Source organism: Pedobacter sp. HDW13 (assembly GCF_011303555.1).
In the GTDB taxonomy this organism is placed as follows: domain Bacteria; phylum Bacteroidota; class Bacteroidia; order Sphingobacteriales; family Sphingobacteriaceae; genus Pedobacter.
Map to the genome: position 1 here is coordinate 3979332 of NZ_CP049868.1, position 115343 is coordinate 4094674.

Consider the following 115343-nt stretch of genomic DNA (forward strand, 5'->3'; position numbering starts at 1 on the left):
GTTAAGGATTTGGAAAATCCGAATGAATACTTTGCTTATGGAAAAACTAAGGTGAAAAATAATATATGTGCCTTTCAGGGAAAAATTAAGATTACCAGTGCACAGTTCGGTAAAGAAAGCGATAATCCTAAATTTAAGCAAGGTACTATCATTGCAGATATTTTGTTTTTTGAAGATCAAAGTAACATTTCCTCAGGTGTACTAAAAGGGAAAATAAAGACAAATTTTGTTTTAGATACAAAAGGGAATATGTTCTATGATTCTGTAAATGCTGTAGCCGATGGTTTTTCAAATAATACATTCGAAGGAATATGGACGAGTTATAAAACCAACGTTGCTAAAAAATGTAACTGGGGTGATTTTAGAATCCCAAACTCAGGCGATCTTGATATTGGTGCAGCTGAATTTAGTGTAAACGATAAATATCTTAAGAATGGTTGGGAAAGTTATAGATTAGCCTATGGTGGTAACAATAACACCGACGCATACAAAATAGCCAATAGAAAAGAATCTGAAAAGTGGTGGAAATAAAATATTATGCCTAACAACTCCAAACTAATAACTCCAATCTCCAAATTGCTAATCGCCAACCGTGGCGAAATAGCTTTACGTATTATGCGCTCAGCAAAAGAAATGGGGATTAAAACGGTTGCTGTTTTTTCTGAAGCTGATCGCAATGCGTTGCATGTACGTTATGCCGATGAGGCGGTTTTTATCGGACCAGCGCCTTCCAATCAAAGTTATCTGGTAGGGGAGAAAATTATAGAGGCTTGTAAACTTACAGGTGCACAGGCCATTCATCCGGGTTATGGTTTTTTATCCGAGAATGCAGGTTTTGCGCAAATGGTTGCCGATGCAGGTTTAATTCTGGTTGGTCCTTCGCCGCAGGCTATGGAAACCATGGGCAATAAACTATCTGCAAAGGCTGCAGCATTAAAATATAACATCCCAATGGTTCCGGGCACGGAAGAAGCCATACAGGATGTAAACGAAGCCAAACAGCGCGCCATTGAAGTGGGTTTTCCGATTTTGATCAAAGCAGCTGCCGGTGGTGGTGGTAAGGGCATGCGTATTGTAGAACAAGCTGCCGATTTTGAAGAACAGATGCAACTGGCGGTAAGTGAAGCAACCTCTGCCTTTGGCGATGGAGCGGTTTTTATAGAACGTTATGTTACTTCGCCCCGTCACATCGAAATACAGGTGCTGGGCGATACACATGGCAATATTGTTCATCTTTTTGAACGCGAATGCTCCGTGCAACGCCGTCACCAGAAAGTGGTAGAAGAAGCGCCTTCATCTGTGCTCACCGAAGAAATCAGGCAGCGGATGGGGAAATGTGCGGTAGATGTAGCTCGTTCGGTAAACTATACCGGTGCCGGAACAGTTGAATTTATCCTTGATGAAAACCTCGATTTTTTCTTCCTCGAAATGAATACCCGTTTGCAGGTAGAGCATCCGGTAACCGAACTGATTACGGGGATCGATCTGGTAAAAGAGCAGATTAAAATTGCTTGCGGCGAAAAATTAAGTTTTAATCAGGACGATTTAAAAATCAATGGGCACGCCATCGAACTTCGGGTTTATGCAGAAGATCCGGCTAATAATTTCCTTCCTGATATTGGTAAACTTCAAACCTACGTAACCCCGCAGGGAAATGGTGTAAGGGTGGATGATGGCTTTGAACAAGGAATGGATATACCCATTTATTACGACCCGATGATTGCCAAACTGATTACTTATGGCAAGGATAGGGAAGAAGCAATGGAGCGTATGGTGCGGGCAATTGAAGAATATGATATTACGGGGATAGAAACTACTTTAGGTTTTGGTAAATTTGTAATGCAGCACGAAGCTTTTAAAACCGGAAATTTTGATACGCATTTTGTCGCAAAATATTTTAAACCTGAAAGTTTAAAGGTACAAGACGAAACTGAAGCCTTAATTGCTGCGGTTATTGCTGCCAGGCTGTTCCAGAAAAAGGATGTGCAGGTTAGCGATACAACAAAGCAAAATACTTCGGACTGGAGGAAAAACAGGTTGAAATATTAATACATTTTACTATTGCGCTGACCGTCATTCCCAACTTGATCCGATAGCTATCGGATGGGAATCTTAAACCAATAGCTTTAAGGTTCCCGCCTGCGCGGGAATGACGTTTAGAAGAAAAAAATAAACACCAATGTTCACAGGAATTATAGAAACCCTTGGCGAAGTTACCGCCATCAAAAACGATCATACCAACATCCATTTCACCATTTCATCGACCATTAGTCATGAGCTGAAAATAGACCAAAGCGTTGCACACAACGGCGTGTGTTTAACAGTCGTGGCTTTAAATGATGGTACACATACCGTTACAGCAATAGATGAAACACTGAATAAAACCAATTTGGATGCATTAAAAGTGGGCAGCAAGGTAAACCTGGAGCGCTGCATGCAAATGAACGCTCGTTTAGATGGTCACATTGTTCAGGGCCATGTAGACCAAACTGCAGTTTGCGTTAAGCGCGAAGAATTGGATGGAAGCTGGGAATACCGCTTTAAATACGACGCATCTGCAGGTAATGTAACTGTAGAAAAAGGTTCGGCCTGTGTAAATGGCATCAGCTTAACTGTGGTAAATTCTGCTGCCGACGAATTTTCTGTTTTCATTATTCCTTACACTTTCGAACATACCAATTTACAGGAAGTAAATGTAGGCGATACGGTAAACCTCGAGTTCGATATTATTGGCAAATACGTGGCGCGACTGATGAGCCGGTAATTTTAATATTTACTGCATGACAATAATTGGAACGATTTGGCTTGTTGCTGCTGTCATTTTTTTTGGATTTATGATTGCACTGTATTTCGGGATTAAAATCGAAAGAAAAAAAGCGGAAGAAATTCAAAAAGTATACGATAAAATAAATGCAGTAAATAGTACAATTAAGCATCTGGGTAAAATAGGGGCAACAACCAATGCTCCCGTGGTATCAGCAACCTCTTCAACATTTTTATCTTTAAAAGTGCTAATGGGTATAGAGCGGTTTTCAAGCAGTGAACATGATTATTGGATCGAGTTTCATTTAGAAAAACTAACCGAAATGGAGCTTAATTTTAGGCTGGAAAAAGTTGAGGTTTATTTAGATGACGTTAAGTTTGACTCCAACTTATCTGTGCTTTATGAGAAAGTACCCGAATATTTATCGCCACCTTATGGAAATAGGTATTATAATACACAATATTTCAACAATTACTTTCTTGGTGTAAACGCACAACGTTTCTTTATTTTTAAAAGTAAAATTACCCTTGATCAAAATAATCCTGTTTTCAAGGATTCAGATTTTATCAAAATTTACGTTTCCTACAATAAAATAAATCCTGATTCAGGTAAGTACGAAGAATTTTCAGAAACTGTTTTTACAGAATCATTTAAGAAAATGAAATTTCAGGATATAATTTCCATCGATGAGCAATTAGATTGGATCGATGATTAATTATTTGTTTATGAGTATTTTGTGTATTTTTTAACGTTGCTGTAACGCTTAACTTTTCATAACAGTGCAGGATAGTTGAGCGGATAATATTGCTGATTATTACTGTGAAACACAAAAAACCTAACACTAACCATTTATGAACAAAATCTTACGCGCGCCGGGCGCACTATGTACTCTCGCATTGCTATTCTCGATCGTTACTCACGCAGTAGCGCAGAAAATTGCTGTAAAGGATTTAACCGTTGAGCATTTAGTAAATCCTTTTAGTATAGATAATCCCAAACCACGCTTTAGCTGGAAACTGGTATCTGCAATTAAAGGCACCAAACAAAATAATTACGAAATCAGATTGGGAACCTCAGCCACAATCGATAATAAAGCGTTGTGGAAAGCAAATGTAAGCAATGATCAATCGGTGTTGGTTAGTTACGATGGACCACAATTATCATCCAAAACCAGGTATTACTGGCAGGTTAGGGTAAAAGATAACCATGGTAATACTTCGGCCTGGTCTCCGGTTCAGTACTTTCAAACCGGTTTAAAACCCGAAGACTGGAGTGCCAAATGGATCGCTGTTGATGGAAAAGATACCACTCTGGCCAGCCCCATGTTCAGAAAAGAAATCAACCTGAAAAAAGATGTCCGCTCGGCAATGGCCTACATTACCGCAAAGGGTCTATATCAGGCCGAGCTAAATGGTAAGCGCATCAGTAATGCTTATTTCGCCCCCGGTTGGACGAGCTACAAAAATCATATTCAATACCAGGCTTACGAGCTCGGCACATCACTTAAGAAAGGTGCCAACGTAATTGGTGTATCATTGGGTGATGGCTGGTACAAAGGCCGTATTGGCTTTGGCTGGCAAAAACAATTCTACGGCGATACACGGGCACTATTGCTACAGCTAGATGTAGTGTATACCGATGGAACCAAAGAAACCATTGTTACCGATAATAGCTGGAAAAGCAATTACGGACCAATACGCGCTGCAAATATTTATGATGGCGAAAATTACGATGCCAGGTTAGAGATTGCAGGCTGGAACAATATCGGCTATAAAGAAACGGCAGACTGGAAGCCTGTGCGCACGCTCGAAAACGGACCAGAAAAACTGGTAGGCATGAGCGGGCCACAGGTAACCAAACACGAAGAATTTAAAGCCCTAAAGATTTTTAAAACGCCACTTGGCGAAACCGTTGTAGATTTTGGACAGAATCTGGTAGGTTGGGTAATGCTGAAAGCCAAAGGGCCTGCAGGCACTAAAATTACCATTAGCCATGCCGAAGTTTTAACCAAAGCAGGTAATTTTTATACCACTAATCTGCGTACAGCCAAACAACAAAATAATTATACTTTAAAGGGTGGCGATGAACAGGTTTTTGAGCCACATTTCACTTTTCAGGGTTTTAGGTATGCTAAAATAGATGGCTATCCCGGCGAGTTAAAGCTTGACGATTTGACGGCCGTTGCGGTTTACTCAGATATGCAAACCAGCGGTAAGTTTAGCACCTCTAACCCTTTGTTAAATCAGTTGCAGCATAACATCAGCTGGGGACAGAAAGGGAACTTTGTAGATGTACCTACCGATTGTCCGCAACGCGACGAACGCCTCGGCTGGACGGGCGATGCCCAGGCTTTTGCCAATACTGCTGCTTACAACATGGATGTTTCAGGCTTTTTTACCAAATGGTTAAAAGATGTAGCTGCCGATCAGTTGCCGAGTGGTAGTGTACCTTTTGTGGTGCCCAATGTACTCAACAGCACAGATGCGGGTTCGGCGGGCTGGGCAGATGTGGCTACCATCATTCCCTGGGATCTGTATGTGGTTTACGCAGATAAAGGTTTGCTCGAAACACAGTATGGAAGCATGAAAAAATGGGTCGATTATATTTCATCAGTAGCTAAAAATAATTTGTGGAACAGTGGTTTCCACTTTGGAGACTGGTTATTTTACCGTCCTAACGATGATAACGATGGTCGTGCCGCCGTAACCGATAAGTACATGATTGCGCAAACATTTTATGCCCACTCTACACAATTGCTCATTAATGCCGCAAAAGTTTTAGGTAAAACAGACGATGTAACGAAATACAGCGATTTGCTGGCTAAGATAAAAGCAGCCTACCTGGCCGAAAATATGACCGCTAATGGTAAACTGATCTCGAATACACAAACGGCTTACGTTTTGGCGTTGCAATTTGATATGCTGCCCGAAAACCTGCGTGCGCAAGCTGCACAACGCCTGGTAGATAATGTGCGTGATTACGGTAACCACCTTACCACCGGTTTTTTGGGCACACCATATCTCTGCCATGTATTAAGCCGCTTCGGGCACGAAAATGTAGCCTACGATTTGTTGATGCAGGAAAAATATCCATCGTGGCTTTACCCTGTTAAAATGGGCGCTACTACCATTTGGGAACGTTGGGATGGTATTAAACAAGATGGTTCTTTCCAAACGGCCGATATGAATTCTTTTAACCACTATGCTTATGGCGCAATTGGCGATTGGATGTACAAAAATATTACGGGTATTAATCCGGTTGTAGCCCAGCCAGGTTACAAAGCAATTTTAATTGCGCCTAGGCCTGGAGGTAATTTAACCAGCGCATCAGCTGAACTCGAAACGGTTTACGGAACTGTAAAGTCTTCATGGATTTTAAGCGATGGTGTTTTTAAGCTTGATGTAGTGGTGCCAGCCAATGCCACAGCTACGGTGGTATTACCGAAAACCGATAAAAAAGAAGAAATCGGATCGGGAAGCTATCATTTTGAAACCAAATATTAATCGCTTAATATTGCAGCACGGTTAAAAGGAGGCTGTACCATTTATTTTGTTTTGTCATCCTGAGCCTGTCGAAGGACTATAGTTTACTTGTAGGCTAAAGCGTTTCGACAGGTTCAACGTGACAGATCTAAATGATTCGCTTCCTTAACCGATGACTTAAAAAATAAATGTACAGTAAAGAAGAATCAGCGAGGTTACGTCAACAGTTTTGGATTAGTTTCGGGCAATACATGAAACCCGTGCCCTCGGCTAGCGGATCAACCGTAAACTGGACCAATTACAAAACAGGAGTTAAAAATATCTTCTTTAAAATGGATGTCGATAAAAAAAAGGCTTTTATTAGCATCCAGCTGTCACATCCCGATGCAGATATCAGGCATTTAATATTTGAGCAGTTCGAAGAGTTTAAGCTTATGTTTAGCAATCAGGTAGGCGAAGAGTGGGAATGGATTAAGGATGCAACCGATGATTTTGGTAAAACCGTAAGCCTGATTTCGATATCCATTAGTGGTGTAAGTATTTTTAACCAACAGCACTGGCCTGAACTGATTTCCTTTTTCAAGCCCCGAATTATTGCACTCGATGATTTTTGGGACAATGTAAAGCCTGTATTCGAAAACCTGGTTTAATCGGCCAGGTTCAGTTGTGCTACCCTGTCTTTTGCAAACTTAATTTCTTCCTTATCATCTGTTACATTGGGCTTGCTCTTAAGGTACAGATTATAGTACTTTAAAGCATTTTCCGCATTTTTTAGTCTGGTGTCGTAAAATACAGCGAGGCGGTAATAGAGGGTAGAAGTGGCATTAAACTGCAGGCCTTTTTTGTAAGCCGCGTTAGCCAGGCTAAGCTGATTATTTTCTTCGTAAACCAGTCCCAGCAACGAATAATAGCTCGATGTATTGGGCGAAATCGCCTCGTCTATCGTTTTTTTGGTGTAAATGGCAGCTTGTGGATAATTTTTCAAAGCCCGGTAACTCAATGCGGTATAATACAAAGTCGCTTCGTTTTGCATAGCCACTTTCTCCAGCATTTTAAACAGATCAATCGCTTTCTGGTATTTTTTGGTGTAATAGTAAGCTTTTGCCACATCTTTTACCACGCCGGCATCGGCTCCGTCTTTTAATAGTTTTTCGCCCGAGCCAATTACTTCATTGTATTTCTTTAACTGGTTGGCAACCGGAAGTTTCTCTTTTTGTAAAATCAGGTTATCAGTATCGGCTTTGCTGGCAATATCGAGTACCTGGTAGGCTTTTTCGTGATCCTGTTTTACGGAATAAATGTTGGCGAGGTCTATGGCAACATCGCCTTCTGTAGGGTTAATTTTATTGGCTTTTAATAAATATAACAGCTTAAGCGAATCGGTAGGAATGTTATAGAGATTGGCCAGTAGTTTATACACATTAAAATTATTGCTGTCTATTTTTGCGATTTCACCATAATATAACCGGGCCTTTTCGGTATTGCCGCGTTTGGCATTAATGCTGCCTAAACTAAACAGGATAGGGAGGCTTTGCGGCTGAAGGGTATAAGCTTTACTGTAAAATTTTTCTGCTTCTACATTATTCCCGGCCATTAAAAAGCAATAACCCATTTGGCTAAGTACTTTAATGTCGTTCACATTTTCGCCATAAACCTCTTTCAGGTATTGTGCCGCATCGGCATAGCGCTGGGTTTGGTAAAAATCGAAAAGTTTTTCTTTATCCACCACTACATTTTGACTGTACGCTGCATTAGCAAAACAGAATAATACAAATGATATAAACAGCTGTCTCATAATAAGGAATTATAAAACTAATTTATTAGTTGTTTTTGTTAATTCCAAATTTGTTTTTAAACATGAGCATATTTATCGCTGCCGAAAACCTTAAATAAAAACAAAATAAAGCTTAAGGGGTTTATAAGGAATAGTTTAACTAAAATAAGAACCTATGAACACTTTAAAGAAGTTTGAATTAATGGAAAAGATTGTGCGTGAATTGGAAGATCTACAAAATTCTCAACAGGCCCTTATTCAAAAAATCGGTAAAATTGAAGTAGATAACATCGAACTTGGCGATAGCCGTCTGGAAAAAGATTTACCCGATATTCACCAAAATTTAGGTGATAACTTAGATACTATTTCGGGAATTTTAGATTACTTTGCAGGTAAAACACAAACCTTTGGTGATAAAAACAATGTGGATGCCTTAAAAGAACAGGAAGCCATAAACAATGCCACCAGCTAAATTTAATCGCATATGAAATTTTTATCTTTAACCGTTGCTTTCTTACTTGTTGGTCTGTTAGCCAGTGCACAAGTATTACCTTCATTCCAGCTGGGCATTAAAGCTGGTGCAAATTTTTCGAAATTTGATAGTGAAAACACTTTTAACAGTGAAAACCGTGCAGGTTTTTACGGAGGGCTATGGGCCAGGCTAGGAGCTGCCGGCATTTACTTTCAACCAGAACTCTACGTTTCTGGCAAGAAAACAAATTTGGTAAGCAATGCGGGAGAGGTAAATAAAGTAACCTTTACAAGTTTAGATGTGCCTTTACTGGTAGGTACCAAATTTGGTGCTGCAGGCGTAGGTTTACGTTTAAACACCGGACCTATGTTTTCGTTAATTTTAGATGAAAACCAAAGCTTTAGTCAGGCAGCTGGTAGCGTTTTCAAAGCCGATTTTAAAAATCAGGCTGTGGCATGGCAGTTTGGAGCAGGTTTAGACCTTAAAAAGTTAAGTTTCGATGCGCGTTATGAACTTGGCTTGTCTAAAATCAACAAATCGGGCTATCCGGGTACTAAGTTAAACTTATTTACAGTTGGCTTAGGGTACAGGATTTTGTAGATAAATGATTTCAGTCGCTATAGAAATGCGATGCTGAAAGGCTCGGCTAATGGCCGGGAGGAAGTCCGGAATAATGTTAACAATTATACAAAAGGCAGGTCGAATTTAGAATCATCTGCCTTTTGTTATTTCAATCGGGCATTAATAGTGAGCTCAGGGCATGAATGAGGAAACTTTAATTATTACCGAAATTTAATTCATAAAGCTTGATATTTAAAGGATATATTTGTTATATTAAATACAGAAAAGGCCGCTAAAATTTAAAGAAATGGACTTAAGGTTAATTGAAAGGTACAAAGCTTTGGATATAGCTAAGGTTATAGACCATGAGAAATTCAACAATATTTCAATAGTCCACCATTCTACTGTTTTGGAGGGCTCTACACTAACGGAAGTTGAAACCCAGGTTTTGATAGACGAGGGATTAACTCCAAAAGGGAAGCCCCTTACGCATAGTTTAATGGTTACCGATCACTTTTCTACCCTGCAATTTGCATTAAAAGAAGCCAATAATAAAAGGCCGGTTACAGTATCATTCATTCAGGAGTTAAATGCGATGCTTATTCGCAATACAGGGTTGGTTTATAATACCATTTTTGGCACTGTTGATGCAACAAAGGGAGAGTTTAGAAAAGGAAATGTTACTGCTGGAGGCACCTACTTTCCAAATTATGATAAAGTTGTTTACCTTACTGAAAACCTTGCTGATGTAATCTATAAAGCAATGCAGGCTGATTTGTCAGTATCAGAGCAGATTCAATTATCATTTGATGCACACTATAACCTGGTTAGTATACATCCATTCTACGATGGCAACGGACGGACTTCGAGGCTGCTCATGAATTATATACAGGCCTATTACAAGTTACCTCTTGCCATTGTTCACCAGCAATCAAAAGTTGATTATATAGAAGCTTTAAAAGAAACCAGAGCAAAAGAAGATATCAATATTTTCAGGGATTTCATGAGCAGGGAATATACTTTGCTTTTGAAAGATGAAATTAAAAAGTTTGAGGAAACTACCAAACCAAAACAAGGTAAAGGCTTTCATCTGCTGTTTTAAATCTAATTTATACAGAAGATAGTGTCACTATCTGACTATATATTTAACCTTAACGTTTTCTCAATCTCCTTTTTCCAGCTCTACCTCAGTAAGCTCATAAGCAAACGATCCTTTTTTGGGTACAATAGGTGTTGCCCTGCCAATGCTGAGCGCTTTAATAAAAGAAGCCCCAAAATAAAAGATCAGCGATGAATAAAACACAAAAAGCATAATTACAATAATAGAGCCGGCTGAGCCGTAAATGTTGCTGATATTGCTAAGTGGTAATAAAATCCTTAAAATATACTTACCCGCTGTAAATAAACATCCGGTTAACAGGCCGCCCGAAATTGCTGCACGCCAGGTTGGCCTGCCGTTGGTTAAAAACCTGAACAGCATAGTGAACCAGGTAGTTACAATAATTACAAAAACCAACTGGTTAATGATAGAAGTTAAAATCAGACTGAAAGAAGGTGAATTTGTTTTTAAATAGGCACCAATAAAAGCTTGCACACTATCAGCCAATAAGCCGATAAAAAACAATATACCCGCCAGCAAGATAATAATAACCGATACGGCCCGCGATTTAAGGGTGTAAATGAGTCCCTTTTTATCTTTCTTGCCGATGTTCCAGATTTGCTCTAAAGAGTTTTTAATTACATTGAAAAGGGTTGTAGCTACAAACAGAAAAAATATAAAACTGAAGAGTGTAACATACCATGCCTGATCAATGCCCCTGATATTCCTTAACGTTGTTCTGATCTGTGCGATGCTCTCATTATCGAGAATATTGGCCAGCCGCTCGAACAAATGGGTTACAAACAGCCTTCTATCGGTAAACATCCCAAATAACCTGATGAGGATAATAAGGATGGGGGGCAAAGCGAAATTGGTGAAAAAAGCAGTAGCACCTGCTAAGCGTAGTGGATCATTTTGCTGAAATAAACTAAATGCTTTTCTTATGGTAGAGAAAAAAAACTTCAGGTCTTCTGTTATTGATGGCATCGCTACTGCATTAAACTAAAAGGCGCGAAATTAACAAAAATACTTTGTCACCGCCCTTTGTATCGTTAAAGTTTCTAATTTGTTTTGGTGAAAACAAGTAGTGTTTTATCGCCATTTAACAGATAGAGCTTGTTATCAGTTACTTTTGCATTATTTACCTGGTTTAGCGCATGCAGATAAGCACGTTCTGCCGCATCAGTTTCCTGACAAAACATTTTGGTGCCAAAAACATTTTTTACGGAGATTTTATTGTCTGCAATCTCGGCTTTACCACCATAGTTATTACAAAATGATTTTCCGCTCAATTTTAGGCTATCGGCAATGTTTAAGGTTGCCTTAGCTGATGTAGGGAGTACTAAACCCGGCAGTTCTGTGAGTTCCCATTTGGTGTTTGTAAATTTCGCCGGATCTATTTTTTCGTTACACGAACTAAATAGAAATAATAGCAGGCCAATAAAGATTAAGTTTTTCATGTTCTTAGTTTTTAATGATTCGCTTTTTTGCATCAAAAACTAAACCAATTGTTTTGCTGCGGGGTTTTTCATTTCCATCCAATGGTGTTTTATGTCTTGATAATCGAAAAGTGAAATGCGTTTCAGCCCAACTTTTTGCAGTACGTGGATAGAACCCGAATTATTGATATCGGCAATACCGATAATTTCTGCTAGTTTTAAGGTATCAAAAGCATAATCTTTTGCTGCAATGGCCGATTCGGTAGCGTAGCCTTTTCCCCAGTATTTTTTACTAAACCGATAACCTAAATCGTGGTAATTAATTCGGTTATTGGTTGTTTCGGTAATTAATTTTAAACCAGCCCAACCCACAAAATTATTGGTTTCCTTTTCAATCACAGCCCAGCGGCCAATGCCGTTTTCTATATATTGCCTGCGAATAAATTCGATATTGGCCTGGCTTTCTTCAATAGCGCTATAGGGTTTATTCCCCAAATAACGGTGCACTTCGGGGTCACTATCCATTTCAAACATGCCGGCTGCATCAGCAGATAACAACTCTCTTAAAATCAATCGTTCCGTTTCTACAAAAATTTTCATTGAATAATAAAGTACCTAATTTTTAAGCTAATGTATAAAATCTATTTAATTCCATCTTCATAAATTGGCCCGTAAATACTGGGAACTTTATGGCCGGTAGCGCGCAGATAAATAATCATTTCGCCACGATGATGGTAGATGTGGTTCATTAAAAAACTGCGAACTACTTTGATACGCTCCATTGGGGGCAGTACGGTTTTGCCCCTTGCTGTCATTTTCCAGTCTTCAAGCATGCTTTCGTCGGTAGCCGATTCAATACTTTCTTTTGCCCGGTTAAATGCGCGCTCAAATTTTGCTATTATATTTTCTATATCGTTTAGAGCTACCTCATCGCGCTGGTAAGCATCCATATTAAATTCGCTACCATGAAAAGTACCCGGGTACCAGTCGTAAATTTCGGCGATGTGTGAGGCCAGTTGCGCTGTAGTCCACGAATGTGGTGAGGGTTTATAATCTAAAATAGCATTCGGTATTGCTTTTAGCAATTTACGGGTGCTTTCTGCCTCAAGAAGAAATTCGCCCAATAGTGATTTTACCAGCATAATTTTATTTTTTGAGAATCCCGGAGCGGATGGTACTTAATAAAATCAGTTTAAATCATTTTTGTTTTAAAAAAAGGATATTGTTGTTAATATCTGGTAAAATTCAAATTAGCTGTTGCTGGAATGTAAATACCCACATAGGTTGATAAGACAAGCCCATGTGGGTATAGCCATTTGATTAAGCCACCTGGGCAGATAATGGCGTGCCAGGCTTTCTTTTCAAAATGAGTGCGGCTATTAACGATACAATAATGCCAACTGGTAAAATTTCCAGATAGGTAAACAATACTACCATGATCGGGTTTTTATACAATTGCTGATTGTAGGCCAGTTCTTTGGCTTGTTTTGCCAGCTCAGCTACGGATGCACCACTATCTTTAGCTTCTTTCAGCATATGGGCTACGTACTTATCCATAAAATCGGGTATGAAAACATAATAATCAATCAGCCAGGTTATTACATATATGGTTGAGGCAATTAAACTGATGTAAAGACCGATTTTAAATGCTTTGCCAAAGGTAATTGAACCATTGTTGTATTTATCACGGTAGTTTTTTATACCTACAAAAATAAAGGAGAATGCCAGCACCATTGAGGCATAGCCCAAAAGCATGCTGTGTTCAAAGTTAGCGTCGCTGTTACATCTGGCCATCGAGATTACCATCAGCACGGATACAATTACGCCGGCAATTAATCCGAATACAATTACATTCTTTTTCATCTTTTTTAGTTTAAGGGTTTACACAACAAAATTGGTTCGATTATTCTTTTTGGCCCTCATACTTTAGGGTGATTTTGAAAAGAAGCAGTTATTTAATACTAAAGTAGTAATGCGATTAGGGAATAAGGCTTAATCTTTTGGCAGTTTCTATTGCTTGCGTTCGGCGTTTAACTTCGAGTTTTTCGAAAAGCCTTGCATTATGTGTTTTTATCGTATTTAAAGAAACAAATAACTTTACTGCAATTTCCTGGTTACTTAATCCGGCCGACATGAGTTGCAAAACTTCCAGCTCTCTTTTACTAATGTTGAGTTTGGTCAGTTCCTTTTCATTGAGGATAAATGTTTCAGGCCTGGGGGTAAAAACCTCTTTTTCGATGAGTATGGTTTTAGGTTTAGTTAATTTTAGTGCCAGCCAAATGCCCAGTGCCGTAAAAAGAACTGCTATTGCTCCCGCATAAATTTCGAAAGCATGGTTAATGATTATGAAACGAAGTTCGAGCCATTTAAGCAGAAAAAGTAATGCTGCAAGGAAAACACCGTATAGGATGGTGCTTTTATTTTTAGCTAAAAAGTTAACAGCGTTTGGCATGGGGAATGATTCTTCAGTTCAAAAATAAGGAATAAACCCGGAAATTAGGAGGCCTGATCTACCCGAATTGCAGGCCAGGCATTCTCTCTGATATGAATAGTTAATTTTTAGTTAAAGTGGTAATTTTCTGGTGACTTTGATAAATAAAACGCCTGAAAGATTTTAAATTCGCGAAAAACAAATTAAATAGCAATATCCTATGAAAATTACGCTTTATGCACTCTTACTTTCCGTTGTTCTGTTTGGCTGTGGGGTAGGAAATTCCGAAAAAACCTACAAAGCAAGACCAGTTGCTGCCAACGATGATTTTAATGTTTTTCCTAAATCGAAGAAAAACGTACTTACTATTGTAAAAACAGATTCGGGCGCCTTGGCCTATGCGGATCGCTTTGCCATTAATTATAAAGATACCACCATTACCATTGATGATGCACCTAATGCGGCTTCAAAGAAATTTTTGAGTGCCTCATTTATCAATACCCAAAAAACTGCCGTGTTGGTACAGGTTGCAAACGAAAGCGGTAAAAAAGCACCTTTTTATATCATTTACTTAAATGATGGCAATACAGAAGTAGTGAGTTTAAATAAACCATCTAAAGGTGCTGAAGATAAAAAATATACCAATGGTCTTGAAGAACTTACGCGTACCAGTTTGCTTATCAACAACGATTACTTTATTAACACGGTTAATTCGAAAGTTTACCCGGTTAAAAGGCAAAACGATGCGGAACGCATTCAAGGTAAATTTTTCATGTATTCAAGTGATAAAACCACACTAGTTTTTTTAACAAAAGATGCTTTATATCAGGCGAATGTAGCTAATGGCGAAACTTTTACACTGCCTTTACCAGCCTCACTTATCGGAGAACCGGAAACATTGGTGGGCAATATTCAAAGAGACTACACTTGGGTACCTAGTGCGAATGGAACACCTTTTTTAAAGAAAAATGCCGATGATAACCGTATTGTAGATATTAAAGAGTTTAAGCATTAAACTTAGATACGATAATCTTATTAAAAGGCAGCTATATTTTTGTAGCTGCCTTTTGCATTTTACGGTATTGATTGTTGGCTTGCTTAAGAATTAGAAGAAAGGGCAGAAAGATCCATTGTCCTAAAAGTTAAGTTTACCCTTGGCCGGGTTATTTTCTTGGTTGGTGGGAGCCGGTGTAGCCAATTCGTTTGTGTCTCATCCTTCATCACCAGCAAACTGCCATGCTCTAAAAACAGGGTAACTGTTTCTTTGCTTTGTTTGTGTTTAAAAAGGAAGCGCCTTTCTGCACCAAAACTTAAAGAGGCAATGGCCGAATCTTTAGCCAGGGCTTTTTCATCATCACTATGGTAGGCCATGCCCTCCTCGCCGTTGTGATACAGGTTAAGCAGGCAAGAATTATAGCTATGACCTGTTTGCGTTTCGGCCAATGTTTTTAACTCCAGCAACTCCGGCGTCCAGGGGAGGGCCAGTTTAGAACGATTAGAATAGGTATAAGAATAAGCTTCGTTGCCATACCAGGCTACTTTTCTTTTGGTAATGATGTGCTTGCCCATAATAAAGGCTTCGTCGTTTTTCCATTCGATGGTGTTCATCAGTACGTCGAAATAATGATCAGCCTCTTGCCGGCTAAATAATTTACCATAATAGTTTACGGTTCCCCCGTAAGGAAGCAGGTTTTGGTCAATGTTGAGTTCGGTGCTGAATAAATCCATAATTGATTATTTAAACTGTACATCCATCTTTGCTGCTTCCCAGCCAATCATGGCGGTTTTTCTGTTCAGTCCCCAGTGGTAGCCACCCAAAGCGCCACTCGATTGAATTACGCGATGGCAGGGGATAAGGAAAGCTACCGGATTATCGCCAATGGCTGTGCCTACCGCCCGCGATGCATTTGGGTTTTGCAGTTGCTTGGCGAGCTTACCATAAGTGGCCAGCTTTCCCATTGGGATTTTTAGCAACGCTTCCCAAACTTTTAACTGAAATTCGGTTCCTTTTAAATGTAGTTTAACCTGATTCAACTTGCTCCAGTCGTGGTTGAAAATATATAAGGCATTCTGCTGCTGCATATCAAATATCTGCTGGTAGCTTGCGGCAGGAAACTTACCTTGTAAATTAACCAGGGCCGCCGATTGATCATCGTAAAAAGCCATATGGCAGATTCCTTTAGGCGTGGCGGCTACAATAATATTCCCAAAAGGACTTTCAGCAAAGCTGTAATTGATCTGAAGGTTCTCTCCACCATTTTTATATTCGCCGGGTGTCATGCCTTCAATGTTCACAAACAGATCGTGTAAACGGCTGGTTCCTGATAAACCTGTTGCCAAAGCGGTATCAAATAAACTCTGGTTTTCTTTTAGCATTTCTTTAGCGTGGCCAATGCTAATGTATTGTAAAAAACGTTTTGGGGTAGTGCCTGCCCACTCGCTAAATAAACGCTGAAAATGAAAAGGACTTAAATTTACATTTTCAGCAATTTCTTCTAAGCTGGGCTGATTTTTATAATTGTCCTTAATATAACCTATGGCTTCTGCTATCCTATTGTAATTGATTTCTTCTTGTGCTTTCATGGTTTTGAATAATTATATCCAAAAGTACCTGGTAAAGAAAGGGCAAACTACCCGAAACTTGCTAAGTTTAATTTAATGATAATTGCAAAGATGGCGCTTTCTTTTAATTATTCTATTGGTTACCGTAACCAGTTTACGGGTTTAAAAGTTTTTTGGTGAGTGAAACAGCCAATGGAGATTGATTTGAAATAAGTAAAAAATATTTGTTCTGCCATTGTTGTGTTTTAATGGCTTGCTTACTGGTCGGCATATCCCAGGGCGGATAAAGGCGGATTCCTCTTTTACCTGTTACTTTATTATGTGTTATTATCTTCTGTTGTATTAATATTGCTTTTGGGAAAATAAACTGCCCGCTCAAGTCTTCGTTTTCTACTGAAATAATCAACAAATCGAAATCATCTGAAGCATTAAATGGAGCGGTAATGCTTTTTTCATCCCGTTTCCAGATACTCACAAACTGCCCGGTTTTTGTAGGGGTAATTTTAGCTTCGCGGTACTTAACCTTTAACTGGTTTAACCCGAAAGTTGCAGCGCAATATACTTTGCTCTCTGCTTCCTGGCGGTAGTTACTGATTTGGTAACCTAGGGGACTGTATGCCCTTTTTATTGCGGCTAACAGTGCTGGAGGAAGGATGGTTAAATTCCCTTTACACGCATAATTAATGCACATCGATTTTTTATTGTTCTTCAATAATTGATTCCCCGTTTGAACAATCACCTGAGGTCCATTGCCATGTTTCATGCAGCCTGATTTTGCCATTTGGCAGGTACTCAGGTTTAGAATTGCAGATTCCGGTCATTAATGTACCGGCATCATTTACCTGATGATAACGCATATCAATATTTCCATTTTCATCAACTAGGCCAATTAAATGGCCGTATTTAATTTTCCCGCCAAAATATTCGGCGCTAAGCAAATGGCCGTTCTGTTTATATTTAAAAACAGTTTGATCTGATGTTTCTCCGTTCTCAGTATTGCTAACCGCCCTGAAAATTCTGTCGTTGTAGTTTATCATAAAGCCATAAAACTAGCAATCTCTTGAGCAATAAAAAAAAATATTTATATCATCAGGCCAGCCAAATTTTTTCTCCTCTTTTTACACAAAAAAATAAAAACTTTATTTGTAATCTTTAAACGCATATTTTCCGTGTATAAACGTTTATAATCGACTATAAATATTTAGATTCCGACTGAAGTCTCCTCCTGTATGCAATTTTGTGTTGTCGGTTGCCGCGGTGGCAGCTGTTCGTTAAAAGATTAGAAACTTAAATTTTACTGAACTGGCTATTAAAGACACGGGTGCAAAAAAAGCATTTTAATGATGGCGTTCGCTATAGCATCATGTAGGTAATACATAATGCTATTTTATTACAGTTTTACAGATAAACCCGTATAAAAATTAATGCCAGCTGCCGGGTTAAAATATCTGCCGTTCGCAGCATTTAAGTCGTTGCCTAAACTGTAATTTACATTGAGGAGGTTATTTACTCCGCCGAACAATTCTAAATGAGTTTTAGCTATCCTTAAGTTTCTGATACCTGCTTTGGCTTCTACCAGATGATACCGTTTGGCAAATACCGTATTGGCATCGTTTAATGGGATGCTGGAGGTGTAATTATGTTGCACAAAGAGGTAAAAATCTTTTGGAAAGTTAAATTCGAGACTATTTACCACAGTGTGTGCTGGTACCCCTGTGAGTTTATTGCCGCTGTAAACCGAAGTGCCGTTGATAAAATTTTCAAACCTGAAATGGCTGTAGGTGTAATTGCTTCTCAACTGTAAACCGGTCAGGAAAGAATGCTGGTTTTTAACGATCCAGATGGTTGTTTCGAGCTCAAGCCCCTGTTGTTTAGTGCCGCCTGCGTTAATAAAATATTCTGCATCATTCTGATTTAGCCTTCTAACAATTGCATCTTGTAAACGATAGCCGAAAATATTACTATTAATATAAATACGGTTGTTTTTTGTTTTGTAACGGAGGCCAAGCTCATAGTTCCAGCCTCGTTCGGCCTGCAAGTCGTTATTGATATTATTGTCTGAGGAACGTACTTCAGCAATAGTAGGCGGAGAATAGCCTCTGCTGACAGAAGCCCTGGCCGAGAGGTTTTGGCTGATCAGATAAGATAATGCCACTTTAGGCATAAACTGTGGGGCAAATTTCCGACTTTTAGTAGCGATGGTTAAAGGGAAATAACTTTCATAGTTGTAATTGAAGAAATTTAAACTGGAAGCAAGCTCAACTAATAATTTATTGTTGAAATCGAAATTTAAGCGGAGGTAAGCAAAGTCCTGATTCGCTTTTAGGCGATCGGAAGCTAGCATGGCTGCTGGTTCCCCGGCATTATTGTTGAAGTTTTTAATTTGGCTTTTTGTTCCAGAACTTTCTACACCTATTTGTACACCAAATTTGAAGCCTTCCTTTTCTGCATCATAAGCTAAAAATGTCCTCAGCCCAAGGGTGCTTTCATAACGTTGCTCGTAGTTGGTAATAAAAGGATTTTTAAAATCAGTATAGGTGGTGAATAATGCAATTACGTGTTTTAAATGCGAATTAATTTGATAGGAATTAGAAAGTCCTCCAAAAGCAGTTTTGTTATAAATAGCTGCTTGCTGTGTAATAGCGCCGGGTAGAGTAGGGGTTGCCGGCCTGGCCAGTTTAGGGTCCTGTTCCAATTGCGCGGAAGTTAAGCCTCCCGGTGTTTTGTAATTAAGATCGCTGTAAAAAATAAATGCTTTTAAACTACCAAAAGGGTTATAATTCCACTGTTGTTGCATTTGAATATACTTGCGGTTTAATGCACTATTCTGACGAAAACCTGTGCTTTTTTGATATCCTTCGCTAATACTAAAACTGTAATTTTTAAACTGTCGTTTAATTGAAGCTGTTTGGTGAAAAAGGCCGTAAGATCCTGCTTGTACAACGGCATAGATTTCGTTACTATTAATGTTTGGAGGGGTAATCAGTATAGCGCCTCCCGTACTTGCACCAAATATGCTGGCCTCCGGACCTTTGTAAATTTCCAGATTACCTACTGCAACTACATCGAGTGCATTTAAATAAGTATTGCCGCCTGCATCGGTTAATGGAAAATCGTCTACATAAATTTTGATATTGCGAATCCCAAATGGTGAGCGAAGTAAACTTCCTCGGAGCGACAGGCGGTAACTACCAGGCGAGCGTTCTTCCATGCGTACACCAGTAACCGTGTTTAAGGTGCTTACCAGCGAATTGCCAGACTGGTTTTTAATCTGGTTGCTATCAACAAGGCTTACGGCTGATACAGATCGTAGTAAAGGTTGGTGGTTGTAATATCCTTTAACAGTTATTTCTTCTAACTTTTTGGTTGAATCGGGTTTTAGGGTTTGCGCAAGGCTGGTAAAAGAAATTAAACTTAGCAATAAGATAAGGTTCGGTTTCAATGAAATTGGTGCTTGAAGGTTTAGCCATACATTGGCCAATAAATTTACAGGTTATTCTATCAAAATATAAGTTTATCAGGTATTTTGTGACTGGAACAAGTTTAAAGTGATCAATAAACAATAAAGGAAAGTACCATTAGGCACTTTCCCTGAGAGCGTATATATTTATTTAGATATGGTTTATGTGGATGGCTAACTAATCTGATTACTGAATTGATCTGATTGAAAGATCGTTAGCTGGTATTTTGAATTTTACAATAGTGATCTAAGAGGTTATGTAAATGATTAGTTAAACTAAATTAGAGCATTGTAACCAAATATTTAGTTAATGAAATGTTAAAATGTTTTCTGTAGCTTAAATTGTTGAAATATAACAGATTACTTAACCAGGTTTTCGAGTAATTTTTTTTCAATCTCTTTGTTGTTGAGCAATAAGGCTGAAAACTGAGGATCGGATTTTACCAGAAGGAATTTTCCGGTAGGGAGGATAATGGCCGAAGTGCCGCAGGTAGTTACCTCATTAAAAAACATCTTTTTTAGAAATCCTGAATCAGTTTCTATTTCCAACCCTTTTGATTTTACCTGACTGAAGTTTTTGCCAACCTGGCGATATTGGTATATGGCAACTTTTGGACGGGCCTGTGCTTTTTCGATAATATTTTTCTGAAATGTCCATCTCACATTGTTCAAAAAATCGGCATTCTGATAATTTAAATCTCTCCAGCAATCATCGTTATTAAAATCGTACTTAATGATAATGGTATCTTTTAGGACAACGCGCTGGTTTTCTTTGAGATAAAGATGTAACGAATCTACCTGGGTATCGGTTAACGATCCGGCTTCGTAACGTTTGCTTTCATCTACATACAATTTAGGCGAGCAGCTGTAAATAAACAGCGAAAGTAGGAGCAAAGCGAAAAACAATGCACTAAATTTTTGATTTTTTTTCATTTGTGTGTGTTAATCTAAAATTCTATAGCCTATTGCTACCAATTGAGTATGAGATTCCGGATAGATTAAATTTATAACTAAAACATTAAGTGCTTGCTATCGCCATAAAATTTTTACACTAACCTTTTTATGTTTTTTCGTCGCTTTTTTCATTTTCGATTAGGTAGCCTTTAACTTAAAATAAGATTAGTACCCTTAATTAACTATATTGATCTTTTGACGCGGAATCTTTTTTTTATTTAAAAAGAGCAAATACTAACACAATTATATGCTTTTTTGAGGTCATAAATAACAATACGGTGTTCCTTAATTCAGCTGATTATTTTATCTTTAGGCGATTTTAAAAAGATTGGTTTACAAATCTGTCAAACCAGTCGGATATTTAACCTTAATAAGCAAAATCAATATAAACATGTCAAATACATCAAAAATTATCTACACCAAAACCGATGAGGCGCCAATGTTGGCAACCTACTCACTTTTACCTATTGTACAAGCTTTTACCGCATCAGCAGGTATTGATGTAGAAACCAGAGATATTTCTTTAGCAGGAAGAATTTTGGCGAACTTTCCTGAGTATTTAAAAGACGACCAAAAAATTGGTGATGCTTTAGCAGAGCTTGGTGCATTGGCAACCACTCCGGAAGCAAATATTATTAAATTACCAAATATTTCTGCCTCTATCCCACAATTAGTAGGTGCTATTACTGAGTTACAGGCACAAGGTTTTGCCTTGCCAAACTATCCTGATAATGCACAGAGCGAAGAAGAAAAAGCAATTAAAGCTAAATATGCAAAAGTTTTAGGTTCGGCCGTTAACCCGGTTTTACGCGAAGGCAACTCTGATCGTAGAGCACCTAAGGCAGTTAAAAACTATGCAAAGCAAAACCCTCATTCGATGGGTAAATGGTCGGCCGATTCTAAAACAAGAGTAGCCAGCATGACTGAAGGTGATTTTTACGGCTCAGAAAAATCGGTAACAATCGAAGCTGCCAGCCAGTTTAAAATTGAATTTGTAGGCGCTGATGGGGCGGTTACCGAATTAAAAGGTTTATCGCCATTAAAAGCTGGTGAGGTGATTGATAGCTCTGCTTTGAGTTTATCAGCCTTGAAAGCTTTTGTAGCCAAAGAAATTGCCGAAGCTAAAGCTGCTGGTGTGTTATTATCGGCTCACTTAAAGGCAACCATGATGAAGGTTTCTGACCCGATTATTTTTGGCGCCATTGTTGAAGTTTACTTTGCCGATGTTTTTGCTAAATATGCTGATTTATTTAAAGAACTTAACGTTGATACTCGCAACGGTTTAGGCGATGTATATGCCAAAATTGCTGGTAATGCTAAACAGGCTGAAGTAGAAGCTGCATTGGCGCAAGCGATTGAAAATGGTCCGGCTTTAGCCATGGTAAACTCTGATAAAGGCATTACCAACCTACACGTACCGAGTGATGTAATTGTGGATGCTTCGATGCCAGCCATGATCCGTACTTCGGGCCAGATGTGGAATAAAGAAGGCAAATCGCAAGATACTATTGCTTTAATTCCAGATCGTTGTTATGCAGGTGTTTATACTGCAACAATTGATGACTGTAAAGCGCATGGTGCTTTTGATGTAACTACTATGGGGTCGGTACCTAATGTTGGTTTAATGGCACAAAAAGCAGAAGAATACGGATCTCACGATAAAACTTTCCAGGCTACTGCAAGCGGAATAATCCGTGTAACTGATGCCGATGGTAAAGTATTTTTCGATCAGCAGGTAGAAAAAGGCGATATCTTCCGCATGTGCCAGACTAAAGATGCCCCAATTCAAGACTGGGTTAAATTAGCGGTTACGCGGGCCCGTTTATCTGAAACACCAGCTGTTTTCTGGTTAGATGAAAAAAGAGCACACGACAGGGAGATTATTGCTAAAGTAAATACCTATTTAAAAAACTACGATACCACTGGTTTGGATATCCGCATTTTAGCGCCGGTTGAAGCTACTAAATTTACTTTAGAGCGTATCCGCAAAGGTGAAGACACCATTTCGGTTACTGGTAACGTATTGCGCGATTATTTAACTGATCTTTTCCCGATTTTAGAACTGGGTACTTCGGCCAAAATGCTTTCTATCGTTCCGTTAATGAATGGTGGTGGTTTATTCGAAACCGGTGCCGGTGGTTCTGCTCCTAAACACATTGAGCAGTTTATTGAAGAAGGTTACCTGCGCTGGGATTCGTTGGGTGAATTTTTAGCGCTTCAGGCTTCTTTAGAGCACTTATCGCAAACGCAAAATAATACGAAAGCACAAATCTTAGCTGATGCTTTGGATGAAGCAAATGCTAAATTCCTGGCAACTGATAAATCACCTGGTAGAAAACTGGGTACCATTGATAACCGTGGTTCGCATTTCTATTTAGCTTTATATTGGGCTGAAGCTTTGGCTGCGCAAACTAAAGATGCTGATTTGCAAGCCAGATTTGCACCATTGGCAAAAGCCTTAACTGAAAACGAAGCTAAAATCAACGAAGAGTTGATCGGCTCGCAAGGCAAACCACAAAACATTGGCGGTTACTATAACCCGAATGATGAACTGGCCAGCAAAGCCATGCGTCCTAGCGAAACATTAAATGCTGCTTTAGCATCGTTATAGGCATTATTAACATTTAGAAGAAGCGCCCCGATATTATTATTGGGGCGCTTTTGTTTTAAAGCTGCAGTAATAAAGTATCTCAGCTTTACCCAAATAATTTTAAGATTGTGCTTGCATTAACAAACCTTATTCCTATCATTTTGTTATATTCATATTAAATTATAGGAGACCCATCACATGGCAAATAATAAACCTTCACGCGATAAACTGCATAGTACTACCGAGCATGGTGGAATTAACAGGGAGAACTTATCATATAACGAAAGCAAGCAGAGTTACGAGCTTGATGTAAAAGGTACAGATGAAGATTACGATCACCCGATGGGTTATGAAACAGTAGCGGCCGGTGCCCGTGATGATGATTCTACCTACGATGAGGCCAATCCTTATGTAGGTGATGAATATGCACGCGATGAAGAAATTGCCAACGATGATCTGGAAGAACTGGGTATGCACGTAGATGAAGGACAAAGCGTAAAGCTAAGCCCTGAAGATAAAATTCTTGCCCGTACACCAGAAGATAGCCGCGATGATTTGGATGAGGAAGGTTATCCGGTTAACGATATGCCTCAAAAATAGTCAATAGCACACCATCGTGAGTATGGTGATTTGACGAAACAATCATATAAATGGAAAAGCAGGGTTACTTCAGTGTAGTCCTGCTTTTTGTTTGAATACAAACCTATTGAATGAATTGTTCGATATGTTGTTTCCAGATGTTCCTATTGTTGACTACAAATTTTTCAATTGCACCGTCTTTTAACGTAAGCTGCAACCCATTTTTAACTATTCCCAGCGGACTAAAAAATGAAACTTCATTTATATTATCGATTTGAATAGAAAGGGTATGGTTCTGGATATTTAAACTATGGGATTTAAATACTAAACGATCGTTTAGCAAGTACAACTTTCCTCCTACAGCCTCCCGTTTTATAAAATGATTTGAAGCACCTGCGTAAACGATATCAGTTTCGTTAACTCCCTCTAATTTTGTCTGATCATTTACTTTTTTCGATTTTGAAAAAAAGTAAAGCATTAATCCCATGAACAATCCGAATATTAGTCCACTAATGGGGCCCATTATTAATGCGGCATGTAAGTCGTAAAGGAAGGTTGATGCAATGCCAAAAAAGAAGCAAAAAAACAGACCAGCCAATAAGCCTATCTTTATAAAAGCTTTGGTGTCAGGTTTTTTTTCGTAATTCATGTTAAGGGTTAATATCTAAATTAAACCTCCTGCGCAACTCATCTAGTTTTGGATTTTTATTGACCAGGTAATCGTATTTTTCGCGGTTACCGTACAGCCTGTTTTCCAGTTTGCGTTCTACTTGTTTGTAAGTAACCAAAATCCCGAAATTTCTAAGCTCGTTTCTTAAATAATTTAAAAGTTCAACAGATTCCTGCTGGATCAGGTGCTCCTGGGTTTTACTTTCTACTGAGATTTCAATCAGCTCAGGCTTTAAAAGTACCGGAGCAAAATTATTCAGAATCGTAAACAGGTTAATTTTATCGGCGGCTTTAAGAATCTGTATGTAATTGTTCCATACTTCCAGCAAACGGTCGTAGCTAAACATTTCCCGTGCTTCGCCGGTTATGGCTTTTGGCTTACCATCATCGTCTGCATCTGCTATACGTTCAAAATCATTTAAAGAGGGAATTAAGGTACCGGCCGCGCTGGGCTTCGGAATATTAATGCTGATGGAAGTAGCCGTAGGCATGCTAGTTGCCCTTGGTGTTTCGCTGGGTTTATTTAAAGGTATGCTGGCTGGAACTTCAGCCTTAGGGATATTTACCGTTGCCGGAGCAGCACTTTCACTTACAGTTTTCGGCTGTATGCTTTCTGCTTGTGCCGCTTTTTCAGCTACGACATTAGTTTTTTTTTTATCCTGATCTTGGTCAGTTGCTGTGTTACTAGGGTTTAAGGGTTGTTGTGCTAAATTGACGACCGACCGGATATGGCACATTTTAATTAATGCCAGCTCTACCTGTAAACGTTGGTTTTTAGAGTTTTTATAATTTAAATCGCAGGTATTGGCCAGATTTAAAGCTGTTAACAGAAACGACAATTCTGTTTGCCTGCACTGATCTAAGTATTTTTGTTTGATGTTTTCGCTAACCTCTAAAAGTTTAATGGTAGCATTATCTTTACCCACCAGCAAATTACGGAAATGGCTGGCTAAACCGTTGATAAAATTATTGCCATCGAAACCATTGTTCAATATTTCATCAAACAAAAGCAGTGTTTGGCTAACTTCGGCAGCGGTTAAAAAAGAGGTAAGTTTAAAAAAGTAATCGTAATCTAAAATGTTAAGGTTGTCGATTACCGCTTTATAAGTGATGTTCTTATTGGCATAACTGGCAATCTGATCGAACATCGAAAGGGCATCACGTAAACCACCATCAGCTTTTTGTGCAATAATATGTAAACCATCACTTTCAAAAGCAATGTTTTCGCGATTTGCAATGGTTGATAAGTGATTGGCAATATCTTCTACCTGGATCCTATTGAAATCGAAAATCTGACAACGTGATAAAATAGTTGGCAGGATTTTGTGTTTCTCGGTAGTAGCCAGAATAAAAATAGCATACGAAGGCGGTTCCTCCAAAGTTTTCAGAAAGGCATTAAATGCACTTTGCGATAACATGTGAACCTCATCAATGATATAGATCTTATATTTTCCGGCTTGTGGCGGTATGCGCACCTGCTCAATTAAACTACGGATATCATCAACCGAGTTGTTTGATGCCGCATCGAGCTCATGCACATTAAAAGAATGTCCGTTCTGGAAAGAAAGGCAGTTGTCGCAAGTACCACAGGCTTCCATTTCCGCTGTAGGGTTAGTACAGTTAATGGTTTTGGCGAGAATACGTGCACAAGTGGTTTTACCCACACCACGCGGACCGCAAAATAAAAATGCCTGTGCCAGTTGGTTGTTTTTGATGGCGTTTTTTAAAGTACCCGTAATGTGCTGCTGGCCAACTACGGTTTCGAACGTGGCTGGGCGGTATTTACGGGCAGAAACGATAAAATTTTCCATCGGCACGAAAATAGGAATTTTTTATGAGTTGAAATGTGGGCTAACTGGAATGTGGAAAAGTTATAAAACGTAAGATTGGAATAAGATAAAAGCTGAATGACCAAATTAAACTGTTATTGGTGATAATTGTAAAATAGTTTATAGCTTTCTTCGAACGACTCAAAACTGCCAAAAACCTGCGCTATGGCTTTTTCTGTGTCGTAGCCCTGGTTGGTAAGCCTGATGATTTTTTTTAAAATCTCGGTTCTTTTACCTTTAACGAAAAAATAAATAATACTATAAGCAGTGTTGTAATTATCGCGAACCTCGTGCCCATAAAATGAACCGCCATAAATATTGAAAAACTTTTTTAACCGCTCGCTGTCTTTTAAATCTATACCTGCTTTTATGCTTTTAATACGCATGCTCTGTGGGTAAGCATATAAATTGCCTTCGCTGTCAAAATCGAGTGTTTCGAAAAATTCGGCAAGTCCTTCGTTTAACCATCTGGGCGATTTTTTAAAATTAAACTGAAAAATACTGTGGCTGGCTTCGTGCAGGGCAACCGATATAAAATCACGGTTCTTGTAAACAAAGGCCTCATTAATGGCATCGATATAAAAGCCATCGCTGCTGGCAGGTACATTGTATTTTTTCTGTTCTAAGCGGTAATCTTTACTCTTTCCATAGAGGTTTATTTTTACCGGCGCAGTAGTGTTCTGGTGGGTTTCGAAAATTTCATTGCAGAACATGCGCTCGTAGGCAATCAGCTTCTCTATTTTCTTTTGCTCGGTATCGCTTATTTTGCAGTTTACCTGGTTAATCTCTATATATTGGGCAAAGGAGGCGAGACTGATCAAATTAACCAATAAAAATAGAAAACGTTTTTTCATGTTGCAATATACCTTCTTTAAACAGCGTTTTTGATTTATTTCATAATCGCTTTCAGTTCGTGCCTGTATTCAGATGCACTTTTACCCGTAAATTCTTTAAACAACTTATTAAAGTGACTAAAATTGTTAAAACCACTTTCGTAGGCAATATTGGCTATGCTTACCGGTTTTTCTGCCAATAACTTGGAAGCGTGCACCACGCGGTACTCGTTTACAAAATGGGTAAAAGTTTTTTTTGTAATTTTTTTAAAATACCGGCAAAATGACGGGACAGTCATGCTCGACATTTCTGCAATATCGTGCAAACTGATGGGTTCCTGAAAATGGTCTTTCACAAAGTTGAAGATCATGTTAATGCGGTCGTTATCCTGTACCTGCATTTCCATCGAAAAGCCCCGGGCATTTAAAATTTTATAGTCCTTTGCGTTTTCGAGCACTTTTAATACATATAATAAGGATAGCAAGCGTTCAAAAGGAGGCTGGTCATCCATCATTTCTATTTTATCGCCCACAAGGGCTTTGGTTTCATTACCAAATGCAATACCACCCTTTGCTTTATCAAATAATTCCTGAATACCTTTAGTTTCCTGAAGGCCTAAAAAACCGGAGCCCAAAAACTCGGGCTTCATCTGGATTACGGTTTCGTTTTTATTGCCTGTATTGGTATCGGTGAAACCGCAATGAGGCAAATTACTGCCAATTAAAATCAAATCACCTTCGGTGTAGTAAGAAACATGACTGCCGATTTGCCTTTTGCCCGTACCACCGTTTACAAAAACCATTTCAATTTCGGGATGATAGTGCCACAAATGGGCCATGTTGTTTTCATTAGCGATGTATTTCGAGTAATAAAAAGAACTCCCGAAAGAAGGTTCGACAACTTCAAAACTTGGTTTCATGCTGATCAATTTTATTTACTAAAATACATCAAAAATATGCTGAATTATGTGTTTTACGAAAATATGACTGAATTGGGGGTAATATAGCATAGATATAGGCCAATATGCAATCGTCTAAACATTAATGCTATATCTACCTTAGTACCATCATATAGTAATTAACTCTTTAAAATATTTGGTTATGAAAAAGTTCTTAAAAATCGGTTTAATAGCAGCGTTATTTTTTACTGCTACGGGTGTACACGCTAACGATGATGATTTTACTTTAAAAGTAAAAGGTGAAAAGGAAAAGTTTATCCGTTTTTCTGCAGACAAAGCAGAAGATCTAAATTTATCATTGGTAGGTGCCGATGATGAAGTATTGTTCGAAGAAAGCATTCATGCTTCTGCAACAACAAGTAAAGTATATGATTTAAATGCACTTCCTGATGGGAAATATGTGCTAAAAGTAGAATCGGAATCTAAACTTGCAAAATATAATGTAGTAATTGAAAATGGTGAGGCAATTGTTTCTGAGCCAAAAATTGCAAATGTATTTAAACCGGTTTATACTAAAACAGACGATGTAGTTACGCTTAGCTTAAACAACCTGGATAAAAGCCCAATCGAAGTAAAAGTTTACAACGAATACAACGACGAGGTTTATGCAGAATCATTTAAAGATAAAGCTCAGTTAACTAAAAAGTTCAATATCAGCAAAACAGATTCAAGATCGTTAACTTTCGTAGTAAAGTTTAAAGATGAGAGTTTTGTTAAAACGATCGAAACTTACTAAAAACTAACAGCTAATTGATTAGGGAGATTGTCGGATAGATAATCTCCTTTTTTTTAGCCCAGCCTTTTCCAGGACCCTTTGTCATCAAGAATTTTTAAGTAACTCTTATAGGGCTCCTTGGCGTGATAAAGTTGATACAGCTGATCGGTTAGAGCTGTGAGAAAGTTGAAGAAAATGGAGAAGTCTTCTTGCAAGTTGTAAAGCCCACCCCACTCATTCAATATTAAACTTAATATTCTTTCATCCCTGGTGGTGATCGAAAATTCAAGATTAGGTGAATCAGCATCCGTTTTTTTGTAATAGTCGTGCTGTAGTCCACCCAATTGTCCTATTTCCCTCACAGGTACCTGAATGGAATGTATTTCAGAAAATAGGACGGTTCCAAAACTAGCACTATTAAAGCCTTCTTTGCTTAGAGAAATAGTTTCTGTCGACTGTCTTTCGGAGGCTGCTTTAAACAATTTGTAAATGGCTATTAATGTTAATGGTAAGTAAATTAGCAATAGCCAAGCTGGGAAAATCGGGTGCGAATTTGGTAATAAAACAAGGGTGGTACCAGTTAGTGTAACAGTGAGCAAGGCAGCAAAAAACCAAAGCAGTATAGCTGGAGTTTTTTTGCTGTTGTTAAAACGGAAACGATAGCTTTTCATAAAATAAAATTCGACATAATTTTTTGATTCCTTTATCAGAATTAACGTATGACAGTTTTATTTAGCCTGCATCTTTAGATTTAATAGCATTTGATGGAGGTCTGAAAGGTGTCTTATTACTCATCTTCAATAGTTTCTTTACATATTACTTCGTAAAATAAGATGATTTTTCGCGGTGCTATAGGGGCACATTCATCCAGTACCTCATATATTCTGATTAATCGTTTGATTTTAAGAAATATATTGTTACTTTTGCATCCCCGTAATATACCTCGGGATTAAAAAATTAAAAACATAATTTATAACAATGAATCAGTACGAAACTGTTATCGTTCTAACCCCGTTGTTATCTGAAGAAGCTGCGAAAGAGGCATTAGCTAAATTCAAAGCGATTCTTACTGATAACGGTGCCGAAATTATCCAGGAGGATAATTGGGGTTTGAGAAAATTAGCGTATCCAATTGACAAAAAGTCAAATGGTTTCTTCAACTTAACTGAATACAAAGCTTCAGGTGATTTGATCGCAAAATTAGAGCTTCAATTAAAACGCGATGAGCGTGTGTTACGTTTCTTAACTATCCGTTTAGACAAACACGCTGTTGCTTACAATGAGAAAAAGCGTAGTGGTGCTTTTAACAAAAAAACTAAGGAGGTTGCAGCGTAATGGCAAGAGAACAAATTCAATACGTAACTGCCCCTAAAGTAGAGGATAACCGTAAAAAATATTGCCGTTTCAAGAAAAACGGAATTAAATATATCGATTACAAGGATGCAAACTTCTTGTTGAAATTCATTAACGATCAAGGTAAATTATTACCACGCCGTTTAACTGGTACTTCGTTAAAATTCCAACGTAAAGTGGCTCAGGCTGTAAAACGTGCCCGTCACATCGGTTTGTTACCTTTCGTTGCTGATCAATTAAAATAGGAGGCTAGAGATATGGAAATTATTTTAAAACAAGATATTAAAGGCCTTGGTGAGAAAGATGATGTAGTTACAGTAAAGCCAGGTTTTGGCCGTAACTATTTAATCCCTCAAGGATTTGCTGCATTGGCTACTTCTTCTGCTAAAAAAGTATTAGCAGAAAACTTAAAGCAAGCTGCTTTTAAACAAGATAAAATTAAGAAAGATGCTGAAGGTGTTGCTGAGCGTTTAACTGCTGTTAAACTTTCAATCGGTGCTAAAGCTGGCGAAAGCGGAAAAATCTTCGGAGCGGTTAACACCATCCAGATTGCTGAAGCATTAAAAGCTCAAGGCTTTGATGTAGACCGTCGTCGTATTACTTTCGAAACTGAACCTAAATTTGTTGGCGAATATGTTGCTAACTTAAACTTACACAAAGAAGTTAAAGTTCAAGTTCCTTTCGAAGTAGTTGCTGAATAAGCATTCTTTAAAGAATCATAAAAAAAAGGCTTTTGAGTTTTCTCAAAAGCCTTTTTTTTATGAATAGATGTGAGATTTGAGGAATGCCAACGCGTGCTAAATCTTTAATCTCAAATCTCAGATTTTCCTATCCCTTCGGGTTGTTGGCCTTATTTCTACCTTACTTGGCAAGGTTCTGGCTGGCATGGACAATAAATCTACCAGGAGCTTGCCCATATCTTCAGGCTGTATTTTCCAGGAATCGGCCTCCGCATCGGGGTTGTGGTCGTTAAAATGACTGGCTACCGAACCCGGCATAATGGTGCTTACCTTAACGCCGTATTTTCTTAAATCTAACATTACTGCCTGTGTAAAGCCGGTTAAACCAAATTTACTGGCATTGTAAGCCGAACCGCCTGCAAAGAAGTTAGTGCCTGCCAAACTCGAAATGGTGAAAATATGCCCCTGTGTTTTTTTGATTTCCTCTACACTGGCTTTAATACTGTAAAAAACACCGGTTAAGTTGGTATCAATAATTTCGTTCCATAAATTGATGTCCAGTTCATCAATGGGAGCGAAGTGTCCCACACCTGCGTTGGCAATCAGTACATCCAGCCGCCCCCATTTCTGAATAATCAGGCTTACTGCTTCCTGTTGCGATTTAAAGTCTTTAACATCGGCTTCAATAGCCAATATATCGCCATGAGCTACTAAACTGGATGCCGCCTTATTGGCTGCGTCAATTGTTCTGCTGGTTATGGCTACTTTATAACCGTCTTTTAAAAGGGCTTCGGCAATACCGAGCCCAATTCCTTTACTTCCTCCTGTAATTAATGCAACTTTCATGTTCTCTTAACGTATATCTCTCAAAAATGTTTACTTAGATTTTGTGGTGGCAGGTATCGGGAGCTGTATGATTTCGATATCTTTAAAATCAACTGGTTGCCCTTCGCTTTGCAGGGCGATAAAACCTGATTTAAGTGCTTTACCGTCTATCTTAATTTTGGGGTCGAAGCGGTTAGCTACGCCTCCGCCAATCTGGGGTTTGCTGTATTGCAGCACGGTATCGCCGTTAATGATGTGGGTAACCAGCGAATCGCCCAATACAATCAGCTCTGCCGATACCCACTGGTCGCCATCGTAAGTTTTTGATCTCGAATCTAAACAATGACCAGCGAACATTTTGCCGTTATAAAAAATTTCAGTGCCTGGTGAACACATGTTGCCGGTAGGGCGTGGCCTGCCATCGCTCAAACCACCTAAAAACTGCATTTCAATTGAAATTGGCCAATCCTGTTCTTTAGGCATTGTTTTTGGATCCTGCGAATGGAACATCACACCGCTATTGCGCAAGGTATAACTGGGTGCACCTTTTTGCAGCTCACCAACCATGCGGTATTTTAATTTTAAATGATAGTATGAAAAAGGTGTTTTATAGTAAAGGTGGCCAAACTGATCGTTAAAATCGCCGTACTGATCGTAACGCACTTTAATAATGCCATCTTCTACGCGGAAAGTATTCCCGAAGTTTACATTGTAATCATGGTGGTGGATTTTAACGTTCCAGTCTTTAATGTCTTTCCCATTGAAAAGTGAAGTCCACTTGCCATTGCTGGTGCTTGTGTTTTTTGTGGTGCTGCAACCCCATAAAAGAGTCAGCATAAAAAAAAGGTATCCGAGTTTCTTCATCTGTGTAAATTTGAATCCAAAATACATAAAATCGGGTCATTTAATTTTATTCCAGTATTTAATTTACAAATGAGAAGATGATTAATAAATCTTTCCGCTTACATTTTCCTTTTCCATACCTTTAATTACCTTTGCGCTATGGCGAAAACCCGGACAACCAAAACGAAAAGTAAAGCAAAACACCCGCTTTTAAAGAAGATTACCAACATTGCATCGAAGGTGTTTTTATACTTTTTGCTGGTTTCTGTTCTTTGGGTCATTGCACTTCGCTTTATTAACCCACCCATCACCTTGCTGATGGTTTTACGCAACATTGAGCGTAAAGCTGATGGAAAGCCTTTTAAAACCGAAAAAAAATGGGTTGATTTCGATGAGATTTCGGATAATATGAAACGTGCAGCGGTATCGGCCGAAGATCAGTTATTTTTAAAACATATCGGCTTTGATATGAAAGCAATCGAAAAAGCTTTTGCCAGTAATGCAAAAGGTAAAAAAGTAAAAGGAGGGAGTACCATTTCGCAACAGACAGCTAAAAATGTATTCCTGTGGCCAGGTCGTTCTTGGATTAGAAAAGGGTTTGAAGCTTATTTTACACTATTAATTGAATTGTTCTGGAGCAAAGAACGCATCTTAGAGGTTTACCTCAATGTAATCGAAATGGGTGATGGCGTTTACGGCGCTGAGGCTGCTGCACAAGAATATTATGGCAAATCGTGCACTAAATTAACCAAAAAACAAGCTGCCTTGATTGCTGCATGCTTTCCTAACCCTTTGCGTTGGACACCCAAAAATGCAACTCCTTACATCAGGCATCGCCAGTATCTGATATTAAGAAATATGAATAGGCTGGGGCCGCTTGATTTCTAAAATGTAAGATGTGAAATATAATATGGATAATCGAAATGCAGTTTTCTTCCATCATCCATTATACATCATTTAATCATGATCCTTATTCCATCGGATTTTGATGCCGCCTTTTTCATCGTCTACTGCTTTTAGGTGCAGCACTATACCACGCATACGGGCTTCTCTTTTTTCCTGTCTGGTTAGGTTTTCATCTCCTTTAGGGTTTCTAAGCGGAATATCCATGGCTACATTTGTTCCCGAACCTAAAGCATAGGTTCCTTTTACGTTAAAGTTTAATGCACTCGAGCTTATCTGCATTGGGCTGATTTCTACTTTATCGCCGTTGATGTTTAAGGTGCCATCCAGGTTTTTAATTTCTACATTAGATAAATTACGGTTGGCAAAGGCGAATTTGCCTACTTTGACCATCGGCTCGAAATTAACGAGCGCAGCATTATTGAGGTTAAAAACGACCTTACCATTGATAGAGCGGGGCAATATTTTGCCGGTATGCGATATGCGGCCGGAGATATTTACCAAAGAAGATAAGTAGCCTTTAAGGTTTTTATTCGTAATGGTGTTTTGCCCGAAATTATCAAAAGAGTAAAAGAAATCTTTAACACTTACATGGCTGATTTTGGAGTTAATTTTAAAGCTGTTTGAAGCTGCCTGCTGAATGATATTCCCATCCAAGGATAATTGACCTCCGGCATGAGCCACACTGATTTTATTGAAGAAAATGCCACCTCCCCGAAGCGATATGTCGGCATCGAGGTTTTTAGCCATAAACTTCTCATAAATAGCCTTATTAACCGTTAAGCGGATATTCATTTGCGAGAGCTCTAAAACATTACTCAACTCTTTAGAAACCACCTGTTTATTTCCGCTGGATTTTGTTTTTTTAGTTGTTCTGGGGCCCAAAAAAGGTAAAAACTCTTTTAAATATAGCTGTGGACTGGTCATCTTCAGGTTAACCAGTATTTTTTCGGGAGCGGTATAATACAAGTTAGCAAAATTAGCAATATTGCAGTTTACGTTGAGCTCGCTTTTGCCTAGCTGGAAGTGTCCGTTTTGTATAGATAAGTTGTTTTGGTTGAAATCGATATCTAATGCACTTTTTATCAGATGCAGGTTCCGTGGTATGTAAAGGATATCGGCATTAGCAATCCTGATTTTACCTGAAACCACTGGTTTGGTGAATTTGAAATTATCGATATCGGCTTGGCAATAAAGTTTTAAATCTGCTGTTCCGTTTTTAAATTCAAAGTCGTTTGTGCCTAATGAATTATTGAGGTTAGAAAGCGGAAACTGCGAAGTAACCAAGCCCGTGGCAATGGGGCGTGATAGATTATTAACCGTAAAAGTGTCGATTTTTAATGGTGCGTTGAAATATTTTGCAGTGAGTTTATGGAACTTGATGGAAGAGTTATCATCGCCAATAATGCCGCCAACTGTATCTCGATTGGTAAACGAACCATCAAAATTACAGGCTGTTAATCTACCTGCTGGGATTGAAACCACATTATCCCTTACGGTTATACCAACCTTAATCAGCGGGTCGCCATACTTTCCAGATCCATCATCAATAATATTCCCCTGATGTTGATTGGTTTTTCAATGCCAAATTTTAACAATTTTGAAGAAATATTGGGTGCAAGAAGCAGGGCTACATCTCTGAATAAAATATCGTCAACGGCAATGCTAATGGCAAAAGCCGATTTATCCAGTTCTATTTTAGCACCGATTTTGAAGGGATGTCCGCCAATATTTAATATTTCAGGATCTAAAATTACCGCATCCAATGCTTTGCTGTAATGTGCAGAGAGTGTGCCATCTAAAGTTTTGTCTTTTAAAAAACTTCCTTTCCGGGTATTGAAAGCAAAGCTGTTTACCTTGGTTTTTAGCTTAATTTTGCCAGTCCAGCCGCTATCGGGGTATTCCATCCGGCCTTGTATCTGATCGATATTAAAGTTGAAGAGCTTGTGCCGCTTTTTGTTATCGAGTACCAGACTTACCCTATTAAAATCAATTTTCTTGACTTCAAGCGCCGATGATTTAGTGGATGTTTTTTTCTCGGCAGAAGGTTTACTTTTAAAAATACTGGTATTGCTGTAACCTGCAGAATCGGTATAGATATAAATAGCTGCATTGTTAATGGCAATCTGCTTAATGTTTACGTTGCCAACAATAAGCGAAAGTACATTTAGCGATACGTCAATATCCTGTGCTTTTAAAAGGTCGTGTTTGTGTTGTACCCATAAGCTATCTCTCAACAACACACCATTTAACGATACCGAAACTCCTGGAAAACTTTTCAGGAGGGTAGGCTCCATGCTGGTAGCCGTTATTTCGCCGTTTAAATTTTTGTTTAGTTGCGATAGGATAGAAGTAAGCACTTCTTTTTTATTGCGGCTAATGTAAAATGCACCAGCCAGCCAGGTTAAAATAACCAGCACAACCAGAGCAGCTAATATCTTTAAGGAAATTTTGAGCCAGCGTTTCATACACATTATTTTGATTTAACCAATATAATGCTTTTTGGCTGCTAATTGTTTGCCTGTAAACTAAAATTAACTAAAAATAGAGTTACAGGTTTTAAGAATTTTGATTAGCATTTGGGTTTATTCTCCCATTAGTTGTACTTATAAAAAGGTATATTAAGTACAGCATACCGCTATAGCTTTAAATATGTTTAAAGCAAGTGTGCAAAAACTGTAGAGTGCCAGCTATTTTTAAAGGGAACTTCCCATTTGCTCTCCAAATCTGCCAGTGTTTGCACCATGTTGTTAAAAACAATCGTTTCTGGTGTAATCTGCTTAATGTTTACCAATGTTTCGAAATCTTCCTTGCCCTGAACTTTCACCTCATCGTCAATGCGGTAAGCAATATTGAAACGATTAAAAAGATCAACGTGGTATTCGCTTTCGATCTCCTTAATTAACCTAACCGAGCTATCGATAGAGCATCCGGTAACACCGGCCTGGCTTTCATCAACAGTGAGGATAATAAAAAAGCCATAACGAATTTCTGCCTTTGCCAGCAATTCATTACCATGTGCTTTCCATTGGTTGGTAAAAGCTGCTAATTTATTCAGGATCTGGTTTTCTTCAATTGAAGAAAACTTGCGATCGCTTTGGTATATCCAAACTCTTGATTGTGGAGAAAAACTCATATACAAATTTATGATTTTAATTAATTTGGTGTGTTTAAAACGCTAGCCATATGAAAAAGTTTACACTTTGCTTGAAAATGTCGCTTGTTTCGGCGCTTTGTGTGTTTTTTTATGCTTTTTCCAATCCCGATCCCTTAGAACAATGTGCTGGTTTTCTACAAAAAACCTTCTCCGACCATTACGATGTTGCACAGGAAAGTAACCAGATTAAGCGTTATGAACTAAATGTTACTAACAATGGCTTTTGTCGTTACAAGCGATACTTTAATAACGGAAAAACGGAGTATTTCGCATTTAAGTTATCGAAATTTAAAGATATGGATTATTATGGTAATACCGTATCGGGTAAACTCTATCTATATACCAAGGGTGATGATGTAATTGTACAGACCTATAAAGATAAAGGGGGAGATGTAGATTCGATGGCAACACAAATTATTATCCCGCTCAAAAATATGGAGGCTGAAGATTTAAACCAGATTCGTGATAATTTAGAGCAGATTGTTAAAATACCGGCGCAGCCAGCTAAGGATGCGGTGAAGCTTGGGGATTAGTATTTATCATTTCTGCACAGCGAGATCGTTCTGCATAAGCTTTAAGATTCCCAGTCAAGCTGGGAATGACGACCCGTCATATAATTCTGCTGCCAGGATATTCCTTTCAATAAAAAGTAAGTCTTAGCGGTGTGCCAAGACTTACTTTTCTTTAATGAATTATATGGTTAATTCAAAGGTTAGAGGCCATTCGCTCTTGCGGTAATTTCTGCAATATCCAATACCTTAACTTCCTGTTCTTTATCTTTCAACTTAATCCCATCGCTTAACATGGTCATGCAAAAAGGGCAGCCTGCAGCTATCACCTGAGGATTGGTTTGTAAGGCTTCGTCAACACGTTCTACGTTAATATCTTTATTGCCTTTTTCGGGTTCTTTAAACATTTGTGCTCCGCCGGCTCCGCAACATAAACCATTGCTTTTGCAGCGTTTCATTTCTACCAGCTGGGCATCTAAAACTTCGAGTGCTTTTCGTGGCGCTTCATAAATGCCATTGGCACGGCCCAGGTAACAAGGATCGTGGTAGGTAATTTTTTTACCCTTAAAACTTTCGCCACCTTCAGCTTTCAGTTTCCCTTCGCTAATTAAATCCTGAATCAACTGTGTATGGTGGATAACCTCGTAGGTTCCGCCCAGGCCTGGATATTCGTTTTTGATAGTATTAAAGCAGTGCGGACAGCCAGTTACGATTTTTTTAATATTGTAGGCATTCAAAACCTCAATATTGGTCATGGCCTGCATCTGGAATAAAAACTCGTTACCTGCACGCTTTGCCGGATCGCCTGTACAGCTTTCTTCGGTGCCTAAAACAGCGTATTTAATGCCCACATGATGTAAGATTTTGCAGATATCGCGGGTTATTTTTTGCGCCCGTTCATCGTAGCTTCCGGCACATCCAACCCAAAATAGTATTTCCGGTTCTTCGCCAGCAGCCATTAATTCGGCCATTGTAGGTACTTTAAATTCCATGTTTACTCGTATTTTAAAGGTTAACCGTTTAAATTGTTAACTGTTTAATTGTATTGTTAAATTGCTCATTCGTTTTGAATATTCCTCGACTCAGGACTTTAGACTAAGAGCCTTCTGCCCAGTTAAAACGGTCGGCTGGAGAGTATTTCCATGGCGCCTGGTTGTTTTCAATGTTACCCATCATGGCATTGATACTTGCAGGTGCCTGCGATTCTTCCATTACTGCAAAACGACGCAACTCTACAATAATCTGTAAAGGATCGATATTAACAGGGCAAGCTTCGGTACAAGCGTTGCAACTGGTACAGGCCCAGATCTCTTCTCTGCTAATGTAATCATCTAACAAAGATTTACCATCCTGATGTTCTGCGCCATGTTTATCGATGTTTTGGCCAACTTCCGTAATCCGGTCGCGGGTATCCATCATAATCTTACGTGGTGATAAAAGCTTGCCTGTAATATTTGCCGGACAAACTGAAGTACACCTTCCACATTCAGTGCAAGTATAGGCATTCATTAAGTTTACCCAGGTCAAATCTGTCACATCTTTTGCCCCAAATTTACCAGGTTCGCTTTCTGCTGGTACAAAAGACGGATCGAGCATGGCTTTAACCTCATTAGTTACTGATGCCATGTTGGTAAACTCACCCTTAGGCTCAAGATTAGAAAAATAGGTGTTTGGAAAAGCAAAAATGATATGGAAATGCTTTGAATATGGTAGGTAGTTTAAGAAAGCTAAAATACCGATAATGTGGAACCACCAGCAGCTGCGTTCAATAATCACCAAAGCGCTTTCGGTTGATGGTAATAAATTTATCAAATACTGGCTAACCGGAAATGCACCTGCTTGTACGTAATGACCTGCGCCGATGCTTTGTAATTTTGCATCAGCAGCATTCATCAGCAGGAAAGCAGTCATTAATAATATTTCGGTAATGAGGATATAGTTGGCATCAGATTTTGGCCAGCTTTTCATTTCTACCCCGCTGAAACGCTTTAATTTTAAGATGTTTCTGCGGATCAGGAAGATGGCACACGATACCCAAACGGTAAAAGCCAGGATTTCAAACGAGGCAATTAAAAAGTTATATAAACCGCCAAGGCCGTTAAAAATGCGGTGTGTGCCGAAAATTCCATCGATCATGATTTCGAGCACCTCGATGTTGATGATGACAAAGCCAATGTATACGAAGAAATGGAGGAATGCCGGAATGGGGCGTACCACCATTTTAGACTGACCAAATGCCACACGTAACATCGTTATCAAGCGCTTTGCAGGCTGATCGTTGCGATTAACCGCTTTCCCCAACCGGATATTACGGATAATTTTACGGAGGTTAACTGTAAACAGCGCAATTGCTGCAAGTGTAAGTACTAGAAAAAGGATCTGTGCTACCATGCAATATTAGATTGTTAACGCTAAATTAGGATATTAATCTAAATAAATTACTATGCATGCATAAAAAAATAGATAAAATTGTTTGTTTGTATTCATTCTAAGCAGGTATTAGGGCCTTTTTTCAAATGCACAAAAAATTAATTCACTGATAATCAGTTGAGCAGTGAAATAATAGAAAAAAAGTTTTGCTTTTGAAAAAAGAACACTACATTTGCAATCCCAAACGGATGGTGCCATAGCTCAGTCGGTAGAGCAAAGGACTGAAAATCCTTGTGTCCCTGGTTCGAATCCAGGTGGCACCACTTCCAAAAGCCTTTCAGAAATGAAAGGCTTTTTTGGTTTTAAAGCTTTTAATAAAAAGTTTTACGTAACAATATAAATAATCAATCGTTTGCGCTTTATTTAGTTTTGGTTTAGTAGTTGGTGTAGGCTAAATTAGTTGCAACCACCTCATTTAGGGTGCCTATCAATGTCATCTAAAACAATCATGTTGAACTATAGAGCCAAAAACAGCCGCAAGCACGCATTTCAGAAATTTTTTAATGGTATATTAGGTAAAATGATTTTAACTGGTTTACCTCTCTCATTTTTAAGCAGTTTGCCTTGCCTTGTTTCTGCTCAGCAAAAGCCAAATGTTGTGCTTATTTACATAGATGATTTGGGCTACGGAGATTTAAGTTGTTACGGGGCTACAAAAATTGCTACACCAAATGTCGATCTTATTGCCAAAAGAGGCTTGAAATTTACAAATGGGCATACTACATCTGCTACCTGTACACCGTCGCGGTACGCATTAATGAGTGGCGAATATCCCTGGCGCGAAAAAGGCCGTAATATTTTGCCTGGTGATGCGGCACTAATCCTTTCGACCAATAAAACCAGTTTACCTAAAGTATTTAAAGCAGCAGGGTATCAAACGGCAATTGTGGGTAAATGGCATTTAGGTCTTGGTGATAAAGTAAGTAAAGACTGGAATGGTGATATCAGCCCAGGACCTAACGAAATTGGTTTTGATTATTCTTTTATTTTTCCAGCTACTGCAGATCGGGTGCCAACTGTATTTATGGAAAACCATAGTGTAATTGGTTTAGAAAAAGGTGATTCGATTGAGGTTGATTATGGTAAAAAGGTTGGCGATGAACCAACCGGAAAAGAGCATCCCGAGTTGTTAAAACTCCCTCCTCAGTAGGACATAATAATACAATAGTTAACGGCATTGGTCGTATTGGTTATATGAAAGGAGGCAAAAAAGCGAGGTGGACAGATGAAGAACTTGCCCCAACTTTTCTGACCAAAGCGATGCAGTTCATTGAAAAAAATCAGAAAAAACCTTTCTTTTTGTATTATGCGCTAAATGATATCCATGTTCCGCGTATGCCTGCTACCATGTTTAAAGGAAAGAGCGAGATGGGATACAGAGGCGATGCCATACTGGAAATGGATTGGGCGGTAGGTGAAATTACCAAGCAGTTAGATGAATTGGGTTTAACCAAAAACACCATTATTATTTTTAGTAGCGATAACGGGCCTGTATTGGATGATGGTTATGCAGACGAAGCTATTGCTAAACAAAACGGGCATTTGCCTGCGGGACCATTAAGAGGAGCTAAAACGAGTGTTTATGAAGGTGGTACGAGAGTTCCGTTTATTGTTTCATGGCCAGAAAAAATTAAACCCGGGCAGTCTGATGCACTGGTTAACCAGATAGATTTGCTGGCCTCTTTTGCAGGCTATTTTAAGGTACCCATTAAAAATGGGGAGGCTGGCGATAGTGAAAATCAATTTGCTGCATTTACGGGAGCAGATCGGGTAGGGCGGAAAATGATGATAGAAGAGGGATACAATAATCTGGCTGTAGTAAAAGGCAATTGGAAATATATTGCCCCATTTGGCAAAAATGGCGATCAGTTGTTCGATTTAAAGGCTGATATTGGGGAAAAAAATAATGTTGTGGCTAAATTTCCAGAAAAGGTGAGTGAACTAAAGTCTTTACTTGCTACAGAGACAAGTAAAAAATAGCCTAAAAGATATTGAAGTGAGTAGACCAGATATTTTCTTGAAAAATAATTTTTATGCATCTGCTTGCTTATCAGAAAGATCTGCGTTTTTTGTCGGTTAAACGGTTTTTTAAAGCAGAAAAACTCAAATTATTTTTTGCATTTGTGAAAAAGAACACTACATTTGCATTCCCAAACGGAGGGTGCCATAGCTCAGTCGGTAGAGCAAAGGACTGAAAATCCTTGTGTCCCTGGTTCGAATCCAGGTGGCACCACTTCCAAAAGCCTTTCAGAAATGAGAGGCTTTTTTATTATACGGTTATTTTGCTACTATTAGTATTTATTTGGATCAAGCGGAAAAGGGATCAAGCGGAAAAGTTGGGGGTAAAGGAATAATTTATTTCTTTTGTAGCTTTAACACAAATTGAACTTTCCCTGGCTGTTGCCGAACAAACCCTAATTAGTTTTTTGTTGACACAAGGCATCCTAGATTATTTCGAACTTACTAAAGCCGATAAAGCAATAAAGGAATTGCATATTTATCTTGAAGAGAAGAATATAGCACCCGATTGTAATGTTGTGAATTTAGGCTTTTAACAAGGGATAAACACAAATATTGACCAATATCTGTGTTTATCCTTTTTATCTGTGGTTAATGTTTTCTCGTTAGCCAACGCAACGAAGCATTACTGGCCAATTAGGTTTCCACATGGTATTCACTTTCTGACATGCCTTTTACCTTTTTTAAAGCCGCAGGCCAGGTTTCATTAAAATAATCCTTCCATTCGTCGATAATGTTCATATCAATAGTGAGTTCTGTGAGCCCGTCTTTTTCTTTTAAGGTATAATTCTCCAGCGATTCACCCCAATCATGCACTACTTCTTTACCGTCTTTTATCTCGCCCACGTGCTTGATGGACATAAATTGATTGGGGATGTTCTCTGCAATAACCGCCACCATTCCTTGTCCTTTACCATCCCCAAATACTGCTCTGCTTCCTTTTTTCCAGTCGGTTTCTACTGACGATCCTTCAGCAAAAACCGAAGTCCATTTAGGATAGCTTTCCACACCGAACAGTATATCCCAAACTTTTTCGGCACTGGCATTAATTGTGGTTTTAAATTCAATCTTTTCCATGGTTTTATATTTTATTTACTGGTTTCCATTAAGTTTATCCAGGCATTTACAGCTTTTGTGAGTGCTTCAGTATGCTGCTCTACATCGGCCATCGTGTAAAATTTGGCGTAAGCCTTTCCTTTGGTTTGTTCTTCTAAAAAGCCAAAATCATTGTTCAGTAACGAGGCCTTATGAAAAACTACAACTACATAGTTTTTTATTTTGGGGTTTAAGGTGGCCATATCCTCTTTATACTTAAAGCTTGGTCCACCCCATTTAATATCGCTTTCTATTTTTGGGCTGGCAGCTGTAATTATTTCGATTACCTTTTCCATTTCCTTTTTTAAAGGATGATCCAGCGTATCCATAAACGCCTTAACTTTTACAATACTCATAATAAACAATTTATACTACAAAGTTGTTTAGTATTTAGTTGCTTTTTGCGGTGCAAAGGCGACAATTTAAGGGGGTGGAAGGACTTAACTTTCCATTTATTTTTTGAGCCGATTCATTTTAGGTGCCCACATTTTATAGCAGTCAACCAATCAGCAGGCTTATTAAAACAAGCATCAATATTTAACATATTTTCACTATAATAATCTCATAAATAAGTAATTTAATCGGTAGATTTACGTAATTCAACGATACATCTGCGTAGCTGCACAATATTTTGAATTAAATTTAGTTGTTGGTTGGTGGGTTTTCAGTTAACAGTTCTCAATAGGGAGTTTTTTTAGGGCTGTTTTCGGGGCTAACCATAAACCAATAAAAACAACTTTATTACAACACGTTACGTATATACAACACCATGTTACCAACTTCCATGAAAAATAATAAATTTAACAGGCTGTTAATAATTGGCTTTTTGAGCCTTATGGTAGTTACTGCCTGTAAAAAAAGCAGTATTGTACCCGATGAGCCCGTTACGCCGACTACAGTTACACCTGCAGGAACCCGTGAAGAGCTGACTAAAGATTCGATCTTTTTGTATTCCAAAGAACTATACTATTGGAATACATCGTTACCTACTTATGAGGTTTTTAATCCGCGTAGCTTTGGCTCAAATGAGGCCGAGCTTTATGCCCTGACCCAATACTCTAACGATCCGACAACCGGAAAGCCTTATGAATATGTGAGTAGTTCGGCAGAGCCCAAATATTCGTTTTTTGATTATACCGCGGCCACTTCCGGAAAAACAGGTGCTTTAAAGGCTGATGTAAATGGTTCGGCCAACGATTATGGCTTTTCAATAAATTACAGTACTACTGATGATTTAAGGGTAAAATATGTATACCCCAATTCTCCGGCTGCACAGCAGGGCTTAACCCGTGGCTGCAGGATAACGAGCGTAAATGGCCGTACCAGTCTCAGTTACAGCACTGCCAATGTAAGTTTTCTGTACAATGCTATTTTGGGCACAAATGCGAGTGTGAGTCTCGTTTTTACCGATTTAAATAATAACACCAAAAGCGTGGTCGTATCCAGCGCTTCCTATACAGTTAATCCAATCTTGTATACCCACGTATACACTGTTGGAACAAAAAAAGTAGGTTATATTGTTTTTAACAGCTTTACCAATAATGCAACCGCAGGTTTAAACAGTGCTTTTGCTAATTTTGCCACACAGGGTGTAAGTGAACTTGTTGTCGATTTACGTTATAATGGTGGAGGATATGTATCCACCGCCACCCAAATCATCAATCTGGCAGCACCTATTGCTCAAAATGGTAGCATCATGTTTACCTCTTATTACAACAGTTACTTACAAAATATTACTACTGCCCAGCGTAAAGCTTCTATTTTGGCTCACCAGCCTTTATTAGATGATGCAGGTAAATTGCAGACTTTTACTACAGGGGTTAATGGAAAATATGCCACCTATGCCGATTTAAATTATTCGTCAACCTCTGCCGATAATATAGAGCGTTTTGCAAAATCGGGTAACCTGGCTTTAAGCCGGATTTATTTTATCGTAACAGGGGCTACCGCTTCGGCGAGTGAGTTAACCATTAATAGTTTAAAGCCTGTAATGGATGTAAAACTGATTGGCAAAACTACTTATGGTAAGCCTGTAGGCTTTTTCCCGATCAGGATTGATAAACTCGATATGTATATTCCGGAGTTTGAAACCAAAAACCAGGCAGGTGCCGGAGGATATTATTCGGGATTAACAGTTGATAAAGATGCCTATGAAGATTATAAAAAAGATTGGGGCAATGAAACCGAAACTTATTTATATTATGCATTGGCTTATGCCAATACCGGTGCTTTTCCGCTTACTGCGCCAAAAACGGCAAGTTTAAAAACAAGTACTTTACCGCTTTCTTCAAGCTTATCAACAGAAGAAATTAAATCGGTTGATGCCCATTTAGACCCGAACGGATTTAAAGGAATGATAATGACCCCACATGGGAAAATGTAACAGCCTGAGTTAATCAATAAAAAAGCGCGGTTGCCTATCAAGGTAACCGCGCTTTTTTTGTGCGAGCTAAGTGCTACAACAATATTTTACTGCTGATATCTTTATTGATGGTAATGTAGCCAGGATATTTGAAAGGCGTATTACCCAGCATAAAAGTAGGTTTAATTTTAATGGTTAATAAACCCAGTTTTTCATCTTTAGCCGATGAACCTTTTTGAGCAGCTTTTACAATATCGTTAAATACATTGCCGTTGGATACCAGACCATAAATATTGCTCACCAATTGCACCGGCACGGTTACAGTTTGACCTTGTGCAATGCTTACACTTTGGTTAACCAAGCCTTCGGCCAAATCGGTATTGTTTACCAGTATTTTATATTCGAACTGGTTTATAGCTGCCACATTGCTTGAAGGATTGCTGATTTCTAAATTGAGGTTAGCTTTTAATGGAATATCCTTGCGCAATAAGCCCAGTGCTACACCCGGTAGGCTGGTAAGGCTAAAACTTTGCTGATCCATTAATTTCTTTACATCGGTGCCTGCAATAGATACCTGCTGAACCCCGGTAATTTTATAAGTACAGTTTTCCAGCGCTTTTATTTGCTGGGCCTGTTTGTTAATGCCGCAACCCAACGCAGTAGTTACAAGCAGGCAAATCATTAGTGTGTTTTTCATGTTAATCATAACGCCAAAATACTAAAACTATTTTAGTATGATATTGGTTAACTGTTTAAATTGGTAAAGAAGGGTGAGAACTACAATTATTAAGTTTCTGCGGATTTGGCAATTAACAAGGTTTTGAGTTATTTTGACAAGAAATTTAACAGCATGGCCATTACAATAAGGAAGATAGTAGCAGAAGATAATGAGGCTACTGCAGAAATGATCAGGACAATTTTACGCGAATTTAAAATAGACAAGCCTGGTACCGTTTATACCGACCCAACAACCGACCAGTTGTCTCGGTTATTTGAACAGGCTGGATCAGCTTACTGGATTGCCGAAGAGGATGGAGAGATTATAGGAGGTTGCGGCATTTATCCAACCGATGGCTTGCCTGAAGGTTGTGTAGAATTGGTTAAACTTTACACTGCTGCATCGGCAAGGGGAAAAGGAGTTGGCAGGATGCTGATGGAGAAAAGTATCGAATCGGCACAACACTTTGGTTATAACGAAGTATATCTCGAATCATTTCCGGAGCTTACAACAGCCATAAGCATGTATCAAAAAGCAGGTTTTGTTAAACTTCCTGCTCCTTTAGGCAATTCAGGACACTTTGCCTGCAATGTGTGGATGTTGCTGGTATTGTAGGTTGGTTAATTGTTGAAACTGGTTAATTGGTTAACCGTAAGTTTATCCAAACAATCCAACAATTAACCAATACACACCTTTAATTTTTGCCCACCCTGTTTTCCTCTTCGCTGGTACCTGTACTTCTGCTACGGGCAGTTTTTATTTTCATATTGCCGAACTTATAAGTGAAACTTAAGTTTACTCTACGGCTTTCCCATTCATTTCTCCAGTAAGTTTTAATGTTGTTGTATTCCAGGTTTGCCCTAAAAGAATTCGTATTAAAAATATCATTAACCTTTAAAGCAAGTGTTGCATTCTTTTTCCAGAATGTTTTTTTAGCACCAATATTTAACTGGTAACTGCCTAAACTCTGAAACAAACCCGAAACCGAGGGCGAATCGTAATAGGCATAAGTAGTTAAGCTATAGTTTTTAGGTAAAGTAATGGTGTTATCCATCATTACCGACCAGTTCCACGAAAAAGCATTAAAGCCATTTCCCTGCACTGCCGATTGTGTGCGGTTAAATCCAGCCGAAACCTCGGTATTGTTGTTCCACCATTTGGTTATATCAACCGGACTACCCGTGGCCATGTAAAAATTGGTAGTGCGGTTCAGGTTTTCGGGTCTCGATATACTTTCTTTAGTAGCATCGTTCTGATACACCACTTCCCACATCGAACCATTGTTAACCGAATAGCTTAAAGTTAACACCCTGAAATTTTTGATCGAATAATTCAATTCGAAACTGTTTGCAAAAGAAGGTTGTAACAAAGGGTTCCCTTGTAATGCGGTGTAAGGATCGCTATAGAAAGTAAAGGGATTTAAGCTGCTGTACGAAGGGCGGTTAATGCTTTTTCGGTAAGCCGCGGTAAGCAGGTTGTTCGAATCAATTTTTAATGAAACAAAAACGGTTGGAAAAAGCTTCCAGTATTTTCTGTCGATTAGCGTATTGGTACCCGATGAGCTACCATTTCCCAGCGTTTGTTCGGCCCGAAGACCTGCCTTGATTTGTATATTTTTGAAACTCTGATCCGATGAAAGGTAGATGGCATTGATGTTTTCGTGATATAAAAACTGGTTTGTACGTCGAGCATCATTAATCCATCCCGCCGTTTTTAACGAATCGAAACGCACATCGCTCTGCGATTTTACCCAGCTGCTTTTCCAGCCGGTTTCCATTTTAAATGTTTTATTAAAGTTTAAAGTATAGTCGGCCTTTACCGAATAGATGGCTACATTGCCCATTCCCATATTGCGTAAATCGATAGGATTGCCAATCACATTATCGCTTGCATCGAGGTAGGTGTTGGTAAAGGTTTCGTTTTTGCTGTTATCGTAACGCACGTAATCAGCATCAAAGCCCAGCTCGCCGCCTAAACTATCGGTTTTATAGCGGTAATTGATGTTAAAAGCATGGTTTTTCTCTGTATTGGATTGCGGATTAAACATCGATGTTGCACCCATTTTTGTGCCTGCAGCATTGTAATTAATCGAGTTGCTGTTTACTTTGGTTTCTTCAGGAGCAGTAAAGCCTTTTACCATTATACCTAAAGTATGCTTCTCGTTCATAAAATAATCGGCTCCGGTAGAGTAGTTGAGGCTATTGGTAACCGGATGCCAGAAATTAAGCTGGTTATATTGTTCTTCGCCAATGCTGCGGTTTAGGGTTAAGCGGTTGTAAGAATTGTAATGGCCAGCATTTAAACGGAGATAGGTACTCACCTTACCAATATTGTAGTTGAGGTTGGTTCCTCCGTAAACCTTTTCGTAACGACCATAACCCCCGCCCAGGTTCATGTTGCCATTAAAACCCTGCATTTTGTTCCTTTTCAGTTTAATGTTGATAATCCCGGCGGTGCCAGCTGCATCAAAAGAAGCAGGAGGGTTAGAAATCAGCTCGATTTTACTCAGTACCGAACCAGGCAGCGATTTCAGGTAAGTGGTTAACTCCTGGCCGCTCATGTAGCTCATTTTACCATCAATCATCACATTGATGCCGCTTTTACCTTTTAACACAATATTATCGTCCTTATCAAGCTTTACACCCGGCGACCGGCTAATGACTTCAAGAGCATTATCGCCCGCGGTATTCATCTGTTCTACATTTACAATTACCCGGTCGGCTTTTTGATCGATAACCGGCATTTTGGATACAATGTTTACTTCTTTTAAGTTTTGCGAGTGGTCAGTTAATACAATCACCGGTACTTTTACAGTGGTTGCTTTTACCTCAAAACTTGCCGATTGATTTTTATCATAACCCATCATCAATGCTTTGATTAAATACCGGCCTGCCTTAACATCATTAAACGCGTATACGCCTTGCTGGTTGGTAGCCTGTAAAGCAACCGAAGCCGAATCGGGCAAGTGGATCAGTGCTACTGATGCATAATCTAAAGCTTTGTTGCTTTTATCGGTGATTGTTCCCGATACCTTGGTAGTTTGCGCCAGGGCAGTTTGAATGCCTGAAATAAATAATATAAAAAGAGCAGTCTTAAATAAGCGGTTCATGGGTTGTTGTTTTATAATTGATTGATCCAAAGATGCAGCGGCCGCAGGAGCCTGAAAATTAAATCATCCCAACCCCTCAAAATATTATCCCAACCGGCTTTGAGACTTTAAATGCCTTTCGTACTAAAAAAGGAGGGGTTGGGATAATTATTTATAGGTTTGGCATAAGAAAATAGGCCGTTAAAAAAGCTTTGTATAGTTTTAGGGCATGAAAACATTAAAAACGGTTGCACTACATATACTTTGCTGGGTACTGGTTCTGGGTTATTTTTACGGTGGTTCACTGATAGAAGGCACTACTTTAAGGGCATCGGCCTTTACCATTTCCATGAATTTTATTCAAATTATGGAGTTCTATATCTGTTACCTGTGGGTATATCCCCGTTTTTTAAAAAAGGGTAAAACCCCGTTTCTAATTGGGGGATCGTCCTGACTATTGCAATTTTTATCGCTTCCAGATACCTGATTGAAGAGGTTTTGTATTTAAAATGGTTCGGTTTTCATAACTATGCCGAAGGTACAACGGCCTGGCACTATATTTCTGATAACATTTATTGGAGTTTAGCCTTTATTGTAGTTCCTGCTGCGGTTTATGGGATAGAAAAAAGCTTTTTGGCCGAACGGATGAACCTTAAACTCAAAGACGAAGTGGTAAAAGCAGAACTATCTTTTTTAAAATCGCAGATTAACCCACATTTTTTGTACAATACCTTAAATTATGTGTATTCGCTGGCCATTCCTGTTTCGGATAAACTGGCTAATGCGGTTTTGCGACTATCTGATTTGATGCGCTATACTTTAAACGATAGCCCGGATGGCAAAGTGAGTTTGGATAAAGAAGTAGGCTACTTAGAGAGTTATGTAGAGCTGTTCAAGATGCGTTTCGAGCCTAATTTTTATGTTACGTTTACAACTGAGGGCATTGGCGACCAGAAAATTGCTGCACTGATACTGATTCCCTTTGTCGAAAATGCATTTAAGCACGGCGCGGTAAACGATGAAGCACAACCGGTACGCATTAAGCTTAAAGTACAGCAGAAACGACTGAGTTTTGAGGTCAGCAATAAGATCAGTCACGCACAAAAAGACCACAGCAGTGGGGTAGGTATGGTAAACGTACACCGTAGGCTGGATCTGATTTATCCTGATAAGCACGAACTGTTGGTTTCTAACAACGGCAATACCTATAAAAGTACGTTGATTTTAAATTTGTAGCTTTACCTTTAAACCCGAATTACCTTCAAAATCTTAATTATGATCCGTTGCCTCGCTGTTGATGATGAATCTTATGCTTCCGATATTATTTCGGCTTTTATTAATAAAACGCCTTTTCTCGAACTGGTAGGTACCACGACAAATGCCTTTGAGGCCTTAAATATGGTACAGGAAGGAAAAGTTGACTTGGTGTTTCTGGATATCCAGATGCCAGAATTAACCGGCATCCAGTTTTTAAAAATATGTGGAGGCAAATGCAAGGTAATTTTAACTACTGCTTATCCCGAATATGCATTGGAGGGCTTTGAACTCGATGTGGTAGATTACCTGTTAAAGCCTATCTCTTACGAGCGGTTTTATAAAGCAGCCCAAAAGGCACAGCAAATCTTAGCTCCTGTACCTACAGCACAGCCCGAAGTGATTCAGCAGCCTGCACCAGGCAACGACTTTATTTTTATAAAAGGAGATACCAAAAATAAATTCATCAAAGTAAATTACGACGATATTTTATACATAGAAGGGCTTAAAAACTATGTTTCGGTGTACACTGCTACTCAGCGGATCATCACCTATCAGGCCCTGCGCGAGCTGGAAACGCAATTGCCAAAACCACCTTTTTACCGGATCCATAAATCGTACATCATTTCTATCGAGAAGATTAAAATGATCGATGGCAATACCGTTTTTATTAACGATGAGGCCATTCCCGTTGGCGAAACTTATAAAGAAGAGTTTTTTAAGGTGGTAAGAGAAGGGAAGAAGCAAGGATAGGTTAACTGTATAAATTGGTTAACTGGTTAATTGTTAGGATGCGTTTACAGTTAACCATTTTCAATAATTAACCGATTAACCAACACTAGCCTCCCAAGTGTGCATAAAATCTCCCAAATATTTCTCCCGTTTTTTTTAAGTTTGCTGCATAAAGATTAAATTGAACATGAGCATGCAAGAAACCAATTCACTTAACCAGGTTGCCGAATTCCACACTACTTTTAAACACCCTATTCTCGAAAACCCGGTTATTCCATCTAAGCAAAGAGCTAACCTGCGTATTTCGCTTTTGACCGAGGAGCTGAAAGAATTACAGGAAGCAGTAGAAAACGATGATCTGGTAGAAGTTGCCGATGCACTGTGCGATTTACAGTATGTTTTGGCCGGTGCTATACACGAATTTGGCCTGGGCGGAAAATTTAAAACTTTATTTGATGAGGTGCATCGCTCTAACATGAGCAAGGCCTGCAAAACTGTAGAAGAGGCCGAAAATACCATTCAGTTCTACTTAGATAAGGACGGAACAGAGTCTTACTACAAAGAAATCGATGGATTGTTTCTGGTATTCCGCAAATCGGACGACAAGACTTTGAAATCGATCAATTATTCTCCGGCAGATTTAAAATCGCATTTAATTTACTAATCATTGAAAAGGCTAAAGCAATTAATTGGTGATTTGAAGCAGCAGCCGGATAAGCCCGATGAGGCTTTAATGCGCGAGTTTATTTTTTATTCACCTAAAATGCCGTTACGCCAGCACCAGGAACAGCTGATAGCGGAATCAAAACAATTTAGTCTACCGGTTTTCGACACCTATTTTACCCGTTCCGAAATCAGTATCAACTGTTTTAGCTGGGGTAAGGGCAAACGGAAAGTATTGCTTACCCATGGCTGGGCTTCTAAGGCATTGGATTTCTACGAACTTATTGTCGAGCTGTTAAAAAACGACGATCTGGAGATAATCGCTTTTGATGCACCCGGAAACGGAAGTTCTGTTTCTGAATTTTCGAACCTGATGCTTTATGCCGATTCGGTTAAATCGATAGCGCTCAATTATGCACAGCCTGATATACTCATTGGTCACTCACTGGGCGGAATGGCCAATGTTATTGCCCTGCAGGAGTTGGGTATACAACCAGAACTACTGATTAGTATTGCACCTTTAATCAGGCTCAAAGAGAATTTTGAACAAAGTCTCGATTCAGTTAGCATTACCAGCAAAGACCAGGAAGTTTTCTTTACCAATTTTGAACAAGAGTTCCCGGTTCCGGCAAGTTATTTTAACCTAACCAGTTTATACCAGTTAAAAAACGATACCAATCATTTCCTGGCTTTCGATCCCGAAGACCATATTTCACCCTATTCTTTTTTGCAGGAGTTTTTAATTCAAAACCCTGCAATTGTAGCTCAGTCATTCGAACATGTTGGGCACTATAAAATCCTTAAGTCGGTTGATGTAATTGAGGATATTGCACAGCGGATTCAAATACAGAGCTAATTTTCTGTTTTTACAATGATTTAGCGCTACCCATGGTGGGAAGGTTTCAAAGTAATCATCTTTGGAATTGCGTGAAATAGTGACTATCTAATTTAATTTCTTCTTTTTTTGTGTCAGCTGTAATGGTTAGGAGACTATTAATTTACCACCTTAGACACCTAATGGCATCTAAAATCCGTTCTCAGATCTAAGTTCTAAGGTGTTTGAGGTAGTGAAAACCAGCTGGTAACATTTACCTCTACATTATTAGCTTGCGTCCAAAATGGTCATTTCTTAAATTTTGTGCATAAATACAGGCATCCATAACAGTGCATAACAGTTAAAATTACTGTAAATTATATTTTAGGGCAACCAAATATTAATTAACAGCATGCAGGCAATTTTAGGCGTTATTTTTCATTTCTTCGGTGGTTTCGCCTCCGGAAGTTTTTACATACCATATAAAAAGGTTAAAGGTTGGGCCTGGGAAAGCTATTGGATCGTAGGCGGGATATTCTCCTGGCTTATTGTTCCACCACTTGCCGCTTATTTAACCATCCCAAATTTTACCGCCATTATTAGCAGTACCAATGGCAGCATTTTATGGCTGACCTATTTTTTCGGTGTGCTTTGGGGCATTGGTGGCCTTACTTACGGTTTAGGCGTTCGTTACCTTGGCGTATCGTTAGGCAGCAGCATTATTTTGGGGCTCTGTATGGTATTGGGCTCAATTCTGCCTTCAATTTACTTCGATTTTTTCCCACAGGCAGGTAAAGATACTTTCACCATGTTTCTGCAAACCGATTGGGGCCGCATGGTTTTACTTGGGCTACTGGTATGTGTGCTGGGTATTGTAATCTGTGGCAGGGCTGGTATGATGAAGGAAAAAGAGATGAAAACCGACATTACCGATCCGCATGGGATGGAGGTAAAAACAGAATATAAATTTGGTCTGGGTTTATTTGTAGGCATCGTATCAGGGGTGTTAAGCGCCTGTTTCAATTTTGGTATCGAAGCCGGTAAACCTATGGCCGATGCAGCAAACGCCATCTGGAAAGCCGCTAATCCAGCTGAAACCGGTAATTTTCTTTATCAAAACAACGTTACTTATGTAATTGTACTTTGGGGTGGACTTACCACCAACTTTATCTGGTGTATGCTACTTAATGCGCGTAACAAATCATTTGGCGATTATACCAATAAAACAACCCCACTGCTAAAAAATTATATTTTCTCAGCCCTGGCCGGTACCACCTGGTTTCTGCAATTCTTCTTTTACGGAATGGGCGAAAGTAAAATGGGTAATGGTGCAAGTTCGTGGATTCTGCACATGGCCTTTATCATCTTAATTGCAAATGTTTGGGGCTGGTCTTAAAAGAATGGAAAGGTGTATCGCGTAAAACACTGGTAACGGTTTTGGTGGGGATTTTAACCATCATTATTTCGGTACTCATTGTGGGGTATGGTAACAAAATTAAAGGTTAATCAATAGAAAAATTTAAATAGAATATTATAATGTCAATCGATACGAAAAGTTATAAGCATGTAAGCTATCTGTGGGATGAAGAGGAAGCCGCAAAACTTGCTGGTGATGAAGTTGCTTTGTTAATCTACCGCTCAAATTTATTGGGAGCTGATTTACGCCTCACCAATTATGGAGGCGGTAACACTTCTTGTAAACTGTTGGAAAAAGATCCTTTAACCGGACTGGAAACAGAAGTAATGTGGGTAAAGGGTTCGGGTGGCGATTTAGGTACCTTAAAGAAAAGTGGTTTGGCCGCTTTATATGTAGACCGTTTGCGCAGCTTGAAAAATATTTACCGTGGGTAGCTTACGAAGATGAAATGGTTGAACTGTTTAACCACTGCATTTTCGATTTAAGTTCAAAAGCACCATCAATCGATACGCCATTACACGGTTTCCTGCCGTTTAAGCATATCGATCACCTTCACCCTGATGCAGCCATTGCAATTGCAGCAGCAAAAGATGGTAAACGCATTACCCAGGAGCTGTTTAACGGTACCATTGGTTGGGTAGAGTGGAAAAAACCAGGTTTTGAGCTTGGCTTACAGTTAAAGCAGTGTTTAGATGAAAATCCGGGTATCCGCGGTATTATGTTGGGTTCGCATGGGTTATTTACCTGGGGCGATACCGCTTACGAAAGTTATCTGAATACTTTAGAAGTAATCGAAATCTGTTCAGATTACCTTAACCAGAACTACGGTAAAAAAGGCCCTGTTTTTGGCGGACAAAAAATAGAAAGTGCCGAAGCAGATAAACGTAAAAAACAAGCAGCTGCCTTAGCGCCGGTTTTACGAGGCTTGTGCTCTTCAAAACAACACATGATTGGTCATTTTACCGATGATTCACGTGTATTGGAGTTCATCAATTCAAACGATCTTAGCCGTTTAGCACCAATGGGAACCAGCTGCCCCGATCACTTTTTACGCACCAAAATCAGTCCGCTGGTTTTAGATTTAGCCAGCGATGCCGATTTATCGGATGTTAAAGCATTGAAAGAGACGCTTGAGCCTGCTTTTGAAGCTTACAGAGCGATGTATACCGATTATTATGAAACCTGTAAACATCCAAACAGTCCGGCCATTCGCGATACCAACCCGGTAGTAATTTTATACCCCGGTATTGGTATGTTTACTTTCTCGAAAGATAAACAAACAGCAAGGGTGGCGGCAGAATTTTACATCAATGCCATTAACGTAATGAAAGGGGCGGAAGCTGTTTCTGAATATACCTCTTTACCACATCAGGAAGCTTTTAACATCGAATACTGGTTGCTGGAAGAAGCAAAATTACAGCGTATGCCTAAACCCAAACCGCTTACCGGTAAAATTGCCCTAATTACAGGCAGTGCTGGCGGAATTGGAAAAGCTATTGCTAAAAAGTTTGTGGCAGAAGGTGGTGTAGTGATTTTGAACGACATGAACGCCGAGCGTTTGGAGGAAGCAGGTAACGAATTTGCTGCCCAATTTGGTAAAGATTCGTACAGCACCGCTATTTTAAATGTAACCAGCGAAGAAGATATTAAAAATGCTTTCGATGCTGCTGCACTGGCTTTTGGTGGGGTAGATATTATTGTAAACAACGCAGGTTTATCTATTTCTAAAACCATTGCCGATCATACCGAAAAAGATTGGGACCTTTTATATGATGTTTTGGTAAAAGGGCAGTTTTTTATTACCCAGGCTGCAACAAATACGATGCAAAAGCAAAATATCGGCGGCGATATCATTAATATTGTAAGTAAGAATGCTTTAGTTAGCGGACCAAATAATGCAGGTTATGGCAGTGCGAAAGCGGCTCAATTACACTTAAGCCGGTTAAATGCTGCTGAGCTGGGCGCCGATAGTATCCGTGTAAATGTGGTTAACCCTGATGCGGTAATCAGCGATAGCAATATCTGGGCTGGGGATGGGCAGAAGGCAGAGCGAAAGCTTATGGCATTACCGTGGCTGAGTTGCCAGCTTATTATGCAAAACGTACTTTGTTAAACCAGATTATATTACCAGATGATATTGCCAATGCTTGCTTTGCCTTTGTTGGTGGCTTGTTGCAAAAATCAACTGGTAACGTACTTAATGTAGATGGCGGCGTAGCCATGGCATTTGTGAGATAGTAAAATGTAACCACAGATGGAATTTGTACTAAAAAATGTGGTTTGTGGGGACACAAACCACGGCCATAGGAATACAATCTGTATTTATCTGTATGCACCTGTGGTTAATAAATGTGGTCTGTGTAGACACAAACCACGGCGATAAGTTTTAAATTCAGTTTTAGTAAGTTGTTTCATCGGTCTGTGCCTGGCACGGACCGAAAATGACTTTAATTTTTTTATAATCGTCCTCGTTTACAACGGAGATGAACGGGAAGGGCGATTGTATCGCCACAATAATTAACCTAACAAAAACCAAATATTCTCATGAATATCGAGCAGAACCAAATAGAAAAACACAATGACTCTTTGTTAACTCCACATCAGCGTAAGCTTGCTTTCTTAAAAGAAGATTGGGCACACATTGATCTGGAAAGCGTAATCCAGAAATTGGTCGATTTTCAGATTGCTATTCCAAGCTGGGCATTGGGCACAGGCGGAACCCGTTTTGGCCGTTTTGCCATTACTGGTGGAGAGCCGCGCACCATTGAAGAAAAAATTGAAGATGTAGGTTTGTTACATGCCCTAAATGGTGCAAGCGGAGCTATTTCGCTTCACATTCCGTGGGATATTCCTCAGAATGCCGGAGAATTAAAAAAACTGGCTGCAGGTTACGGCCTTAAGTTCGATGCCATGAATTCCAATACCTTTCAGGATCAGGCTGGTTCGGCGCACAGTTATAAGTTTGGTTCGTTACAAAATGTAAATAAAGCCATTCGCAAACAGGCGATTGAGCATAATATAGAAGTAATTAAACATGGTATTGAGTTAGGATCTGATGCTTTAACCGTTTGGCTTGCCGATGGATCTTGTTTCCCTGGTCAGCTTAATTTCCGTAAGGCTTTCGAAAATACTTTAGAGAGTTTGCAGGAAATTTATTCGGCACTGCCCGATGATTGGAAAATGTTTGTGGAGTACAAAGCGTTTGAGCCTAATTTTTATTCGACCACTGTTGGCGATTGGGGCCAGTCATTGCTGTATGCAAGTAAACTCGGTAAAAAGGCCTATACTTTGGTTGATTTAGGTCACCACCTGCCTAATGCCAATATCGAGCAAATTGTTGCCCTGTTGCTAATGGAAGGAAAATTAGGTGGTTTCCATTTCAACGATTCTAAATATGGCGACGACGATTTAACCGCCGGAAGTATTAAACCTTACCAGTTGTTTCTGATTTTTAATGAGCTGGTTGAAGGAATGGATGCAAAAGGCATGAACCATACTAAAGATCTGGGCTGGATGATCGATGCTTCACACAATGTGAAAGATCCTTTAGAAGACCTGCTTCAATCGGTCGAGGCCATTATGATTGCTTATGCACAGGCACTTTTGGTTGACAGAAAAGCGTTAAACTCTGCTCAGGATAACAACGATGTAGCCAAGGCGCAGGAAATTTTACAACATACTTTCCGTAGTGATTTAAGGGCAATTGTTGCCGAAGCACGCTTAAGGGCAGGTGCGGCATTATCGCCAATTGGTTTATACCGTGATTTAGCTGTGAGAAATAATTTAGTTAATCACCGTGGAAAAACTGTAGCTACAGGTTTGTAAAGAGGAGAATAGAAATGCCAAAACCTGTTATTGCCATATTTGATGTTGGGAAAACGAATAAAAAACTGTTTCTGATTGATGAAAATTATCAGATCGTTTACGAACGTTCGGCCCGTTTTGTTGAAACCGTTGATGAAGATGGCGAAGTCTGCGAAAACCTGGAAAGCCTGCGTTCATCTGTTTACGATTCCCTCCATCAGGTTTTGCAGTTAAAAGAGTTTGATGTTAAGGCCATTAATTTTTCTACCTACGGTGCAAGTTTTGTGTACCTAGATGAAAATGGTGAGCCTTTAACACCACTGTACAATTATTTAAAAGCATACCCCGAAGCACTTAAAAAGAGCTTTTATGCCACTTATGGAGGTGAGGATAAGATTTCGTTAGAAACCGCCTCACCGGTTTTGGGTAGCTTAAACTCGGGCATGCAGCTGTACCGCCTGAAGCATGAAAAGCCAGAAATATTTGACAAAGTGAAATGGGCGCTACACCTGCCTCAATACCTCAGTTATTTAATTACAGGTAAAGCCGTGGCCGATATTACCAGCATTGGCTGTCATACCCAGCTGTGGGATTTTAATAAAAACCAGTACCACAATTGGGTATCAACTGAGAAAATAGACGATAAGTTCGGGGCTTTTACACCGGCCGATTCGAGCCTGAAAACCGATTTTGAAGGCAACAGCATCAAAGTTGGTGTAGGCCTGCATGATAGTTCTGCCGCACTGATTCCTTATCTGGCTAATTTCAATACCCCTTTTGTACTCATTTCTACCGGCACCTGGTGTATCAGTTTAAACCCTTTTAACCAGGATCCGTTAACTGCCGAAGAACTGAAGCAGGATTGCCTCTGTTACATGCACTTTAAAGGTAAGGCCGTTAAAGCTTCGCGCATTTTTGCAGGATACGAGCATGAGGTACAGCTTAAGCGCATCGCCGAACATTTCGACAGGGCTGCTTACCTGTTTAAGCACCTGAAGTTTAATCCGGCTATGATTTTAAAACTGGCCAATAAAATCCCCGAGAATAAGGACGCACAGACAGGCTTTTTCGCAAACTCGGCATTTCCTGATCGCGATCTGAATCTTTTCCAAACGGCAGAAGAAGCTTATCATCAGCTTATTTTTGATTTGGTGAAACAGCAGTTGTACTCGTTAAAATTGATTCTCAATTCGGGTGTGAAACGGATTTTTGTGGATGGGGGCTTTGGTAAAAATGCCATTTATATGCATTTGCTGGCTACCGCTATTCCAGATATTGAAGTGTATGCCTCTTCCGTTTCGCAGGCTACGGCTATAGGTACTGCTTTGGCCATTAACGATGCCTGGAATGAAAATCCGGCACCAACGGATATGATTCAGTTAAAATACTATTCGGCCATACAACGTACATTAGATTTTTAGGAATTTCCTTATATTGGGAATCCTAATACCCCTAACCATTTTGAAACCAGAAGATCTAATACCCTATCTGAATGTTGATGAATACTCGTCGACACCCAAATACAAACAGCTAACCAATGCCATTTTAGCGGCGATAGAAAGTGGTAAGCTGCTTAAAAACAGTTTGCTGCCTTCTATTAATGAGCTGAGTTTTAGTTTGGAAATGTCGCGCGATACTGCAGAAAAGGGCTACCGTAATTTGCGTAAACTGGGGGTGGTAGATTCGGTTCCTGGTAAGGGTTATTTTATCATCAATACCGATTTCTCGCGAAAGCTAAAAATCTGTCTGCTGTTCAATAAGCTCAGTACACATAAAAAGATCATTTACGATTCCTTTACCAAAACCATTGGTGAGCGTGCCGCAATCGATTTTTACATCTACAACAACGATTACGCGTTGTTTAAAAAAATGATCGTAGCCAAGCGCGATGATTATTCTCACTTTGTAATTATTCCACATTTTTTAGAGGGTGGGGAAAATGCACACGAAATTATCAATACTATTCCCAAAGAGAAACTGGTTATCCTCGATAAACTTTTGCCTGGGGTAACCGGCAATTATGCTGCGGCTTACGAAAACTTTGCACAGGATATTTACGCAGCCTTGGAGCAGGCTTTAGACCGCCTTTCGAACTACCGCACCTTAAAAATTATCTTTCCGCGAAACAGCTATTTCCCGCACGAAATATTAACTGGTTTTTACCGTTTCTGTCAGCAGTATGCTTTCGATCATAAAGTCATCCACAATATCAGAGATGAAGAAATTAACCCTGGCGAGGTGTATATCAACCTGATGGAAGATGACCTGGTGATGCTGATTGAGCGTTTGATTGCACAAAAGCTCAAAATTGGTAAAGATGTAGGTGTAATTTCTTACAACGAAACACCTTTAAAAAGAATCATTTTAGATGGAATAACCACCATTTCGACTGATTTTAGCGAGTTAGGCGCCCAGGCGGCAGAGTTTGTATTGAGCGGCAAAACCGAGCGGGTAGAGGTTCCTTTTTATTTAAATTTGAGGAAATCGCTGTAATATGTAGTTGGTCCATCACCCTGAATTTATTTCTGGGTCTCTCAACTAAATTTAAGGGATGCTGAAACAAGTTCAGCATGACGATTTTATTTTCCTTTGAATGGAAATTATAGTTTGTGCATAAAAACCCTTAAACCTACTTTACCCCAAACCGAATAATCATTACTTTTATCGCTTAGCCTTTTAATGTTAAATGAGTGAACCGGTAACAATACAGCTGCGATCAGAAGAAAACCCTTACGATTATATTTTAAGGGATTTTAACCTGAAAGCGCTTAGCGAGATTGTTATCCTCAAACATTTGGGCGGACTGGTACATACCGATGTTAAAGGTTTTTATCGGTTGTATCCTGAGCAGATCGAAATCGATTTTGCGGCGTTTAGTCATGCAGAAGCCGCTGAGCCCTTTCCCATGGTTATGGTTCAGCAGCAAGAAGATTCGGTTAAACTATCGTGCCGCTGCATTACGCCCAAAAACAAACTTTGCACACACCAGGCACAGGTTTTATACAATATTCTTCAGCGCAAAGAGCTGCGTATTTTCTTTGATATTAACCTGAGAAGGGAAAAGCTAGTTAAGATAGCCGCCGATTATGGATTGGAAAAAGAGAAAAATCCCGATCTGTTTTTTAACCTCACTTATCATCAAGACGAGGTAGAAATTAAGCCTAAAATGGAAGCCCTGCAGCCTTTTAACAAAGAAGCGCAGCAAAATCTTGCTGACTTGCTACTGCCCAAGGCTAAACCAGAGGTTAAGGCAGCTAAGGTAGATTTTAGTAAAATGATACTGGTGCTTGGACAGCATCGTTATTACAACCATTTAACCGTCGAACTTTTTGAGGCCGCTATAACCAAAGCGGGAAAAGTTAAAAACCCTTTAAAAGGTATTAACCCGGCCGATTTAATTTTTAGAACAGAAGATGCCGATCTATTGAAATTTTTTAGCGGAATCAACACTTTTCAGCAAAACTACAATACCGATCAAAGCGAGGTAGAAATTGAAGCATTAAAAGCAATCGTTAAAAATCCCGCCCAAATTCCAGTCTACCTGCAAGACGCTAAGCAATCATCGATTATTCAGCCTTCTTCTATTTTGGCAGTTGATGTTCAGCCGTTAAATGTCGATTTAAGGCTTTTGGTAAACCAGCGAGAGGATTATTACGAAATCACTGGTCGTTTAATCATCGAGGGGAAATCGTACGAACTCGATAACCTGCAATTGGTGCACCAGTATTTTGTAAAGCTTAAAAATCAGCTTTATCTCATTAGCCGGCTCGATTTTTTAAGGGTAATCGGATTTTTTAAAAAGCAGAGCAACCGGTTAATCTTACACAAAAGCAAATATCCCGAATTTCAGAAAACCATTCTGATCCAGCTTGAAGGCAGTATTCATGTCGATTATTCATATTTGAAACCCGCAAGCAAAAGCCAGATTGAGGAAAAAGGTTTCGACCTTGAAAACGAACAACTGATTTATCTTTCCGAATCCGAAGATTTTATCCTGCTTACGCCCGTGATGCGTTACGGAAATTTAGAAATTCCTGTTTTATCGAAAAAGCAAATTCAGGCACAGGATAAATTGGGTAATGTTTTTAAGCTTAACCGTGATGAGAAAGCTGAGCTGCAGTTCATTTCAAACATCATCAGGTCGCATCCTTATTTTTACGAACAAATAGAAAACGATTTCCTCCTTGATCAAAATAAATACGATTCCTTTTATCTGCACCGAAAGCGGTTTTTAGAAGAAGCCTGGTTTTTAGATGCCTTTGAAATCTGGAGGAACAAGGATATTCATATTTTGGGCTTTAATCAATTGAAAAATAACAAGCTAAGTGAGTTTAAGCCCGAAATAAACATTGAAGTAATAAGCGGATTAGATTGGTTTGAAACCAAGGTAGAAGTAAAATTTGCTAAACATATTGTTCCTTTAAAGCATTTACACAAATCTATCCGCAATAAAAGCAGGTTTGTTAAGCTTGATGATGGTACCGAAGGTATTTTGCCACAAGAGTGGGTAGAAAAGTTTGCTGCCTATTTTAATGCAGGCGAAATTACGGAAGAAGCGATTCTGACACCGAAAATTAAATTCGCTACGGTTAATGAACTGTATGAGGATGCATTGCTGGATGGCGAAGTTAAAAATGAACTGAAACTTTATAAGCAAAAATTTGAAGGGGCCAATTCGATTGAGGAGGTAGAAGTGCCGGCAACTTTGCAGGCAACCTTGCGCCATTACCAGAAAGATGGCTTAAACTGGCTCAACTTTTTAGATGATTTTAATTTCGGTTCCTGCCTGGCCGATGATATGGGGCTGGGTAAAACCATACAGATTTTAGCCTTCATATTGTCGCAGCGAGAAAAAGTGAAACACAATGTCAATCTGGTCGTGGTTCCGGCATCGCTGATTTTTAACTGGAAAGCCGAAGTAGAAAAGTTTGCGCCATCAATACGTGTTAAAACCATTTATGCTGGCGAACGGAGTAAAACCACTAATGACTTTGATCAGTACGAAATCATTTTAACCTCCTATGGTACCCTGCTTTCGGATGTTCGCTTTTTGAAGGATTACCGCTTCAATTACATCTTTTTAGATGAGTCTCAGTTGATTAAAAATCCCGAATCGCAACGTTACAAGGCTGTTAGGATGTTACAATCGCGCAATAAAGTAGCCGTAACCGGTACGCCGATAGAGAATAATACTTTCGATTTGTATGGGCAGTTATCTTTCGCCTGCCCCGGCCTGTTTGGCAGCAAACAGCAGTTTGCCGATTTATATTCTACCCCCATTGATCAGTTTAAGGATAGCCGCAGGGCCGACGAACTTCAGCGGAAGGTGAGACCATTTATTTTACGCAGAACGAAAGAACAGGTGGCTAAAGAACTTCCAGATAAAACCGAAATTATCTTGTACTGCGAAATGGGGGAGGAGCAACGCGAAGTGTACGAAGCCAATAAAAAGGAAATTCAGGATTTTATTTTAGGTAAACAAGAAGACGATTTGCCTAAAAGCTCCATGCATGTTTTGAAAAGCATTACCACCCTAAGGCAAATTTGCAACTCGGCAGCTTTGCTGGCCGACGGGAAATCTTATTTACAGGCTTCTTCCAAAATTGAGGTATTGATGGAACAGATTGAAAGCAAAGCCGGTAAACATAAAATATTGGTTTTCTCTCAGTTTGTAACCATGCTCGATTTGATTAAGAAACAACTCGAAAATCGTGGGATTGGTTATGCATATTTAACAGGCCAAACGCGCAACAGAGAGGAAGTGGTTACTTCGTTTCAGCAGGATCCGGATATTCCGGTTTTCCTGATCAGCTTAAAGGCAGGAGGGACAGGGCTGAATTTAACCGAAGCTGATTATGTTTACCTGGCCGATCCATGGTGGAACCCGGCAGTAGAAAACCAGGCCATAGACCGCGCTTACCGGATCGGTCAGCATAAAAACGTAATGGCGGTGCGCTTAATCTGCCCCGATACTATTGAAGAAAAAATCATGAAACTGCAGGCTACTAAAAAAGATCTGGTTAAAAACCTGATCCAAACCGAAGGCAGTTTTTTTAAGAATTTAACCAAAAAAGAGCTGCTGGGATTGCTGGAGTAAGAGTTGTCAACTTTAATAGCAATTTTGCCGGAAAGTTGACAACTCTGGTACATGATCTGAATTAGATACCAACCTCGAAACCGTAATCCAAATACTTGGATACATTCAAACTCTTTACAATTTTCCAGGTTTTCTTTTCTGCAATAAACGCAGGAACGGCTAAGCCCGATACTTTGGCCGCTTCAACATAGAAATCCATTTTGGTTGGGTGTGACGGTGAACAGGCGTGGTAAATCCGCCCGAAGGCCTGTTTTTCAATCAGGCGAATGGCAATACCAACAGCATCAGTTTGGTGGATTAAATTTACCGGTGCCAAACCATTAGGAATATCGGTTTTCCCGGCAAAGAATCTCCCCGGGTTACGGTCAGGGCCAATTAAACCGGCAAAACGAATAATGGTAGCTTCAGAGGTTTCTGCTTTTAAAATTTCCTCGGCAGCTACCACAACTTTGCCCGAATCGGTATCCGGACAAGTTGGCGTTTCTTCATTTACAAACTGGTTTTCGTCGGCAAATACACTGGTCGAACTGATCAGTACAATTTGGGTTGCCTTGCCTTTGGCAGCATCTATAATCAACTTAATTTTTGTAGGGTAATCTTGCAGCTCTGCAGAATTTCTTTTTGGCGGGATACAGATAAATAAAGCATCGCATTCAAAAAAAGAAGGATCTGCCTCAATTTTTTCAGTGGTGAAGTTAACCAGGTAAGGCGCAATTTTCGCTTCTGCCAATGCAATAAGCTTAGTTTCGGTGGTGGTAGATCCGTTAACTGAATAGCCCCTTGCAATTAGTGCTTTGGCAAATGCAAAACCAAACCAGCCACAACCTAAAACCGAAACCTTTTTAATTGCTTGTTGATACACTTTAGAATCTGAAATCATAGGGCCTAAAGATAGCGTTCTACAGGTAATTTATTTGTCAATTCTGTTTCTTGTACAGGGTTTTAGATAGTGCTAAAATTCCGTCGTGATAACTTGTTGGTTTAAAGTTGAATGCTTTTTCAAATTTTGAAGAATCGAAATGATAATCGTGATCGTACTGGTAATACATTTCTACCGTGCCTGCTACAACTTTTTTAAATAAGCCAACCAAACGGAGCATCAGTTTATTAATGGTCGAATAACTGGCTTTGGTTTTGTAAACCTGAGCAGCCAGTTCGATAAAACCTTTACCTTTTAAAGGTGCGGCAGTTGGTAAATGCCAAATCTGGTTACCCGATTCTGGTGTTTGTCCCAACAAATACAAAGCTTTACCGGCATCTTCAATGTAGGTAAAACTGTGTAAAGTGTTGGGGTTTCCTATCCACTGAGCGCTGGTTTTTTTGGCAAATTTATCCAGTACCATCATATCGAAAAAACTGTTCATGGAGTCGGTGCCATAAAAATCGGCAGCACGGGCTATGGTTGCGTTAATGCGACCTGCCTTACTTTCATCCATTAATTGCTGTGCTATTTTTGCCCTTACTTCGCCTTTTTGACTACAAGGTTGGTAAGGAGTATTTTCTGTCATTGGACCTTTTACCAATCCGTACATGTAAACATTGTCGAAAAAGATTAACCGCGCTCCGGTATGTCTGCAGGCATTAATCACATTCTGAATAATAATGGGCCACTGTTGCTGCCATATTTGAACATCGTAAGTTAAACCGGCACATAAATAGATTACGGTTGAGCCCTCCGTCGCGGCAAGTACTTCTTTCTCATTTAATAAATCGGCTTTGAGCCAGCTTACATTGGGATTGGTACTGGTTACAGGTTTTCTGCTTACCAATCTAACCGTTTCGTTATTGGCAACCAGTTCTCTCGTTAACGCGTTTGCTGTTGGCCCGCCGGCGCCTAATATGGTGTGCATAGCTTTTCTTTTTTTGATTTACTCAAAGTTAAGTGAGCTTAAAGGCTAAAAACGTTAACAAAAGATAAGGATTGAAGAAAACTGAAAGATCAGTGTTATTGTTGTAGCAGGGTTCTTTTACGGATGCGGGAAAGTGAAACAGGCGTAATGCCCAAAAAATTGGCGATAAAATGCTGCGGAACCCGCTGAAAAATATCCCGGCCGGTTTTCTCAAGCGCAGTATAGCGTTCTTCGGGGCTTTGTGTTATAAAAGCCGTTACCCGGTCTTCGTAGCAACAGATGTAATATTCAGCTATTAAACGACCAAAACGCTCCATTTTTAAGGCCAGTAAAGGATGGTTTAACATTTGCTGAAGATTATTGTAAGCAATCAGCACCAATTCGGTTTCTTCAAGTGCCTGAATGTAATTGGTGCTTGGTGTACGTTTAACGAAACTTTTGTAGGCGCTCATCAGCTCGTTTTCAAAGCTAAAGTATCCGGTAATTTCCTGCCCGTCTTTAATGTGGTAATAGCGTACTGCCCCACGGGTAATAAAGGCCATATAATCGCACACTTTTCCTTCAACAGCAAAATGTTCTTTTTTGCTTAAGGTAGCAAAACTAAGGTACTGTGTAAATATTTCCCATTCTGTTTCGTTAAACGTTACAAATGGGGCAATACCTGTTCTAAATGTTTCGAGTTGAAATCGCCTGTCCATATCAGAAATAAAATTCTGATTAAAGATACAGATTTACGAGGAATAGGATTAGCCCTTACCAAGATTGTAACAAGCCCTGCAACGTGGCTCGTAGCTTTCTTTTTCGCCTAGCAGCACAGTGGCTTCGTCGGCTGCGGTACGGTAGCTGTATAAGGCGGGATTGCCACAGCAAACACAAACGGCATTCACTTTAGTTACGTGTTCGGCAATAGCCATTAACGCCGGCATGGGGCCGAATGGTTTGCCTGTAAAATCCATATCCAGCCCTGCAACAATAACGCGGATGCCTTTCAGAGCCAATTTATTGCATACATCAGGCAGTTCATCATCAAAAAACTGGGCCTCATCTATACCTACAACCTGTGTATTGGTGCCCAGCAATAAAATGGCCGAAGCACTGTCAACAGGGGTAGAGTTGATCGAATTTAAATCATGTGAAACCACTGCAGTTTCGTGGTAACGGGTGTCGGTACGGGGTTTAAAAATCTCGACATTTAATTTAGCAATCTGGGCTCTTTTCAGTCTGCGGATCAGTTCTTCCGTTTTACCAGAAAACATGGAACCACATACCACTTCTATGCTCCCCGAAAATTCGCCCCTTCTTCTAAAATTTTGTTCGCTAAATAACATGCCCGATTTTTTATGCTCCTATGTCTGTGCTATAATTTTTAAACCGAACAAATATGAGAATTATGTGTTATTTTTGAACACATAGTTACCAACATAAATCGATCAGAAATTCGTTTTAACTTTATGATGAACCAACAAGATATTTTCAAAAAGATAGGCAGCATTTTAGCAGAATTAAATGAGCAATACCAGTTTTTAGCTCAAAACCCTCAGCAGCTGAATGATTTGGAGCTGGAACTTTTTCTGGCCAATGCACATTTCCTTTCCGATCACGTTAATATCGTAAAAAAACTAAATACCATCGTTGAAGAAAAAGCTCCTGAACCAGGTAATCATCCGCTTTTAGAAGAGCAGAATACCATTATTTTGCCCGAAGTAACTAAAAGTTATGTAGAAGACGATGAATGTTTCGATCCGCAGGAGTTGGAAGAAGTAGTAACCGCCGAAGAAGAAGAGGCTCGCGTAGATATTAAACCTGCCCGGGAAATTATAGATGAAGAAGTTATTGAAGAAGAAAAGGCCGCTTCGGTTTTAAAAAATGATTTTTTTAAACCAGATCAGGACGACCATACTTTTGAATTTGTGTTAGGCACGCATGATGAAAATGCCCAGTTTGATTACGAGGTAAAACCAGCCGAAGAAATTTTCGACCGCCCGTTAAGTAAAGAAGAGGCCGAAATTTTGGCCCAAAAGAAAAGAATACACGAAAAGGAAAGATCTTTACCAGCAGAAGAAGCTATTTTGCCTGCGGAGGATGATGAAATTGGTCCCGAACCATTTCTGATTGACCATGAAGAGATAGAGGAGGAAGAAGAAGTGGTAGCTGTACCTAAAGAAGAACCTGTTGTAGCAGTTTCCCAGCCCATTGAAGCACTTAAAGAAGTAGCACTGGATGAAGCCATTATTTCACCTCCGGTTGAGCATGAGAGACCGCTGTTTACACCAGAAGCGGTTCCGGTAAAACCTGCTCCACAGCCAGTAGCAGCTAAGCCTGCGCAGAGTTTAAACGATTTGCTGGCCAAAACAAATGGTAAAGCAGATGAGCCGTTAAAAGCACCTATTGCCGATTTAAAACAAGCCATTAGTTTAAACGAAAAGTTACTTTTTATTAAAGACCTTTTCAACGGTTATAACCTCGCCTATTCTGAAGCGATTGATATTGTAAACAAAATGAACAGCTTTGAAGCAGCAGATGGTTTCTTACAAAACAATTATGCCGCAAAAAACAACTGGGCCAGTAAGCAGGCCACTGTTGATCAGTTTTACGAATTACTGAACAGAAGGTTTAGTAAGTAAGGCGTATAGCGGATAGGCGTTTGGCGATGAGTTTATGATCGTCCGCATTTGTAAATCCACAAATCATGATCGTCCGTGTTTTTAATGCGGATGCATGAGCCTGGCATTTGCAATGCCTTTTAATCTTTAAATAAATCCCATCCTGTTCGAATCGAGCTTTAAGAAGATAAACAGCAGGATGGTAAAACTCCAAAGTGAAGAACCGCCGTAGCTAATTAAAGGTAACGGAATTCCAATAACCGGAATAATTCCAATCGTCATCCCGATATTAATAAATACGTGGAAAAAGAGGATACAGGCTACACTATAGCCATAAACCCTCGAAAAGGTAGACCTTTGCCTTTCTGCCAGGTTAATGAGTCTGAGGAGTAAAAATATATATAGTCCAATCACAACCGAGCAGCCCATAAAGCCCCATTCTTCGCCAATGGTCGAAAAAATAAAATCGGTACTTTGCTCGGGTACGTAGCCATATTTGGTTTGTGTTCCCTGTAAAAAGCCACGTCCGGTTGCCTGTCCTGAACCAATGGCAATCTGCGATTGAATTACATTGTAGCCTGCGCCTTTATTATCTGTTTTAAGACCAAGCATCAGCTCAATACGACTGCGTTGATGCGGTGCCAGTACTTTTTCGTAAGCAACCTTAATCAGGAACAAATAACCAATTGCAAAAATGGTTACTAAAACTGTAGAGAAAATAATCTTTTGTTTCCTTCTGTTATTGTAAATAAAAAGACCCGCAATAGCAGTAATAATGATGATCAGAATATAGGTCGGCACCAGGAAGTCGGCGACAAACAATACAATCATGCCCAAAAATATCAGCAGGAAATAACCCGATAAGCCCTCGCGGTATAATGGAAACATAAAAGCCAGGAAAACCAATGCAGAACCTGTATCAGGCTGGAGCATGATCAATAAAAGTGGTGCGCCCACAATTAAGCCTGCAATGGCAATCGATTTAATATCCCTAAACTTTGGATTAAATGCTCCTACATATCTGGCCAGCAATAATGCTGTTCCGAATTTAGCAAACTCGGCAGGTTGGAGCTTAAAAGAACCAATTGCAATCCATGCCTGATTTCCGGCAACTTTATTCCCGATCACCAGCACAGCCATCAATAAAATTAACGTGCCGCCGTATATAAAAGGAGAGAAGACGTTGAACAACCTCCCGTCGAATAATAAAATAGAAAGTCCTAAAATAAGACCGGTAATGATGTAAATAAGCTGTTTGCCGTAGAGGGTAGTAAAGCTAAACACTTCTGTTTGCTCAGGAGGAACAGAAGCGAAAATGTTTGTAAAACCAATAGCGCATAAAGCGATATAGATTAAAACAGTAATCCAATCTACATTAAAGAAAAAACGGTTTCCCTGTTGTTGTTGCTGCATTATTTTTTACCGTTAAGTATTTTTTGTTCCTCTACTAATTTTACGGACTGCAGTTTTTTAGAGCCTGCTGCTTTTATTTTCAAGCTATCTTTAGTTCTTTTTATCGAATCCAGTTTTTTGATGCTTAAGCTATCGGCTTTAATTAGGTTTGCCTTTTTAGTTTTATTATCAACCAAAGGAGGTAAAAGATTTTGGTTTTTCATCCATTCCACTTGCGCTGCCCTAGCACCAGAAACATTGCCTTTAATATATTTTTCTACCATATAACTGGCAATTGGCGCGGCATAGGTACTTCCGTAGCCGGCATTTTCGACAATTACAGCAATGGCAATCTTTGGATTGTCTCGTGGGGCAAAACCAATGAATACAGAGTGGTTTTTGCCATGTGGATTTTGTACTGTCCCTGTTTTACCGCACATTAAAATGTCAGGAATCCGCGAAAGCGTTGCTGTTCCCCAACTACTGTTTACACAATCCTGCATCCCGTCAATTACGGGTTCGAAATATTTGTTGTCAACCCCGACATAATTTTTATTGACGTATTCCTTTTTAATTTTATCGCCTATGGTGCGAATAATATGCGGTTTAATGTAATAACCCCGGTTAGCAATAATGGCCATTGCATTGGCAATTTGTAGGGGTGTTGCAGTTATCTCTCCCTGTCCGATGGCTTGGGAGATAACAGTGGTGTAACCCCAGCGTTTGCCATAAATTTTATCGTAATGATCGGCATTATAGAAATAGCCTTGCTTTTCGAAAGGTAAATCAATATCCAGTGTCTGACCAAAACCAAATTTGGCAATCTTATCGCGCCATTCTTGATAAGTCTGGCGCTGATTTTTCATACCGTTTTTAGTAATCAGCTTTTGAAATACATGGCAAAAGTAAGTATTGCAGGAACGGGCGATACCACGTCGCATGCTAATATTCCCATCTACATGTTCGCATTTTACCTTATGGTTTCCGGCCATGTAATAGCCCGGACAGTTAAACGTTGTGTTTTCGTCTATGACCCCCTCCTGTAGACCCAGCAGCGCGTCGATAGGTTTAAACGAAGAACCTGGAGGATATTTACCCTGTATAGGACGCACAATTGACGGTTTATAAGGATTACCGATAATACTCATGTAGTTATTTCCCTGACTCCGGCCAACTAACAAATTGGGATCATAACCCGGGCTACTCACAAAAGCAAGTACTTCGCCTGTTGAGGGTTCAATAGCCACGATGGCACCAACTTTATTGGTCATCAGTTGCTCACCCAGTTTCTGTACAGTGATATCGATACCCGAAATTAAACGTTCGCCAGAAACGGCGTTAATGTCATATTTGCCATCGGCATAACTGCCTTGGGGTGTATTATGCACGTCGTAAATGGTATTTACAACTCCTTTTTCTCCCCTTAAAACTTCTTCATAAGATCTTTCCAAACCGCTTTTCCCTTTGTAATCGCTAGGCTTATAAAAACCTTCGGATTTTGCAATGTCGGCACTATCTACCTCTTTTACATAACCAAAAAGTTGTCCGGCGATGCTATCGGGGTAATGTCTGATGGTTCTGTCCTGGGTTGAAAAACCGGGGAAGCGATACATAATTTCCTGTAAGCGGGCATAACTCTGGACCGAAATCTGTTTAACAAAAGGTGTGGCCTGATAGTTGGATTTAGCCTTCGCCTTACGCATAAATTTGCGCGCGTCTGCTACCGAAATTTCGAGTGCAGCAGCTAAGGTAACTGTATCAAATTCCTTTACTTCATTAGGGATAACCATTAAATCGTAAACAGGTTCGTTTTGTACAATAACCTTCATGTTACGGTCGAGAATAGCACCACGTGCAGGGAACTTGAATTTCTTTTTTAATACATTACTCTCGGCAGAAATAAAGGCTTTGTCGCTAATAATCTGGATATAGAAAAGTTTGCCCAGTAAAATGAGCGCAATAACAATAAATAATCCCTGAATGATGTATTTTCGGTTAAATAATTGATCCATTAGCGTGGCGTTCTTCTATAGAATATAAACTCTACCAATAAAATAATAAGCAGTGTAAAGATACAACTTAAGCCGCATCTCATTAAGGTATAACCAATTTCGGTTAACCTGAATGTTTCTAATAAGAACAACACCAGATGGTGTGTAATAACGCAGAGAAAAGCATAAAGTGAAAACCATTGGAAACCCATGTAACTTAACGATGGTTCGGGGTCATCAATTGCGTCGCGGTTTAAACTTATGGAAATAAAAGAAATCCTAACAAATGCCAACACTACGCAAGCTGTTGCATGTACGCCCATGGTATCGTAAAATGCATCGAGTGTTAAACCCGTTGCAAAGGCTAATACGTACAATAAAATGTTAGGGATACCAAAAGGAAGGAGCAGCAAAAATAACACGTAGATAAAGGGGGTAGACAGATCGTAAAAGCCCATATTCTTGAGCAGAAAGATCTGCACAAAAAGCAGTAAAAACCACCTGATCACATTTACAATTATGATTCTACTATTCATTGGGCTTAACTAGGCTTTCTAAAGCTTTTTGCTCTTCAGCAAGTTTATCTTTAATCACATATACATATTGCAATGTGCTAAAATCTGTAAATAAATTCAATTCTCCCGATAAGAAATTATCGTTTGTGGCTACATTAGGTTTGCTAATACGTCCAACTAAAATCCCTGCCGGGAATGAGCCGTAACCTGAAGTTACAACCGTATCGCCCACATACATTTTAATGTGGTTGGGTACTTCTTTTACAAATGCTTTTCTGATATCGAAATTTCCATCGCCCCAAACCAAAGATCCCAGTGCATGATTCTTTTTCAAGGTAACGCTAATTCTGGTGTCTTTATGCAATAGCGATTGTATGGTAGCCAGGTGTGCCGAAACATCGCGAATAAAACCAACAACACCTCTTTGTGGCGCAATTACAGCCATTCCACTTTTAATTCCGTCAACTGTACCTTTATTAATGGTCATTACGTTATTACGAAGCGTGATAGAATTTTTCACCACTTTAGCCGCCAGGTAAGTGTATTGCTGATTGGTAACGGTATCGATAACCTTAACATCTTTAGCGCTATCAACTGTCGTTAAAGCTAACAATCGGGTTTTAAGTTTGGCATTTTCGGCCGCAAGGCTGTCGTTTACCATTCCGAGGTTTAAATACCTTTTAAAAACATTCAGCCTTTCGTATGCAGTACCCACTACTTCGTTTGATGAGTTTAGGGTAACACTACGTTGATAAGCATTATTTTTCACCGTTAGGTAAATGCCTATCGTAAAAAAGATAATAAACAGGAAAAATGCGTTGTATCTGCTGATGAAAATCCAAAGGTTACGCATTGCTCATTAGGTATGAGATGTAAGATATGAGATATGAGTTTGGATAATTAGTCTCAAATCTCACGTCTCATATCTCAAATCAAGGTTATTGCATTAAGAATTTATATCCGCCAATATTTTTCAAGGCGATGCCAGTTCCACGAACTACAGCACGAAGTGGATCTTCAGCCACGTGAACAGGTAATTTCGTTTTAGCTGCCACACGTTTGTCTAATCCTCTTAATAACGCACCACCTCCTGTTAAATAAATACCGGTTTGGTAAATATCTGCTGAAAGTTCTGGTGGGGTAATCTCTAATGCTTTTAAAATCGCTTCTTCAATTTTAGAGATTGATTTATCCAGACAGTGTGCAATTTCGGTGTAAGAAACCGTAATTTGTTTAGGTACACCTGTCATTAAATCACGGCCTTGAACAGCAAAATCAGCAGGGGCATCCTGTAGCTCAGGTAAAGCAGCCCCTACTTCAATTTTAATCTTTTCAGCAGTACGGTCACCAATCATAATGTTGTGCTGGCGACGGATGTAATTTACAATGTCAGAGTCGAAGTTATCTCCCGCAACGCGGATAGACTGATCGCAAACGATACCAGATAAAGCAATTACCGCAATTTCGGTAGTACCACCACCGATATCGATAATCATATTACCCATTGGTTCTTCCACATCAATACCAATACCTACTGCAGCAGCCATCGGCTCGTGTATTAAATAAACTTCTTTAGCACCTGCAATTTCGGCCGAGTCGCGTACCGCACGTTTTTCTACCTCTGTAATACCCGATGGGATACAGATTACCATACGTAACGATGGGAACATCCAGCCTTTACCGCCGTTAAGCATGCGGATCATGCCTTTAATCATAGCTTCAGCAGCGTTGAAATCGGCAATTACACCATCTTTTAGCGGGCGAACGGTTTTAATATTATCGTGGGTTTTACCCTCCATTTGCATGGCCTGGCGACCAATAGCAATAACTTTGTTTGTAGTGCGGTCAAAAGCAACAATTGATGGTTCATCCACCACCACTTTGTCGTTATGTATAATTAGGGTATTCGCAGTGCCCAAATCAATGGCAACTTCTTGCGTAAACCAGTTAAATAATCCCATGTATGAGGTATGTTTCTTTAATTTTAATAAATGTATACTATTCCTAATGTAAAAATAGCTTTTTTATTGTTTTAACTTCTATTTTCTTTAACCATTAAATTGTTTTTTAGGCAATTAAAATTTAAAGATAAATTCAAAAAGACTAAAGCTTATGCTGGGTGCTTTAAGCTTTGGTCTTTGAGCTTTAATCTTAATTAGTGTTTAAAGTGTCTTACGCCAGTGGTAACCATGGCAATGCCTTTTTCGTTAGCTTTTGCAACAGAATCAGCATCTTTAATAGAACCACCTGGTTGTAAAACAGCAGTAATTCCGGCATCAGCAGCAATTTCAACACAGTCAGGGAAAGGGAAGAAGGCATCAGAAGCCATTGCAGCACCTTTAACGCTGAAACCAAATGAAGCAGCTTTTTCGATAGCCTGTCTTAATGCATCCACGCGTGAAGTCTGGCCAACACCGCTTGCAATTAGCACATCATCTTTAACCAAAACAATGGTATTCGATTTAGTGTGCTTTACAATTTTATTGGCGAAAAATAAATCTTTTAATTCCTGCGCAGTTGGTGCTTTATCGGTAACGGTTGTCATTTGCTCAGGACCCTCGATAATTAAATCTTTATCCTGCTCAATTACACCGTTTAATAAGGTTTTAAATTGTTTTTTGCTCAACTCAACTTCGTTGCGCTGTAAAATTACACGGTTTTTCTTTTTGCTGAACAACTCAACGGCCTCAGGCTGGTAAGCAGGTGCAATTAGTACCTCAAAAAATAGGTTGTTAATTTCTTCAGCTGTAGCTAGATCAACTTCTACATTGGTAATTAAAACACCACCGAAAGCAGAAACAGGATCGCAAGCCAATGCGTCAATCCATGCTTGTTTTACAGTTGGACGTGAAGCAATGCCGCAAGCGTTGGTATGTTTTAAGATCGCAAAAGTAGGATCTTCGAATTCATCAATTAAGGCAACAGCAGCATCCACATCAACCAAATTGTTGTAAGAAAGTTCTTTACCGTTTAGTTTGGTAAACATAGCATCTAAATTGCCATAAAATACAGCACCCTGATGAGGGTTTTCGCCATAACGCAGAGTTTTAGCTTCAGTAACGCTTTGTTTAAAAACGTCAAGCGGCTCTTCCTGGTTAAAGTAATTAAAAATAGCAGTATCGTAGTGAGAAGAAGTATGGAAGGCAGTTTTAGCAAACGATTTACGTTGTGCTAAAGTAGTTTCTCCATTTTGTGCTTCTAATTGTGCCTGTAAAGTAGGGTAGTCATTTTTCGATGCAATGATTACAACATCGTTGAAGTTTTTAGCCGCTGCACGGATTAAAGAAATACCACCGATATCGATTTTCTCGATAATCTCTTCCGGTGTTCCACCTGCTTTTACGGTTTCTTCGAATGGGTATAAATCAACAATTACCAGATCAATTTCCGGGATCTCATATTCAGCAATTTGCTCCTGGTCGCCAGTTAAAGCCCTGCGGTTTAAAATACCGCCGAATACTTTTGGGTGCAAAGTTTTAACACGTCCGCCTAAAATAGAAGGATAACCTGTTAAATCCTCAACCGCCGTAACCGGAAGGTTCAGATCTTTGATAAATTGTTCTGTACCGCCGGTAGAAAATAACTGTACTCCCTGTGCGGCTAACAATTTTACCAATGGTTCTAAACCATCTTTATAATATACTGAAATTAAAGCGTTTTTAATCTTAATTGGCTGACTCATTTTACTGTAAATTTTGAGCCGCAAAGGTAGTAAAACAGGATTGTTTTTTTATTATGTTTTATTGGTAAAAAATCATCCTGTTAATTAAAAAAATAAAAAGAATATTTTGACCTGTGAAACGATGCTAATTAACTAGTTATAAATGGTTAAACTACCTAATGTTTCGGAGATTGATCAAGCCTGTTTTAACGTTTGGATTGAAACTGGTAGATACACGATTGCGATTCTCTTTATACGTTATATGCCTTAATAAGCGATATGCTATATATAAGGCATAACTACAATTAGCCCGGTTATAGTCGGGCTAATTGTAAAATATAACTTGTACTGCTTAATTGTTATTTGCTAATTTTCTTTACAATGCTTTCAACTATGCGCGGATAGTGCTGGTGCTCCAATTGCTGGCCTTTAAATTTAACCATTTCAAGACTATCGTTTTTATCAATTTTGTATCGTGCCTGGTAAATGTATTCACCTTCATCGTAATTTTCGTTAACGTAATGAATGGTAATACCGCCTTCGGGTTCGCCTGCAGCAATTACCGCATTGTGTACATGATCGCCATACATGCCTTTTCCACCAAATTTTGGTAAAATAGCAGGGTGTATGTTAACAATGCGGCCGGGGTAGGCATGGATTAAGCTTTTAGGGATTAGCCAAAGGAAACCTGCCAGAACAATGAAGTCGATTTCCAGATTCTTTAGCAGTTCTATTACCTCGTCGGTTTTATAAAACTCATTTTTGTCAAAAATGTGGGTAGGGATTTCAAAATTATCTGCTCTTTGTAATACGTAGGCTTCGGCATTATTGGTTAGCACCAAAGAAATTTCTATCTCATTACTCCGCTTGAAATGCTCCATCAGTTTTTGGGCATTAGAGCCAGAACCTGATGCAAAGATGGCTATTCGTTTTTTCACTCAAAAAGGGTTTTGCCCAAAAATAGTATTTTTAAGGCTGTTTTCTTAATTCAAATTAATTTTTATTGTTACCAGTTAAAGTATTATTAATGAATAAATTTAGTGTATTTTTGCACTTCGACAAGGGACGTGAATTTTAGTGAATAAAAAAGTTAAAAGTGTTTTGTATTTTTAAAACATTAATTCTATATTTGCAACCCGAATTATAGGAAACGATTAAGAAAAATAAAAGGCTAAATAGAAATGGCAAATCATAAATCTTCATTAAAAAGAATTAGAGCAAACGCAACAAAACGTTTACGTAACAGATATCAGGCAAAAACTACACGTACTTTCATTAAAAGACTACGTGCTGCAGAAGACAAAAAATCTGCATCTGATTTATTGCCTAAAGTAATCTCTATGTTAGATCGTTTAGCTAAAAAGAACATCATCCACAAAAACAAAGCGGCTAATAACAAATCAAAATTAACGAAATTCGTTAACGGTTTAAAATAAGCCAATTTTTTTACGATATTAGTGAAAGGCATCCCAACCAAAAGTTGGGATGCCTTTTTTTGTCGGAAAAAATGGAAAACAACAAACAAAAATTAGGTATAAAATTATGGGCTGAGGCCGACAGGCCACGCAAAAGGCTTTTACAACATGGCAGGCGATATTTAACAGACGCTAAATTAATTGCCATTTTAATCGGCTCTGGTAATAGAAAACGAAACAGCTGTTGATTTGAGCAAACGAATACTGTCTTTTTACGATAACAGTTTAGTTCGGCTAGGTAAGGCATCTATTCAGGAACTTTCGTGATTTAGCGGAATTGGCGAAGCAAAGGCGCTCTCCATTATTGCTGCACTGGAGCTGGGGCTGCGAAGAAAGGAAACCGACGACGAGCAGAGTGTTCAGATCACTACTTCTAATCAGGCTTATAATTATTTGCATCAAACTTTTGCAGGCCTTCACTACGAAGAATTCTGGATTTTGCTGTTAAACAGATCAAATCACATCATTGGTAAGTTTCAAATTAGCAAAGGCGGCCAGGCCGGAACAGTAGCCGATCCGAAAATCATCTTTAAAATTGCGTTGGAAAACAATGCCGCGAATATTGTACTCGGTCATAATCACCCTTGGGGTAATTTAAAACCTAGTGATAGCGACAATAAACTTACCCGCGATTTAGTCGCATCGGGCAATTTGCTAGGCCTTTTTGTGGTCGATCATATCATCTTTGCCCGTAACAAATACTATAGTTATAAGGATGAAGATTTAATTTAAAAATATATTAAACGGTTAAAGTAGAATTAATGTTAAATTGTTATCATCGCAGCTTATTAAATTTATGCGACACCAATTGTGGTGGAACTGATTAAAAACAATCATACACAAATGAGAAAATTATTAATTCTTTCTGTTGCCATGCTTTTAGCTGTGACGGCATTTGCCCAGAAAAAAGGCATACCTATTAACATTATAACCTATAATATTCGTTTAAATGTAGCGTCTGATGGCGTAAATGCCTGGCCTAACCGGAAAGAAAATGTTAAAGCGCTGGTAAAATTTCATGATGCAGATATTCTTTGCGTTCAGGAAGCCTTGCCCGAGCAGTTTGATGCTTTACTAGAAGATTCGAATTTTGATGTTGTTGGGGTTGGTCGCGATGACGGTAAAAGAAAAGGTGAGTTTTCAGCAGTTTATTACGATAAAGACCGCTTTACAAAGAAAGATGGCGGAACTTTCTGGTTGTCTGAAACACCCGATGTACCATCGAAAGGTTGGGATGCTGCGCTTAACCGCGTGTGCAGCTGGGTGAGACTGTACGATAAGCAGAATAAAAAGGAATTTCTGGTTTTTAATACCCACTACGATCACATTGGTGTTCAGGCCAGAATTGAATCGGCTAAATTGCTAAAACAAAAAATACAACAAATTGCCCCAACTTTACCTGTTGTTTTTACCGGCGATTTAAACGTAACACCTGAAACCGAAGCCATTGCCACTATTAAGTCTTTCCTCATTGATGCAAAAGAAGTTTCTGCCGAAAAACCTTATGGGCCATCAGGCACCTTTAATGCCTTTCACTTTGATAGTGAATTAAAAGATCGTATCGATTATATTTTTGTAAACAAGGGATTTAAAGTGCAGAAATTTGCTGTACTATCGGATAGTAAAGATAAAAGGTATTATTCTGATCACTTGCCTGTTTTTGCCAGACTTTGGTTTTAACAGTGCGCACTCACGAAGTTTTGCAAGTATCTGTGATTGGACGACTTCGTTAATTTGTAAACGCTTAATGAAGGTAAACCTAATTATTTAGCGGCAATTATTAATAGTAGTATCTTGCTGGTTCAGCTTAAACGCAATCATGAAATTAGATAAATATCTGGTGATATCATTTTTACTTACTTTTATATTCGCTTGTAACTCCAATAAAATTGCAAAAAAGGAAGGACAGCAAAAAAGTGTAAAAAATGCAGAATCAAAAGTTCAAAAAGATTCAACTACAACTAATGCTGTACATTTTCCAATTCTTGATAGTTTAAAAACGCTGTTATCTATCGCAGATACTACCAAATCCGAAAGTATTGCGGATGATACTTCGGGCCACGATATTAATGATTTGATAATCCATGAGTTGACCAGGGTGCTAATCAATCCAAAAGTTACCAATGAGATGCTGGATAGCTTGCACACCTCGCTAGGAGTAATACGCTCAGATGATAAAAGATTTTGGATATTTAACTGGTACGAGAATACAGGTGGCACTTTTAAAAGCAATATCAGTGTGTTGTATTATCGAACAGCTTCAGGAAAGCAGATTATTAAAACTAGCCAGGATGTGAACAATAATTTTCCTTCCAGTGGGGCATGGTTTAATATGATCTATAAGTTGCCTGTGAAAAATAAAGAGCTGTATTTGTGTTTAGGCGACGGTGTAGGGTGTACAACGTGTATTTATAGTACTGCTGTAGTAGTAGAGGTGAAAAAGGATTCTATTAATTTTAACTATCCGGCGTTTGAAGATAACGAAGGATACGATCATGGAGATCATAGTTCTTCTGCTCTCGTATTGACTGCAAGAATGGGGGATATTGAGAAATTTGAGTATAATCCAAAAAATAGAACGCTATATTTTACATACTTAACAGATGATAATACGCCAATTGTTAGGGCGAGGAAAGAAAAACAAAAGACAATAATTCGAAAACTGTTTTTTAATGGTAAAAAATTTATTGGCAATCCCTATGAGTAATTACATATTTATGTGCTGTGAAATACGGTATTGGTTAAAATATATGCAATATCATCAATTTACCGCTATATTTCCGCATAATCACCTTTCGGCTTTAACCTTTAAATAATATCTTTGCGTTTTATGAAATTAGAGTGCCCTTCTGGATATGTCTTGATACAGGGTACTTACTACTTGATACTCCAAAAATGAAAATATCATATAACTGGTTAAAACAATTTGTACAGATAGATAAAACACCTCAGGAACTTTCTTTAATCCTAACCAATGTGGGTTTAGAAGTAGAAAGTGTAGAAGAAGTGCAGCCTATAGTAGGAGGCTTGGCAGGTTTGGTTATAGGCGAGGTATTAACCTGTGTACAGCATCCAAATGCCGATCGCTTACGGGTTACCACTGTAAATGTTGGTGGAAGTGAAAACCTGCAGATTGTTTGTGGTGCACCAAATGTGGCAGCCGGACAAAAAGTGGTTGTAGCTACTGTGGGTACAACTGTTTATCCGTTAGAGGGTGAGCCATTTAAAATTAAAGAATCAAAAATCAGGGGCGAACTTTCGCAGGGAATGATTTGCGCCGAAGATGAGATTGGTTTAGGTAAATCGCACGATGGAATTATGATTCTGGCCAATGATGCTGAAGTAGGTATTCTGGCGAAAGATCATTTTAAAATGGAGGATGATTATCTTTTCGAAATTGGATTAACGCCAAACCGTGCGGATGCAGCTTCGCATTTAGGTGTAGCCAGAGATTTGGCCGCTTATTTCAGAAGCGAATACGAAATTCCTGATCTTACTGCTTTTAAAACAGATAACGAGAGCCTGGTTATTCCGGTTGAGGTTGAAGATTTAGAGGCATGCCCACGTTATAGCAGTGTTACAATTTCAGGGGTAACGGTAACCGAATCGCCTGAGTGGTTAAAAGATAAACTGAAAGTAATTGGCCTTCGTCCGATTAACAATGTGGTAGATATTACCAATTATGTATTGCATGGTTTAGGTCAGCCACTACATGCTTTCGATGCCGATAAAATTGCCGGCGGAAAAGTTATTGTTAAAAAAGTGGCTGAAGGTACACCTTTCGTAACGCTTGATGATGTTGAGCGCAAATTAAGTGCAGATGATTTAATGATCTGCAACGCTGAAGCACCAATGTGTATTGCAGGTGTTTTTGGCGGTAAAACTTCAGGTGTAGATACCGAAACCAAAAATATCTTTTTAGAAAGTGCTTATTTTAATTCGGTTTCCGTACGTAAAACTTCGAAAAGACACGGTTTAAAAACCGATGCTTCTTTCCGTTTTGAGCGTGGTACCGATCCTGAAATTACTGTTACCGCTTTAAAATATGCTGCTTTATTAATTAAAGAACTGGCAGGAGGCGAAATTTCTTCATCAGTTTCTGATATTTACCCAAAACATATCCGTCCGTTCGAGTTCGAGGTAAGTTATACCAATATCAATAAACTAATCGGGGCAAATATCCCTTCGGCAGAAATTAAGCACATTATTACTGCCCTGGGCATTTCGGCTACCAGTACTTCCGATGATACCCTGGCATTAAGAGTGCCTTCGTTTAAAGTAGATGTTACGCGTGAGTGCGATATTACCGAAGAGGTGCTGCGTATTTACGGTTACAACAATATCGAAATCCCGACCAAGGTAAATGCTTCCCTATCTTATAGCATTAAACCCGAAAAAGAGAATACGCATAACGTAATTGCCGATATGCTTACCTCGAATGGTTACGCTGAGATTATGTGTAATTCGTTAACCAAATCGGCTTATTCTAAAAATATAGATGAGGCTGTATTTATTTTAAATCCGTTGAGCAGCGATTTAAATGTAATGCGACAGAATTTATTGATGCCAGCCTTAGAAAGTGTAGCTTACAACCAGAACCGTAAAAATGCTGATGTTAAGTTTTACGAATTCGGTAAAACTTACCATTTGATTAACGGACAATATGTAGAGCGCCCGCGCTTGTTGTTGTTGATTTCGGGAGCGAAACAAGGCGAGCAATGGAACCAGAACTCAAAACCGACTACCTTTTATAACTTAAAATCGGCTGTTGATGCAATTATAGCCCGTTTAGGGGTTTCGACTTACCAAAGTGATACATTGACGAATGAAGATTTTGCTTACGGTATTAAGTATTTCCGTGGCGATAAAACCTTAGTAAGCTTTGGAGCGGCTTCAAAAGCCGACCGTAAAGTGGCCGATGTAAATGCAGAGGTTTTCTATGCTGATTTCGACTGGGCTGTTTTACTGGATATCGTTAAGAAAAATAAAATTGTTCACAAAGATGTTGCAAAGTACCCGCAGGTACGCCGCGATCTTTCATTGTTGATCGATCAAGAGGTTACTTTCGATACTTTAAAAGGGATTGCTTTTAAAACCGATAAGAAGCTGATTAAAGAAGTTGGCGTTTTTGATGTGTATATGGGAGATAAATTACCGGAAGGGAAAAAATCTTATGCGTTAAACTTTATCCTGCAGGATGAAGAGCAGACCTTAACCGATAAGCAGATTGAAAATACGATGCAGAAGTTAATCGCGAATTTAACAGCACAAGCTGGCGCAGAAATTAGGAAATAAAATATAAATTCGTATTTTTAGAAATAAATTCATGACTTCTGTTGCAGATCAATTAGATAAGGTATTACAAAAAACGGCTCGGGTATTAGAGTTATGTAATGCGCTACAGGAAGAAAATGATTTATTAAAGCTTGAAAATCAATCGTTAAAAGTTGCATTCGATACTTCGAAAGGCAAAAATGTAGAACTTGAAGAAAAATTAAGGGTTACAAAATTGGCTAAGAGTATAGAAGGAACCAGTGAAAAATCGCTTGATATAAAACAAAAAATTAACGATTTTGTGCGGGAGATTGATAAAAGTATCGCATTATTGAAAAAATAAATGATGCGGGGAAATCAGAAACTAAGCTAAACAAATGGGAGAAATCTCGATTAAAATAACCATTTCCGACCGTATTTATCCCTTAAAGGTAAATATGGAAGAGGAAGAAATTGTGAGACGGGCGGCAAAAATGATCAATGAGCGCATAAAAGATTATCAGGATAATTATGCGGTTAGAGATAAGCAGGATCTTCTTTCTATGGCAGTTTTGCATTATGCAACAGCCGTATTAAGAACAGAAAACAAAGTACAAAATCAGGATACTGCTGTTGCCGATAAAGTTGAAGAATTGGATGTTTTACTCAATAATTTCTTTTCAAAATAAGGTTCGTTCTTTAAACATTTCGTCACTCTGAACTTGCTTCAGAGCCTTTAAAATAAGATCCTGAAATAAATTCAGGATGACGCAGCGTTGTATATATTAGCACAAAAATATAGCCGCAGCTAGTTTTTGAGTTTCAAATTTTATAAAACTTAACACTTCAATATCTATAGGGTTAAGAGGGCGTATTTCATTTGCTTTGCACCTGAAAATGGCTTAAACCCTAATTATGCTTAGTTGAGGTTTAAAATGTATGAGACTTTAAAAATTAGTTGCGGTTTTTTTTTTACTTAAAAAACAAAATGGAAATAGTTGAAATATTAGGATATGTGTTTGCCGTAATTGCAGGTATCGCTATCGGAGTAGTGGTAGGAAGATTCCTCCTGCGTAACTTACTGAAACAGCAGGAAGTGGCTGCACAGAACAAGGTGAAGAAGATTTTAAAAGATGCAGAAAACAATGCTGAAATTTTAAAAAAGAATAAATTGCTCGAAGCCAAAGAGAAATTTTTACAGTTAAAAGCTGAGCACGAGCAGGAAGTAAACGCTAAAAACAATACCATTAACCAGCGCGAAAACACCATGAAGCAAAAAGAGCAATCGGTGAACCAGCGCATGGAAAACTTTAATAAAAAAGAGCAGGAGCTTGATAAGCAAAAAACTAATCTGGAAAAACAAACTGATCTTGCAGTAAAGAAACAAGAGGAAGTTGAAGTATTGAAGAACCAACACCTTAAGCAATTGGAAACCATTGCGGGTCTTTCGGCAGAAGAAGCTAAAGAGCAGTTGGTAGAAAACCTGAAACAAGAGGCCCGTACACAGGCCATGATGCAGGTAAAAGATATTGTGGACGAAGCCAAATTAACAGCAAGTAAAGAAGCTAAAAAGGTAGTAATCCAAACCATTCAGCGTACAGCTACTGAGGCTGCAATCGAAAACTCGGTTTCTATTTTCCACATCGAAAGTGATGAAATTAAAGGTCGCGTAATTGGTAGGGAAGGTAGAAATATCCGTGCTTTAGAAGCAGCTACAGGTATCGAGATTATTGTTGATGATACCCCTGAAGCCATTATCTTATCAGGTTTCGATCCTGTAAGAAGAGAGATTGCCCGTTTGGCCTTACACCGTTTGGTAACCGATGGCCGTATCCACCCGGCACGTATCGAAGAAATTGTAGCCAAAACCAAAAAGCAAATCGAAGATGAGATTGTAGAGATTGGTGAGCGTACAGTAATCGATTTAGGTATTCACGGTTTACACCCTGAACTAATCAGAATGGTTGGCCGTATGCGTTACCGTTCTTCTTACGGTCAGAACTTGTTACACCACTCGCGTGAGGTGGCTAATTTCTGTGCTACCATGGCTGCTGAGCTGGGCTTAAATGCAAAAATGGCTAAACGTGCAGGTTTATTACACGATATTGGTAAAGTGCCTGATGATAACCCGGAATTGCCACACGCAATTTTAGGGATGCAACTGGCCGAAAAATATAAGGAACACCCTGAAATTTGTAATGCCATTGGTGCTCACCACGACGAAATTGAAATGACCTCAATGATCTCACCGATTATCCAGGCTTGTGATGCGATTTCTGGCGCGCGCCCTGGTGCACGTAGAGAAGTGGTAGAAAGCTATATTAAACGTTTGAAGGATTTAGAAGAACTGGCTTTATCTTACCCTGGTGTTGAAAAAACTTTCGCAATCCAGGCTGGTAGAGAGTTACGTGTGATTGTAGAAAGCGAGCGCATTACCGATGCCCAGGCCGAATTACTGGCAGCAGATATTTCTACACGTATCCAAACCGAAATGACTTATCCGGGACAGATAAAAGTTACCGTAATCAGGGAAACCCGTTCTGTAGCTTTTGCTAAGTAATACTTTTAAGACCTTATGGTTTTTAAAAACCTATAAGGTCTCTTATATAAAGCGATGGATATTCCATCGCTTTTTTTTATTTTTACATAATGAGCAAGCAAACTATACAATTAGAGCCAAAACGTCCGGTTGATGTACTTTTTGATAAATATGCAGAAAGTCATCAAAATCCAACCAATAAAACAGTGCACTGGATTTGCGTACCATTAATTGTATTCAGTTTGCTGGGACTGATATGGCAGATTCCTTTTCCGCATATTGGTTTTTTAGGTAGTTATAATGGTTATTTTAACTGGGCCTCTTTTTTACTGGCCTTTAGTTTATACTATTATTATACTCTTTCGCCTGTACTGTTCTTCTTAATGATCTGGGTTGTAGGGCTTATGAGTTATATCATCGTTAAAATAGAGCAAGCCGTTGGCCTTGGTAGTGGAACGGCTTATGGTATTTATGCTGCCATATTTGTAGCTGCCTGGATAGGGCAGTTTATCGGTCATAAAATTGAAGGTAAAAAACCATCCTTTCTGGATGACGTTAAGTTCCTGTTAATCGGTCCGATCTGGTTATTGCACTTCATTTGCAAGAAAACTGGTATTAAGTATTAAATCTGATACGGTTAACATTAAATTAACTTTTAAATAAACTAAGCTTAATTAACATCTAACATACAGCTAACATTGTGGTAATAGCTTTGCCTAAAATTAAATACAGGCAAATTGGACTTAATCACAATTTTTAGAAGAACAGCACTAACTGTGCTGGTTTTATTTCTTGGCATAGCAGCTTATGCACAAACAGGCAAAATTTCGGGTGTTGTATCAGATAAAAAAACAGGCGAAACACTAATTGGTGTAACTGTTAAAATAAAAGGTACTACCAAAGGCGTGTCTACAGATGTAGATGGTAAGTATATCCTTCAGGCCATGGCCAATGGCAAGTACACCCTTGAGTTCTCTTATGTAGGGTACCAAACTAAAGAAGTATCTGAAGTAGAAGTAAAAGGACCATCAGTTACCAGTTTAAATATTGTGCTAAGCGAAGCAGGTGGCCAAAACTTACAGGAAGTTGTAGTTAAAGCAAGCTTTAAACAAGAATCGGTTAACTCTTTATATGCACAGCAAAAAAACAGTGCTTTAATTTCTGATGGTATTTCCAGCGATCAGATTAAAAAATCACCAGATAAAAACACCTCTGACGTTCTAAAAAGGATTAGCGGTGCTACCATACAGGATAACAAGTTTGTTGTTGTTCGTGGTTTAAGTGATCGCTACAATACAGCTACTTTAGATGGTTCTACTTTACCAAGTACTGAAGCTAATAGGAAAGCTTTCTCATTTGATATTGTTCCTTCTAGCCTGGTTGATAAAATTACCATCAGCAAAACGGCTACTCCTGATTTGCCTGCTGACTTTGCGGGAGGAGCGGTGCAAATTGCAACTAAAGATATTCCAGAGCAGAATTTCCTTTCAGTTGGTGTTGGTTATGGTTATAACAGCCAGTCAACTTTTAAAGATTTCCTTGGAACCAAGAAAAATGCTTTAGCCTATTTAGGTTATGAGGATGGTTCGAAACAACTAGCCGAAAATTTTCCAAGTCGTGCTACAATTGCGAACGGAACTTTCACAGATGCTAAAAACGTTGCAGCTTTAAAATCCTTCCCGATTGATAATTCAATTAAAACTACCAGCGCTTTACCGACTCAGAATTACCAGTTTAATTTAGGCCGGGTAAAACATTTTGAAAATGGAAACAGCTTTGGCGCAACCGTATCTGCTACTTACAGAAACTCGCAGACCATTAATGAGAATATGGAACGTAATTTTTATATCTATAATTATAACGATAACCAATATAAATTCTCGAGTAGTTTAGGTGCTTTAGCAAATTTCGCCTACAGCTTTGGCAAGAACAAAATAAGCTTCAAAAACATCTATAACAAAAATTACGATGATACTTATACTGTTCGTACAGGTATTCGTGATGGTAATACCTCTAACCAATTCTTTGCTTATGACATTATGCAGAAATCACTTTACAAAGCAACTTTTGAAGGTGATCATCAAATTGGAAAAGGTAATAACAAGTTGAAATGGACTGCATCATACAGTAATATCACCAATAACCAACCTAACCAGCTGAAGATTAATTATCAAAAAGCTTTAGCTGATCAAAATAATCCTTCAGTTCCTTATCAGGCTAATATTACCTCATTAGGAAAGGAAAATACACGGATGTTTTCTGATTTAAATGAGAACTTATATGCAGGTGATGTTAATTACAGCACACCATTTAAGTTGTTCGATGCTTCAACCACAATGAAAGTTGGTTTAGGGTCACAATATCGTGAAAGGACTTTCAATGCCCGCTTTGTTGGCGCACAATTAACAACCAATGATATCGATTTACAAACCAAGATCAGGGCTTTACCTATTACGGAAATATATGCACCATCACTAATTGAATCTGGTGTATATAGATTGGCAGAGGTTGGCGGTCCGTTAGATGATTACAATGCCAGTTCATTTACCAACTATGGTTATTTGATGCTCGATCAAAAATTTGGTGAAAACTTTAGAGCTGTTTATGGTGCAAGGGTAGAAAATTATAATGTAAAGTTGATGAATACGCTTGGTACTTATGTTGATGATACCCAGCTTGACGTACTCCCTTCATTAAACTTAACCTACAGTTTGACTAAAAAGGCTAATTTACGTGCTTCTTATTACCGTACCTTGGCCAGACCAGAGTTTAGAGAGCTATCATTAAACTCGTATTATGATTATGAACAATTGAGTAATATCATTGGTAATCCGAATTTGAAAAGATCGCTTATTGATAACTTTGACTTACGTTATGAAATTTATCCTGAAGCAGGTCAGCTTTTCTCAGTGTCGGCTTTTTATAAGCACTTTACAAATGCGATCGAAATCTATCGTTACGATGTATTATCAACAGTTGATGTGAACTTTTTTAATACTCCGAAAGCTTACGTGTATGGTTTAGAGTTTGAAGGAAGAAAGAATTTAAACTTTATCAGTGATGAAGGTTTCTTTAAAAATACCACTGCTTATTTCAATTTATCATTAATTAAATCTAAGGTAACTAACCCAACCGATCAGCAATATATTGACGTAACTCGTCCGATGGTAGGCCAGTCGCCTTACCTGATCAATGCTGGTTTACAGCACAGCGCCTTAGATAACAAATTAAACTTCAATATCCTTTACAATAAAATCGGCAGAAGAATTGTTCAGGCGGGGGGTATTCGTTTCCCAAGTACATGGGAAAATCCAAGAGATGTGATTGATTTCCAGGCCAGCTACAAAGTAATCAAATCAAAAGGTGAGATTAAATTAAATGTTGGTGACATATTAAACCAAAGAAATACAGTTTATTTCGATTATAACGGCGATAAAAAATACAACGGTAGTGTAGGTAATGGTGGTGATGAAACTTTCAGCTCTTACAAAACGGGTAGAAACATTTCATTATCATTTAATTATACTTTCTAGTCTTTAACAATATGTTAACAGGATATTAATCCACAAGAAAAATTAAAAATCTCTATTTGTAAATAAAAATATTTAAAAAAGAAAAAATGAAAAACCAATTTTTACTACTTGCTTTGTCAGTAGTTTTATTTTCAACTTCTTGTAAAAAGAACGTAATTGTTGAAGGTACTTCAACTGAAACTCCGACAAACAATACAAATGTTGTAGAAGTTTCTGGCGAGATCTCAGCAAATACAACCTGGTCTGCAAGTAAAATCTATTTATTAAAAGGTTTTGTATTTGTAAGTGGTGGTGCTACTTTAACTATCGAACCAGGTACAATCATCAAAGGTGATAAAGCTTCAAAAGGTACATTAATTATTACCCGTGGCGCTAAGATCAATGCAACCGGTACTGTTGATAAACCAATTGTATTTACATCTGCTTTAAATGCCGGTGCACGTAGTCAGGGAGATTGGGGTGGTGTTATCTTATTAGGTAAAGCGCCTGTTAACCAGGGTACTGACGTTAAAATCGAAGGCGGTTTAGTTCAACCTAGCGGTAAAGACGAAAAAGCTTATATCTTTTATGGTGGTACAGATGTAGCTGATAATTCAGGTACTATGAAGTACGTACGTATTGAATTTGCCGGTATTGCTTATTCAGTTGATAACGAAATTAACGGTTTAACGATGGGCGGTGTTGGTTCGGGAACTACTTTGGATTATATTCAGATTTACCGTTCTGGTGACGATGCTTTCGAATGGTTTGGTGGTACAGTAAATGCAAAACACTTATTGGCTATAGGTACCTGGGATGATGATTTCGATACAGATTTTGGTTATTCAGGTAATATTCAGTTTGCATTAGCACAACGTGTTGCTACTGTTGCCGATCAATCTCAATCAAACGGTTTCGAATCTGATAACAATGCAACAGGTACTGATCAAACACCTAAAACTTCTGCTGTTTTCTCAAATGTTACTATTTTAGGTCCGATTAAAGCTTCAGGTGGTTCTTATAACGCAAACTATTACCACGGTGCTCAAATTCGTCGTAACTCATCAATCAGTATTTTAAACTCTGTAATTTCTGGTTTCCCAATCGGAGTTTATGTTGATGATACTAAAGTTATTACTGCTGGTTCTACTTCTACCAACTTTACTTCAGGTTCGGCTGTTTTTGCTAATAACCTGGTTTATGGTAGCAAAACTGATATCAGTGTGAGTACAGCTGGTGTTGTTACTCAGGTTACTGATCTTTTAAAATTAACCAGTACTTTCGATGGCAGCAAATATGCAAGTTCACTATTCGTGAATCCTTATATCTACGGAACAGACTTCGCCGCAGCTGGTGCAGCTGGAAATGCTGACTTCACTCTAGTTACTGGTTCTGCTGCTGCTACTGGTGCTGCATTTACCAATGCAAAAGTATCGGGTGCATTCTTTGATAAAGTAGATTACAAAGGTGCTTTTGGTACAACTAACTGGGCTTCAGGTTGGGCACAGGTTGATGCTCAAACTTTAGCTTATACTACTCCAGGTGCTGTTAAATAATCTGAGTTAAACTAATATTAAAAAAGGCCGGAATCGCTTCCGGCCTTTTTCTTTTTAATTATTTGCGAAACCTTTGTTAACTCACACAAAGGTATTTCCAACGAGAAGCAGGGGCTTAATATTATTTACATCTGGCGCACCAGCAGCTGAAAACGGATAATTATATCCTCCGAGCCTATAATTATAGGTTTTTGTTTAATCAATATATGCTTTGATCTTATAATTATAGGTTTTGTTTAATCGATATTCTTTTTAATGATTTTGAGTTAATTTGTACAAAAATTATTGGCTGTAATTGAAAATCACAGCCAATATACTTTCTTAAATATTGGATTCGGTATTCCTTCTGTTTCTAGGGAATTGCTGCTTCAAATCTTCATAAACGTCTTGAGTGCCTGCAATATTCGATCGGTGCGCGCCCTTTACGGCATTATAAAAAACAGGAGCCGCTTCATAAGATTCACCACCGGCAACCATCATGCAGTCTTCTACCGATCGTAAAAACTTATTCGCTTCGAGGTAAATCTCATATAGATCGGCTGCAAATTTGTAATCTTTTTGTATTTCGGCCACATCTAAAAAGGAGGGGCAGCTCTGGCGATTGCTTAGTGCGCGAAATAGCCCTGCCTACGAAAGCCAGCGTTTTATCGCCCATTTTTAACATGTTCTGGCGCTCATCTGCAGTAAGGTTAAAAATAAGCATATCTTTAAAGGCTGCTTTTGCTTCCTGTAATTGTGCAGTTACCCTTGCCATTTGTTCGGTAGTAATTTCTGCCGAGATTTTGTTGTTTAAACTCATGATAGTATGTTATTTAAGTAAAAAAATAATTCAATCTGTAGGCAATTTGAAAACGCTGGCATAAAAAGGTTGGTGTAACAGAAATAGCTACAGCCTTGATTTGTCCGATCAAATTGCGCATTGCCAATAAAATAAAATGGGATGAGTTTACTGCCTTATAAAGGATAAGTTAAATTTACCCGGCAGATTTTGTATGTGTTAACGATTAATTTTGTTCGTTAATAGACCTAATGTATTTGTTTTTTAGTTTGAAATAAATTCAAATTTAATTTTAATAAGATGTACCATAACGTTTGGGTTTTCATGAAACGATCTTCACCAAACCTTCATCTTTTCAAACTAGCTTTATTGCTCAATTAAGCCACATTCGAGGCCATCCATAATGGGTGTTAAAATGGTATTTCTCTAATATTTTTATATTGTTTATTTTTTGTTAACAAACGGTAATTATTTAATTATTGTTTAACATTTAATTAACATTATGACTGTTGTTTTGTAGCAAAATAAAAACAACAGAAAATGAAATTACGCATACTAACCTTATTTAGTATTGTATTGTTGCTGTTTGCCACGGCGCAGGCACAGGTAACAACAGCCAGTATAAATGGAAAGATAAAAGATGAGAAAGGGATTATTCCCGGGGCTACCATTGCAATGGTACATATTCCTACCGGCACAATCTCTAAAGGTTCTTCAAATGAAACCGGCTTTTACCGCATTGGTAATTTAAATCCGGGTGGGCCTTACAAAATTACTGTAACCTATGTAGGTTACAGTCCGGTAGTTAAAGAAAATATCTATTTAACCTTAGGTGCCGATCAAAAATTAGATATCGATATTCAGGAGCAGGGCAGCCAGCTTGCAGAAGTAAACGTACGTGGCCAAAGAGGGCCAACTAAGGCCGGTGCCGGTACCAGCATAGGCGAAGGGCAAATTAAAACCTTGCCTACTATGAACCGCAGTTTGCAGGATGTTACCCGTGTAACCCCGCAAGGTAGCAAAGACAATACCTTTGGTGGTACCAATTTCAGGTACAATAACGTAACCATTGATGGGGCAATTAATAACGATGCTATTGGTTTTAGCCCTTCATTAGGGGGGCAAAGTGGTAGTTCAGGTATGCCCGGGAGTAGTACGCGTACCAATCCGGTATCTTTAGATGCAATACAGGATGTTACCGTACTTTTATCGCCTTACGATGTAAAAGTGGGTAACTTTTTGGGCGGAAGTATTAATGCTGTAACCCGTGGCGGTACAAACGATGTAACAGGATCGGTTTATGGATATGGCCGTAATGCAGCTTTGATTGGCAGAAATAAAATTGGCGATAATTCAAAAGAACCTTCAGCCTTTCACGATTATCAAACCGGTTTCCGTGTAGGCTTTCCGATTATAAAAGATAAATTGTTTTTCTTTACTAATGAGGAAATTACCCGTCGCCAGGACCCGGTAATTTTGGGTGCAGGTTCATCAGATATGAAACTGCTTACTGCTACAGAAGCACAACAGATAGCTGACCGCATGAACACTGCATACGGGGTTGATGCCGGTGCATTTGGTAATTACAATATCTACTCGCAATCAAACAAATTCTTTAACCGTTTAGATTGGAATATTAATGAAAATAACCAGTTAACAATAAGGAATAACACAATTGTTTCTAAAGCAACAAATTTAGAAAGAGATCAGTCTAACTTCCGTTTTGGTGGCATTGATTTCAGACAGAACAATAATCAAACATCAACAGTGGCCGATTTAAAAACACGTTTCGGTAATTCAGCTACCAATAACCTGATCATTGGATATTCTACTGTTCATGATTTCCGCGATCCGCTTTCTAATCCGGCTTTACCGCAGATTGAGATTGCAGCTAATGGAGGTACCTTGTTTTTGGGTACCGATCGTGAAGCCAGTATTTTCAATATGAAGCAGAATACCTTTGAATTTACAGATAATTACACCTACAGCAAAGGTATCCACACTTTTACTTTTGGTACACACAACGAATTTTACAACATTAATTATGGTTTTGTAAACTCATGGAATGGCCGCGTGGCCTACAGCAGCATCAACGATTTTTTAAACAACCAGCCAAACAGGGTACGTACAAACTATAATTATGATGATAATAGCCGCGATAATATTATTGCAAACCCAACAGCACAGTTTAATGTAAATATGTATAGTGTTTATGGTCAGGATGAAATTAGACTGGGCGACCGTTTAAAGCTAACACCGGGATTGCGTTTTGATATGGCCAATTTGCCTGATATGCCAACCTTAAGCAGCAAAACTGCAAATTCTCCGGTTGATGTAAATTACGGTACAACCTACACTTATACGCAGCCATCGGCAATTACAAATAAATTCCTGAATAAAATTCAGATCTCGCCACGCTTAGGTTTTAATTTTGATGCCCTGGGTAACCAGAGTTTAATTATACGTGGCGGAACCGGTTTGTTTACCAGCCGTATTCCTTTCGCCTGGATTGGTTATGCTTACTATAACAATGGCGTTAACTATGGTGCATTTGATAAGTCGTATGTTTATGCCAATGCTGACCCAACTAAAATTGTAACTCCGGTAGCTGGTTCAGATCCGGTTAGAGATGCTTTAACGGGTAATGGCGAAGCAGGTTATGTAACTAAACAAGGCATCAATGTTAAAGATGCAAGCGGTGCTACACAGGTAGATTTAGTTGATAATAACTTTAAAATGCCAAAAGCATGGAGAAGTAATTTGGCTTTTGATTATAAAACAGACGATCAGTGGAAGTTTACGGTAGAAGGTATTTTTAGCCAGGTAATTAAGGATGTGCAGTTTCAGCAAATCAACTATGTAGATAATCCTAAATACATGGTTTACGATACGCAAAAGCAGCAGCCTATTTATTCGGGTACAAAAATTAACCCATTACACACCAATGCTTATTTGCTATCGAACACCGACAGAGGATATAAATATAGCTTAACTGCACAGGTCAGCAAGTCACTCCCGATAGGTTTGGATATGATGGTGGCCTATACTTACGGTAGATCGAAAGATATTGCAAACGGTATCCGTAACTCTATGGAATCGAACTGGCAGTTAAATCAGGCATTGAGCCCAAACAATCCGGGGCTGGCCTATTCTAACTTCGATGTCCGCAACAGAATCATTTCAACCGTCAATTATAGATTAGATTGGGCAAAAAATGGTAAGTATGTTTCTAACTTCTCATTATTCTTTAGCGGCCAGTCGGGCGCTCCGTACTCATTAGGCTTGGTAAATACCCGGATTAACGGAACGGGCCAAACAGTGAGTTTATTGTATATTCCAGCGAGTGGTGAAACTACAAAGTTCTTCGCCAATACTCCGGATGGAATTGCCCAGGCAGTAGCATTTGATGCCTACATTAATGGAGATAAATATTTAAGCACCCGACGTGGTGATTTTACTGAACGTAATGGTGCCCGTACACCGTGGAACGTGCAAGCCGATTTCCGCTTTGCTCAGGATATCCAGGTGGCGAAAGGCAAACATCCGCATGTGTTAACTTTAACTTACGACATTATTAACCTAACCAATTTGGTTAATAAAGACTGGGGTATTCAGTATTTCTCGCCTAATACCTATAACTCAATGGCCAGTGTAGGTATTAAGGTAGCTACTGCCGGAACACCAACTGCATATCCGGTTTACACCTTTGCACAGAAAGATGTAACCTCTTATTCAAAAGATTTCTTTGCATCGCGTTATCAGATGCAGCTGGGATTAAGATATAGCTTTTAAGCTTGTAGTCAGTTAATAAAAAGGCTCTGTTGGTTAACCAACAGAGCCTTTTGTTTTTATTTTGATTCAGCTTCTTCTTTTGCTGGAGCTTTTACCTTTTTTGCAGCAACAGCTTTAACTGGTTTATCTTTAACAGGAACAATCACGTCCTTTTCTTCTTTGATAAATGGGGTTATTGAATCGTTTGTTGCAGAAATAGAAACTTTTTTAGCTAATTGCTTTGCAAACTTCTCGATAATTTTTTCTGTTTTCTTTGCTTTTCCGTATTGATTAACAAGTTCGTTAAATGCAAGGGCTAATTTCGATTCTAATTCTTTACGTATTTTTTTGCTTGTCGAATGGCTTTTCGACCTGGATTTGTTCTTTTTCATTTAACTACTTGTAGGTTTTTCCAAAGGTAAAAAAACATAAAGTTAAATTAATATTATGATTATGTTAACACTTTGGCGTGTGGTTAACATCTAAAATATTTCGGCTAACTTAGTATAGATCAGGTCTGTTAAATCTTAATCCGTCGAATATGAACTATCCAGTATTAATTGGCGTTGCGGTATTGGTAATTATTTTAATTGCCTATCTAATTAGAAGAAACCAGCGGGATAAAAAGAAGTTTGAAGAAGATACTATTGATGCGGAGCTTCCTTCTGAAAAAGACGATAAAGAGAATGTTTAGAAATTAACTCCCGGGGCTACATCGCCACCCAAATCTAAAGTATTCTGGAAAGCTTCAAGGTAACTAAGCAAATGACGTTCGGCGTTTGCATACGAAGTAAATGTTGATGCAGGTATGTTGGCTTCTTGCTCGCTGGTGTTTTTAAAGTGCGAGCTCACCTGAAAAGTAAAAGTCTTTTCGTCGTTAATTGGTGATAAGATCCGTGCTTTAACCGGATGGCCATGAATTTCAACAAAAAATTCTTTGATAACGGTATATATGATAGCAGCCATTGGGTTATTCTCCTTTTGGGATAAAAATACTTTAAATTAGCTGTTAATGCGCTTGTTATTAATAAGATAATGTTTTTTTAATATTAAATTAACCCAAATTTAATATTTATAGTCTTTTATCTCTTTGTAGGCTCGTAAGCATATACAATCTCATATTTAATGTTTTTCAGCTTATTGGCAAGCTGGCCAATTTTTAAATCCTGTGCTTGGGGCGTTGGTTCGCAAAACGAATATTTTTTGCCTTTATAAGTTATAAATTCACCCACAGGTTTATCGAACTGTACGGCCATGGTAAGGTGTGTAGGATACAGTAAGGCCACCATGGGTAAATCGTAAATTTCTTTTACGAGGAAAAAAAAGAGCGCAGCCCGGTCGTCGCAGTCGCTGTATTTATTTAACAAGGTTTGCTCGGGCGATAATCTTTTTTCTGTACCAAAGTTTTGTTCGTCGTTTTCATATAAAAAAGCGTAACGTGTAAATCGCATCAGGTAATCGACACCTTTCTTCTGATCCATTCCTTTTAAATTGTTTTTTAAAATCGGAATTAGCGAGCTGTAGGTTTCGCGGCTTAAGGGGATGTTAAAGTAACTTTCAAAATCAACACCTGGATAGTTTTTAAAAATAGCCTGTACATCTTCGTTCACCTTTAATTTAAAATGGTAAATTTTTTGGCGGTAGCTGAATTCTACATCTTTTTCGGCATAATTTTCGGGTTTAAAATCAGGCATACGGGTAACCTTGTACGAAAATGCATTTCTGGCTTCCGGAATGGTAATGTTAACCGGCTTGTAAGCATCAGCTTGTTTAAACAACTTACCATAATCGTGGTAATTGAGGCACATGTACTTTTCGCCATCAATCATGAAGAAGGGGATATCGCTAATGTTTTCTTCATTCTTCACATAAAAAATTACCTGATCGTTGCCCACTGCCAGGCGGGCATCGTAGCCACATTTACTCAGTAAAAACCATTTGTATAAAGTATAGCGGAAATAGTTATCGGCCTTCGGACTAATCTGTTCTGCTGTTTTACGAATCAGTTGGTAATAAATCCAGTCGTTCAGGTCGTATTTTTCCCGGTATTTTTTTAATGAAGCAATCAATTCTGCATAATGGCCGGCCGATACATAACTGTAAAATTTTTCGGTTTCAGTGGCAGTTGCTTTTTGCGATGTGTTGAAAACAATAGAAGAATCGATACTGAAATTAAAAGTTCCGTTATAAAAATCGAATGAATAGTTCTGTCCCTTCACGTTGATGCTTATCATCATCGTGCAAATGAACAAAATAACGTTCAGAAAATATATGTAGATCCCTCTTTTCAAACCGCACCATATTTGGTTACATTAAATTTACTTATAATTAACATAAAAGCAACAATTTGTTTATGTTAACAACGAGGTTGTCCTTAATCAGAAATTAACACTATTTTTATGAAAGTGAGGTTTAATTTTTTTTAAGCGCATAAAGTCTGGTTCTCAAATGCCTTAATAGCGAAATATTACAGCCTTTGCAGGCTATTTCATCTAGATTAACAGGCTTTCCGATGCTGATTTTTAACTGATGCCCACTTTTATTGAACAACTCTGAAATCAGTTTTGCAGTTTGCAATGATGGGTGTATATATTTTAAGAGGCTAAAAAAGATGCCGTTGTTGCCATGGAAATATACAGGTAGAATTGGCACTTTGGCTTTAGCGATAATTTTTCCCACTACCGGATGCCATTCGCGATCTGTAATCTGGTTTTTCCTGAATTTATAGGAAGAAACTTCGCCAGCTGGAAAAATTGCAACCGGGCTTCCGTCTTTTAAAACTTTTAAAGTTGTTTTCAAACCGCTGATACTGGATGTATCCTGAACCTTTTCGAAAGGATTTACTGCAATGATGCATTTTTCGAGGTTAGGGATTTTTTTTAATAAAAAATTCCCCATAAACATGGTGTCTGATCGTTTACTAGCCAGTGTACTGAGTAATGCCAGCGATTCGATTGCGCCATAAGGATGGTTAGCTATGGCGATAAATGCCCCCTCTTTGGGGATATTGGCAAGATCTTCATCACTAATCTGGATGCTGACACCCAAAACATCCAAAATATGATTGGCAAATTTTTCGCCTTCTAATGTGTGGGCATCCTTAATAATTCCGTTGAAGTCGTTAATCTTCAAAAATCTCATTAAAAAGGAGGCGAGGCCTGGGATTGGAATATTACAGATACCCGTAGCTTTCGAAAAATTTTCTTTAGAAATGACTGTCATAAATTAGGATTCAAAATTGATTCCACCTGAAACCAATTTGATAAAATGTTTTTTATTTGAGCTAAATATAAGGGAGGGAAACACTCGGTTCTTATAAAGAAGAATGTTTATCATAGCTCATACAGAGTAGCTAAAGGTAACAGAATAATATGAACAACAGCGTATTTATCGATTAAGAAATTGTGATTCAAAATATTCTATAAATAACATTTCATTAATAACAACTTAACAAGGTCATCTTACTTTTGTGGCATAAATATTTGGTTAGTATTTATAAAGTTTAGGTTAGTTGATAATAAAAAAACCCAGATGGATGTCTGGGTTTTTTTGTTTTAGATTATAAGTTCTTGCCTAGTTTTTCAAGCATTTCTGGCGGAATATTGTGGGTATCAACCACTAAGAAACCATCCAAGCAATCAGAAAATTTCGGGTCAATATTGAATGAAATAATCTTCGCATTCAGGTTCATATATTGCCTTAACAACACCGGGATTTTAATGTGTGAGTTTTCGATATCGCCAATAATACTATCCAGATCTTTAAACGATTCGCTGCTATCTACAAGGGTATCGGTAGCAATAGGTAATAAATCGGCCTTAAATTTATTTCTTGGTTTAACATATTTGGCCATTTCATAATCGAAGTGGTTTTTGGTAATGTAATCAACAATCAGTGCCTTACTAAACTTTGAGAAATTATTGCTGATACTTACCGGCCCAAACATGTAGCGGTATTGTGGGTTATCAATCAGGTATTTTAAAATACCTTTCCAAAGTAGGAACAAAGGAAGCGGCTTACCCTGATATTCTTTTCTAATCCACGAGCGACCAAGTTCGATACCCTGTCTTAGCATTGGATAAAACTGATCTTTCATTTTAAACAGCTCAGACAGGTAGAAACCACGGCGGCCCATGCTTTCTAAAATTTCGTCGCCCTTACCAATCCGGTAAGCACCTACAATATTTTCGAGATCTTTATCCCAAATAAATAAGTGATTATAGTAAATATCGTAGTTATCGAGGTCGATTTTTTTATTGGTACCTTCGCCAACCTCACGGAAAGTAATTTCACGCAAACGGCCAATTTCTCTTAAAATGTTAGGGATCTTTAATGTAGGAACAATATAAACCTCGTAATTTTTCTCCGTCCAAACCTTAAAGTCTTCCAGCTGCTCTACCTCCGCTTTAATCAGCACACGCGAAGTTTCTTCAATTACATCGGCAGCTTTCTTTTTAATTTTAAACAGATTAAGTGGGTTGAAGAGTTTTTTCTCAGTATCTAGCCCAATACCCAGCGCATAAGTTCTGGCCCTCAAAAAGTCCATCAGCTTGTTACTGCTGTTCATATGCGAAATTTCCGAAACTGCAATTGGTTTACCAATCCTCACTTTAATGGTGCGGCCGTGCTTGTTTAAAAACTCAGATGGAAGTTTTGCAGTACGCAGGGTGGGGTGGATGAAACTTAAGATGTTAAAGAAAACACCATTGTTGCCATGGAAATAAATGGGTACCACTGGCACTTTTGCCTTTGCAATGAGCTTTCCAACTACAGGATGCCACATTCTATCGGTTACCTGTTGGGCATCCAGCTTAAAGGTCGAAACTTCTCCGGCAGGGAAAATGCCAATTGGGGTACCGTTTCTAAGTAAATCGAAAGTGGTTTTTAAACCGCTGATGCTTGAGGAGTGCTGAACATTTTCGAATGGGTTAACAGCAACAAAAAACTCATCAAGATTGGGGATTTTCTTCAAAATGAAGTTTACCATCACCTTTGCGTCCGGGCGCACCGTGCACAAAAGCTTAACCAGGGCCAGGCCTTCAACCCCACCATAAGGGTGATTAGCAATGGCAATAAATGGCCCGGTTTTAGGTATACTGTTTAAATCATCTTCGTCAAATTCGATAGAAACGCCAATGGTTTCTAATATTTTATCTACAAATTCTAAACCTTTAAAGTGTTGGTTTTGAGCAAAAACATCATTGATGTCGTTAAGCTTCATGATCTCCATCATCAAACCTGCCAAACCTGGTACACCTAGCTTATCTATCTTTGTTGCTTTCGCAAACTCAGATGTAGTAATGATCTTCATATAAAATTCTTTGTGGCGTTGATAGGCAAAACCTATACAGTTTTGCAATTCCAAAAATAAGATTTATATTTATAATACGCATGTCATATCGCATCTATGAGAATTTGGCTCAACAAACATTTCGGTTTTAGTAAAGGCGAATTCAATGGTTTGTTGTTTCTTGTGCTACTCATTATTGCAATTAAAGCTACACCTTTTTTATATAACTACTATAAACCGGTTGAAAAAGACGATCCTACGCTTTTGTCGCAGATCCAGCATTTAAAAGTGGTTGAAGAAGAACGCTCTGCTTATACCCACAGGCGGATTGATGGCTCAGACGCAGTAAAAAATATCAGGTTTTTTAATTTTGACCCCAATACCTTATCTATTAATGGTTGGCAAAGCTTTGGCTTATCGCCAAAACAGCCTGCAGCAATTGTAAATTATACCAATAAGGGAGGGAGCTTTTACAAGCCCGAAGACCTAAAAAAATGTATACCATTTCGCCAGAGCTGTACCAGAAATTGCTCCCTTATGTTAATATAGAAGAAACCACCTGGTAATGCTAAAAGCTTTGTTCCTTTTGAAAAGAAAGCATACGTTAAGAAAACAGTAATCGTAGATATTAATACAGCTGATTCGTCACAGCAGGATGAGATAAAGGGAATAGGAAGAGCTTTTGCAAAACGTATCGCAAACAGAACGGCAATTATTCGGGTACTGAAGATTTAAAAAAGGTTGTTCTTTTGAGTTAGGAAGTGATTGATAAAATTACTCCTTATATTTCTTTTTAAATACAGCTATACGAAATGGCACTATTGTTAGTGTTATAATAGAACTGTTATTGCAATGCATTTGCAATCTATTTTAGTTCAAACTGAAAATTTATTTACCTATGCCTTCCATAGTTGTGAAAAAAATAAAAAAAACTTTCTCTACCAATTTCAAGCTTTAAAATTAACGGCATAACATATTGAACCGAATACCATTTCATTCTGCAATTGCGAAATTATTTGATGGTAACTAACTATCAAATAATTGTTTATAATTGCTGCAACTAACTATAAAATATAAATTTAATGAGCGTAAGCTTCGATTTTTCAGAAACAGAAACTCAGCAGAGTGTGCGGACTATGGTTCGCGATTTTGCAGAGAAAAATATTCGTCCACATATAATGGAGTGGGATGAAGCACAGCATTTTCCTGTCGAGCTGTTTAAGCAACTTGGCGAGTTGGGCTTAATGGGGGTTCTAGTGCCCGAAGCATACGGGGCTCGGGATTGGGTTACCAGGAGTATGTTGATGTAATTGTAGAAGTGGCGCGGGTTTGTGGTTCAATCGGCTTATCGCTGGCGGCACACAACTCTTTATGCACTGGCCACATTTTAGCTTTTGCCAATGAGGAGCAGAAGCAACGGTGGCTGCCAAAGCTGGCAACTGCCGAGTGGATTGGTGCCTGGGGCTTAACAGAAGCCAATACAGGCTCTGACGCTTTACGGATGATGACTACTGCTGTTGAAGATGGCGATGATTATATTATTAATGGAGCAAAAAACTGGATTACCCATGGTAAAAGTGGCGATATTGCTGTAGTAATGGTGCGTACAGGCGAAAAGGGGAGTTCGAAAGGAATTTCGGCCATTGTGGTAGAACGCGGTACACCAGGTTTTTCGGCAGGTAAAAAGGAAAATAAACTGGGTATGCGTGCTTCAGAAACTACTGAAATGGTTTTTGATAACTGCCGTGTACCTAAAGCCAATTTATTAGGCAATGTAGGCGAAGGTTTTAAACAGGCCATGAAAGTTTTAGATGGCGGACGTATTTCTATTGCAGCACTGGCTTTGGGTATTGCTAAGGGGGCTTTCGATGCAGCTGTAGCTTATTCGAAACAAAGGCAGCAATTTGGTCAGCCGATTTCTAGCTTCCAGGCCATTAGTTTTAAGCTTGCTGATATGGCTACTGAAATTGAAGCTGCAGAATTACTGATCCGTCAGGCAGCAGATTTAAAAAACAGGCATTTACCAATGACAAAGGAATCGGCAATGGCAAAATATTTTGCTTCCGAAGTTTCGGTTAGGGTAGCTACCGATGCTGTTCAGATCTTTGGCGGTTATGGTTATACTAAAGATTTCCCGGTAGAGAAATTTTACCGCGATAGTAAACTATGTACCATAGGTGAGGGGACCTCGGAAATCCAAAAAATTGTAATTGCCCGTGAAGTGCTGAATTAAGTTGAAAGACCAAAGCAAATCAGTACTTTTCTAAAGAAACAACAAACCAAATATATTATGAGTAATCCGGACGGTTTAATTACCTCCGGATTTTTTTCGCGTTTTAAAGCCAATACTTATGGGGAATGTTCATACTAAAGACTAAAGCGGCTTGATGCGAAGTTGAAAAATTTAGGCCTAAATTTAGCTTTAAGCTTATTTTATGTCCGTAGTTGTTAAAATGCTATCCACTACATACACACTAAATCCACGCCATGGGAGGGTGTTTTTGTATTCCTTGTAGTGCAGCTCGTAAAATTTACCACTATTGGCCATCATTTTTTCTGCAACTTCTTTACTGGCGATAGAAAATTCGAATTCGTTATTTTGTAATGTTCCGGTTTGCCGCGATTTTACCCCACTCTGAATCAGTTTTCCTTCATAGGTTTTAAAGATGTAACCCTTTTTAACCACATAATTTAGTTCGCCGGCTTTAACACCTTCGCCAAAAACAAAGAAGTACCGGTAATAACAAATTGCCACAAGTAGTAGCACAATAATAACTGCAATAATTGAGGTTACTTTTTTGCCTGTCGTCATAGTAGTAAATAGTTTATCTAAATTAAACAAAGAACCCATTAATTTAACCAAAGGGTCAAATAAAATTTCTTTTAAAAATCTTTCTCAATTTCAATATTTTGCTTACATTTGCAGCCCCGATAGTACGGGAAATTTAAAAACCACGAGAGGAGGTATTTCAGCGTTATGATCATTATCAACATTAAAGACGGCGAATCATTAGATAAAGCCCTTAAACGTTTCAAGAAAAAGTTTGAAAAAACTGGTGTATTGAGAGAACTACGTAGTCGCCAAGCATACGAGAAAAAATCCGTTGCTCGCCGTACTGAAATTAAACATGCTGTTTACATTCAGAATATGAATCAAGATACAACTGCATAGTTGTTTACGATATAATATATTAAAGCTTCGATTTTTTAATCGGAGCTTTTTTGTTTTTAAAGGAATCAAAAACTTTACAATAAACAATTAATTAATGATTTCTTTATATCAAAACTATTTGTAACTTCATATCAATGCCCCTCAAAAAGATATTGAATGTTGTTGAAAAGTTTTATTACATATTTAACTCACGAGAAGCGCTATTCTCAGCATACCATCACTTCTTATCAAGCCGATTTGGATCAGTTTGAAAGGTATATCAACAGTACATTCGAGCTCCATTTTTTAGCAGTGAAACATACTCACCTCAGGAGTTATATGGTCGATTTAATGGAGCAGGAAAATGCCGAAACCACCATTAACCGAAAAATTTCGGCATTACGCAGTTTTTACAAGTTTTTGCTAAGGGAAGGAAAGATTGATCAGAATCCTACAGTTTTAATTAAGGCACCTAAAATTCCTAAAAGACTTCCGGTATTTGTTGATGCGCTGAAAATGGATCATTTGCTGGATTCTGAGCATTATTTCGATGCCAGTTTCCCTTCAGTGCGCGACCATGTGGTGATAGAACTGCTTTTTGGCACCGGAATGCGTTTAGCCGAATTACTACAATTAAAAGATACCGATATAGATGTTTACTCTGGTACAATCAAAGTTTTGGGTAAACGGAACAAGGAACGTATCATCCCAATAAATAAATCGCTTATTAATCAGCTAAATATCTATATTGAACAAAAAAAGTTGCAAAACTTTAATAACAATTTGCTTATCTTAATCGTTACCAATACAGGAGCAGCGGCATATCCAAAATTAATATACCGTATTGTTACCGAATACCTAAAACACGTATCAACTCATGAAAAGAAAAGTCCACACGTGCTCCGGCACAGCTACGCAACCAGCCTGTTAAATGCAGGTGCAGATTTAAATGCAATAAAAGAATTGTTGGGCCACGCTAGTTTAGCGGCCACACAGGTTTATACCCATAATTCTATTGAAAGATTAAAAACAATTTATAAACAAGCCCACCCAAAGGCGTAAAAAAAGGAGGAAAAATGAAAATCGGAGTTCAATCAATCCACTTCAGTGCAGACAGTAAGTTGTTAGACTTTATCCAGAAAAAAGCAAACAAACTCGATCAGTTTTTTGATCAGATCATTAGCGGCGAAGTGTATTTAAAGTTAGAGAACGTAGAGGATGAAGCCAATAAAATCAGTGAGATAAAACTTATTGTGCCAGGAGGGACCTTATTCGCTAAAGAACAATGTAAATCATTTGAAGAGGCCACCGATCTGGCTATCGAATCGCTAAGAAAGCAAATTACGAAACATAAGGATAAAACGCGTGCAAAATTGAGTGAGCATAAAGCCATTTTAAGCGAAAGCGAAGCCGCAGATTATTAATATTAAGTAGAGAATTATAAAAAAGGAGCAGTGCAGTTCAAAATGCACTGCTTTTTTTGTGTTAAGCGCTCGTGTTTTTGAAAGAAAAACAGTGTTTGATTTAAAAAAAATGAATGCTACAGGTGGGATGGGTTGATGGATTTCGGTTTTTTTGCGATTAATTTCACTTAATTTCTATTGGCGTTTGAATAAAAAATGATCAAAAGAGGAGTGATTTTATTTTTTTTGAAATTTATTTAGCTTTTAATTTTAGATGAGTATTCCTGTTGTTATCCATAAAGCTTCGTTTTTTCGAAAAAGGAGCAGAAAAAAGTGAAAAAAATATTCAATTTTAAGCGGTTGATTACTAAGCCAATTCGGCTTGTTTACTGAAATGGACAAAAAAACTTCTCCATTTTTTTTCAAATTTATTTTGAAGTGAAATATAAGTGTGTATATTTGCATTCCCTTTCGGAAAGGGCGTTACGCCAAGAAGAAAAGGGTTGTTCTTTAAAAAGATAAAAGTTTTAAAAATACACGCTAATAGTATGAAAAATGAAGATTTTTCGTATCATTGCACAAAATTTAAAGCCTCCTTAGCTCAGCTGGTAGAGCAACTGACTTGTAATCAGTAGGTCATTGGTTCGATTCCGATAGGAGGCTCTTTTTATTTTAAAGTGTTAGCATTTTAAGATAAAGTTGGGGAGATACCAGAGCGGCCAAATGGGACAGACTGTAACTCTGTTGTCGTAAGACTTCGAAGGTTCGAATCCTTCTCTCCCCACACTTTAAATGAATGGATGACTAAATGTTTTAATGATAATTAAGTCATTCATTCGTTCAATCAATCACTAATTTTTTAAAAGCGGAAGTAGCTCAGTTGGTAGAGCGATAGCCTTCCAAGCTATAGGTCGCGAGTTCGAACCTCGTCTTCCGCTCCAATAGAATTAGAAAGTGGGCAGTTACTCATACGGTTTAAAATTTAAGGCCAAATGCTGAAACTGAAAACTAAAAGCCGACTTAGCTCAGCGGTAGAGCACTTCCTTGGTAAGGAAGAGGTCGTGGGTTCAATTCCCATAGTTGGCTCAGGTATAATAAAGCTTTGTTAAATCTGTTTAAGCAGAATAGCAAGGTTTTTTGTGTTGAAAAAACAATAAATAAGAAATAATAAAAAGTTAACCTACTAATTAGTTATAAATAAAATGGCAAAAGAAAAATTTGACCGCAGTAAACCGCACTTAAACATCGGTACAATCGGTCACGTGGATCACGGTAAAACAACTTTAACAGCAGCTATTACAAAAGTTTTGGCTGATGCTGGTTTATCTGAGGCACGTTCATTCGATTCAATTGACTCTGCTCCAGAGGAAAAAGAAAGAGGTATTACAATCAATACAGCTCACGTTGAGTATTCAACAGCTAACCGTCACTATGCACACGTTGACTGTCCAGGTCACGCGGATTACGTGAAAAACATGGTTACTGGTGCTGCTCAAATGGACGGTGCAATTATCGTTGTTGCTGCTACTGATGGTCCAATGCCACAAACTAGAGAGCACATCTTATTGGCTCGTCAGGTTGGTGTGCCTTCATTAGTTGTATTCATGAATAAAGTGGATATGGTTGATGATCCAGAATTATTAGAACTAGTTGAAATGGAAGTTCGTGAATTATTATCATTCTATGAATTCCCAGGTGATGATATTCCAGTAATCCAAGGTTCTGCTTTAGGTGGATTAAATGCTGATCCGAAATGGGTTGGTAAAATCATGGAGTTAATGGATGCTGTAGATAGCTACATTCCAATTCCTCCACGTTTAACTGATCTTCCTTTCTTAATGCCAGTTGAAGATGTATTCTCAATCACAGGTCGTGGTACTGTTGCTACTGGTCGTATTGAGCGTGGTGTAATCAACTCTGGAGATCCAGTTGAGATCTTGGGTATGGGTGCTGAGAACTTAAAATCTACAGTAACTGGTGTTGAGATGTTTCGTAAAATCTTAGATTACGGTGAAGCTGGTGATAACGTAGGTTTATTGTTACGTGGTATTGAGAAAACTGATATCCGTCGTGGTATGGTAATCTGTAAACCAGGTTCAGTAACTCCTCACACTGATTTCAAAGCTGAGATCTATGTATTATCAAAAGCAGAAGGTGGTCGTCACACTCCATTCTTCAACAAATATCGTCCTCAATTCTATTTCCGTACCACAGACGTAACTGGTGAGATCTCACTAGCTGAAGGAACTGAAATGGTAATGCCAGGTGATAACGTTACAATCACAGTTAAATTAATTAACGCGATTGCAATGGAAAAAGGTCTACGTTTCGCTATCCGTGAAGGTGGTAGAACAGTAGGTGCTGGTCAGGTAACTGAAATCTTAGCTTAATTTTAAGCTACAACAATACAAAAAGAGCTGGTTCAGGCTAGCTCTTTTTAAAATACACGGGAATAGTTCAACGGTAGAATAGAGGTCTCCAAAACCTTTGATCAGGGTTCGAATCCTTGTTCCCGTGCCAAAATAATGATTGAATTAGTGAATTTATAACGGTTGAATGTGTTTACATTCAGTCTCTCACTAGCTCAATCATTTAATCATTATAATAAATATGGCTAAAGTAGTTGAGTTTATAAAAGAATCGTACGATGAAATGACCCAGAAGGTTACCTGGCCTACATGGGGCGAACTGCAAAGTTCTGCTATTCTGGTATTGGTTGCTTCTTTAATTATTGCATTGGTAATTTTTGCAATGGATAAAGGATCTACATTTGTGTTAGATACTTTTTATAAATCACTTTCTAATTAATATTTACGAATGAGCGATCTAAAGTGGTACGTTGTAAGGGCTGTAAGCGGTAAAGAAAAGAAAGTAAAACAGTACATTGATGCTGAGATCAGCCGTTTAGGTTTCTCTCATTTGGTTCCTCAGGTGTTAATCCCGATGGAAAAATATTACCAAATGAAAGATGGTAAAAAAATTGCCAAAGAACGCAACTTTTATCCTGGATATGTGTTAATCGAAGCTACCTTAGACGGTGAGTTAGAGCACATCATTAAAGGTATTAACAGTGTAATTGGTTTCTTAGGTGATAAAGCCGGTAATCCAATTCCAATGCGCCAGGCAGAAGTTAACCGTATTTTAGGTGTGGTTGATGAAATGAGTGAGCAAGGCGAAACCATGAATGTTCCTTACTATGTTGGAGAAAACATCAAAGTAATGGATGGTCCTTTCAATGGTTTCTCAGGTATTATCGAAGAGGTAAACGAAGAGAAGAAAAAACTGAAAGTTATGGTTAAAATCTTCGGACGTAAAACTCCATTGGAGCTTAACTACATGCAGGTAGAAAAAGAGTAAGATTGTACTTAAGATATTTTAAAGCCTCGAAGCAATTCGGGGCTTTTTTATGCATAATAACGGTGAGCGGGCAATAAGCTGAGCAGCTTATCCGTTAAATATCAAAAAGTTCTTAATTCCTCTTTTTAACTAAAAGATGCAGTTTTACGAGATTCATACGAATTAATAATTAATTTTTATTGATACTATTGTTTTACTGTAAGTTAATCCATATCTTTGCAGTCCTTTAAGCTTTATAGGAGCCCTAAGGAAATAAATGTTACATGCTTCCAATATTTAACATTGAGTTTTAAATAAACAAAAAACACAAAATGGCAAAAGAAGTCAGTGCAATGATCAAATTACAGATCAAAGGCGGAGCGGCAAATCCATCGCCACCAGTAGGGCCTGCATTAGGTGCTAAAGGGGTGAACATTATGGAGTTTTGCAAACAGTACAACGCTCGTACCCAAGATAAAGCAGGTAAAGTATTGCCAGTTGTAATTACTGTTTATGCTGATAAGTCATTCGATTTCATCATCAAAACCCCTCCGGTAGCTATCCAGTTAAAAGATGCTACTAAATTACAGAGTGGTTCTGCTGAGCCTAACCGTAAGAAAGTTGGGTCGGTGACCTGGGACCAGATTAAAGTTATTGCTGAGGATAAAATGCCTGATTTAAATGCATTTACAATCGAATCAGCAATGAGTATGGTTGCTGGAACAGCACGCAGTATGGGAATCACCGTTTCTGGTGACGCACCCTGGAACAATTAATTAAAAAACAGTTTACAACAGTGGCGAAATTAACTAAAAATCAAAAAAAGGCACATGCTAAAATAGAAGCTGGCAAAGCTTATACTTTGAAGGATGCTGCTGCTTTGGTAAAAGAAATCACTACTACTAAATTCGATGCTTCAGTTGATATTGATGTATCTTTAGGCGTAGATCCACGTAAAGCCAATCAAATGGTACGTGGTATTGCTACTTTACCACACGGAACAGGTAAAACTGTACGTGTTTTAGCTTTAGTAACTCCTGATAAGGAAGAAGAAGCAAAAGCAGCTGGCGCAGACTTCGTAGGTTTAGACGAGTATGTAGCTAAAATTGAAGGTGGTTGGACCGATGTAGACATTATTATCACTACACCAGCTTGTATGGCTAAGGTAGGTAAATTGGGCCGTGTTTTAGGTCCAAGGAACTTAATGCCTAACCCAAAATCAGGTACAGTAACTAACGAAGTTGGTAAAGCTGTAACTGAGGTTAAAGCAGGTAAGATTGATTTTAAAGTAGACAAAACGGGTATCATACACGCCTCGATAGGAAAAGTATCATTCCCGGCAGATAAAATTTATGAGAACGCACTTGAAATTATTCAGGTGATTTCAAAACTAAAACCATCTGCTGCAAAAGGAACTTATTTTAAGAGCATTCACGTGTCTTCTACAATGAGTCCTGGGATTGCAATTGAAACCAAATCAGTAGCGGGGATCTAATCATGAACAGAGAAGAAAAAAACGAAGTAGTTTTAGAACTACAAGGACAAATGCAAGAGTTTGGCAATTTTTATATTGCTGATACTTCTAGCCTTTCTGTTGAGCAGATTAATAACATCCGTCGCAAATGTTTTGAAGGCGATATCGTAATGAAAGTTGCTAAAAATTCTTTAATCCGCAAAGCGATTGAAGGTTTAGAAGGCGACGCTTCTGAGATATACGAAGCATTAAAAGGTTCATCATCATTATTATTCTCAAAAACAGCAAACGCTCCGGCTAAGTTGATTAAAGCTTTGAGAAAAACATCTGATAAACCAGTGCTTAAAGCAGCATTTATAGATTCATCAGTATACGTTGGCGATGACCAATTGAATAACTTAGTAAGCTTGAAATCAAGAGAAGAGCTTATCGGAGATATCGTTGGATTATTACAATCACCAGCTAAAAATGTTCTATCTGCACTTCAATCAGGCGGTAGCAAAATTGCAGGAATTGTTAAAACTCTACAAGAAAGAGAAGGTTAACGAACACCTTAAGTTCGCAAATTAAACAAAATTATTACACGTAAATTTTTAAAATCTTAATAAAATGGCAGATTTAAAAGCGTTTGCTGAGCAATTAGTAAACTTAACAGTAAAAGAAGTTAATGAATTAGCTCAAATCTTAAAAGATGAGTATGGTATTGAGCCTGCAGCTGCTGCTGTAGTTGCTGGTCCTGCTGCTGGTGGTGATGCACCTGCTGCTGCTGCAGAAAAAACATCTTTTGATGTAATCTTAAAAGAAGCTGGTGGTCAGAAATTAGCAGTTGTAAAACTTGTTAAAGACTTAACTGGTTTAGGTTTGAAAGAAGCTAAAGACTTAGTAGACGGAGCACCAAAAGAATTAAAAGCTGGTGTTGCTAAAGACGAAGCAGAAGCTCTTAAAAAACAATTAGAAGAAGCTGGAGCAGTAGTTGAGATTAAGTAATCACTTAACTTAGCTAAGCTAAAAATGTATTAGACACCGACTGAAAATGTCGGTGTCTTTACCTGTTTATAAACATCTCATTTTGTTTGGTTAATGAGCCTGTTTGAAATTCGAACCAAACAAATAGTTTATTCTTAAACTAAAATCTTTTAGTCCATTGGCAAAGACAGTCGAACAAAGAGTAAATTTTGCAACTAGTAAGCACATTATAGACTATCCGGATTTTCTGGATGTGCAATTGCAATCATTCAGAGAATTTTTCCAGATAGATACCACATCAGACGATCGCTCTAGCGAGGGTTTGTTCAAAGTGTTTGCTGAAAACTTTCCAATAACAGATTCGAGAAATATCTTCGTATTAGAATTTCTTGATTATTTTGTTGATCCGCCACGTTACGATATACATGAGTGTATTGAGCGTGGATTAACCTACAATGTTCCATTAAAAGCAAAGCTGAAGCTTTCTTGTAACGATGTTGAACATGAGGATTTTGAAACCATTATTCAGGATGTGTATTTAGGTACTATCCCGTATATGACACCAAAAGGTACGTTTGTTATCAACGGTGCAGAACGTGTTATCGTTTCGCAATTACACCGTTCTCCGGGTGTGTTCTTCGGCCAGAGCCGTCACACTAACGGAACCAAATTGTACTCAGCACGTGTTATCCCTTTCAAAGGTTCATGGATCGAGTTTGCTACAGACGTTAACAACGTAATGTATGCTTACATCGATCGTAAGAAAAAATTCCCGGTTACCACTTTATTGCGTGCTATCGGTTACGATTCTGATAAAGACATTTTAGAACTTTTTGATCTTGCTGACGAAGTAAAAGTTAGTAAATCAGGTTTAAAGAAATACATCGGTCGTAAACTGGCTGCAAGGGTATTGAAGAAATGGGTTGAAGATTTTGTTGATGAAGATACTGGTGAGGTAGTTTCTATCGACCGTAATGAAGTGATTCTTGAAAGAGAAACCGTTTTAGAAGACGAACACATTGATATGGTTATTGAAGCAGGTGTTAAAACTATTATCCTTTCTAAGGAAGATGGTGCGAGCCAGGCCGATTATACCATTATATATAATACATTACAAAAAGATACATCAAACTCAGAGAAAGAAGCTGTTGAAAACATCTACCGTGCTTTGCGTAACGCAGAACCACCTGATGAGGAAACTGCCCGTGGTATCATCGATCGTTTATTCTTCTCGGATAAACGTTATGACTTAGGTGATGTTGGTCGTTACCGCATCAACCGTAAGTTGAAAATGAATACCCCTGATGATGTAAAGGTATTAACGAAAGCAGATATTATCGCAATTGTTAAATACCTGATCAAATTGATCAACTCTAAAGAAGAGGTGGATGATATCGATCACTTATCAAACCGTCGTGTACGTACGGTAGGTGAGCAGTTGTACGCACAATTCGGTGTTGGTTTAGCCCGTATGGCCAGAACAATCCGTGAGCGTATGAACATCCGCGATAACGAGGTGTTTACACCAACTGATTTGATTAACGCCCGTACGTTATCATCAGTAATCAACTCTTTCTTTGGTACAAACCAGTTATCTCAGTTCATGGATCAAACCAATCCATTGGCAGAGATTACACACAAACGCCGTTTATCAGCTTTAGGTCCGGGTGGTTTATCCCGTGAGCGTGCTGGTTTCGAGGTACGTGACGTTCACTACACGCACTACGGTCGTTTATGTACAATTGAAACTCCAGAGGGACCGAACATTGGTTTGATTTCATCACTTTGTGTGCATGCAAAAATCAACAATTTAGGTTTCATTGAAACACCATACAAACGCGTTGAAGATGGTAAAGTAGTTGTAGATTCAGATGTTATCTATTTATCGGCAGAAGATGAGGATGGTAAAACCATTGCTCAGGCTAATGCTGAGTACGATGATAAAGGTGTGTTCTCTACTCCACGTGTTAAAGCACGTTACGAGGGTGACTTCCCGATTATCGAGCCTGAGAAATTAGACTTGATGGACGTTGCACCTAACCAGATTACTTCAATTGCTGCTTCGTTAATTCCGTTCTTAGAACATGATGATGCGAACAGGGCGTTGATGGGATCGAACATGCAACGTCAGGCCGTACCATTGTTACGTCCTGAAGCACCAATCGTTGGTACAGGTTTGGAAGGTCGCGTTGCCCGCGATTCAAGAACTTTGATCAATGCAGAAGGTGATGGTGTTGTAGAATATGTAGATGCAAACGAAATTACCATTAAATACGAGCGTAACGAAGATGATCGTTTAGTTTCATTTGAAGGTGATAGCAAAACATACCGTTTAATCAAATTCAAAAAAACCAACCAGAATACCTGTATCAACTTAAAACCAATTGTTAAGAAAGGTCAGAAAGTAAGTAAAGGTCAGGTTCTTTGTGAAGGTTATGCAACTGAAGATGGCGAATTGGCATTGGGTAGAAACCTGAAAGTGGCATTCATGCCTTGGCAAGGTTTCAACTTTGAGGATGCGATTGTAATCAACGAGCGTATTGTTCGCGATGACGTTTTCACTTCATTGCATATTGAAGAGTTTGAATTAGAAGTACGTGATACTAAACGTGGAGAAGAGGAATTAACACCAGATATCCCGAACGTTTCTGAAGAGGCTACAAAAGACCTTGATGAGAACGGTATTATCCGTATCGGTGCTGAAGTAAAAGAAGGTGATATTTTAATTGGTAAGATTACCCCTAAAGGTGAGTCTGATCCTTCACCAGAAGAGAAATTACTACGTGCAATCTTTGGTGATAAAGCAGGTGATGTTAAAGATGCGTCTTTAAAAACTCCTCCTTCAATCCAGGGTGTGGTAATTGATACTAAATTATTCAGCCGTGCTAAGAAAACTACAAAAGCTGAAGAGAAATCGGCAATTGAGAAATTAGATAAAGGCTATAACACAGTAACTGAGAAGTTAAAGAACGAATTAGTTGACAAATTATTCGCTATTGTAAACGGAAAAACATCACAAGGTGTATTTAACATTTACAAAGAATTATTAGTTGCTAAAGGCGCTAAATTTACTCAGAAAATTTTAGCAGAGCTTGATTATAACCACATTAGCCCTAACAAATGGACTACTGATGACGATAAAAACGAGCTAATTAAAATGTTGCTTCACAACTACGGTATCCGTGTTAACGAAGAGCTTGGTGCTTACAAACGCGATAAATTTGCAATTAGTGTAGGTGATGAGCTTCCATCGGGAATTGTACAAATGGCAAAAGTTTATGTTGCTAAAAAACGTAAGTTAAAAGTAGGTGATAAAATGGCTGGTCGCCACGGTAACAAAGGTATTGTTGCACGTATTGTACGTGATGAAGATATGCCTTTCTTAGCTGATGGTAGCCCGGTTGATATTGTGTTGAACCCACTGGGTGTACCTTCACGTATGAACCTTGGTCAGATCTATGAAACCGTATTGGCATGGGCCGGTAAAGAATTGGGTGTTAAATTTGCAACCCCGATTTTTGATGGTGCTACGCATGATGAGGTAGAGGAGTGGATTGCTAAAGCGGGTGTTCCTGCTTCAGGAAAAACCTACTTATACAATGGTTTAACAGGTGAGCGTTTCGATCAGACTACAACTGTAGGTATTATCTACATGTTGAAACTAGGTCACATGGTTGATGATAAGATGCACGCCCGTTCAATCGGACCATACTCGTTAATTACACAACAACCATTGGGTGGTAAAGCCCAGTTCGGTGGTCAGCGTTTTGGTGAGATGGAGGTTTGGGCATTAGAAGCATTCGGTGCTGCTAATATTCTTCAGGAGATCTTAACCGTTAAGTCGGATGATGTAATCGGAAGAGCCAAAACTTACGAAGCCATTGTTAAAGGTGAAAACCTACCAACTCCGGGTGTACCAGAATCGTTTAACGTATTGGTACACGAGTTACGTGGTTTAGGTTTAGATATTACATTAGATTAATTAAGCCGAAAGACTAAAGACTAAAGCTCAAAGCAGCTTTGGTCTTTAAGCTTTCCGCTTTAACCTTACATAAGTATGTCTTACAAAAAGGATAATAAATTAAAAAGCAATTTCACATCAATCACGATTAGCTTATCGTCTCCGGAGATTATTCTGGAACGCTCAAGCGGTGAGGTGTTGAAACCAGAAACCATTAACTACCGTACTTACAAACCTGAACGTGATGGTTTGTTCTGTGAGCGTATTTTTGGTCCGGTAAAAGATTACGAATGTCATTGCGGTAAATACAAACGTATCCGTTATAAAGGTATTGTTTGTGATCGTTGTGGTGTTGAAGTAACTGAAAAGAAAGTACGTCGTGAGCGTATGGGGCACATCGCTTTGGTGGTTCCTGTTGCGCACATCTGGTATTTCCGTTCTTTACCAAACAAAATCGGTTATTTATTAGGTTTACCTACTAAAAAATTAGATTTAATTATCTATTACGAGCGTTACGTAGTTATCCAGTCGGGCTTAATGGCCGAGGAAGGTATCAACTATATGGACTTCTTAACAGAGGAGGAATATTTAGATATCTTAGATAAATTACCTAAAGAAAACCAATACTTAGACGATAAAGATCCTAATAAATTCATCGCCAAAATGGGCGCTGAAGCATTAGAAGATTTATTAAAACGTATTGATTTAGATACTTTATCTTACGACTTACGTCACCAGGCAGCTAACGAAACTTCTCAGCAACGTAAAAATGAGGCTTTAAAACGTCTTCAGGTTGTTGAAGCTTTCCGTGGCGCTAATACACGTATCGAGAATCGCCCTGAGTGGATGATTGTTAAAATCGTTCCGGTTATTCCACCAGAATTACGTCCATTGGTTCCATTAGAAGGTGGTCGTTTCGCTACTTCCGATT

Annotated in this window: 113 protein-coding genes, 7 tRNA genes and 1 pseudogene (2 of these 121 cut by a window edge); 73 read left to right on the top strand and 48 right to left on the bottom strand. The window is 38.7% G+C overall.

Annotation, left to right across the window (positions count from 1 at the left end; translation table 11 throughout):
- The 6 genes from G7074_RS16685 to G7074_RS16710 form a co-directional block, all read left to right on the top strand.
- Positions 1-531, top strand: the 3' portion of a protein-coding gene (locus tag G7074_RS16685) for a hypothetical protein (RefSeq protein WP_124560816.1). 252 nt of this gene lie to the left of the window's left edge; the window shows 531 of its 783 coding nt (coding positions 253-783); its start codon lies beyond the left edge, outside the window; the stop codon is at positions 529-531.
- 6 nt (positions 532-537) lie between these two features.
- Positions 538-2049, top strand: a complete 1512-nt coding sequence (gene accC / locus G7074_RS16690; protein ID WP_124560815.1) for an acetyl-CoA carboxylase biotin carboxylase subunit — start codon at positions 538-540, stop codon at positions 2047-2049.
- Positions 2050-2179: 130 nt separating this feature from the next.
- Entirely contained in the window at positions 2180-2764 is a 585-nt protein-coding gene (locus G7074_RS16695) for a riboflavin synthase (RefSeq protein WP_124560814.1), read from the top strand.
- A 16-nt stretch (positions 2765-2780) separates the two neighbouring features.
- Positions 2781-3479, top strand: coding sequence for a hypothetical protein (locus tag G7074_RS16700; RefSeq protein WP_124560813.1), 699 nt, complete (start codon positions 2781-2783; stop codon positions 3477-3479).
- 136 nt (positions 3480-3615) lie between these two features.
- On the top strand, positions 3616-6267 hold the full coding sequence (locus G7074_RS16705; protein ID WP_166210044.1) for a glycoside hydrolase family 78 protein: 2652 nt from the start codon (positions 3616-3618) through the stop codon (positions 6265-6267).
- Positions 6268-6434: 167 nt separating this feature from the next.
- On the top strand, positions 6435-6896 hold the full coding sequence (locus tag G7074_RS16710; RefSeq protein ID WP_124560811.1) for a DUF4268 domain-containing protein: 462 nt from the start codon (positions 6435-6437) through the stop codon (positions 6894-6896).
- Here the strand turns inward: G7074_RS16710 and G7074_RS16715 are convergent.
- Positions 6893-8041, bottom strand: coding sequence for a lipopolysaccharide assembly protein LapB (locus tag G7074_RS16715; protein ID WP_124560810.1), 1149 nt, complete (start codon positions 8039-8041; stop codon positions 6893-6895). The genes G7074_RS16710 and G7074_RS16715 overlap by 4 nt on opposite strands.
- Before the next feature lie 154 nt (positions 8042-8195).
- On the opposite strand from G7074_RS16715, the gene G7074_RS16720 reads away from it, so the two are divergent.
- From G7074_RS16720 to G7074_RS16730, 3 genes are all read left to right on the top strand, one after another.
- Positions 8196-8492 carry a hypothetical protein gene (locus tag G7074_RS16720; protein ID WP_124560809.1) on the top strand — a complete coding sequence of 99 codons (297 nt, stop codon included), beginning with the start codon at positions 8196-8198 and terminating at the stop codon, positions 8490-8492.
- Between the two features lie 12 nt (positions 8493-8504).
- The gene (locus G7074_RS16725; RefSeq protein WP_166210047.1) at positions 8505-9092 is read left to right on the top strand and encodes a porin family protein; all 588 of its coding nucleotides are present in this window, start codon (positions 8505-8507) and stop codon (positions 9090-9092) included.
- A 268-nt stretch (positions 9093-9360) separates the two neighbouring features.
- A complete protein-coding gene (locus G7074_RS16730; protein WP_166210050.1) occupies positions 9361-10155 on the top strand; it encodes a Fic family protein in 795 nt (264 codons plus the stop codon).
- A 60-nt stretch (positions 10156-10215) separates the two neighbouring features.
- Here the strand turns inward: G7074_RS16730 and G7074_RS16735 are convergent, their stop codons facing one another.
- The 6 genes from G7074_RS16735 to G7074_RS16760 all read right to left on the bottom strand — a co-directional run bounded on the left by G7074_RS16735 (position 10216) and on the right by G7074_RS16760 (position 14043).
- A complete protein-coding gene (locus G7074_RS16735; protein ID WP_124560806.1) occupies positions 10216-11139 on the bottom strand; it encodes a YihY/virulence factor BrkB family protein in 924 nt (307 codons plus the stop codon).
- A 74-nt stretch (positions 11140-11213) separates the two neighbouring features.
- Positions 11214-11612 (bottom strand): META domain-containing protein, encoded by a 399-nt coding sequence (locus G7074_RS16740; protein ID WP_158674064.1) that lies wholly within the window; start codon positions 11610-11612, stop codon positions 11214-11216.
- Positions 11613-11651: 39 nt separating this feature from the next.
- Positions 11652-12191, bottom strand: coding sequence for a GNAT family N-acetyltransferase (locus G7074_RS16745; RefSeq protein WP_166210053.1), 540 nt, complete (start codon positions 12189-12191; stop codon positions 11652-11654).
- Between the two features lie 41 nt (positions 12192-12232).
- The gene (locus G7074_RS16750; RefSeq protein WP_124560803.1) at positions 12233-12733 is read right to left on the bottom strand and encodes a DinB family protein; all 501 of its coding nucleotides are present in this window, start codon (positions 12731-12733) and stop codon (positions 12233-12235) included.
- Between the two features lie 178 nt (positions 12734-12911).
- Positions 12912-13454 (bottom strand): DUF4199 domain-containing protein, encoded by a 543-nt coding sequence (locus G7074_RS16755; protein WP_124560802.1) that lies wholly within the window; start codon positions 13452-13454, stop codon positions 12912-12914.
- Between the two features lie 115 nt (positions 13455-13569).
- Positions 13570-14043 (bottom strand): response regulator transcription factor, encoded by a 474-nt coding sequence (locus G7074_RS16760; protein ID WP_124560801.1) that lies wholly within the window; start codon positions 14041-14043, stop codon positions 13570-13572.
- A gap of 199 nt (positions 14044-14242) precedes the next feature.
- On the opposite strand from G7074_RS16760, the gene G7074_RS16765 reads away from it, so the two are divergent.
- Positions 14243-15037 carry a hypothetical protein gene (locus G7074_RS16765; protein WP_124560800.1) on the top strand — a complete coding sequence of 265 codons (795 nt, stop codon included), beginning with the start codon at positions 14243-14245 and terminating at the stop codon, positions 15035-15037.
- An 83-nt stretch (positions 15038-15120) separates the two neighbouring features.
- Here the strand turns inward: G7074_RS16765 and G7074_RS16770 are convergent, their stop codons facing one another.
- The 6 genes from G7074_RS16770 to G7074_RS16795 all read right to left on the bottom strand — a co-directional run bounded on the left by G7074_RS16770 (position 15121) and on the right by G7074_RS16795 (position 20977).
- Positions 15121-15750, bottom strand: coding sequence for an alpha-ketoglutarate-dependent dioxygenase AlkB (locus G7074_RS16770; RefSeq protein WP_124560799.1), 630 nt, complete (start codon positions 15748-15750; stop codon positions 15121-15123).
- Positions 15751-15756: 6 nt separating this feature from the next.
- Entirely contained in the window at positions 15757-16605 is an 849-nt protein-coding gene (locus G7074_RS16775; protein ID WP_124560798.1) for a methylated-DNA--[protein]-cysteine S-methyltransferase, read from the bottom strand.
- A 133-nt stretch (positions 16606-16738) separates the two neighbouring features.
- Complete coding sequence (locus G7074_RS16780; RefSeq protein ID WP_205944085.1) at positions 16739-17347, bottom strand: MepB family protein; 609 nt, start codon at positions 17345-17347, stop codon at positions 16739-16741.
- Positions 17283-17621: a n-acetylglutamate synthase gene (locus tag G7074_RS16785; protein WP_124560797.1), complete on the bottom strand. Its 339-nt coding sequence runs from the start codon at positions 17619-17621 to the stop codon at positions 17283-17285. Before G7074_RS16785 ends, G7074_RS16780 begins: the two co-directional genes overlap by 65 nt.
- 353 nt (positions 17622-17974) lie before the next feature.
- Positions 17975-20026 carry a TonB-dependent receptor gene (locus tag G7074_RS16790; RefSeq protein ID WP_166210056.1) on the bottom strand — a complete coding sequence of 684 codons (2052 nt, stop codon included), beginning with the start codon at positions 20024-20026 and terminating at the stop codon, positions 17975-17977.
- A gap of 378 nt (positions 20027-20404) precedes the next feature.
- Complete coding sequence (locus tag G7074_RS16795) at positions 20405-20977, bottom strand: hypothetical protein (RefSeq protein ID WP_124560795.1); 573 nt, start codon at positions 20975-20977, stop codon at positions 20405-20407.
- A 412-nt stretch (positions 20978-21389) separates the two neighbouring features.
- Between G7074_RS16795 and G7074_RS16800 the strand changes: the two genes are divergently transcribed.
- Both G7074_RS16800 and G7074_RS16805 read left to right on the top strand, forming a co-directional pair.
- Entirely contained in the window at positions 21390-23609 is a 2220-nt protein-coding gene (locus G7074_RS16800; protein WP_166210059.1) for an NADP-dependent isocitrate dehydrogenase, read from the top strand.
- Positions 23610-23786: 177 nt separating this feature from the next.
- Entirely contained in the window at positions 23787-24188 is a 402-nt protein-coding gene (locus G7074_RS16805; RefSeq protein ID WP_124560793.1) for a hypothetical protein, read from the top strand.
- A 103-nt stretch (positions 24189-24291) separates the two neighbouring features.
- On the opposite strand, the gene G7074_RS16810 is transcribed toward G7074_RS16805, so the two are convergent.
- The 4 genes from G7074_RS16810 to G7074_RS16825 all read right to left on the bottom strand — a co-directional run bounded on the left by G7074_RS16810 (position 24292) and on the right by G7074_RS16825 (position 28418).
- Entirely contained in the window at positions 24292-24816 is a 525-nt protein-coding gene (locus G7074_RS16810; RefSeq protein ID WP_166210061.1) for a hypothetical protein, read from the bottom strand.
- Position 24817: 1 nt separating this feature from the next.
- Positions 24818-26647, bottom strand: coding sequence for a DNA polymerase III subunit gamma/tau (locus tag G7074_RS16815; protein WP_124560791.1), 1830 nt, complete (start codon positions 26645-26647; stop codon positions 24818-24820).
- 113 nt (positions 26648-26760) lie between these two features.
- Positions 26761-27519, bottom strand: a complete 759-nt coding sequence (locus G7074_RS16820) for a DUF1570 domain-containing protein (protein ID WP_166210064.1) — start codon at positions 27517-27519, stop codon at positions 26761-26763.
- A 35-nt stretch (positions 27520-27554) separates the two neighbouring features.
- The gene (locus tag G7074_RS16825; RefSeq protein WP_233603912.1) at positions 27555-28418 is read right to left on the bottom strand and encodes an AraC family transcriptional regulator; all 864 of its coding nucleotides are present in this window, start codon (positions 28416-28418) and stop codon (positions 27555-27557) included.
- Positions 28419-28599: 181 nt separating this feature from the next.
- Between G7074_RS16825 and G7074_RS16830 the strand changes: the two genes are divergently transcribed.
- Positions 28600-29193 carry a hypothetical protein gene (locus G7074_RS16830; protein WP_166210067.1) on the top strand — a complete coding sequence of 198 codons (594 nt, stop codon included), beginning with the start codon at positions 28600-28602 and terminating at the stop codon, positions 29191-29193.
- A 53-nt stretch (positions 29194-29246) separates the two neighbouring features.
- On the opposite strand, the gene G7074_RS16835 is transcribed toward G7074_RS16830, so the two are convergent.
- A complete protein-coding gene (locus G7074_RS16835; protein ID WP_166210070.1) occupies positions 29247-29843 on the bottom strand; it encodes a hypothetical protein in 597 nt (198 codons plus the stop codon).
- Positions 29844-30150: 307 nt separating this feature from the next.
- On the opposite strand from G7074_RS16835, the gene rpsF reads away from it, so the two are divergent.
- From rpsF to rplI, 3 genes are read left to right on the top strand one after another with little or no spacing between them, the layout of a single operon-like run.
- Positions 30151-30507 carry a 30S ribosomal protein S6 gene (gene rpsF, locus G7074_RS16840; protein ID WP_124560786.1) on the top strand — a complete coding sequence of 119 codons (357 nt, stop codon included), beginning with the start codon at positions 30151-30153 and terminating at the stop codon, positions 30505-30507.
- Positions 30507-30770, top strand: a complete 264-nt coding sequence (rpsR, locus tag G7074_RS16845; protein WP_010599582.1) for a 30S ribosomal protein S18 — start codon at positions 30507-30509, stop codon at positions 30768-30770. Before rpsF ends, rpsR begins: the two co-directional genes overlap by 1 nt.
- 12 nt (positions 30771-30782) lie before the next feature.
- On the top strand, positions 30783-31226 hold the full coding sequence (gene rplI, locus G7074_RS16850; RefSeq protein ID WP_039478206.1) for a 50S ribosomal protein L9: 444 nt from the start codon (positions 30783-30785) through the stop codon (positions 31224-31226).
- A 117-nt stretch (positions 31227-31343) separates the two neighbouring features.
- On the opposite strand, the gene G7074_RS16855 is transcribed toward rplI, so the two are convergent.
- On the bottom strand, positions 31344-32051 hold the full coding sequence (locus G7074_RS16855) for an SDR family oxidoreductase (RefSeq protein ID WP_166210073.1): 708 nt from the start codon (positions 32049-32051) through the stop codon (positions 31344-31346).
- A 30-nt stretch (positions 32052-32081) separates the two neighbouring features.
- On the bottom strand, positions 32082-32894 hold the full coding sequence (locus tag G7074_RS16860) for a DUF1080 domain-containing protein (RefSeq protein ID WP_124560784.1): 813 nt from the start codon (positions 32892-32894) through the stop codon (positions 32082-32084).
- Positions 32895-33032: 138 nt separating this feature from the next.
- On the opposite strand from G7074_RS16860, the gene mtgA reads away from it, so the two are divergent.
- Positions 33033-33761, top strand: a complete 729-nt coding sequence (gene mtgA / locus G7074_RS16865; protein ID WP_124560783.1) for a monofunctional biosynthetic peptidoglycan transglycosylase — start codon at positions 33033-33035, stop codon at positions 33759-33761.
- Between the two features lie 69 nt (positions 33762-33830).
- On the opposite strand, the gene G7074_RS16870 is transcribed toward mtgA, so the two are convergent.
- The 3 genes from G7074_RS16870 to G7074_RS16880 all read right to left on the bottom strand — a co-directional run bounded on the left by G7074_RS16870 (position 33831) and on the right by G7074_RS16880 (position 36912).
- Positions 33831-35261: an AsmA-like C-terminal region-containing protein gene (locus G7074_RS16870; RefSeq protein WP_166210076.1), complete on the bottom strand. Its 1431-nt coding sequence runs from the start codon at positions 35259-35261 to the stop codon at positions 33831-33833.
- 29 nt (positions 35262-35290) lie between these two features.
- Positions 35291-36244 (bottom strand): AsmA family protein, encoded by a 954-nt coding sequence (locus G7074_RS16875; protein ID WP_166210079.1) that lies wholly within the window; start codon positions 36242-36244, stop codon positions 35291-35293.
- Between the two features lie 188 nt (positions 36245-36432).
- On the bottom strand, positions 36433-36912 hold the full coding sequence (locus G7074_RS16880) for an ABC transporter ATPase (protein ID WP_124560781.1): 480 nt from the start codon (positions 36910-36912) through the stop codon (positions 36433-36435).
- A 50-nt stretch (positions 36913-36962) separates the two neighbouring features.
- On the opposite strand from G7074_RS16880, the gene G7074_RS16885 reads away from it, so the two are divergent.
- Positions 36963-37466: a hypothetical protein gene (locus G7074_RS16885; RefSeq protein ID WP_124560780.1), complete on the top strand. Its 504-nt coding sequence runs from the start codon at positions 36963-36965 to the stop codon at positions 37464-37466.
- Between the two features lie 179 nt (positions 37467-37645).
- Here the strand turns inward: G7074_RS16885 and G7074_RS16890 are convergent, their stop codons facing one another.
- Both G7074_RS16890 and G7074_RS16895 read right to left on the bottom strand, forming a co-directional pair.
- Positions 37646-38434, bottom strand: coding sequence for a (Fe-S)-binding protein (locus G7074_RS16890; protein WP_124560779.1), 789 nt, complete (start codon positions 38432-38434; stop codon positions 37646-37648).
- A gap of 103 nt (positions 38435-38537) precedes the next feature.
- Complete coding sequence (locus G7074_RS16895; RefSeq protein WP_124560778.1) at positions 38538-39833, bottom strand: (Fe-S)-binding protein; 1296 nt, start codon at positions 39831-39833, stop codon at positions 38538-38540.
- Between the two features lie 229 nt (positions 39834-40062).
- On the opposite strand from G7074_RS16895, the gene G7074_RS16900 reads away from it, so the two are divergent.
- From G7074_RS16900 to G7074_RS16910, 4 genes are all read left to right on the top strand, one after another.
- Positions 40063-40135, top strand: a tRNA-Phe gene (locus G7074_RS16900).
- A 185-nt stretch (positions 40136-40320) separates the two neighbouring features.
- Positions 40321-41022 carry a sulfatase-like hydrolase/transferase gene (locus tag G7074_RS27270; protein WP_240916335.1) on the top strand — a complete coding sequence of 234 codons (702 nt, stop codon included), beginning with the start codon at positions 40321-40323 and terminating at the stop codon, positions 41020-41022.
- Between the two features lie 44 nt (positions 41023-41066).
- Entirely contained in the window at positions 41067-41852 is a 786-nt protein-coding gene (locus G7074_RS27275; RefSeq protein WP_240916336.1) for a sulfatase-like hydrolase/transferase, read from the top strand.
- 180 nt (positions 41853-42032) lie between these two features.
- Positions 42033-42105, top strand: a tRNA-Phe gene (locus tag G7074_RS16910).
- A gap of 422 nt (positions 42106-42527) precedes the next feature.
- On the opposite strand, the gene G7074_RS16915 is transcribed toward G7074_RS16910, so the two are convergent.
- Both G7074_RS16915 and G7074_RS16920 read right to left on the bottom strand, forming a co-directional pair.
- Positions 42528-42968, bottom strand: a complete 441-nt coding sequence (locus G7074_RS16915) for an SRPBCC domain-containing protein (protein WP_124560777.1) — start codon at positions 42966-42968, stop codon at positions 42528-42530.
- Positions 42969-42979: 11 nt separating this feature from the next.
- The gene (locus tag G7074_RS16920) at positions 42980-43342 is read right to left on the bottom strand and encodes a DUF1801 domain-containing protein (protein ID WP_233603910.1); all 363 of its coding nucleotides are present in this window, start codon (positions 43340-43342) and stop codon (positions 42980-42982) included.
- A gap of 428 nt (positions 43343-43770) precedes the next feature.
- Here G7074_RS16920 and G7074_RS16925 point away from each other — a divergent pair, with 428 nt between their 5' ends.
- Positions 43771-45369, top strand: a complete 1599-nt coding sequence (locus G7074_RS16925; protein WP_166210082.1) for a S41 family peptidase — start codon at positions 43771-43773, stop codon at positions 45367-45369.
- 73 nt (positions 45370-45442) lie between these two features.
- Here the strand turns inward: G7074_RS16925 and G7074_RS16930 are convergent, their stop codons facing one another.
- The gene (locus G7074_RS16930; RefSeq protein WP_124560775.1) at positions 45443-46045 is read right to left on the bottom strand and encodes a hypothetical protein; all 603 of its coding nucleotides are present in this window, start codon (positions 46043-46045) and stop codon (positions 45443-45445) included.
- A gap of 153 nt (positions 46046-46198) precedes the next feature.
- On the opposite strand from G7074_RS16930, the gene G7074_RS16935 reads away from it, so the two are divergent.
- On the top strand, positions 46199-46681 hold the full coding sequence (locus G7074_RS16935; RefSeq protein ID WP_124560774.1) for a GNAT family N-acetyltransferase: 483 nt from the start codon (positions 46199-46201) through the stop codon (positions 46679-46681).
- A gap of 79 nt (positions 46682-46760) precedes the next feature.
- Here G7074_RS16935 and G7074_RS16940 read toward each other — a convergent pair whose 3' ends face one another.
- Complete coding sequence (locus tag G7074_RS16940) at positions 46761-49175, bottom strand: outer membrane beta-barrel family protein (protein WP_166210085.1); 2415 nt, start codon at positions 49173-49175, stop codon at positions 46761-46763.
- Positions 49176-49383: 208 nt separating this feature from the next.
- On the opposite strand from G7074_RS16940, the gene G7074_RS16945 reads away from it, so the two are divergent.
- From G7074_RS16945 to G7074_RS16995, 14 genes are all read left to right on the top strand, one after another.
- Positions 49384-49608 (top strand): hypothetical protein, encoded by a 225-nt coding sequence (locus G7074_RS16945; RefSeq protein ID WP_166210088.1) that lies wholly within the window; start codon positions 49384-49386, stop codon positions 49606-49608.
- A gap of 44 nt (positions 49609-49652) precedes the next feature.
- The gene (locus G7074_RS16950; RefSeq protein WP_166210091.1) at positions 49653-50390 is read left to right on the top strand and encodes a sensor histidine kinase; all 738 of its coding nucleotides are present in this window, start codon (positions 49653-49655) and stop codon (positions 50388-50390) included.
- Positions 50391-50429: 39 nt separating this feature from the next.
- On the top strand, positions 50430-51161 hold the full coding sequence (locus G7074_RS16955; protein WP_166210094.1) for a LytTR family DNA-binding domain-containing protein: 732 nt from the start codon (positions 50430-50432) through the stop codon (positions 51159-51161).
- 172 nt (positions 51162-51333) lie between these two features.
- On the top strand, positions 51334-51804 hold the full coding sequence (locus G7074_RS16960; protein ID WP_124560770.1) for a nucleoside triphosphate pyrophosphohydrolase family protein: 471 nt from the start codon (positions 51334-51336) through the stop codon (positions 51802-51804).
- 3 nt (positions 51805-51807) lie between these two features.
- Positions 51808-52659: an alpha/beta fold hydrolase gene (locus G7074_RS16965; RefSeq protein WP_166210097.1), complete on the top strand. Its 852-nt coding sequence runs from the start codon at positions 51808-51810 to the stop codon at positions 52657-52659.
- Between the two features lie 370 nt (positions 52660-53029).
- The gene (rhaT, locus tag G7074_RS16970; protein WP_370526525.1) at positions 53030-54013 is read left to right on the top strand and encodes an L-rhamnose/proton symporter RhaT; all 984 of its coding nucleotides are present in this window, start codon (positions 53030-53032) and stop codon (positions 54011-54013) included.
- Entirely contained in the window at positions 53998-54123 is a 126-nt protein-coding gene (locus tag G7074_RS27970; protein ID WP_370526526.1) for a hypothetical protein, read from the top strand. The genes rhaT and G7074_RS27970 overlap by 16 nt, the downstream gene beginning before the upstream one ends.
- Before the next feature lie 30 nt (positions 54124-54153).
- A complete protein-coding gene (locus tag G7074_RS27280; RefSeq protein WP_240916337.1) occupies positions 54154-54468 on the top strand; it encodes a class II aldolase/adducin family protein in 315 nt (104 codons plus the stop codon).
- On the top strand, positions 54363-56147 hold the full coding sequence (locus G7074_RS16975) for a bifunctional rhamnulose-1-phosphate aldolase/short-chain dehydrogenase (RefSeq protein ID WP_240916340.1): 1785 nt from the start codon (positions 54363-54365) through the stop codon (positions 56145-56147). Before G7074_RS27280 ends, G7074_RS16975 begins: the two co-directional genes overlap by 106 nt.
- The gene (locus tag G7074_RS27645) at positions 56141-56272 is read left to right on the top strand and encodes a hypothetical protein (RefSeq protein ID WP_255456741.1); all 132 of its coding nucleotides are present in this window, start codon (positions 56141-56143) and stop codon (positions 56270-56272) included. The genes G7074_RS16975 and G7074_RS27645 overlap by 7 nt, the downstream gene beginning before the upstream one ends.
- A 306-nt stretch (positions 56273-56578) precedes the next feature.
- Positions 56579-57859 carry a sugar isomerase gene (locus tag G7074_RS16980; protein WP_166210100.1) on the top strand — a complete coding sequence of 427 codons (1281 nt, stop codon included), beginning with the start codon at positions 56579-56581 and terminating at the stop codon, positions 57857-57859.
- A gap of 14 nt (positions 57860-57873) precedes the next feature.
- The gene (locus tag G7074_RS16985; protein WP_166210103.1) at positions 57874-59259 is read left to right on the top strand and encodes an FGGY-family carbohydrate kinase; all 1386 of its coding nucleotides are present in this window, start codon (positions 57874-57876) and stop codon (positions 59257-59259) included.
- A gap of 40 nt (positions 59260-59299) precedes the next feature.
- The gene (locus G7074_RS16990) at positions 59300-60331 is read left to right on the top strand and encodes a GntR family transcriptional regulator (protein ID WP_124560764.1); all 1032 of its coding nucleotides are present in this window, start codon (positions 59300-59302) and stop codon (positions 60329-60331) included.
- A 193-nt stretch (positions 60332-60524) separates the two neighbouring features.
- Positions 60525-63935 (top strand): DEAD/DEAH box helicase, encoded by a 3411-nt coding sequence (locus G7074_RS16995; RefSeq protein ID WP_166210106.1) that lies wholly within the window; start codon positions 60525-60527, stop codon positions 63933-63935.
- A gap of 61 nt (positions 63936-63996) precedes the next feature.
- On the opposite strand, the gene G7074_RS17000 is transcribed toward G7074_RS16995, so the two are convergent.
- The 4 genes from G7074_RS17000 to G7074_RS17015 form a co-directional block, all read right to left on the bottom strand.
- A complete protein-coding gene (locus G7074_RS17000; protein WP_166210109.1) occupies positions 63997-64815 on the bottom strand; it encodes an NAD(P)-binding domain-containing protein in 819 nt (272 codons plus the stop codon).
- A gap of 37 nt (positions 64816-64852) precedes the next feature.
- A complete protein-coding gene (locus tag G7074_RS17005; RefSeq protein WP_124560761.1) occupies positions 64853-65785 on the bottom strand; it encodes an NAD-dependent epimerase/dehydratase family protein in 933 nt (310 codons plus the stop codon).
- 95 nt (positions 65786-65880) lie between these two features.
- Positions 65881-66483, bottom strand: coding sequence for a Crp/Fnr family transcriptional regulator (locus tag G7074_RS17010; RefSeq protein ID WP_124560760.1), 603 nt, complete (start codon positions 66481-66483; stop codon positions 65881-65883).
- A 48-nt stretch (positions 66484-66531) separates the two neighbouring features.
- Positions 66532-67113, bottom strand: a complete 582-nt coding sequence (locus tag G7074_RS17015; protein WP_124560759.1) for a thymidine kinase — start codon at positions 67111-67113, stop codon at positions 66532-66534.
- 123 nt (positions 67114-67236) lie between these two features.
- Here G7074_RS17015 and G7074_RS17020 point away from each other — a divergent pair, with 123 nt between their 5' ends.
- Entirely contained in the window at positions 67237-68409 is a 1173-nt protein-coding gene (locus G7074_RS17020; protein ID WP_166210112.1) for a hypothetical protein, read from the top strand.
- Positions 68410-68535: 126 nt separating this feature from the next.
- Here G7074_RS17020 and rodA read toward each other — a convergent pair whose 3' ends face one another.
- From rodA to G7074_RS17055, 7 genes are all read right to left on the bottom strand, one after another.
- Positions 68536-69801, bottom strand: a complete 1266-nt coding sequence (gene rodA, locus G7074_RS17025; protein WP_166210115.1) for a rod shape-determining protein RodA — start codon at positions 69799-69801, stop codon at positions 68536-68538.
- Positions 69801-71792, bottom strand: coding sequence for a penicillin-binding protein 2 (gene mrdA / locus G7074_RS17030; RefSeq protein WP_166210118.1), 1992 nt, complete (start codon positions 71790-71792; stop codon positions 69801-69803). Before mrdA ends, rodA begins: the two co-directional genes overlap by 1 nt.
- A complete protein-coding gene (locus tag G7074_RS17035) occupies positions 71792-72307 on the bottom strand; it encodes a rod shape-determining protein MreD (RefSeq protein ID WP_166210121.1) in 516 nt (171 codons plus the stop codon). The genes mrdA and G7074_RS17035 overlap by 1 nt, the downstream gene beginning before the upstream one ends.
- A complete protein-coding gene (gene mreC / locus G7074_RS17040) occupies positions 72300-73139 on the bottom strand; it encodes a rod shape-determining protein MreC (protein WP_166210124.1) in 840 nt (279 codons plus the stop codon). Before mreC ends, G7074_RS17035 begins: the two co-directional genes overlap by 8 nt.
- A gap of 85 nt (positions 73140-73224) precedes the next feature.
- Complete coding sequence (locus tag G7074_RS17045) at positions 73225-74247, bottom strand: rod shape-determining protein (RefSeq protein WP_010601761.1); 1023 nt, start codon at positions 74245-74247, stop codon at positions 73225-73227.
- 194 nt (positions 74248-74441) lie between these two features.
- On the bottom strand, positions 74442-75968 hold the full coding sequence (purH, locus tag G7074_RS17050) for a bifunctional phosphoribosylaminoimidazolecarboxamide formyltransferase/IMP cyclohydrolase (protein WP_124560753.1): 1527 nt from the start codon (positions 75966-75968) through the stop codon (positions 74442-74444).
- Positions 75969-76306: 338 nt separating this feature from the next.
- The gene (locus tag G7074_RS17055) at positions 76307-76885 is read right to left on the bottom strand and encodes a phosphoribosylglycinamide formyltransferase (protein ID WP_039478268.1); all 579 of its coding nucleotides are present in this window, start codon (positions 76883-76885) and stop codon (positions 76307-76309) included.
- Between the two features lie 243 nt (positions 76886-77128).
- Here G7074_RS17055 and rpsT point away from each other — a divergent pair, with 243 nt between their 5' ends.
- From rpsT to G7074_RS17110, 12 genes are all read left to right on the top strand, one after another.
- Complete coding sequence (gene rpsT, locus G7074_RS17060; RefSeq protein ID WP_029277289.1) at positions 77129-77383, top strand: 30S ribosomal protein S20; 255 nt, start codon at positions 77129-77131, stop codon at positions 77381-77383.
- A gap of 71 nt (positions 77384-77454) precedes the next feature.
- On the top strand, positions 77455-77610 hold the full coding sequence (locus tag G7074_RS27975; protein ID WP_370526527.1) for a UPF0758 domain-containing protein: 156 nt from the start codon (positions 77455-77457) through the stop codon (positions 77608-77610).
- 205 nt (positions 77611-77815) lie between these two features.
- The gene (locus G7074_RS27980; RefSeq protein WP_317125532.1) at positions 77816-78154 is read left to right on the top strand and encodes a JAB domain-containing protein; all 339 of its coding nucleotides are present in this window, start codon (positions 77816-77818) and stop codon (positions 78152-78154) included.
- Positions 78155-78265: 111 nt separating this feature from the next.
- Positions 78266-79102 (top strand): endonuclease/exonuclease/phosphatase family protein, encoded by an 837-nt coding sequence (locus G7074_RS17070; protein ID WP_124560752.1) that lies wholly within the window; start codon positions 78266-78268, stop codon positions 79100-79102.
- A 139-nt stretch (positions 79103-79241) separates the two neighbouring features.
- A complete protein-coding gene (locus G7074_RS17075) occupies positions 79242-80129 on the top strand; it encodes a hypothetical protein (protein WP_124560751.1) in 888 nt (295 codons plus the stop codon).
- Between the two features lie 188 nt (positions 80130-80317).
- Positions 80318-82717 carry a phenylalanine--tRNA ligase subunit beta gene (gene pheT, locus G7074_RS17080; protein ID WP_166210127.1) on the top strand — a complete coding sequence of 800 codons (2400 nt, stop codon included), beginning with the start codon at positions 80318-80320 and terminating at the stop codon, positions 82715-82717.
- 31 nt (positions 82718-82748) lie between these two features.
- Positions 82749-83039 (top strand): hypothetical protein, encoded by a 291-nt coding sequence (locus G7074_RS17085; protein WP_124560749.1) that lies wholly within the window; start codon positions 82749-82751, stop codon positions 83037-83039.
- Positions 83040-83073: 34 nt separating this feature from the next.
- Positions 83074-83364 (top strand): cell division protein ZapA, encoded by a 291-nt coding sequence (locus tag G7074_RS17090; RefSeq protein WP_025143281.1) that lies wholly within the window; start codon positions 83074-83076, stop codon positions 83362-83364.
- A gap of 299 nt (positions 83365-83663) precedes the next feature.
- Entirely contained in the window at positions 83664-85235 is a 1572-nt protein-coding gene (gene rny, locus G7074_RS17095; RefSeq protein ID WP_124560748.1) for a ribonuclease Y, read from the top strand.
- A gap of 89 nt (positions 85236-85324) precedes the next feature.
- On the top strand, positions 85325-85840 hold the full coding sequence (locus tag G7074_RS17100; RefSeq protein ID WP_124560747.1) for a DUF962 domain-containing protein: 516 nt from the start codon (positions 85325-85327) through the stop codon (positions 85838-85840).
- A gap of 111 nt (positions 85841-85951) precedes the next feature.
- Positions 85952-88747 carry a TonB-dependent receptor gene (locus tag G7074_RS17105; protein ID WP_233603909.1) on the top strand — a complete coding sequence of 932 codons (2796 nt, stop codon included), beginning with the start codon at positions 85952-85954 and terminating at the stop codon, positions 88745-88747.
- 86 nt (positions 88748-88833) lie between these two features.
- Entirely contained in the window at positions 88834-90282 is a 1449-nt protein-coding gene (locus G7074_RS17110; RefSeq protein WP_124560746.1) for a hypothetical protein, read from the top strand.
- Between the two features lie 321 nt (positions 90283-90603).
- Here G7074_RS17110 and G7074_RS17115 read toward each other — a convergent pair whose 3' ends face one another.
- Together G7074_RS17115 and G7074_RS17120 are read right to left on the bottom strand one after the other, a co-directional pair.
- Positions 90604-90855 carry a hypothetical protein gene (locus G7074_RS17115; protein ID WP_124560745.1) on the bottom strand — a complete coding sequence of 84 codons (252 nt, stop codon included), beginning with the start codon at positions 90853-90855 and terminating at the stop codon, positions 90604-90606.
- Positions 90809-91081, bottom strand: a complete 273-nt coding sequence (locus G7074_RS17120) for a hypothetical protein (protein WP_166210130.1) — start codon at positions 91079-91081, stop codon at positions 90809-90811. The genes G7074_RS17115 and G7074_RS17120 overlap by 47 nt, the downstream gene beginning before the upstream one ends.
- Before the next feature lie 519 nt (positions 91082-91600).
- Here G7074_RS17120 and G7074_RS17125 point away from each other — a divergent pair.
- On the top strand, positions 91601-94852 hold the full coding sequence (locus tag G7074_RS17125; RefSeq protein ID WP_166210133.1) for a TonB-dependent receptor: 3252 nt from the start codon (positions 91601-91603) through the stop codon (positions 94850-94852).
- A 56-nt stretch (positions 94853-94908) separates the two neighbouring features.
- Here the strand turns inward: G7074_RS17125 and G7074_RS17130 are convergent, their stop codons facing one another.
- Positions 94909-95223, bottom strand: a complete 315-nt coding sequence (locus G7074_RS17130) for a hypothetical protein (protein ID WP_124560742.1) — start codon at positions 95221-95223, stop codon at positions 94909-94911.
- Positions 95224-95372: 149 nt separating this feature from the next.
- Here G7074_RS17130 and G7074_RS17135 point away from each other — a divergent pair, with 149 nt between their 5' ends.
- Positions 95373-95525 carry a FeoB-associated Cys-rich membrane protein gene (locus tag G7074_RS17135; RefSeq protein WP_166210136.1) on the top strand — a complete coding sequence of 51 codons (153 nt, stop codon included), beginning with the start codon at positions 95373-95375 and terminating at the stop codon, positions 95523-95525.
- Here G7074_RS17135 and G7074_RS17140 read toward each other — a convergent pair.
- From G7074_RS17140 to G7074_RS17155, 4 genes are all read right to left on the bottom strand, one after another.
- Positions 95522-95797 carry a hypothetical protein gene (locus tag G7074_RS17140; protein WP_124560741.1) on the bottom strand — a complete coding sequence of 92 codons (276 nt, stop codon included), beginning with the start codon at positions 95795-95797 and terminating at the stop codon, positions 95522-95524. The two genes, G7074_RS17135 and G7074_RS17140, sit on opposite strands and share 4 nt — an antisense overlap.
- A gap of 116 nt (positions 95798-95913) precedes the next feature.
- Positions 95914-97068 carry a hypothetical protein gene (locus G7074_RS17145; protein WP_124560740.1) on the bottom strand — a complete coding sequence of 385 codons (1155 nt, stop codon included), beginning with the start codon at positions 97066-97068 and terminating at the stop codon, positions 95914-95916.
- 175 nt (positions 97069-97243) lie between these two features.
- Positions 97244-98053, bottom strand: a complete 810-nt coding sequence (locus tag G7074_RS17150) for a lysophospholipid acyltransferase family protein (RefSeq protein ID WP_124560739.1) — start codon at positions 98051-98053, stop codon at positions 97244-97246.
- 337 nt (positions 98054-98390) lie between these two features.
- Positions 98391-100142: a lysophospholipid acyltransferase family protein gene (locus G7074_RS17155; RefSeq protein WP_124560738.1), complete on the bottom strand. Its 1752-nt coding sequence runs from the start codon at positions 100140-100142 to the stop codon at positions 98391-98393.
- Between the two features lie 96 nt (positions 100143-100238).
- On the opposite strand from G7074_RS17155, the gene G7074_RS17160 reads away from it, so the two are divergent.
- From G7074_RS17160 to G7074_RS27290, 3 genes and pseudogenes are all read left to right on the top strand, one after another.
- Positions 100239-100670 carry a hypothetical protein gene (locus G7074_RS17160; protein WP_124560737.1) on the top strand — a complete coding sequence of 144 codons (432 nt, stop codon included), beginning with the start codon at positions 100239-100241 and terminating at the stop codon, positions 100668-100670.
- A gap of 587 nt (positions 100671-101257) precedes the next feature.
- Positions 101258-101805: pseudogene (locus G7074_RS27285) on the top strand (acyl-CoA dehydrogenase family protein); the annotation flags it as partial.
- A gap of 42 nt (positions 101806-101847) precedes the next feature.
- Positions 101848-102354 (top strand): acyl-CoA dehydrogenase family protein, encoded by a 507-nt coding sequence (locus G7074_RS27290; protein WP_370526651.1) that lies wholly within the window; start codon positions 101848-101850, stop codon positions 102352-102354.
- Positions 102355-102549: 195 nt separating this feature from the next.
- Here G7074_RS27290 and G7074_RS17170 read toward each other — a convergent pair whose 3' ends face one another.
- Entirely contained in the window at positions 102550-102933 is a 384-nt protein-coding gene (locus G7074_RS17170) for a hypothetical protein (RefSeq protein ID WP_124560735.1), read from the bottom strand.
- Positions 102934-103098: 165 nt separating this feature from the next.
- Between G7074_RS17170 and rpsU the strand changes: the two genes are divergently transcribed.
- From rpsU to rpoC, 17 genes are all read left to right on the top strand, one after another.
- Positions 103099-103293 (top strand): 30S ribosomal protein S21, encoded by a 195-nt coding sequence (rpsU, locus tag G7074_RS17175; RefSeq protein ID WP_086549247.1) that lies wholly within the window; start codon positions 103099-103101, stop codon positions 103291-103293.
- 156 nt (positions 103294-103449) lie between these two features.
- A complete protein-coding gene (locus G7074_RS17180; protein ID WP_124560734.1) occupies positions 103450-104334 on the top strand; it encodes a tyrosine-type recombinase/integrase in 885 nt (294 codons plus the stop codon).
- A gap of 14 nt (positions 104335-104348) precedes the next feature.
- Positions 104349-104696 (top strand): ribosome hibernation-promoting factor, HPF/YfiA family, encoded by a 348-nt coding sequence (gene hpf, locus G7074_RS17185; protein ID WP_025143266.1) that lies wholly within the window; start codon positions 104349-104351, stop codon positions 104694-104696.
- A 569-nt stretch (positions 104697-105265) separates the two neighbouring features.
- Positions 105266-105338, top strand: a tRNA-Thr gene (locus tag G7074_RS17190).
- Positions 105339-105376: 38 nt separating this feature from the next.
- Positions 105377-105459, top strand: a tRNA-Tyr gene (locus G7074_RS17195).
- 81 nt (positions 105460-105540) lie between these two features.
- Positions 105541-105616: transfer RNA gene (locus G7074_RS17200), tRNA-Gly, on the top strand.
- A 73-nt stretch (positions 105617-105689) separates the two neighbouring features.
- Positions 105690-105761 (top strand) — tRNA-Thr (locus tag G7074_RS17205).
- Between the two features lie 116 nt (positions 105762-105877).
- The gene (gene tuf / locus G7074_RS17210; RefSeq protein WP_047798116.1) at positions 105878-107065 is read left to right on the top strand and encodes an elongation factor Tu; all 1188 of its coding nucleotides are present in this window, start codon (positions 105878-105880) and stop codon (positions 107063-107065) included.
- A 56-nt stretch (positions 107066-107121) separates the two neighbouring features.
- Positions 107122-107195: transfer RNA gene (locus G7074_RS17215), tRNA-Trp, on the top strand.
- A gap of 90 nt (positions 107196-107285) precedes the next feature.
- Positions 107286-107483 carry a preprotein translocase subunit SecE gene (gene secE, locus G7074_RS17220; protein ID WP_029279332.1) on the top strand — a complete coding sequence of 66 codons (198 nt, stop codon included), beginning with the start codon at positions 107286-107288 and terminating at the stop codon, positions 107481-107483.
- Between the two features lie 9 nt (positions 107484-107492).
- On the top strand, positions 107493-108032 hold the full coding sequence (gene nusG, locus G7074_RS17225) for a transcription termination/antitermination protein NusG (RefSeq protein ID WP_010601093.1): 540 nt from the start codon (positions 107493-107495) through the stop codon (positions 108030-108032).
- A gap of 311 nt (positions 108033-108343) precedes the next feature.
- Positions 108344-108787 (top strand): 50S ribosomal protein L11, encoded by a 444-nt coding sequence (gene rplK / locus G7074_RS17230; protein WP_010601094.1) that lies wholly within the window; start codon positions 108344-108346, stop codon positions 108785-108787.
- A 20-nt stretch (positions 108788-108807) separates the two neighbouring features.
- Entirely contained in the window at positions 108808-109506 is a 699-nt protein-coding gene (rplA, locus tag G7074_RS17235) for a 50S ribosomal protein L1 (protein WP_025143259.1), read from the top strand.
- A 2-nt stretch (positions 109507-109508) separates the two neighbouring features.
- On the top strand, positions 109509-110030 hold the full coding sequence (gene rplJ, locus G7074_RS17240; RefSeq protein WP_039482033.1) for a 50S ribosomal protein L10: 522 nt from the start codon (positions 109509-109511) through the stop codon (positions 110028-110030).
- Positions 110031-110094: 64 nt separating this feature from the next.
- The gene (gene rplL / locus G7074_RS17245; RefSeq protein WP_010601097.1) at positions 110095-110472 is read left to right on the top strand and encodes a 50S ribosomal protein L7/L12; all 378 of its coding nucleotides are present in this window, start codon (positions 110095-110097) and stop codon (positions 110470-110472) included.
- A gap of 157 nt (positions 110473-110629) precedes the next feature.
- Complete coding sequence (gene rpoB / locus G7074_RS17250) at positions 110630-114433, top strand: DNA-directed RNA polymerase subunit beta (RefSeq protein ID WP_039482036.1); 3804 nt, start codon at positions 110630-110632, stop codon at positions 114431-114433.
- 75 nt (positions 114434-114508) lie between these two features.
- Positions 114509-115343 carry the start of a DNA-directed RNA polymerase subunit beta' gene (gene rpoC / locus G7074_RS17255; RefSeq protein WP_124560733.1) on the top strand. Its footprint extends 3452 nt past the window's final position, so 835 of the gene's 4287 nt are visible here — the first part of the coding sequence; the start codon lies at positions 114509-114511; its stop codon lies beyond the right edge, outside the window.

What these genes read in the sequence shown, in the direction of transcription:
- rplJ (WP_039482033.1), top strand. Translation starts at nt 109,509, where the DNA reads ATGAACAGAGAAGAAAAAAACGAAGTAGTTTTAGAACTACAAGGACAA.
- G7074_RS16800 (WP_166210059.1), top strand. Translation starts at nt 21,390, where the DNA reads ATGTCAAATACATCAAAAATTATCTACACCAAAACCGATGAGGCGCCA.
- rodA (WP_166210115.1), bottom strand. Translation starts at nt 69,801, where the DNA reads ATGCAGCAACAACAACAGGGAAACCGTTTTTTCTTTAATGTAGATTGG.
- tuf (WP_047798116.1), top strand. Translation starts at nt 105,878, where the DNA reads ATGGCAAAAGAAAAATTTGACCGCAGTAAACCGCACTTAAACATCGGT.
- G7074_RS16890 (WP_124560779.1), bottom strand. Translation starts at nt 38,434, where the DNA reads ATGGAATTTAAAGTACCTACAATGGCCGAATTAATGGCTGCTGGCGAA.
- nusG (WP_010601093.1), top strand. Translation starts at nt 107,493, where the DNA reads ATGAGCGATCTAAAGTGGTACGTTGTAAGGGCTGTAAGCGGTAAAGAA.
- G7074_RS16835 (WP_166210070.1), bottom strand. Translation starts at nt 29,843, where the DNA reads ATGAAAAGCTATCGTTTCCGTTTTAACAACAGCAAAAAAACTCCAGCT.
- G7074_RS16775 (WP_124560798.1), bottom strand. Translation starts at nt 16,605, where the DNA reads ATGAAAGCACAAGAAGAAATCAATTACAATAGGATAGCAGAAGCCATA.
- G7074_RS16820 (WP_166210064.1), bottom strand. Translation starts at nt 27,519, where the DNA reads ATGAAAAAACGTTTTCTATTTTTATTGGTTAATTTGATCAGTCTCGCC.
- G7074_RS16720 (WP_124560809.1), top strand. Translation starts at nt 8,196, where the DNA reads ATGAACACTTTAAAGAAGTTTGAATTAATGGAAAAGATTGTGCGTGAA.
- G7074_RS17155 (WP_124560738.1), bottom strand. Translation starts at nt 100,142, where the DNA reads ATGAAGATCATTACTACATCTGAGTTTGCGAAAGCAACAAAGATAGAT.
- G7074_RS16830 (WP_166210067.1), top strand. Translation starts at nt 28,600, where the DNA reads ATGAAAAAGTTCTTAAAAATCGGTTTAATAGCAGCGTTATTTTTTACT.
- G7074_RS17140 (WP_124560741.1), bottom strand. Translation starts at nt 95,797, where the DNA reads ATGGCTGCTATCATATATACCGTTATCAAAGAATTTTTTGTTGAAATT.
- purH (WP_124560753.1), bottom strand. Translation starts at nt 75,968, where the DNA reads ATGAGTCAGCCAATTAAGATTAAAAACGCTTTAATTTCAGTATATTAT.
- G7074_RS16770 (WP_124560799.1), bottom strand. Translation starts at nt 15,750, where the DNA reads ATGGATTTATTCAGCACCGAACTCAACATTGACCAAAACCTGCTTCCT.
- G7074_RS16810 (WP_166210061.1), bottom strand. Translation starts at nt 24,816, where the DNA reads ATGAATTACGAAAAAAAACCTGACACCAAAGCTTTTATAAAGATAGGC.
- G7074_RS16825 (WP_233603912.1), bottom strand. Translation starts at nt 28,418, where the DNA reads ATGAAACCAAGTTTTGAAGTTGTCGAACCTTCTTTCGGGAGTTCTTTT.
- mreC (WP_166210124.1), bottom strand. Translation starts at nt 73,139, where the DNA reads ATGCGTAACCTTTGGATTTTCATCAGCAGATACAACGCATTTTTCCTG.
- G7074_RS16985 (WP_166210103.1), top strand. Translation starts at nt 57,874, where the DNA reads ATGCCAAAACCTGTTATTGCCATATTTGATGTTGGGAAAACGAATAAA.
- G7074_RS27275 (WP_240916336.1), top strand. Translation starts at nt 41,067, where the DNA reads ATGAAAGGAGGCAAAAAAGCGAGGTGGACAGATGAAGAACTTGCCCCA.
- G7074_RS16805 (WP_124560793.1), top strand. Translation starts at nt 23,787, where the DNA reads ATGGCAAATAATAAACCTTCACGCGATAAACTGCATAGTACTACCGAG.
- G7074_RS16955 (WP_166210094.1), top strand. Translation starts at nt 50,430, where the DNA reads ATGATCCGTTGCCTCGCTGTTGATGATGAATCTTATGCTTCCGATATT.
- G7074_RS16745 (WP_166210053.1), bottom strand. Translation starts at nt 12,191, where the DNA reads ATGAAAATTTTTGTAGAAACGGAACGATTGATTTTAAGAGAGTTGTTA.
- G7074_RS17130 (WP_124560742.1), bottom strand. Translation starts at nt 95,223, where the DNA reads ATGAAAAAGAACAAATCCAGGTCGAAAAGCCATTCGACAAGCAAAAAA.
- G7074_RS16695 (WP_124560814.1), top strand. Translation starts at nt 2,180, where the DNA reads ATGTTCACAGGAATTATAGAAACCCTTGGCGAAGTTACCGCCATCAAA.
- mrdA (WP_166210118.1), bottom strand. Translation starts at nt 71,792, where the DNA reads ATGGATCAATTATTTAACCGAAAATACATCATTCAGGGATTATTTATT.
- G7074_RS16780 (WP_205944085.1), bottom strand. Translation starts at nt 17,347, where the DNA reads ATGAAACATGGCAATGGACCTCAGGTGATTGTTCAAACGGGGAATCAA.
- G7074_RS16795 (WP_124560795.1), bottom strand. Translation starts at nt 20,977, where the DNA reads ATGAAAAAAAATCAAAAATTTAGTGCATTGTTTTTCGCTTTGCTCCTA.
- G7074_RS17120 (WP_166210130.1), bottom strand. Translation starts at nt 91,081, where the DNA reads ATGAGTTTAAACAACAAAATCTCGGCAGAAATTACTACCGAACAAATG.
- G7074_RS16735 (WP_124560806.1), bottom strand. Translation starts at nt 11,139, where the DNA reads ATGCCATCAATAACAGAAGACCTGAAGTTTTTTTTCTCTACCATAAGA.
- G7074_RS16875 (WP_166210079.1), bottom strand. Translation starts at nt 36,244, where the DNA reads ATGAAACGCTGGCTCAAAATTTCCTTAAAGATATTAGCTGCTCTGGTT.
- rpsR (WP_010599582.1), top strand. Translation starts at nt 30,507, where the DNA reads ATGGCAAGAGAACAAATTCAATACGTAACTGCCCCTAAAGTAGAGGAT.
- accC (WP_124560815.1), top strand. Translation starts at nt 538, where the DNA reads ATGCCTAACAACTCCAAACTAATAACTCCAATCTCCAAATTGCTAATC.
- G7074_RS16700 (WP_124560813.1), top strand. Translation starts at nt 2,781, where the DNA reads ATGACAATAATTGGAACGATTTGGCTTGTTGCTGCTGTCATTTTTTTT.
- G7074_RS27290 (WP_370526651.1), top strand. Translation starts at nt 101,848, where the DNA reads ATGGTTTTTGATAACTGCCGTGTACCTAAAGCCAATTTATTAGGCAAT.
- G7074_RS16710 (WP_124560811.1), top strand. Translation starts at nt 6,435, where the DNA reads ATGTACAGTAAAGAAGAATCAGCGAGGTTACGTCAACAGTTTTGGATT.
- G7074_RS17005 (WP_124560761.1), bottom strand. Translation starts at nt 65,785, where the DNA reads ATGCACACCATATTAGGCGCCGGCGGGCCAACAGCAAACGCGTTAACG.
- G7074_RS17090 (WP_025143281.1), top strand. Translation starts at nt 83,074, where the DNA reads ATGGGAGAAATCTCGATTAAAATAACCATTTCCGACCGTATTTATCCC.
- rpsF (WP_124560786.1), top strand. Translation starts at nt 30,151, where the DNA reads ATGAATCAGTACGAAACTGTTATCGTTCTAACCCCGTTGTTATCTGAA.
- G7074_RS16940 (WP_166210085.1), bottom strand. Translation starts at nt 49,175, where the DNA reads ATGAACCGCTTATTTAAGACTGCTCTTTTTATATTATTTATTTCAGGC.
- G7074_RS16885 (WP_124560780.1), top strand. Translation starts at nt 36,963, where the DNA reads ATGAAAAAGTTTACACTTTGCTTGAAAATGTCGCTTGTTTCGGCGCTT.
- G7074_RS17150 (WP_124560739.1), bottom strand. Translation starts at nt 98,053, where the DNA reads ATGACAGTCATTTCTAAAGAAAATTTTTCGAAAGCTACGGGTATCTGT.
- G7074_RS17000 (WP_166210109.1), bottom strand. Translation starts at nt 64,815, where the DNA reads ATGATTTCAGATTCTAAAGTGTATCAACAAGCAATTAAAAAGGTTTCG.
- rpsU (WP_086549247.1), top strand. Translation starts at nt 103,099, where the DNA reads ATGATCATTATCAACATTAAAGACGGCGAATCATTAGATAAAGCCCTT.
- G7074_RS16755 (WP_124560802.1), bottom strand. Translation starts at nt 13,454, where the DNA reads ATGAAAAAGAATGTAATTGTATTCGGATTAATTGCCGGCGTAATTGTA.
- G7074_RS17135 (WP_166210136.1), top strand. Translation starts at nt 95,373, where the DNA reads ATGAACTATCCAGTATTAATTGGCGTTGCGGTATTGGTAATTATTTTA.
- G7074_RS16935 (WP_124560774.1), top strand. Translation starts at nt 46,199, where the DNA reads ATGGCCATTACAATAAGGAAGATAGTAGCAGAAGATAATGAGGCTACT.
- G7074_RS16895 (WP_124560778.1), bottom strand. Translation starts at nt 39,833, where the DNA reads ATGGTAGCACAGATCCTTTTTCTAGTACTTACACTTGCAGCAATTGCG.
- G7074_RS17020 (WP_166210112.1), top strand. Translation starts at nt 67,237, where the DNA reads ATGATGAACCAACAAGATATTTTCAAAAAGATAGGCAGCATTTTAGCA.
- G7074_RS17045 (WP_010601761.1), bottom strand. Translation starts at nt 74,247, where the DNA reads ATGGGATTATTTAACTGGTTTACGCAAGAAGTTGCCATTGATTTGGGC.
- G7074_RS16880 (WP_124560781.1), bottom strand. Translation starts at nt 36,912, where the DNA reads ATGAGTTTTTCTCCACAATCAAGAGTTTGGATATACCAAAGCGATCGC.
- rpsT (WP_029277289.1), top strand. Translation starts at nt 77,129, where the DNA reads ATGGCAAATCATAAATCTTCATTAAAAAGAATTAGAGCAAACGCAACA.
- G7074_RS17015 (WP_124560759.1), bottom strand. Translation starts at nt 67,113, where the DNA reads ATGTTATTTAGCGAACAAAATTTTAGAAGAAGGGGCGAATTTTCGGGG.
- rplL (WP_010601097.1), top strand. Translation starts at nt 110,095, where the DNA reads ATGGCAGATTTAAAAGCGTTTGCTGAGCAATTAGTAAACTTAACAGTA.
- G7074_RS17085 (WP_124560749.1), top strand. Translation starts at nt 82,749, where the DNA reads ATGACTTCTGTTGCAGATCAATTAGATAAGGTATTACAAAAAACGGCT.
- G7074_RS17075 (WP_124560751.1), top strand. Translation starts at nt 79,242, where the DNA reads ATGAAATTAGATAAATATCTGGTGATATCATTTTTACTTACTTTTATA.
- G7074_RS17160 (WP_124560737.1), top strand. Translation starts at nt 100,239, where the DNA reads ATGAGAATTTGGCTCAACAAACATTTCGGTTTTAGTAAAGGCGAATTC.
- rplI (WP_039478206.1), top strand. Translation starts at nt 30,783, where the DNA reads ATGGAAATTATTTTAAAACAAGATATTAAAGGCCTTGGTGAGAAAGAT.
- G7074_RS16785 (WP_124560797.1), bottom strand. Translation starts at nt 17,621, where the DNA reads ATGATAAACTACAACGACAGAATTTTCAGGGCGGTTAGCAATACTGAG.
- G7074_RS17145 (WP_124560740.1), bottom strand. Translation starts at nt 97,068, where the DNA reads ATGATGATAAGCATCAACGTGAAGGGACAGAACTATTCATTCGATTTT.
- G7074_RS17070 (WP_124560752.1), top strand. Translation starts at nt 78,266, where the DNA reads ATGAGAAAATTATTAATTCTTTCTGTTGCCATGCTTTTAGCTGTGACG.
- mtgA (WP_124560783.1), top strand. Translation starts at nt 33,033, where the DNA reads ATGGCGAAAACCCGGACAACCAAAACGAAAAGTAAAGCAAAACACCCG.
- G7074_RS16960 (WP_124560770.1), top strand. Translation starts at nt 51,334, where the DNA reads ATGCAAGAAACCAATTCACTTAACCAGGTTGCCGAATTCCACACTACT.
- G7074_RS17035 (WP_166210121.1), bottom strand. Translation starts at nt 72,307, where the DNA reads ATGAATAGTAGAATCATAATTGTAAATGTGATCAGGTGGTTTTTACTG.
- G7074_RS16765 (WP_124560800.1), top strand. Translation starts at nt 14,243, where the DNA reads ATGAAAATTACGCTTTATGCACTCTTACTTTCCGTTGTTCTGTTTGGC.
- G7074_RS16715 (WP_124560810.1), bottom strand. Translation starts at nt 8,041, where the DNA reads ATGAGACAGCTGTTTATATCATTTGTATTATTCTGTTTTGCTAATGCA.
- rny (WP_124560748.1), top strand. Translation starts at nt 83,664, where the DNA reads ATGGAAATAGTTGAAATATTAGGATATGTGTTTGCCGTAATTGCAGGT.
- pheT (WP_166210127.1), top strand. Translation starts at nt 80,318, where the DNA reads ATGAAAATATCATATAACTGGTTAAAACAATTTGTACAGATAGATAAA.
- G7074_RS16860 (WP_124560784.1), bottom strand. Translation starts at nt 32,894, where the DNA reads ATGAAGAAACTCGGATACCTTTTTTTTATGCTGACTCTTTTATGGGGT.
- G7074_RS16920 (WP_233603910.1), bottom strand. Translation starts at nt 43,342, where the DNA reads ATGAGTATTGTAAAAGTTAAGGCGTTTATGGATACGCTGGATCATCCT.
- G7074_RS17010 (WP_124560760.1), bottom strand. Translation starts at nt 66,483, where the DNA reads ATGGACAGGCGATTTCAACTCGAAACATTTAGAACAGGTATTGCCCCA.
- G7074_RS16915 (WP_124560777.1), bottom strand. Translation starts at nt 42,968, where the DNA reads ATGGAAAAGATTGAATTTAAAACCACAATTAATGCCAGTGCCGAAAAA.
- hpf (WP_025143266.1), top strand. Translation starts at nt 104,349, where the DNA reads ATGAAAATCGGAGTTCAATCAATCCACTTCAGTGCAGACAGTAAGTTG.
- G7074_RS16925 (WP_166210082.1), top strand. Translation starts at nt 43,771, where the DNA reads ATGAAAAATAATAAATTTAACAGGCTGTTAATAATTGGCTTTTTGAGC.
- rplK (WP_010601094.1), top strand. Translation starts at nt 108,344, where the DNA reads ATGGCAAAAGAAGTCAGTGCAATGATCAAATTACAGATCAAAGGCGGA.
- G7074_RS16730 (WP_166210050.1), top strand. Translation starts at nt 9,361, where the DNA reads ATGGACTTAAGGTTAATTGAAAGGTACAAAGCTTTGGATATAGCTAAG.
- G7074_RS17100 (WP_124560747.1), top strand. Translation starts at nt 85,325, where the DNA reads ATGAGCAAGCAAACTATACAATTAGAGCCAAAACGTCCGGTTGATGTA.
- G7074_RS16725 (WP_166210047.1), top strand. Translation starts at nt 8,505, where the DNA reads ATGAAATTTTTATCTTTAACCGTTGCTTTCTTACTTGTTGGTCTGTTA.
- G7074_RS17170 (WP_124560735.1), bottom strand. Translation starts at nt 102,933, where the DNA reads ATGACGACAGGCAAAAAAGTAACCTCAATTATTGCAGTTATTATTGTG.
- rhaT (WP_370526525.1), top strand. Translation starts at nt 53,030, where the DNA reads ATGCAGGCAATTTTAGGCGTTATTTTTCATTTCTTCGGTGGTTTCGCC.
- G7074_RS16995 (WP_166210106.1), top strand. Translation starts at nt 60,525, where the DNA reads ATGAGTGAACCGGTAACAATACAGCTGCGATCAGAAGAAAACCCTTAC.
- G7074_RS16750 (WP_124560803.1), bottom strand. Translation starts at nt 12,733, where the DNA reads ATGCTGGTAAAATCACTATTGGGCGAATTTCTTCTTGAGGCAGAAAGC.
- secE (WP_029279332.1), top strand. Translation starts at nt 107,286, where the DNA reads ATGGCTAAAGTAGTTGAGTTTATAAAAGAATCGTACGATGAAATGACC.
- G7074_RS27975 (WP_370526527.1), top strand. Translation starts at nt 77,455, where the DNA reads ATGGAAAACAACAAACAAAAATTAGGTATAAAATTATGGGCTGAGGCC.
- G7074_RS16980 (WP_166210100.1), top strand. Translation starts at nt 56,579, where the DNA reads ATGAATATCGAGCAGAACCAAATAGAAAAACACAATGACTCTTTGTTA.
- G7074_RS16705 (WP_166210044.1), top strand. Translation starts at nt 3,616, where the DNA reads ATGAACAAAATCTTACGCGCGCCGGGCGCACTATGTACTCTCGCATTG.
- G7074_RS16740 (WP_158674064.1), bottom strand. Translation starts at nt 11,612, where the DNA reads ATGAAAAACTTAATCTTTATTGGCCTGCTATTATTTCTATTTAGTTCG.
- G7074_RS16815 (WP_124560791.1), bottom strand. Translation starts at nt 26,647, where the DNA reads ATGGAAAATTTTATCGTTTCTGCCCGTAAATACCGCCCAGCCACGTTC.
- G7074_RS27270 (WP_240916335.1), top strand. Translation starts at nt 40,321, where the DNA reads ATGTTGAACTATAGAGCCAAAAACAGCCGCAAGCACGCATTTCAGAAA.
- G7074_RS27280 (WP_240916337.1), top strand. Translation starts at nt 54,154, where the DNA reads ATGTCAATCGATACGAAAAGTTATAAGCATGTAAGCTATCTGTGGGAT.
- G7074_RS16945 (WP_166210088.1), top strand. Translation starts at nt 49,384, where the DNA reads ATGAAAACATTAAAAACGGTTGCACTACATATACTTTGCTGGGTACTG.
- G7074_RS16855 (WP_166210073.1), bottom strand. Translation starts at nt 32,051, where the DNA reads ATGAAAGTTGCATTAATTACAGGAGGAAGTAAAGGAATTGGGCTCGGT.
- G7074_RS17125 (WP_166210133.1), top strand. Translation starts at nt 91,601, where the DNA reads ATGAAATTACGCATACTAACCTTATTTAGTATTGTATTGTTGCTGTTT.
- G7074_RS16760 (WP_124560801.1), bottom strand. Translation starts at nt 14,043, where the DNA reads ATGCCAAACGCTGTTAACTTTTTAGCTAAAAATAAAAGCACCATCCTA.
- G7074_RS16930 (WP_124560775.1), bottom strand. Translation starts at nt 46,045, where the DNA reads ATGAAAAACACACTAATGATTTGCCTGCTTGTAACTACTGCGTTGGGT.
- G7074_RS17110 (WP_124560746.1), top strand. Translation starts at nt 88,834, where the DNA reads ATGAAAAACCAATTTTTACTACTTGCTTTGTCAGTAGTTTTATTTTCA.
- G7074_RS17180 (WP_124560734.1), top strand. Translation starts at nt 103,450, where the DNA reads ATGTTGTTGAAAAGTTTTATTACATATTTAACTCACGAGAAGCGCTAT.